Source organism: Pseudomonas sp. NFACC10-1, assembly GCF_900119195.1.
Classification (GTDB): domain Bacteria; phylum Pseudomonadota; class Gammaproteobacteria; order Pseudomonadales; family Pseudomonadaceae; genus Aquipseudomonas; species Aquipseudomonas cerasi.
The window spans coordinates 1-115,343 of record NZ_FPJB01000003.1 but is presented as its reverse complement, the minus strand read 5'-3'; the positions used below and the strand labels follow the sequence as shown (position 1 = coordinate 115,343).

Annotated in this window: 91 protein-coding genes, 1 tRNA gene, 1 rRNA gene and 5 pseudogenes (1 of these 98 running past the window's edge); 48 read left to right on the top strand and 50 right to left on the bottom strand. The window is 58.0% G+C overall.

Features of this window, described 5'->3' with window-relative positions:
- Window positions 1–516, bottom strand: the 5' end (the start) of a protein-coding gene (locus BT119_RS09130) for an HlyD family type I secretion periplasmic adaptor subunit (RefSeq protein ID WP_072365480.1). It extends 807 nt beyond the left edge of the window; only the first 516 of its 1,323 coding nucleotides appear in the window; the start codon lies at window positions 514–516; the stop codon falls past the left edge of the window.
- 13 nt (window positions 517–529) lie between these two features.
- Window positions 530–2,284: a type I secretion system permease/ATPase gene (locus BT119_RS09125; RefSeq protein WP_072365477.1), complete on the bottom strand. Its 1,755-nt coding sequence runs from the start codon at window positions 2,282–2,284 to the stop codon at window positions 530–532.
- Window positions 2,285–3,101: 817 nt separating this feature from the next.
- On the opposite strand from BT119_RS09125, the gene BT119_RS09120 reads away from it, so the two are divergent.
- From BT119_RS09120 to rfbA, 7 genes and pseudogenes are all read left to right on the top strand, one after another.
- On the top strand, window positions 3,102–3,920 hold the full coding sequence (locus BT119_RS09120; RefSeq protein ID WP_175550570.1) for a hypothetical protein: 819 nt from the start codon (window positions 3,102–3,104) through the stop codon (window positions 3,918–3,920).
- A gap of 17 nt (window positions 3,921–3,937) precedes the next feature.
- Entirely contained in the window at window positions 3,938–5,398 is a 1,461-nt protein-coding gene (locus BT119_RS09115) for a DUF4214 domain-containing protein (protein ID WP_072365472.1), read from the top strand.
- 146 nt (window positions 5,399–5,544) lie between these two features.
- The gene (locus BT119_RS09110) at window positions 5,545–7,989 is read left to right on the top strand and encodes a glycosyltransferase family 2 protein (protein WP_175550564.1); all 2,445 of its coding nucleotides are present in this window, start codon (window positions 5,545–5,547) and stop codon (window positions 7,987–7,989) included.
- Entirely contained in the window at window positions 7,986–10,376 is a 2,391-nt protein-coding gene (locus BT119_RS09105) for a glycosyltransferase family 2 protein (RefSeq protein WP_072365467.1), read from the top strand. The genes BT119_RS09110 and BT119_RS09105 overlap by 4 nt, the downstream gene beginning before the upstream one ends.
- Window positions 10,377–10,441: 65 nt before the next feature.
- Window positions 10,442–10,895: pseudogene (locus BT119_RS26735) on the top strand (GDP-mannose 4,6-dehydratase); the annotation flags it as partial.
- Complete coding sequence (rfbD, locus tag BT119_RS09095) at window positions 10,892–11,797, top strand: dTDP-4-dehydrorhamnose reductase (RefSeq protein ID WP_072365464.1); 906 nt, start codon at window positions 10,892–10,894, stop codon at window positions 11,795–11,797. The pseudogene BT119_RS26735 and the gene rfbD, both read left to right, overlap by 4 nt.
- A gap of 8 nt (window positions 11,798–11,805) precedes the next feature.
- Window positions 11,806–12,687 carry a glucose-1-phosphate thymidylyltransferase RfbA gene (gene rfbA, locus BT119_RS09090; RefSeq protein WP_072365461.1) on the top strand — a complete coding sequence of 294 codons (882 nt, stop codon included), beginning with the start codon at window positions 11,806–11,808 and terminating at the stop codon, window positions 12,685–12,687.
- Window positions 12,688–12,796: 109 nt separating this feature from the next.
- Here the strand turns inward: rfbA and BT119_RS09085 are convergent, their stop codons facing one another.
- The 7 genes from BT119_RS09085 to BT119_RS09055 form a co-directional block, all read right to left on the bottom strand.
- A complete protein-coding gene (locus BT119_RS09085; RefSeq protein ID WP_072365459.1) occupies window positions 12,797–14,257 on the bottom strand; it encodes a hypothetical protein in 1,461 nt (486 codons plus the stop codon).
- The gene (locus BT119_RS09080; RefSeq protein WP_072365457.1) at window positions 14,254–15,108 is read right to left on the bottom strand and encodes a polyprenol monophosphomannose synthase; all 855 of its coding nucleotides are present in this window, start codon (window positions 15,106–15,108) and stop codon (window positions 14,254–14,256) included. Before BT119_RS09080 ends, BT119_RS09085 begins: the two co-directional genes overlap by 4 nt.
- Window positions 15,109–15,117: 9 nt before the next feature.
- On the bottom strand, window positions 15,118–15,591 hold the full coding sequence (locus tag BT119_RS09075) for a GtrA family protein (RefSeq protein ID WP_226439268.1): 474 nt from the start codon (window positions 15,589–15,591) through the stop codon (window positions 15,118–15,120).
- A 272-nt stretch (window positions 15,592–15,863) separates the two neighbouring features.
- Window positions 15,864–18,389, bottom strand: coding sequence for a glycosyltransferase family 4 protein (locus tag BT119_RS09070; RefSeq protein WP_072365452.1), 2,526 nt, complete (start codon window positions 18,387–18,389; stop codon window positions 15,864–15,866).
- Window positions 18,389–20,053, bottom strand: a complete 1,665-nt coding sequence (locus BT119_RS09065) for a class I SAM-dependent methyltransferase (RefSeq protein WP_072365450.1) — start codon at window positions 20,051–20,053, stop codon at window positions 18,389–18,391. Before BT119_RS09065 ends, BT119_RS09070 begins: the two co-directional genes overlap by 1 nt.
- Window positions 20,050–21,267: an ABC transporter ATP-binding protein gene (locus BT119_RS09060; RefSeq protein ID WP_058445634.1), complete on the bottom strand. Its 1,218-nt coding sequence runs from the start codon at window positions 21,265–21,267 to the stop codon at window positions 20,050–20,052. The genes BT119_RS09065 and BT119_RS09060 overlap by 4 nt, the downstream gene beginning before the upstream one ends.
- Complete coding sequence (locus BT119_RS09055; RefSeq protein WP_046236391.1) at window positions 21,264–22,058, bottom strand: ABC transporter permease; 795 nt, start codon at window positions 22,056–22,058, stop codon at window positions 21,264–21,266. Before BT119_RS09055 ends, BT119_RS09060 begins: the two co-directional genes overlap by 4 nt.
- A 510-nt stretch (window positions 22,059–22,568) precedes the next feature.
- Here BT119_RS09055 and gmd point away from each other — a divergent pair.
- From gmd to BT119_RS09040, 3 genes are all read left to right on the top strand, one after another.
- Complete coding sequence (gmd, locus tag BT119_RS09050; protein ID WP_003414986.1) at window positions 22,569–23,600, top strand: GDP-mannose 4,6-dehydratase; 1,032 nt, start codon at window positions 22,569–22,571, stop codon at window positions 23,598–23,600.
- Complete coding sequence (locus BT119_RS09045; protein WP_072365449.1) at window positions 23,600–24,496, top strand: GDP-mannose 4,6-dehydratase; 897 nt, start codon at window positions 23,600–23,602, stop codon at window positions 24,494–24,496. The genes gmd and BT119_RS09045 overlap by 1 nt, the downstream gene beginning before the upstream one ends.
- A 115-nt stretch (window positions 24,497–24,611) precedes the next feature.
- On the top strand, window positions 24,612–25,724 hold the full coding sequence (locus BT119_RS09040) for a glycosyltransferase family 4 protein (RefSeq protein WP_072365447.1): 1,113 nt from the start codon (window positions 24,612–24,614) through the stop codon (window positions 25,722–25,724).
- A 63-nt stretch (window positions 25,725–25,787) separates the two neighbouring features.
- On the opposite strand, the gene BT119_RS27805 is transcribed toward BT119_RS09040, so the two are convergent.
- On the bottom strand, window positions 25,788–26,813 hold the full coding sequence (locus BT119_RS27805; RefSeq protein ID WP_371124107.1) for a methyl-accepting chemotaxis protein: 1,026 nt from the start codon (window positions 26,811–26,813) through the stop codon (window positions 25,788–25,790).
- Between the two features lie 1,701 nt (window positions 26,814–28,514).
- Between BT119_RS27805 and BT119_RS09030 the strand changes: the two genes are divergently transcribed.
- Window positions 28,515–28,591, top strand: a tRNA-Met gene (locus BT119_RS09030).
- 149 nt (window positions 28,592–28,740) lie between these two features.
- On the opposite strand, the gene BT119_RS09025 is transcribed toward BT119_RS09030, so the two are convergent.
- Window positions 28,741–29,637, bottom strand: coding sequence for a LysR family transcriptional regulator (locus tag BT119_RS09025; protein ID WP_072365445.1), 897 nt, complete (start codon window positions 29,635–29,637; stop codon window positions 28,741–28,743).
- A gap of 130 nt (window positions 29,638–29,767) precedes the next feature.
- Between BT119_RS09025 and lldD the strand changes: the two genes are divergently transcribed.
- On the top strand, window positions 29,768–30,910 hold the full coding sequence (gene lldD, locus BT119_RS09020; RefSeq protein WP_072365443.1) for an FMN-dependent L-lactate dehydrogenase LldD: 1,143 nt from the start codon (window positions 29,768–29,770) through the stop codon (window positions 30,908–30,910).
- A 126-nt stretch (window positions 30,911–31,036) separates the two neighbouring features.
- Window positions 31,037–31,300, top strand: a complete 264-nt coding sequence (locus tag BT119_RS09015) for a hypothetical protein (protein ID WP_003365686.1) — start codon at window positions 31,037–31,039, stop codon at window positions 31,298–31,300.
- Between the two features lie 163 nt (window positions 31,301–31,463).
- On the opposite strand, the gene BT119_RS27800 is transcribed toward BT119_RS09015, so the two are convergent.
- Together BT119_RS27800 and BT119_RS27795 are read right to left on the bottom strand one after the other, a co-directional pair.
- A complete protein-coding gene (locus BT119_RS27800) occupies window positions 31,464–32,252 on the bottom strand; it encodes a methyl-accepting chemotaxis protein (RefSeq protein ID WP_371124105.1) in 789 nt (262 codons plus the stop codon).
- Window positions 32,253–32,369: 117 nt separating this feature from the next.
- Window positions 32,370–33,344: pseudogene (locus BT119_RS27795) on the bottom strand (cache domain-containing protein); the annotation flags it as partial.
- A gap of 214 nt (window positions 33,345–33,558) precedes the next feature.
- Between BT119_RS27795 and BT119_RS27790 the strand changes: the two are divergent.
- The 3 genes and pseudogenes from BT119_RS27790 to cysQ form a co-directional block, all read left to right on the top strand.
- Window positions 33,559–34,740: pseudogene (locus BT119_RS27790) on the top strand (methyl-accepting chemotaxis protein); the annotation flags it as partial.
- Window positions 34,741–34,779: 39 nt separating this feature from the next.
- Window positions 34,780–35,643 carry a methyl-accepting chemotaxis protein gene (locus tag BT119_RS27785; protein WP_371124103.1) on the top strand — a complete coding sequence of 288 codons (864 nt, stop codon included), beginning with the start codon at window positions 34,780–34,782 and terminating at the stop codon, window positions 35,641–35,643.
- A 545-nt stretch (window positions 35,644–36,188) separates the two neighbouring features.
- On the top strand, window positions 36,189–37,622 hold the full coding sequence (gene cysQ / locus BT119_RS27780; RefSeq protein ID WP_072365440.1) for a 3'(2'),5'-bisphosphate nucleotidase CysQ: 1,434 nt from the start codon (window positions 36,189–36,191) through the stop codon (window positions 37,620–37,622).
- A gap of 237 nt (window positions 37,623–37,859) precedes the next feature.
- On the opposite strand, the gene BT119_RS08995 is transcribed toward cysQ, so the two are convergent.
- The 3 genes from BT119_RS08995 to BT119_RS08985 all read right to left on the bottom strand — a co-directional run bounded on the left by BT119_RS08995 (window position 37,860) and on the right by BT119_RS08985 (window position 43,032).
- Window positions 37,860–38,639, bottom strand: a complete 780-nt coding sequence (locus BT119_RS08995; protein ID WP_072365438.1) for a hypothetical protein — start codon at window positions 38,637–38,639, stop codon at window positions 37,860–37,862.
- 189 nt (window positions 38,640–38,828) lie between these two features.
- Window positions 38,829–40,865 carry a glycosyltransferase family 4 protein gene (locus tag BT119_RS08990; protein ID WP_072365436.1) on the bottom strand — a complete coding sequence of 679 codons (2,037 nt, stop codon included), beginning with the start codon at window positions 40,863–40,865 and terminating at the stop codon, window positions 38,829–38,831.
- A gap of 310 nt (window positions 40,866–41,175) precedes the next feature.
- The gene (locus tag BT119_RS08985; RefSeq protein WP_226439266.1) at window positions 41,176–43,032 is read right to left on the bottom strand and encodes a glycosyltransferase; all 1,857 of its coding nucleotides are present in this window, start codon (window positions 43,030–43,032) and stop codon (window positions 41,176–41,178) included.
- 381 nt (window positions 43,033–43,413) lie between these two features.
- On the opposite strand from BT119_RS08985, the pseudogene BT119_RS27775 reads away from it, so the two are divergent.
- Window positions 43,414–43,572: pseudogene (locus tag BT119_RS27775) on the top strand (hypothetical protein); the annotation flags it as partial.
- A gap of 63 nt (window positions 43,573–43,635) precedes the next feature.
- Here BT119_RS27775 and BT119_RS08970 read toward each other — a convergent pair.
- Entirely contained in the window at window positions 43,636–44,400 is a 765-nt protein-coding gene (locus BT119_RS08970) for a meso-2,3-butanediol dehydrogenase (protein WP_003433744.1), read from the bottom strand.
- Window positions 44,401–44,627: 227 nt separating this feature from the next.
- Between BT119_RS08970 and BT119_RS27465 the strand changes: the two genes are divergently transcribed.
- The 9 genes from BT119_RS27465 to BT119_RS08925 all read left to right on the top strand — a co-directional run bounded on the left by BT119_RS27465 (window position 44,628) and on the right by BT119_RS08925 (window position 52,954).
- Complete coding sequence (locus BT119_RS27465) at window positions 44,628–44,756, top strand: hypothetical protein (protein ID WP_003365695.1); 129 nt, start codon at window positions 44,628–44,630, stop codon at window positions 44,754–44,756.
- Window positions 44,757–44,898: 142 nt separating this feature from the next.
- Window positions 44,899–46,167, top strand: coding sequence for an OprD family porin (locus tag BT119_RS08960; protein WP_003433746.1), 1,269 nt, complete (start codon window positions 44,899–44,901; stop codon window positions 46,165–46,167).
- A gap of 178 nt (window positions 46,168–46,345) precedes the next feature.
- A complete protein-coding gene (locus tag BT119_RS08955; protein ID WP_054080629.1) occupies window positions 46,346–47,173 on the top strand; it encodes an NAD-dependent epimerase/dehydratase family protein in 828 nt (275 codons plus the stop codon).
- A gap of 42 nt (window positions 47,174–47,215) precedes the next feature.
- A complete protein-coding gene (locus BT119_RS08950) occupies window positions 47,216–48,100 on the top strand; it encodes a glucurono-1,5-lactonase (protein WP_024663310.1) in 885 nt (294 codons plus the stop codon).
- Window positions 48,101–48,157: 57 nt separating this feature from the next.
- Window positions 48,158–49,183: a TRAP transporter substrate-binding protein gene (locus BT119_RS08945; protein WP_003433751.1), complete on the top strand. Its 1,026-nt coding sequence runs from the start codon at window positions 48,158–48,160 to the stop codon at window positions 49,181–49,183.
- A gap of 62 nt (window positions 49,184–49,245) precedes the next feature.
- Window positions 49,246–49,773 (top strand): TRAP transporter small permease, encoded by a 528-nt coding sequence (locus BT119_RS08940; protein ID WP_003365702.1) that lies wholly within the window; start codon window positions 49,246–49,248, stop codon window positions 49,771–49,773.
- Entirely contained in the window at window positions 49,774–51,054 is a 1,281-nt protein-coding gene (locus BT119_RS08935; protein WP_003433753.1) for a TRAP transporter large permease, read from the top strand. It abuts the gene before it with no gap.
- Window positions 51,055–51,138: 84 nt separating this feature from the next.
- Entirely contained in the window at window positions 51,139–52,110 is a 972-nt protein-coding gene (locus tag BT119_RS08930; RefSeq protein WP_072365434.1) for an EamA family transporter, read from the top strand.
- On the top strand, window positions 52,085–52,954 hold the full coding sequence (locus tag BT119_RS08925) for an aldose 1-epimerase (RefSeq protein ID WP_054080627.1): 870 nt from the start codon (window positions 52,085–52,087) through the stop codon (window positions 52,952–52,954). The genes BT119_RS08930 and BT119_RS08925 overlap by 26 nt, the downstream gene beginning before the upstream one ends.
- A 31-nt stretch (window positions 52,955–52,985) precedes the next feature.
- On the opposite strand, the gene BT119_RS26280 is transcribed toward BT119_RS08925, so the two are convergent.
- Window positions 52,986–53,549: a hypothetical protein gene (locus BT119_RS26280; RefSeq protein ID WP_054080626.1), complete on the bottom strand. Its 564-nt coding sequence runs from the start codon at window positions 53,547–53,549 to the stop codon at window positions 52,986–52,988.
- 334 nt (window positions 53,550–53,883) lie between these two features.
- On the opposite strand from BT119_RS26280, the gene BT119_RS08910 reads away from it, so the two are divergent.
- Together BT119_RS08910 and BT119_RS08905 are read left to right on the top strand one after the other, a co-directional pair.
- Window positions 53,884–54,396, top strand: a complete 513-nt coding sequence (locus BT119_RS08910; RefSeq protein ID WP_003345995.1) for a sigma-70 family RNA polymerase sigma factor — start codon at window positions 53,884–53,886, stop codon at window positions 54,394–54,396.
- Window positions 54,396–55,058 (top strand): ChrR family anti-sigma-E factor, encoded by a 663-nt coding sequence (locus BT119_RS08905; RefSeq protein WP_058396851.1) that lies wholly within the window; start codon window positions 54,396–54,398, stop codon window positions 55,056–55,058. The genes BT119_RS08910 and BT119_RS08905 overlap by 1 nt, the downstream gene beginning before the upstream one ends.
- A 22-nt stretch (window positions 55,059–55,080) precedes the next feature.
- Here the strand turns inward: BT119_RS08905 and BT119_RS08900 are convergent, their stop codons facing one another.
- The 3 genes from BT119_RS08900 to BT119_RS08890 all read right to left on the bottom strand — a co-directional run bounded on the left by BT119_RS08900 (window position 55,081) and on the right by BT119_RS08890 (window position 57,924).
- A complete protein-coding gene (locus BT119_RS08900; protein WP_072365432.1) occupies window positions 55,081–56,337 on the bottom strand; it encodes a 3-phosphoshikimate 1-carboxyvinyltransferase in 1,257 nt (418 codons plus the stop codon).
- A gap of 96 nt (window positions 56,338–56,433) precedes the next feature.
- Window positions 56,434–56,916 (bottom strand): PAS domain-containing protein, encoded by a 483-nt coding sequence (locus tag BT119_RS08895; protein WP_003365711.1) that lies wholly within the window; start codon window positions 56,914–56,916, stop codon window positions 56,434–56,436.
- A gap of 3 nt (window positions 56,917–56,919) precedes the next feature.
- Entirely contained in the window at window positions 56,920–57,924 is a 1,005-nt protein-coding gene (locus BT119_RS08890; RefSeq protein ID WP_003433765.1) for a response regulator, read from the bottom strand.
- 265 nt (window positions 57,925–58,189) lie between these two features.
- Between BT119_RS08890 and BT119_RS08885 the strand changes: the two genes are divergently transcribed.
- The 4 genes from BT119_RS08885 to BT119_RS08870 all read left to right on the top strand — a co-directional run bounded on the left by BT119_RS08885 (window position 58,190) and on the right by BT119_RS08870 (window position 61,702).
- Window positions 58,190–58,639 (top strand): DUF2384 domain-containing protein, encoded by a 450-nt coding sequence (locus BT119_RS08885; protein ID WP_003408523.1) that lies wholly within the window; start codon window positions 58,190–58,192, stop codon window positions 58,637–58,639.
- Entirely contained in the window at window positions 58,636–59,097 is a 462-nt protein-coding gene (locus tag BT119_RS08880) for an RES family NAD+ phosphorylase (protein WP_003345984.1), read from the top strand. Before BT119_RS08885 ends, BT119_RS08880 begins: the two co-directional genes overlap by 4 nt.
- 303 nt (window positions 59,098–59,400) lie before the next feature.
- A complete protein-coding gene (locus BT119_RS08875; RefSeq protein WP_072365430.1) occupies window positions 59,401–61,437 on the top strand; it encodes an S-type pyocin domain-containing protein in 2,037 nt (678 codons plus the stop codon).
- A gap of 1 nt (window position 61,438) precedes the next feature.
- Complete coding sequence (locus tag BT119_RS08870; RefSeq protein ID WP_072365428.1) at window positions 61,439–61,702, top strand: immunity protein; 264 nt, start codon at window positions 61,439–61,441, stop codon at window positions 61,700–61,702.
- Window positions 61,703–61,800: 98 nt separating this feature from the next.
- On the opposite strand, the gene BT119_RS08865 is transcribed toward BT119_RS08870, so the two are convergent.
- From BT119_RS08865 to BT119_RS08795, 15 genes are all read right to left on the bottom strand, one after another.
- A complete protein-coding gene (locus tag BT119_RS08865; RefSeq protein ID WP_072365427.1) occupies window positions 61,801–62,952 on the bottom strand; it encodes an alginate O-acetyltransferase AlgX-related protein in 1,152 nt (383 codons plus the stop codon).
- Window positions 62,953–62,963: 11 nt separating this feature from the next.
- Window positions 62,964–64,379, bottom strand: coding sequence for an MBOAT family O-acyltransferase (locus BT119_RS08860; protein WP_072365425.1), 1,416 nt, complete (start codon window positions 64,377–64,379; stop codon window positions 62,964–62,966).
- Between the two features lie 18 nt (window positions 64,380–64,397).
- Window positions 64,398–65,072 carry an alginate O-acetyltransferase AlgF gene (locus tag BT119_RS08855; RefSeq protein WP_072365423.1) on the bottom strand — a complete coding sequence of 225 codons (675 nt, stop codon included), beginning with the start codon at window positions 65,070–65,072 and terminating at the stop codon, window positions 64,398–64,400.
- Window positions 65,069–65,734, bottom strand: coding sequence for an SGNH/GDSL hydrolase family protein (locus tag BT119_RS08850; RefSeq protein ID WP_003433776.1), 666 nt, complete (start codon window positions 65,732–65,734; stop codon window positions 65,069–65,071). The genes BT119_RS08855 and BT119_RS08850 overlap by 4 nt, the downstream gene beginning before the upstream one ends.
- A 16-nt stretch (window positions 65,735–65,750) precedes the next feature.
- Window positions 65,751–69,626, bottom strand: coding sequence for a cellulose biosynthesis protein BcsC (locus tag BT119_RS08845; protein ID WP_175550563.1), 3,876 nt, complete (start codon window positions 69,624–69,626; stop codon window positions 65,751–65,753).
- Window positions 69,602–70,813, bottom strand: a complete 1,212-nt coding sequence (gene bcsZ / locus BT119_RS08840; protein WP_072365421.1) for a cellulose synthase complex periplasmic endoglucanase BcsZ — start codon at window positions 70,811–70,813, stop codon at window positions 69,602–69,604. The genes BT119_RS08845 and bcsZ overlap by 25 nt, the downstream gene beginning before the upstream one ends.
- Before the next feature lie 3 nt (window positions 70,814–70,816).
- A complete protein-coding gene (gene bcsB, locus BT119_RS08835; RefSeq protein ID WP_072365419.1) occupies window positions 70,817–73,072 on the bottom strand; it encodes a cellulose biosynthesis cyclic di-GMP-binding regulatory protein BcsB in 2,256 nt (751 codons plus the stop codon).
- A gap of 14 nt (window positions 73,073–73,086) precedes the next feature.
- Entirely contained in the window at window positions 73,087–75,306 is a 2,220-nt protein-coding gene (gene bcsA / locus BT119_RS08830; RefSeq protein ID WP_003365732.1) for a UDP-forming cellulose synthase catalytic subunit, read from the bottom strand.
- Window positions 75,303–76,442, bottom strand: coding sequence for a cellulose biosynthesis protein BcsQ (gene bcsQ / locus BT119_RS08825; protein ID WP_072365417.1), 1,140 nt, complete (start codon window positions 76,440–76,442; stop codon window positions 75,303–75,305). The genes bcsA and bcsQ overlap by 4 nt, the downstream gene beginning before the upstream one ends.
- A gap of 269 nt (window positions 76,443–76,711) precedes the next feature.
- Window positions 76,712–77,914, bottom strand: a complete 1,203-nt coding sequence (locus BT119_RS08820; RefSeq protein ID WP_058396860.1) for a murein transglycosylase A — start codon at window positions 77,912–77,914, stop codon at window positions 76,712–76,714.
- Window positions 77,915–77,993: 79 nt separating this feature from the next.
- A complete protein-coding gene (locus BT119_RS08815; RefSeq protein WP_072365415.1) occupies window positions 77,994–79,250 on the bottom strand; it encodes a phospholipase D-like domain-containing protein in 1,257 nt (418 codons plus the stop codon).
- 64 nt (window positions 79,251–79,314) lie between these two features.
- Window positions 79,315–79,965 (bottom strand): MotA/TolQ/ExbB proton channel family protein, encoded by a 651-nt coding sequence (locus BT119_RS08810; RefSeq protein WP_058396862.1) that lies wholly within the window; start codon window positions 79,963–79,965, stop codon window positions 79,315–79,317.
- Window positions 79,966–79,990: 25 nt separating this feature from the next.
- Complete coding sequence (locus tag BT119_RS08805; RefSeq protein ID WP_072365413.1) at window positions 79,991–82,273, bottom strand: TonB-dependent receptor; 2,283 nt, start codon at window positions 82,271–82,273, stop codon at window positions 79,991–79,993.
- 20 nt (window positions 82,274–82,293) lie between these two features.
- A complete protein-coding gene (locus tag BT119_RS08800; RefSeq protein ID WP_072365411.1) occupies window positions 82,294–83,064 on the bottom strand; it encodes an energy transducer TonB family protein in 771 nt (256 codons plus the stop codon).
- 2 nt (window positions 83,065–83,066) lie between these two features.
- Complete coding sequence (locus tag BT119_RS08795; protein WP_003380333.1) at window positions 83,067–83,474, bottom strand: ExbD/TolR family protein; 408 nt, start codon at window positions 83,472–83,474, stop codon at window positions 83,067–83,069.
- A 201-nt stretch (window positions 83,475–83,675) separates the two neighbouring features.
- Between BT119_RS08795 and BT119_RS08790 the strand changes: the two genes are divergently transcribed.
- The 3 genes from BT119_RS08790 (at window position 83,676) to ycaC (ending at window position 86,588) form a co-directional block, all read left to right on the top strand.
- Window positions 83,676–84,239, top strand: coding sequence for a GNAT family N-acetyltransferase (locus BT119_RS08790; RefSeq protein WP_072365409.1), 564 nt, complete (start codon window positions 83,676–83,678; stop codon window positions 84,237–84,239).
- Complete coding sequence (locus BT119_RS08785; protein WP_072365407.1) at window positions 84,236–85,807, top strand: alkaline phosphatase D family protein; 1,572 nt, start codon at window positions 84,236–84,238, stop codon at window positions 85,805–85,807. The genes BT119_RS08790 and BT119_RS08785 overlap by 4 nt, the downstream gene beginning before the upstream one ends.
- 154 nt (window positions 85,808–85,961) lie before the next feature.
- Window positions 85,962–86,588: an isochorismate family cysteine hydrolase YcaC gene (ycaC, locus tag BT119_RS08780; protein WP_003365747.1), complete on the top strand. Its 627-nt coding sequence runs from the start codon at window positions 85,962–85,964 to the stop codon at window positions 86,586–86,588.
- 222 nt (window positions 86,589–86,810) lie between these two features.
- Here the strand turns inward: ycaC and BT119_RS08770 are convergent, their stop codons facing one another.
- From BT119_RS08770 to BT119_RS08745, 6 genes are all read right to left on the bottom strand, one after another.
- Complete coding sequence (locus tag BT119_RS08770; RefSeq protein ID WP_072365405.1) at window positions 86,811–87,875, bottom strand: type VI immunity family protein; 1,065 nt, start codon at window positions 87,873–87,875, stop codon at window positions 86,811–86,813.
- 46 nt (window positions 87,876–87,921) lie between these two features.
- The gene (locus tag BT119_RS08765) at window positions 87,922–89,001 is read right to left on the bottom strand and encodes a type VI immunity family protein (protein ID WP_072365403.1); all 1,080 of its coding nucleotides are present in this window, start codon (window positions 88,999–89,001) and stop codon (window positions 87,922–87,924) included.
- 9 nt (window positions 89,002–89,010) lie between these two features.
- Complete coding sequence (locus BT119_RS08760) at window positions 89,011–89,736, bottom strand: VRR-NUC domain-containing protein (RefSeq protein WP_072365401.1); 726 nt, start codon at window positions 89,734–89,736, stop codon at window positions 89,011–89,013.
- Window positions 89,733–90,299, bottom strand: coding sequence for a PAAR domain-containing protein (locus tag BT119_RS08755; protein WP_072365399.1), 567 nt, complete (start codon window positions 90,297–90,299; stop codon window positions 89,733–89,735). The genes BT119_RS08760 and BT119_RS08755 overlap by 4 nt, the downstream gene beginning before the upstream one ends.
- Window positions 90,299–90,691: a PAAR domain-containing protein gene (locus BT119_RS08750; protein WP_371857169.1), complete on the bottom strand. Its 393-nt coding sequence runs from the start codon at window positions 90,689–90,691 to the stop codon at window positions 90,299–90,301. Before BT119_RS08750 ends, BT119_RS08755 begins: the two co-directional genes overlap by 1 nt.
- A 227-nt stretch (window positions 90,692–90,918) precedes the next feature.
- Window positions 90,919–92,232 (bottom strand): methyl-accepting chemotaxis protein, encoded by a 1,314-nt coding sequence (locus tag BT119_RS08745; protein ID WP_072365771.1) that lies wholly within the window; start codon window positions 92,230–92,232, stop codon window positions 90,919–90,921.
- 303 nt (window positions 92,233–92,535) lie between these two features.
- Between BT119_RS08745 and BT119_RS08740 the strand changes: the two genes are divergently transcribed.
- Both BT119_RS08740 and BT119_RS08735 read left to right on the top strand, forming a co-directional pair.
- Complete coding sequence (locus BT119_RS08740) at window positions 92,536–93,729, top strand: GGDEF domain-containing protein (RefSeq protein WP_072365395.1); 1,194 nt, start codon at window positions 92,536–92,538, stop codon at window positions 93,727–93,729.
- Between the two features lie 81 nt (window positions 93,730–93,810).
- Window positions 93,811–94,248: a GNAT family N-acetyltransferase gene (locus BT119_RS08735; protein WP_072365393.1), complete on the top strand. Its 438-nt coding sequence runs from the start codon at window positions 93,811–93,813 to the stop codon at window positions 94,246–94,248.
- An 8-nt stretch (window positions 94,249–94,256) separates the two neighbouring features.
- Here BT119_RS08735 and BT119_RS08730 read toward each other — a convergent pair whose 3' ends face one another.
- A complete protein-coding gene (locus BT119_RS08730; protein WP_058396863.1) occupies window positions 94,257–95,897 on the bottom strand; it encodes a methyl-accepting chemotaxis protein in 1,641 nt (546 codons plus the stop codon).
- Between the two features lie 258 nt (window positions 95,898–96,155).
- Between BT119_RS08730 and BT119_RS08725 the strand changes: the two genes are divergently transcribed.
- Together BT119_RS08725 and pcsA are read left to right on the top strand one after the other, a co-directional pair.
- A complete protein-coding gene (locus tag BT119_RS08725) occupies window positions 96,156–98,168 on the top strand; it encodes an alkaline phosphatase D family protein (protein WP_072365391.1) in 2,013 nt (670 codons plus the stop codon).
- An 86-nt stretch (window positions 98,169–98,254) separates the two neighbouring features.
- Window positions 98,255–98,974: a phosphatidylcholine synthase gene (gene pcsA / locus BT119_RS08720; RefSeq protein ID WP_003433808.1), complete on the top strand. Its 720-nt coding sequence runs from the start codon at window positions 98,255–98,257 to the stop codon at window positions 98,972–98,974.
- A 66-nt stretch (window positions 98,975–99,040) separates the two neighbouring features.
- On the opposite strand, the gene BT119_RS08715 is transcribed toward pcsA, so the two are convergent.
- The 3 genes from BT119_RS08715 to BT119_RS08705 form a co-directional block, all read right to left on the bottom strand.
- On the bottom strand, window positions 99,041–100,249 hold the full coding sequence (locus BT119_RS08715; protein ID WP_072365389.1) for a sugar transporter: 1,209 nt from the start codon (window positions 100,247–100,249) through the stop codon (window positions 99,041–99,043).
- Between the two features lie 268 nt (window positions 100,250–100,517).
- Window positions 100,518–100,949: a thiol-disulfide oxidoreductase DCC family protein gene (locus tag BT119_RS08710; protein ID WP_032609522.1), complete on the bottom strand. Its 432-nt coding sequence runs from the start codon at window positions 100,947–100,949 to the stop codon at window positions 100,518–100,520.
- 108 nt (window positions 100,950–101,057) lie between these two features.
- On the bottom strand, window positions 101,058–101,402 hold the full coding sequence (locus BT119_RS08705; protein ID WP_032609549.1) for a zinc ribbon domain-containing protein YjdM: 345 nt from the start codon (window positions 101,400–101,402) through the stop codon (window positions 101,058–101,060).
- Between the two features lie 257 nt (window positions 101,403–101,659).
- Here BT119_RS08705 and BT119_RS08700 point away from each other — a divergent pair, with 257 nt between their 5' ends.
- The 4 genes and pseudogenes from BT119_RS08700 (at window position 101,660) to BT119_RS27765 (ending at window position 106,190) form a co-directional block, all read left to right on the top strand.
- Entirely contained in the window at window positions 101,660–103,681 is a 2,022-nt protein-coding gene (locus BT119_RS08700; RefSeq protein WP_072365385.1) for an acyltransferase family protein, read from the top strand.
- A gap of 65 nt (window positions 103,682–103,746) precedes the next feature.
- Window positions 103,747–104,406: an HD domain-containing protein gene (locus BT119_RS08695; protein WP_072365769.1), complete on the top strand. Its 660-nt coding sequence runs from the start codon at window positions 103,747–103,749 to the stop codon at window positions 104,404–104,406.
- Window positions 104,407–104,525: 119 nt separating this feature from the next.
- Window positions 104,526–105,332: pseudogene (locus BT119_RS27770) on the top strand (MCP four helix bundle domain-containing protein); the annotation flags it as partial.
- Complete coding sequence (locus BT119_RS27765; RefSeq protein WP_371857168.1) at window positions 105,327–106,190, top strand: methyl-accepting chemotaxis protein; 864 nt, start codon at window positions 105,327–105,329, stop codon at window positions 106,188–106,190. The pseudogene BT119_RS27770 and the gene BT119_RS27765, both read left to right, overlap by 6 nt.
- Window positions 106,191–106,247: 57 nt before the next feature.
- Here BT119_RS27765 and can read toward each other — a convergent pair whose 3' ends face one another.
- The gene (gene can / locus BT119_RS08685) at window positions 106,248–106,886 is read right to left on the bottom strand and encodes a carbonate dehydratase (RefSeq protein WP_003345939.1); all 639 of its coding nucleotides are present in this window, start codon (window positions 106,884–106,886) and stop codon (window positions 106,248–106,250) included.
- 170 nt (window positions 106,887–107,056) lie between these two features.
- Between can and BT119_RS08680 the strand changes: the two genes are divergently transcribed.
- The gene (locus BT119_RS08680) at window positions 107,057–107,464 is read left to right on the top strand and encodes a hypothetical protein (protein ID WP_003365778.1); all 408 of its coding nucleotides are present in this window, start codon (window positions 107,057–107,059) and stop codon (window positions 107,462–107,464) included.
- Between the two features lie 9 nt (window positions 107,465–107,473).
- On the opposite strand, the gene rimI is transcribed toward BT119_RS08680, so the two are convergent.
- Together rimI and BT119_RS08670 are read right to left on the bottom strand one after the other, a co-directional pair.
- The gene (rimI, locus tag BT119_RS08675) at window positions 107,474–107,926 is read right to left on the bottom strand and encodes a ribosomal protein S18-alanine N-acetyltransferase (protein ID WP_003365779.1); all 453 of its coding nucleotides are present in this window, start codon (window positions 107,924–107,926) and stop codon (window positions 107,474–107,476) included.
- Window positions 107,919–108,725, bottom strand: a complete 807-nt coding sequence (locus BT119_RS08670) for a hypothetical protein (RefSeq protein ID WP_058416321.1) — start codon at window positions 108,723–108,725, stop codon at window positions 107,919–107,921. Before BT119_RS08670 ends, rimI begins: the two co-directional genes overlap by 8 nt.
- Window positions 108,726–108,869: 144 nt before the next feature.
- On the opposite strand from BT119_RS08670, the gene mksB reads away from it, so the two are divergent.
- The 4 genes from mksB to BT119_RS08650 all read left to right on the top strand — a co-directional run bounded on the left by mksB (window position 108,870) and on the right by BT119_RS08650 (window position 115,081).
- A complete protein-coding gene (mksB, locus tag BT119_RS08665; RefSeq protein ID WP_003404706.1) occupies window positions 108,870–110,147 on the top strand; it encodes an Mks condensin complex protein MksB in 1,278 nt (425 codons plus the stop codon).
- Window positions 110,137–110,844 carry an Mks condensin complex protein MksE gene (gene mksE / locus BT119_RS08660; RefSeq protein ID WP_003365786.1) on the top strand — a complete coding sequence of 236 codons (708 nt, stop codon included), beginning with the start codon at window positions 110,137–110,139 and terminating at the stop codon, window positions 110,842–110,844. The genes mksB and mksE overlap by 11 nt, the downstream gene beginning before the upstream one ends.
- A complete protein-coding gene (mksF, locus tag BT119_RS08655; RefSeq protein ID WP_003391215.1) occupies window positions 110,841–113,660 on the top strand; it encodes an Mks condensin complex protein MksF in 2,820 nt (939 codons plus the stop codon). Before mksE ends, mksF begins: the two co-directional genes overlap by 4 nt.
- A gap of 173 nt (window positions 113,661–113,833) precedes the next feature.
- A complete protein-coding gene (locus BT119_RS08650; protein ID WP_072365382.1) occupies window positions 113,834–115,081 on the top strand; it encodes a right-handed parallel beta-helix repeat-containing protein in 1,248 nt (415 codons plus the stop codon).
- A 121-nt stretch (window positions 115,082–115,202) separates the two neighbouring features.
- On the opposite strand, the gene rrf is transcribed toward BT119_RS08650, so the two are convergent.
- Window positions 115,203–115,318, bottom strand: a 5S ribosomal RNA gene (gene rrf / locus BT119_RS08645).
- Window positions 115,319–115,343: the final 25 nt, after the last annotated feature.

The following is a 115,343-nucleotide window of genomic DNA, read 5'->3' as shown; positions in this document are numbered from 1 at the left end:
GATGCGCTCGCGTTGTACCGATATCTCGGTCAGGCGGGAGTTTTTCCGGGTGCTGAATACCTGTTGCTCGCCTGCTATGGCCTCTTTGGCCCGCACACTGTCCGTACCACTGATGGTCAGTGGCGGAATCGAGGGCAGTTCGTCGCGCTCGGCGCGCAGTCGCGCCTCCCTGGCCTGGGTAGAAATCAACTGATTGCGGGTCGACTCGTATTGAGAGCGCAATTGCGAGTCGTCCAGCACGATCAGAGGATCACCCTTGTGAACGGTGTCCCCATCACGGACAAGCAGTTCCTTGACGATACCGCCTTCAAGATGCTGAACCGTCTTGCGATAACTCTGCACCATCACCACACCTGAGCCATACACCGCATTATCCAATGGAGCCAGCGCTGCCCAGGTACCGAACAGGCCGAAGGTGACCAGTACGATCGCCACACCGATCCGGCGAATCCCGCGATCGGAGGTGGGCATGTCATCCGCGTGAGTGTCGAGCGTGGATATTGTCTTAATGCTCATTCATGAATTCCTTTCACGCGCCAGGTTGCGCCGGTGCAACACCGGTGGCTGCAGGAGCCACTCGTTGCTGAGCCTGCTGCGCCTTGGCCTGTTGCTGTGCCAACTCGGCAATGACCTGATCACGCGCGCCGTACAAGGTGATGGTGCCGGCGTTCATGACCATTACCCGGTCAAGCCGCGACAGAATATTGGGGCGGTGAGAGACGATGAATACCGTGGCACCTGACTCCTTGATCAGTTGCAGCGCCACGCTCAGGGCACGCTCGCCGACTTCATCGAGATTGGAGTTGGGCTCATCCAGCACAATCAACCGCGGGCTGCCGTAGATAGCCCTGGCCAGACCGATGCGCTGACGCTGTCCACCGGACAGGTTGACGCCATCACTGCCGATCACGGTGTCGTAGCCGTCAGGCAACTGCAGGATCATTTCATGCACACCCGCGGTGCGCGCCGCCAGAACCACTTTCTCGGGGTCGACCTTGGTAAACCGGGCGATGTTATCGCTGATGCTGCCCTCGAACAGTTCGATATCCTGTGGCAGATAGCCAAGGTGCGGGCCAAGCTTCTGTTTGTCCCAGGCACTGATGTCGGCACCGTCCAGACGCACCGTGCCGTGCTGCGCAGGCCAGATGCCCAACAGAGCTCTTACCAACGTCGATTTGCCTGCCGCGCTCGGCCCGACAATACCCACAATGGTGCCAGCCGGCGTTACGAAACTGATGTTGCGAATGACCGGGTTCTTGCCACCCGGCGGTGTGACTACCAGGTTTTCGACCTGAATATGCCCTTCGGGATCAGGCAAAGCCATGCGATCCGGTTCGTTATGCAGCTTTTCAAGCGTTTCACTCAGGCGAGTGTACTGAATGCGCGCAGCCACAAAACCTTTCCAAGTGCCGATAATCTGATCGACCGGAGAAAGCGCGCGCCCCAACAGCAGTGAGCCAGCCATCATCAAGCCAGGATTCATTTGGTGAGTTATGACCAGGTACGCACCCAGAGCCAACATGATCGACTGCGCCCAGTTCCTGAAGGTTTTTGAGATTGAGGTAACAATACCGCCCTTGTCGCTGGCATCAGACTGCAGCACCAGGACTCTGCGCTGACGAACACCCCAACGAGCCATCAGAGTATCGAGCATCCCCATGGACTCGATGACTTCAGCGTTACGCAGGTTTTTGGTAGTCACCAGATTCGCAACCATGCTCTGCTGATTGGCTTCGGTCAGTGCCTTACCGGTGAACCGGTGGTTCAGATAGGCAAGTATTATCAGCACGATTGCAGAACCGACGGTCATCCATCCAAACCATGGGTGAAACAGGAACATCACGGCGGTATAAATGGGCAGCCAGGGAGCATCAAAAAATGCGAAAAGGCCATTACCGGTAAGAAACTGGCGCAACGATGTAAGGTCGTTTAGAGATTGTGCCGACGCATCCATACCGCCACTTCTCAACGCTTTCCTGAAACTGGCTCGATAGACGTCACGGCTTAGAAGGACATCCAGCCTGTTGCTGATACGAACCATGATTCTGGAGCGAACCCACTCCAGCGCTCCCATAGTGATCATCAGTACGGTCAGGATCAAGGTCAGCATGATCAAGGTCGGGACGCTGCTGCTGGGCACCACTCGTCCGGATATCTGAATCATGTAAAGGGTGGGGGCCAGCATCAAGGCGTTTACAAACAGACTGAAGAAACCGACTGAGATAAAGCTGCCTTTGCAAGCCTTGAGGGCTACCTGCAAATTATTTTCGTGTGAACGACTCATAGAATCCGTACTGATGAGAGAGCGATGAACGCGCGGCAGTGTAGCACCTGCTTTTGAAGCAAAGCAGCATTGAGGCGCCATCAAAATACGCAAAATTCAGCCAGATACAAGTGAAGGTTTCCGGGCGTCAAGGTTCGACACCGCCACACATACCGCCGGAAACCTGAACAAACTTCGAAAGTTAAATCTTTCAATCTGACAGTGCAAAAAAGCGCGCAATGCAAAAACTGTCATATAGGCAAAGGCGCAGTAAGCAGTGAAAGGATACGGATCCGACTTCAACAAGCCTTTATACGGCATAGACCGTCAGCACACGAGGCGCCCTGCCTGCAACTTAAACGATTCACCTATCGTGAATTGTAGAACAATATCGAGAGCTGGACCCGCTTGATATGAAATTCGACAGATTTGCCAAATCTGGTCTTTAGAGAAAAACGTAAATCTCTACGCCAGCGCGGAAACATCTCGAATCAATCGGACCGAGCACAAGAAAGGACTCGAAAACCTGCGGCATTCCGCCGCTTTGCGACAATAAAACGGTACTTTTGGCCAGAGTTTGTACACGAGAAATCTCCTACACAAAGCCACGAAAATTCATCTGATTCAAATTGACTTTTCCTACCAAAGGACTACTCTCGCAATCTGGCTAGCACAGAGCCACCAACCATGTGTAGCAGTACCCGAGCAGTGTGTTATCAGCCCTGTAGAAGGACTGACGGCGTAGCCGGCTTAGGATAAGAAGGAAGCTTGTTGGGTGCAGTCTCCAGAACTTGATGGACTAAAGATCAGCTCTCGCGTGACGCTGCTCGAGCCAGGAATGTACATATTCCGTTATGCCTCGCAGCCACCCGCGGACAAGCCTGTGTGCATCGCACTGCAGCAAGCCCCCCTTGGTAAGGGATCTATTGATTTCTTTCCGGCCGAAGGTGTCAGCAAGAACATGCTGACCCGGCTTGGCGATACCATCGTTGCTCGCGTCAAGGGTGGCATTACCACGGTTCTGATCACCGAATACCATATGTTCGATGCAGTCATCGACCCTATCGACTTGCGCATCGACCGAATCGACACCTCCACCGCCATCATGCGCAATTTCACTATTGCTGCGACCGCCGAACCGAGCGCGGCGATCTCGTCAACTCCCATGCCCGTGGCGCTCAAGCTGGTTGCGCATCTGCAGGGAGAAGGTGATGTGGTCTCTACGGAAGGCTGGGCAGGCGAACCTCACGGCACCCGGCGCCTTGAAGGGTTTTCCATCCTGTGGGGCGACAAGCCGGCAGGCGTGGACCTGGTTTACACCTCTACCGTTGCAGGCTCCGGCCCTAGCCCTAATGTCGCTTCGGGAGCCTTCACAGGTACCCGCGGCAAGTCTTTGCCTCTGGTCTGCGCAGGTTTCAGCCTGGTAGGACCCAATCAGCATTTTTACGAATTGTCTGGCCACCTTGTCTTCCGCGGCGCTGCGCCGCAGGTCATTGTCGCCAACCAGATGATGTACGGCCCCACTGGCACAGAGCCCCTGGTGGCGTTACACATTTGCATCGCACCCGCTACGAAGATGAACGCTGCCCGCTATAAGTCTCCGTGGGAAAACTCTGCATTGACGCAGAAAATTAGCAGCACAGGCCAGATGGCTTGAAGTAACAGGAATTTCCCATGCAATACGATGCCCCGGTAACTACAACTCAGTTCAACACTTTTCTGACGGCTACCAATCTGACTGACAGCACCACGGCTGCAATCAGTACTCTTCTGGCTCTCGACACTGCGACCACCGTAGACCTCGCTAGCTGGGATGGCGTAAACGCTCTCCAGATTCCTACCGGCCAAACCGGTACTACTGACGTCATCACCGGCACTATCGCTGGTGCACGTGGCGATCTGGTCACCCTGAATGTTACTGCTGAAGTGGCTGCTGCCAAGGCAATCATTCTGGACAGCCAGGCTAACCTGAACGTCAACATCACTCCGACCATCGCTACTGATGCTGCTGCCGACGTTTCGTCGCTGGCTCGCGTTGCTGTGTCGGCTGATGCTTCCGCTACCACTCAGTTCCTGCTGACCACTGGTACGGGCGATGACGTAATCATCGTCAATGGCAATCAGAACAACTTCATCGATGCAGGTGCAGGCAACGACACCATCATCACTGGCAACGGTAACAACACTGTTATCGCTGGTGCTGGCAACAACAACGTGATCACCGGTAGCGGCAACGACACCATCGTTCTGAGTGGCACCAACCACGCAGACGTCGTCAATGCAGGCGCAGGCTACGACGTTGTTCAGTTGGACGGTTCGGTTGCTGACTACACCTTCACTGCTGGCAACAACTTCAACGTCAACCTGACCGGCGCGCAAACTGCCTCGATCACTGGCGCTGAGTTCCTGACCTTCGTCAACACTACTACCAGCGCTGTTGAAACTGTTGTTCTGGCACAGAACGATACAGAAGCTACAGCTCTGCGCATGTTCGAAGGCATTCTGGGTCGTGACGCAGATCTGGGTGGCGCTCAGGCGTTCGCTGGCCTGGCGAATTCCGGTGCATCGTTGACCGACATCGCCAATAGCTTCCTGAACTCCTCCGAGTTTGCCGATACTTCCTCTGCGGCTCCTATCAGTAGCTTGTACACTGAACTGTTGGGCCGTGCGGCAGACGCTGGTGGCCTTGCCAACTGGCAAGCAGTGATAGCTAACGGCGGCACTCTGGCTGACGTTGCAGCAGGCCTCGCCGTTTCCACCGAGGCGCAAGCTCTCGACCAGTCGAACGGCGACTTCGTCCGTGACCTGTACACCTCAGTACTGGGTCGCGATGCCAATCAGGATCAAGGTGGCCTGAGCAATTGGGTATCCCAACTGTTCAACGGCACCAGCCGTGCTGAAGTGGCTCAGGGCATCGCTGGTTCGCAGGAAGCTGCAACCAAGGCAGATAGCGATTTCATCAACAATCTGTACCTGACCGCTACCGGTCGCGCCGCTGATGCAGGCGGCAAGGCTGCATGGAGCGACTTACTGGCCAACGGCGGCACCCACGCTGATGTTGCTATCGGCATCGTAGGTTCTCCAGAGGCAGTAGCACATAACGACAACGTTATCGTGCTGCACGGCGCGGTGTAACTAGCCCCGTCGTTGTAACAAATACGCCCGGCCGCAAGGCCGGGTCGTATGCAAAAAGGGGCGACTTTCGGGTCGCCCCTCTTTTATTTTTAAAGTGAACACGCCAGCTTATGTCCAGACACCTCGACCGTGGGCGAGAAACGCTCATGGATATGTTTCATCGCCACCGCCAGGCCGATGAGCACGACCTTGCCACCGTGGCACTCGAGTGTGCGCTGCAGACCCCTGAATACCGTCCGGAAGCACTGGTCTGGAAAGGTATCGAGGCCCTGCCGCAAAACCCAAAGCTTGCTTTTATTTATTTGCTCAACGCCGCGCATGCTTTTCCTCTGCGTGCGGACATTCACGCCCTGCTCGGGCGCAGCATCATTGCCCAGGGTCAGCCGTTACTGGCCAACCGTTACATGAGTAATGCCTGGCAAAAACTGCCTGCCGACGCTTCGCTACGCATGATGCTCTGGCAGGCACGCAGCCTGTCGGAAACACCTGAAGACTTGCGCCGCATCATTCTCGCGCACCTTCCTGATATTACCGCTGCCAACGAACTCGCTCTGGTACTCAAACTGCTGGCTGCGCAGACCGGATTGCCAGGCGCGCTCGGCGTGGTCCGTTACCTGCCTGATGTGCAGGAGATCCACGGCTGGGCCATCGACGTGCACAACGTGCAGACGCCTGTGTCGTTGCAACTGGAAGCCAACGGTCACTTGATCAGCATGGTTGCCAGCGCCCCGCACCCGTTACTGACAGCGGCAGGATTGCCTGCGGCTCACGGCGGTATTCGCATCAAGGTGCCCAATGCCACCCCTGCCGTGCATGTGCGCTTCGATAACGGCACCGCGCTGCTGGGCAGCCCACTGTCAGCGATGCCGGTTTTCGTTGCTCCACCTGCGGCGTTGAAGGTTGGTGACAAGCAGCCGGTGGATGTACTCATCCCTGTTTACGACGGCCTGGAAGAAACCCTTGAGTGCATCAACAGTGCACTGGAGGCGCGCAAACGTAATCGCACACCTCACCGCCTGGTGGTGATAGAAGACGCAACGCCGGTCCCCGCTCTGCGCAAAGCCCTCAAGGTTCTCGCGGGCAAGGGCAAAATTACTCTGGTGCAGAACCCCATCAACCTGGGCTTCATCCGCAGCATGAACCGCGCGATGGCGTTAAGCCCCAAGCAGGATGTGGTCTGGTTGAATGCCGACACCCGTGTGCAGGGTGACTGGCTGGACCGGCTGCGCACAACTGCCTATGCCGACGAGACCATTGCCTCGGTCACCCCGTTCACCAATAACGGCGAGTTGATGAGCTTTCCTGAAAGCCGATTCAGCCATCCGATGCCCAGCGCAGCAGAACAGGCCCGCCTGGACGATCTGGCGCGAATGACTGGCAGTCCGGCCATGGAGCTCGAAACCGGCTGCGGCTTTTGCCTGTACATCAAACGCAGCGCTCTGGACAGTGTGGGTTATCTGGATGAAGTCGAACTGCTGCGCGGTTATGGTGAGGAAACTGACTGGTGCCTGAGAGCGCGCGGCCTGGGTTGGCGTCATGTCGGAGCGCCGAATGTGTTCGTTGCGCACCAGGGTGGCATTTCATTCGGCGCCGAAAAGGCGCTGCGGGTTGCGCACAATAACGCCATCCTCAAGCGTCGATACCCGGACGCGTCATCGCGCTATGAAAACTTCTGCCTGCGCGATCCCATCAGGCCCGCGCGTCAGGCTCTGCAACGCGCGCGCCTTGTGCAACTGCCCGAGCAGTTGTCGACACCCGCATTACGGCAGTTGCATATCGCCAACAGCACATCGCAAGCGCCTTTAAGCCTCACCTGGCGCAACAAGGGCCAGCATGCGCAGGCAACGCTGCAGGCCAACGTGCTGCCGCTGGCATTCAGCCTTGATTACGAACTGCCTGCCCACACCGAGCAACTGCTGCAAGACCTGCGCAGCCTGCCACTGGACGAACTGATCTATCAGAACCTCGCCAATTGCCCTGAAGCGCTTTGCGCACTGGCCGAACAACTGGATAAACCTTACCGAATCGTTTGCCGCGATGACGTGTTGCTCACGCCAGACAGCCGCTTCGACTGGCCGCATTTCGCACGCAAGGCGCAGAGCATCGAGTTGCCGTGGCAGGCCCTGCGCGAGCGTTACGCTGCCGCTCTGCCCCAGGCCAATATTTTGATCCGGTCAGCCCCTCAAACGCTGCCGAACAACGATCTTGTACCAACCACCCTGCTGATTGCCGACCGCCTTTCAGACCCTGACATCGCCAAACAGTGGCTGGAACTGGGCAGGCGCATCACATACGAAAACCAATCTCTGGTATTGCTCGTTGCAGAGGACGGCCCGTGGGTCAAACCCTTGCTCGCCACTGGCGCAATTCATGCGTTACCCATCGCGCAAGGCCTGAGCCAGGCCGACTCCGTCTTGCTTGCCGGATGCACCGCTGCATTGAGCCTGGAGCGCAGCCCAGGCGCATCCTGGCGCGCTGCGGACCTGGCTGTCGAACTGGATCTGCCGCTGTACGCCATGCCAGGGCCGCTCGCCCAGGAAGCCGGAGCATTACCGATCAACACACTGCCTATTTCATTGAGTCGGACATGATCTCAGAACACACACCGGTCAACTCCGACCCGCCCCCCCAGCCCTCCGGTAATACACGATTCAATGGTGCCATCACCGGCCTGTATGGCGATGTACTGCAAGGCTGGGCGCTCGATACCCTGCATGCGGATGAACATCTGGTTGTCGAGGTCTACATCGACGGCGCCTGCGTTTCACTGGTCCGGGCCGACCAGTTTCATCCCCGCGCCGGTGCGGATGATCCATTCCATGGCTTTGGTGTACAGCTGCGCCAAGGCTGGCTGGATAATGCAAAGCACATCAGCGCCCGGGTGGCCAACAGTGACTACTGGCTTGCTGGCGACCTGCAATTACCGACCACGCCCAGCGCAGAGCCGGCGCCCATCGCGTCTCAGGTCTGGCACAGCGGTGGCCTGAGGCTCGGCGGCTGGTCTTGGGACCCGGATGCACCGCAGCGGCATGTGCAAATCACCGTGCGAGAGGGCAGTCGGGTACTTGGTCAAGCTACGTGCAATGTTCATCACCAGGCGCTGGTCTATCGAGCAACGAGCGATCACGGTTTCAGTTTTGATCTGCCTTGGGAACTGGCTGATGGTAAGCCACATACACTGGACATCGAAAATGACCTCGGCCATACGCTATCCGGCAGCCCAATAACCCTGTGCTGCTGGCACGACGGGCTGGAAGGTCTGCTCAAGCAGCATGAGCACGCACCCACCGAGCAAAATCTGGCATTGCTGACCCGGATTGCAGCGGACCAGGCAATGCGCCTGCCGAAAAGTGCAGGCTTTCATCATTACCCCGAGTGGTTTGAACGCTTCCGTCCTGCTGCGCCAAAAGACGATCAACCGCAGCAATGCAGGATCGGTTTGCTGTTAATAAGTGATGGCAACAGCACGCTTGAAGCCATCAGCCTCGCGAGCCTGAACGCCCAGCCCACAGCGCCTCATCAGTTGGTCAAAGCAGACGCCGCAGACCTGCTGCCCGCACTCAAGCAGTTACTTGAAGCCGGCTGCGATGCAGTGGTCCCGCTGATGGCCGGCGATCATCTGGGAATGCACGCACTGGAACACCTGAGTGCTCTGCTCGACGATGGCTGTGCGTGGGGTTATGCAGATTGTGATCGCGATGGTCCGCAAGGCGAGCGTAGCCTGCCGTGGTTGAAACCGGTATGGGACATCGACCTGTTTATGGGGGCCGATATCTTCACCCCCGGTGCGATCTTCGGCGCTGCGATCATCGATAAGGCACTGGCGCTGATAGCCGCCACTGATGGCCAGCGAACTCTTGATTGGCATCAGTTGAGCGCGGCCATCGCTCTGGCCAGCGAAACCGGTCAGGCTATGGTGGCGCATCTGCCGCAGGTGCTCTACCACCGCAGCCAATTCGCCCCGGCCAGCCCCGAGCAGGTCGAGCCATCAGCCCAGCGTCTGAACGCCATCGCCTGGTTGAGCGAAAGCCTCGCATCAGGTGCCAGCGTCACACAACTGCCGAACTTCCCGGCGCTGTTGCGTACGCAGTGGCCCTTGCCGGCCACCCTGCCCCGCGTCAGCCTGATCGTTCCAACCCGCGACCAACTCGGGTTGCTGCGCACCTGTATCGAAGGCCTGCTGACCGCGACTGATTATCCTGACCTGGAAATCATCGTTGTCGATAACCAGTCCAGCGACCCGCAAACCCTGATTTATCTGCAAGAGTTGTCTGGGCGCGGAGTGAAGGTTCTGCCCTACCCTCACCCTTTCAATTATTCGGCCATCAACAATTACGCCGCCACCCACGCCTCCGGTGAACTGATCGGGCTGGTCAACAACGACATCGAAATCATAGCAGCCGACTGGTTAACGGAAATGGTCAGCCAACTGCTGCGTCCGAACGTCGGCGCAGTAGGAGCCAAACTGCTGTGGCCCAACCGCATGGTGCAACACGGCGGCGTGGTGGTCGGAGTCAATGGACTGGCCGCGCACACTGGCAACCATCTGGAACAACGCGATGCCGGCTACCTGGGGATGAATCAGATCACCAGACGCCAAAGCGCAGTTACGGCGGCATGCCTGCTGTTGCGCAAATCGGTCTTCGATACGCTGCAAGGCCTGGATGAACAGGCTTTCCCGGTGGCTTTCAATGACGTGGATCTGTGCCTGCGTATTCGACAACAAGGCTTAAACATCATATGGACGCCATTTGCCGAACTCATCCACGCCGAATCGGCCAGCCGCGGCAAAGACCAGACTCCGGAAAAGCGAGCCCGCGGCCAGCGCGAACAGCAAGGCTTTATCGAACGCTGGTCCCAATCTGGCCAAAGCGATCCGTACTATCACCCGGCGCTAAGCCTGGATTATTTGAGCGGGCCTTACGGGGGCTTGGCGATTCCGCCAAGACATAGGCAGTTACGACGCGTAGGCACTTAACTCAAGAGATCTTATGAGTATTTGCAAGCCTAGCCTTCAGGTTGTGCAAGGCGCTACTGGTCTAAGGTGATGGCCAACAGTTCCGAGACTGGTTGTACGTAGAAGATCACTACTGCGGTATTCGCCGTGCTCTGGAAGTCGATGCGCTAGGCTAGACTTACAATATGGCGGCTGGAACAAGAAGGCCAATATCGATATTGTCCAGACCCTGTGTGCCTTGCTCGATGAACTGGCTCCAGCCGCCGGGCTTGAGGTCATCAATCGGAAGACCGGCCAGCCGGTCAGAGCTTACGCAGAGCTGATCACATATGTGACCCATCGCCATGGCCATGACCGTCGCTATGCGATCATGCGCGCAAGATTGAACGCGAGCTGGGCTGGAAGCCTGTGGAAACCTTTGACACCAGAATTCGCAAGACCGTGGAATGGTATCTGGCCAATCAGAAATGGGTAGGTGGCGTCATGGATGCAAGTTACCGTGACTGGATCGTGCAACAGTATGAGGTCAGCGACGCATGAAGATTTTGCTGCTGGGCAAGAATGGTCAGGTTGGCTGGGAGCTGCAGCGCGCTCTGGCACCGCTGGGCGAGGTGATTGCGCTGGATCGTCAGGGTGCCGATGGCCTGTGCGGTGATCTGGCCGATCTGGAACGCCTGGCCGCCACGGTTCGTGCGCTGGCGCCTGATGTGATCGTCAACGCAGCGGCCTATACAGCTGTGGACAAGGCAGAGAGCGAGCCGGACCTGGCGATGTTGATCAATGGCGAAGCTCCAGACGTTTTGGCTAGAGAGGCTGCGGCACTGGGCGCATGGCTGATTCACTACTCCACTGATTATGTGTTTGATGGCAGTGGTGAAGAACAATGGCAGGAAAGCGCGCCAACCGGTCCGTTGTCGGTCTATGGCCGTAGCAAGCTGATGGGCGAGCAGGCGATTCAGGCCAGTGGTGCCAAGGCATTGATACTGCGCACCAGTTGGGTGTATGCGGCGCGCGGCCACAACTTTGCCAAGACCATGCTGCGCCTGGCCGCCGAACGCGACTCGCTGAACGTGGTAGCGGACCAATACGGCGCCCCCACAGGTGCCGAACTGATCGCCGACGTCACTGCGCAGATTCTGCATCGAGTGCGCGCTGATCAGAACCCGGCAGCATTGGCAGGCATCTATCACCTGGCTGCTGCCGGTGAGACGTCATGGCACGGCTTTGCACAGTTCGTTCTGGAACACGCCGCACGTAATGGCGTGGCATTGAAGGTAGCGCCCGACCAGATCGGCGCCATCCCCACAGAAGCGTATCCAGTGCCGGCACCGCGCCCGCGCAATTCGCGGCTGGCTTTGAGTAAACTAGAAACTGCTTTTCAATTGAAGATGCCGTCTTGGCAACAAGGCGCACAACGCATGCTGGACGAAATCCAGCGCTAAGGACTCTCATGGCTCGTAAAGGAATCATTCTGGCTGGTGGATCGGGTACCCGTTTGCACCCGGCCACGCTATCTGTCTCCAAACAGCTGTTGCCGGTGTACGACAAGCCGATGATCTACTACCCACTGTGCACGCTGTTGCTGGCCGGGATCCGCGACATTCTGATCATCTCCACACCGCAGGACACGCCACGCTTCTCGCAGCTGCTGGGCGACGGCAGCCAATGGGGTCTGAACCTGACCTACGCCGTGCAGCCAAGCCCGGATGGCCTGGCTCAGGCGTTCACCATAGGCGCAGACTTCATCGGCAACGATGCATCGGCGCTGGTACTGGGCGACAACATTTTCTACGGCCATGACTTCCAGTCGCTGCTGCTCAATGCCAGCAACCGTGAGTCGGGTGCCTCGGTCTTCGCATATCACGTGCAGGACCCCGAGCGTTATGGCGTAGCCGAATTCGATGACAGCGGCCGAGTGCTGTCGCTGGAGGAGAAGCCGCAGGTTGCCAAGTCGAACTACGCCGTCACCGGCTTGTACTTCTACGACAATCAGGTGGTCGATCTGGCACGTCAGTTGAAGCCCTCCCCACGCGGCGAGCTGGAGATCACCGATCTCAACACGCTGTATCTGGAGCAGAAGCAACTTCACGTCGAGATCATGGGGCGTGGCTATGCCTGGCTGGACACCGGCACGCATGACAGCCTGCTAGAGGCCGGCCAGTACATCGCCACGCTGGAAAGGCGCCAGGGCTTGAAGGTCGCCTGCCCGGAAGAGATCTGCTACCGCGCGGGCTGGATTGATGGTGCGCAGCTTGAAAAGCTTGCACAGCCGTTGATCAAGAATGGCTACGGCCAGTATTTGAAGAATGTGCTGAAGGAAAAGGTCTTCTGATCTGAATCTGGCGGTTCGAGATGCCAGATCGATAAAGGGCGCGATACCGTTTTTAACGGCATCGCGCCCTTTCGCTGTTTAGCGCTGCTGACAGGAGTTACATCTGGAGTCAGTTGACTTCAAGCACCATTTTGAGCAGTTTTTTCTCACCTACAACGATAGGCTCGGCCTTCTTGACAACCAGTTGGTTATCACCTGTGACACCGAAGTTACCAACGATTTCGTTTACGCAAAGCTCAGTGGTGTCGAAGAAGCAAAGCGCCGTAAATTCGCCCTTGCCCTTTGTCGTTGCCAGGAAGTCATCTCTGAGGACTCCGCCACGAAACGCAGCGCCATAGACCGGCAAATCAGGCTGCAGATGCTTGGTTTCGAATACAGCGGGCCAGACGTCCCAGAAAGCACCAGCAATGACCTCGGCTTTTTCTTCCACAGCCACATTGGCCACGGCACTGGAATTGGAGCGCCATGGTGCACCAACCAGCTCTTTATAAGTCGCTGTGAAACCACCCAGAGGAAAAAATACACAGTACACCAGTGCAAGCCCCGGGATGAGCAGTGCGTACTTGTACCGACCCAGCATGAGTGTACGGGTGATGACAAAACCGAACACACTGGCGATGATGAGTTCGCTGGTCAGGAAATAACGTATGTTATGTAGGTTCATTTGAACCCATAGTGTGTTGGCCAACAGTACAACGATGGCCAACGCTACGCACAACACGCCGCTTAATTCAAGAAATTTTTTCTCTGCCGATATCTGATAACAAACGAATGTGATAGCGAGGAACAGCAGAAATGCGCCAAGTTTAAGATTCTGATAAATGACATGCAGGGCATCAATGACGGCCTGAAGCGATATCAAAAGACCTAGCTCAGTAGGTGCCACGCCATAGGTCTGGCTATGATAGCGCGCGATCAGAACCGCCAGGCAATTGATGACAAAAAAGGAAAGGTATCGTTTCCAGGAAGGCCACCTCAAGACGCCAAGCAGAAAGATCGCGGGGATCGCGTAGGTCAGTAACGCATAGTTAGTGGCGTAAGCGACACTGCACACAAACAATGCAATGGCAGCAATAACAGGCTTTGGTAGTTTTGAGTAGGTCAGTGCGTAAGCGAAGGCCAGCATGACCAGCGATGTACCGAACGTATTGTGCTGAACATAGAAATTGAAATGAGCGTATTGGCTCAGGCAAGCCAGCAATATGACGTTGGTAATTGCAATTGCGACCAGCAGAAACTTCGGGCTCCTGTTGAAGAAGATCAATATGCCCAACGGGGACAGATACGCGAACAGGCTGCGAAAGAAAACCTGCACCCTCAAATTGGTCTCCACATCTGTAAATGGCGAGGCCAGTGCGGGTATGAAATTCAGCAGGCGGTCCTGGCCCCAGAAATACCAGGTCAACTTCTGGGTCGACATCAGCGAGGTCAGGATCCCATCGCCATCCTGAAAGCCGGCTAACGCCTGGGTAAGCGGGAATACCGCACCCGCTATGACTCCAGACATTACTATAAGCAGGACACCCAGAAGCAGCTTGCGACGATCATCACTGGTAGAGGTACCTGTCATGCGCTTTTCGCACCATGCTGACGGTTACCGCAGCTCAGACAAACGTCGTCCTTGATATCTTTTGAGTTCGGCTGATCTACTTTGATCAGCGAGAATTCACATTGGCACTTCTCGCATTTCATTATCACGTTGTTCACAGCAGGAGAAATCTTGGTGAAATGACTGATTGCCGTCAGCCTGAGCAAATTAGCGATGCCGCGGAAGATTTCCAGTGGAGGAATCTTCGACACACCAGCATTGCGCTCATGGAAGTGGATCGGACGTTCAGATAGTTTCAGACCATGTCGATAAGCCTGAACAATCACCGCGAGGAAGAATGAGTAGCCACCCACGACCAGCGTGTCGAAGTCGATTGCATTCAACCGGCTGACGCGAAACGCGCGAAAAGAGGTAGTGAACTCGGTCAACTTGATGCCCAGCAATAGCCTGGCGGCTTTGTTTGCTGCCTGACTGACGCGCAGACGATAGCCTGTGTAATCACACTTTCCGCCTTCAGCGTAACGAGAGCCGATGACCAGATCAGTGGTCGCATCAAGAGCGCCAATCAGCTTCGGGATGTCAGCGGGGTCGTGGGAGTGGTCGCCATCCATGGTGACAAGAATGTCGTATGAATGAAAAATCGCATACTTCCACGCCAAAAGATGCGCAGTACCCAAACCAAGTTTTCCGGGACGTACGATCACTTTCAGGCTTGGCCTGGCCAAGGTGGCCAGAATATCAAGGGTGCCGTCCTTGCTGCTGTCATCGACCACAAGGATATCCGCATCGGGTGCGGCAGCGGTGATCCGCTCGATCATGGACGTTACGTTGCCTGCCTCATTGTAGGTGGCAAAAAAAATCAATTTTTTCATTATTTTTGCTTAATTCTGTTCAATTGGTTTGGGTTTTGGAGACAGCATTTTCCAAACGAAGTTATAGGACATGAAATAATTCCAGAGCGAACCCACCACGATGCCACACAGCGCGGAAATCATAGGCATCTGTATCCGGTCGTAAACCTCTCCAGAAATCAGCAAGCTCAAACCCAGCCCAAGAGAAGTGATCGTCAGATAGATCAAATACCCGGCAATGATTCGCTTGCCGGCCAGGCTTGTCTCACGGTAGGTCGACTTGTTGTTCATCAGATAGTTGAAGCTGGCAGCAACGATCATCGCTCCAGCGTTGGCGTACCGGAAGCTGTCCGTCGAGGTCAGCATGAGTGTTTTGAGAACACTCATGTGTACCAGAACACCAAGTGATCCAACGATCAGGAATGAGATGAGTGATAAGGGAAATATCCCTCGGGTAATTCTGTAAGCGAGGTTGGCGATTCTTCGTATTAAATTAGGTATCACGCTGTTCACTACCGTATGGAGGGTTTTGACGCTGACAAACGCTGATTAACGCGCAGAAATCGCCCAAAAAATAGGCCGGAATGATAGGGTTTTTAGGCCTATCTAGCAAGCAACACGACGTTACAACCAGACCAAACGACAACACACGCCACGTCGTACAAGGTCCAGATGAACGCCTACGAGCAAGCAAAACAACCTAAATCTCACACCATTTTCAGGCCACAGGACTACTCCTGCAGCACATGATCAGAACTTGAGCCAAGAATAGCGTTTCAAAAAGCGTACTTTTCTATCTCGCCAATGAGCTGCTGCGCGCTACCTTTCCAGGTAAGCCAAGGCATCTCGCCGGACTGTGGATGTTGCTTCTGCTCGAAAAGAATCAACCACTCAGTCAGGCTATCGGCGACGTCCTGTGCACTCGCGCCATTGAAATACCAAGCAAACTCACCCGCCACCTCGCGAAATACAGGCAAGTCTCTCGCGATGATCGGCAGCTTGTATTGCGCTGCTTCAATCAATGGCAGACCAAAGCCTTCACCATAGGAAGCTGCTATCAGGCAATCTGAATGGTTATAGAGATGCTCGAGGTACTCATCACTTACCCCGTCCAGCCACAGCAATTGCTTGCCCAGTTGCTCATGGCTCATCAGCCGCGCCGCCAGATCATCCACCAGCCAGCCATGCTTGCCAACGATGATCAGATTAGCCTTGACACCTGCCGCCCATAGCAGCTCAAACGCGTCCAGCGTCTGTGCGTGTCCCTTACGGGGCTCAAGTGTACCCACCATGAGAAAGTGCGGGAACGGCTCAAGCGACTCTATGCGAAGTGCGGGATTTTCCGGAAAGCCGGTCGACGGCATTGATTGGTCAATATCGGCGCCTAGATGGAAAGCGCCTATGCGGAAAGGGCGAGTACGCGCGGGAGCATTGTGCTCCAGCCACTCGCGCATTTCGTCTGCAACCGCATGAGATATACACATCGCGCCATCATACTGGGCAACTGCGTGAATCCACTTCACGTAATGCGCCTGCAGACTGTCAACAAAACAGTGCGGCAGTTGAAGAATCAGAAGATCGTAGACAACAAAGAAGATGTTGACCCCATGGGCCTGCATCGTATCCAGATAAGTCTGCTTATGTGGCAGAACATCCATCAACAGATCGAGGCAAAGGTAGGTATCACCCGCACGGTAGCTGATGACTTCGTCCTCTTCTGCTTCACTGGCCTCCTTACCCAGAAACAATGTCGTAAACTGCGCTGCATACCGGTAAAAAGGCTCACCTGCCTTCGTATAAACCGGCTTGATAACATAGCCCTCAGGAGCGTGGTTCAGCCATTCGGCCAGGATGCTGCGTACAACTCGCTGTATTCCGCTCTTGCCGTCATGTTTGCACAATTCCGAGATATCAACGAACAGCGTTGGTTTATCTGCGGGGCCCTGCAAAGAAAAATCAATGGCTTTGGCAAGGCGCGAGATATCCAGATCTCCAGAGCCCAAGTGCCCTGTCGCGGCCAAGGCGTCAACCAGAGCCAATGCACTATCTTTTTCCGGCGAAATTCTGTCCGCCGAACATCTGAAATTGGCCAGAGCCTGTTCGAATGCCTGGACCGAGGCAATGCCAGTACGGTCCCATGAGAACTTCTCGGCACGCTGCAGACCATGGCTGACAAGGGTATTTCGGAACGAGTCATCGGTGAGTACGGTACGGATTTTCTCGGCAATCGCCTTGACGTCGAACGGATCAAACGTCGCGTCATGCCAACCGATGACTTCTGGCACGCTAGAGGTATTGGCACCTATTACCGGCGCACCACACTTCATCGCCTCGAGCGGTGGCAAACCAAAACCTTCATGCCAAGACGGAAATACGTACACCTGACATGAGCTATATAACGCCACCAGCTCAGCGTCAGTGACATAGCCCGTTAGCACCACATCATTTGGGCTCAGGCCAAGTTCTTCGGCGAGTGCCAGATAAGTGTTTACATGGAAATCTGGCATTTTTCCTGCAAAGACTAACTGAATGTCGCTCTGCTCCGCCTTGATCATTGAAAACGCTCTGATCAGTTGTGGCAGGTTCTTGCGCTCGTCAGCTCCGCCGGAATAAAGCACGAACCTCTCTCGCAGGCCGAACTTTTTTTCAAGATCGGCGCGTTCATCAATACTCAAAGCAACCGGCTGAAAAACATCGTCTGCGGCTGTCGACACATTGACGACCCTGGAGTCATCAAGCGGTAGCAGAGACAGCGCCTCTTCCTTCGCAAACTCCGAAATAGAAAGCAGAAGACCGTAGTGTTTGAAGTCCTCAACCTTGTTCAGATAATGCTTTTTGTAGACGGGATTGTTGTCTAAGTACTTCTCCGGACTCACGAAGGGGATCAGATCATACAGTGTCGAGCTGACCAACGATGTCGTGTCCAGGAGAGGGCTGCCAATGACCGCATCGTCGCCATACCCTTCGACTGCGCTAGTGACATGCACTACATCCGGCTTCAAGTCGCTGATGCAGGCTTGCCGAATCCGCTGCGCCACATCCCTCCTGACACCATTGGCCGGATCTATGTCAGATACCGGCCCTTGGGCATACCATACACGTATATGACTCTGCGGCAGAAAGCCGACAAACGCTGCGCGGATGCTTTCAATACTTTCGCTAAGCATACCGTTGAGGACCAGGTAAACCTCGTGGTCACCACGATTGCGCACAATACCCATCGCCAGAGAAAGACTATAACGACCAATACCGCGGAACCGGCTTTCTGTTTGTGCGCCCTGCATGTCAATTACGATGCGCATTATTCTTGCCCTCTAATCATAGCTTCCCTGAGGGCATTCTCGATGGTGCGGCCTCGCTGGGTCAGTGGTGCGTGATCAATCACGCCGTGCGGTGGATCGCTGATAATGGTTTCAGGTGCCGGGTTCACAGTCGCTTGATGCATTCCACTCAGCTTGGCGTGAAGCCAAGGACTGGATTTCAAGACAGCGAGGACTGGACGTTCGATTGCTGGTCTACGTGCCAGCCACAGCCGCGCATGTGGAACGGTGCGACGCAGTGCCTGGCCGAGCGTAGGACGACTGCGGCGGAACGGCCAGTAAATGCAGCGCGCGATGAACCGCAGCGGTGCAGTAAGGCGCCAAGACGTGCTCCGGTGTACCGCATTCAACTGCTGCTCATAGGCTGTAGCGCGCAACCACCAGTGATGTGCATTGCCCAGCGACGCATTCAAACGTGCATTCAAATCGTCAAGTTGCGCTTGCGCCTGAGCCTGCTCTGCCTGCCCATCAGTTAAAGAATCCCGAGTCAGGAGTTCAATCCTGGTCTGGAGCTGCCCTATGGTGGCCAAGGCTTCATCAATACGATCCTCTGCCTGCTTTAAATGATGGAACGTATCTTCCTGCAACAACTGCACAGTGTGGTAGCGCGACTCCGCAAGATCAGCGCGCAAGCCAATCTCTCGTAACTGCGCGTTCATGTACGTACGATGTTCTTGAAGTTGGGTATCCATACGTTCGTGAAGCGCTTGCAGTTGAGCCTCCATTCGTGCGTAATTTATATCAGTACGCCCTCCAAGCTCATGAACGACGACTTCCAATTGCTCGCTGTGCTGCACGGCATGTTCGATGTCGTGCTTGGCTTGCTCGCTCTGAATCGTTAGCTGTTTTAAAAGAGCTTCCAGGTTCTGATTGCGCTGTTCAATCTCCTGCAGTCGACTCAAGGTCTGCTCATCATATCGCTTGGCAAGCGTATTGAGCGGAAGGCCATAGTCCGTCGAAAACGCATTATCAAAACGTTCGAGCTGTTCATCTGATGCCGTTTTTTGAGCGACAATCGCATAATCAGGGCTAGCCCCCCCCAACACGTCCATCAGATCAACGGGACCACCCTCTGCCAATGCCGTAGGTTCGTGAAGGCGCATCAGCTTAGAACGACTGAACCCAGAGAACTCGATCAGAAAATCCAGTAACAAGTGCGGAATCGGGCGTTCATGGGTCGGATCAAGATAGAAATGTTGCGTGCCCACTACCAGATTTTCTGCGTTGGGCGTCTCCAGAATCAATAGTCCTGCCGGCTTCAAAACTCGCAGTGCTTCTGCAACCAGGACTTTCAGATCCTTGAAGGGTATGTGCTCTGCAATATGAAAACCTGAAACAAGTGCCTGACTTTCGTCAGGCATCTTTTTTAGCGCACTCAGTGCATCATCCAGTTCAACGGGCAAACCGCGTTCGATGCAGGCGTCGAGCATGCCATTATCCATATCGATACCGAGCGGAGCGAAGCCTGTCTGAATCAAGATTTCGAGCCATTCTCCGCGACCACAGCCAAGATCCAGAGCCTTGGACGCTGGATACAGTCTTTCGAGAGGCTGAATGAACGGAAAGAATGCCTGTTGCCGCTCGCGAATCAACTCACGGGAACCACGATGGCGGTCTTCAAAGGCGCGATAGAAAGGAAGGGTCATCGATTGCACTCCACAACAGGCGGCAGCCAAGCCAGTCCTACAAACTCGCTTTGCGAAATATTGACTACGTTAAACACAAGCGTCAGGTCCACCCACTCATAGTTGCGTGATAAATGACTGTCTGTTGTATGGAGCGCTACCGCAATCGAGTAAGAGCCCGGACCGAGGTTGGCCGCAAAGCTGAACACGTAGTCCAGCGACTCGCCCGCCTGTAGATCAACAACCTTGCACCCCATGTGGTGAGTGTTGGTGCCATACACCGGCTGTCCAAGTCGGTCCTTGACCAGGTAACCCACCACCAACTCGGGGATAGCGCTATTCACTTGAGCGTTAATACGCAATGAAACCGGCTCACCAACAGACACATATTCAATGCGTTCGCCCGCAGCGTTATGCAAAGTCACGGGGCCTATTGTGGCCTCGCCGCTACCTGACCGCGTCTGCACAACACCCTCCTCCAGCTCTCGAGTCTGCACGGTGGCGTTTTCTTTTTCAGCGATCAAAGCATTGTAAAAGTCCATGACCTCTTCGGGCTTGCCATCCTTGATGACGGTGCCTTTTTCAAGAAGGATCGCTCGATTACACAATGCCTGAATGGACCCACGGTCGTGCGACACGATCAACAGGGTTGTGCCTTGCTTTTGAAACTCGCGTATGCGGTCAAAGCTTTTGTGCTGAAAATAACTGTCACCTACCGACAAGGCCTCGTCGACAATAAGGATCTCAGGCCTGATGGCAGTAGCGACGGCAAATGCCACACGCATCTGCATACCACTCGAATAGGTGCGCACCGGCTCATCGAAATAGCTTCCGATCTCCGCAAAGGCTTCAATCTCGCTGATAACGGTATCTATCTGGTCGGCATTGAAGCCCATGAGGCCTGCCGCATGATACACATTCTGACGGCCAGTCAGATCAGGGGTAAAACCCATTCCCAGCTCAAGAATCGCAGCGATGCGTCCATTGACCTGCACATTGCCTTCAGTCGGCTGCAGGGTGCCAGTTATCATTTTCAACAGTGTCGACTTGCCCGCGCCGTTCTGTCCGACAATGCCTATAGCCTCACCCGGGTGAATCGAAAAGCTTATATGTTTGAGAACCCAATGTTCCTCTTTGGGCTTGGTACTTAGCCCAAACCAGCGAGCGATACGCTGAAACTCGGAGGCATAGACGCGATAGGCCTTACCCAGATTATTGACACTTAGCAGGCTCATAGTACATCCACCATTTCCGGCGCCGCCCGGCGAAACATGAAGAGGCCCAACAGCATCAACCCAACAGCAACAGAGGCAGTGACGGCCATACTTTGCAGATCAGGCGCTCGCGCATAAACCAGAACATCGTGATAGGCGCTGACGATCGGAAACATGGGATTGATGCCCATGACACTCTTGAATTGCTCAGGGATGATGTTGAGCGGGTAGACAATCGGGGTAAACCAGAACCATACCTGCAGCAGAATGGGAATGACCTGACCGACGTCGCGTATGAATACGTTCAACACGCCGAGAATCAGCCCCAGACCTACAGCAAGCGCAGTGATCACGATGGTCAGCGGAATCAGCCACAACATTTGCCAGTGCGGCCATTGTCCCAACGCTGCGAAGACCAGCAAGATGGCGGCAAACAGCAGTACGTAGTTGAGCAGGCATGAACCCGCGACAATCACCGGCAATGTAATACGCGGAAAGCGCATCTTTTTCATCAGGTTGCCCTGATCGATGAACAGCGTCAGGCAACGACCGATGATTTCAGAAAAATAGCTCCAGGCCAGCATACCGGCCATCAGGTAGACCGCGTAGGCATACTTGTTGTCGATGCCAGGTAGTTTGGCAGCCAGAACGTTGGAGAGAACCAGCGCGTAGATCGCAACCTGTGCCAGCGGGTTGATAATCATCCACAGGCCACCCAGGCGGCTGCGGGAGAATCGTGCGGAAAACTCATTGCGTATAGATGAAAAGACGAATCCCCGGTAACCCCAAAGGCTTCTGAACAGCTCCAACATTGATGACTCCTGAAAAGGGTGAAGTCGTGCTTACCCTGAGTGTTTCCGTTTCGCGCAACGTTACTCAAGGCCTCAATCGAGGCTCGCCCTGTGAGAGGCTTAAGAAGCCGCGATACGTAAAAAGCAGAAAAGGTTTCTGGGGGCGCACTATATCGCCTTCGCTGGAATAGTCACCGTCTAGTCTACAAATCCCCGCTTTATAGTTGAATTGTTCATGAAGTCCAGCCGGGTCTGACGGTGGAAAGCATCGAAAAATCAGCTATTTTCGGGCAAGCCTGCGCCAGCTTGAAAATCACGGAGATTGAAGACTCCCAATGATGCCTCATGGCCATAGCGATTGCACCGCCAGACACTCGGGATCGCGGATCACTCACTCTTGAAAGCTAAGGATCTATGGGTGAAACAGTCGTATATAGGCTTTCTAACCTGTATCATTGCACACCAGACATACAGTACAAGCCTCGAGAATAACCCGGGGCCCCGTTCCTCGATGGAGTTAAAAGACATAGCATGAAAGCAATCATTACCGGCATTACTGGTCAAGACGGCGCTTACCTGGCTGAGCTGCTGCTCGAAAAAGGCTATACCGTTTACGGCACCTATCGCCGTACCAGCTCCGTCAATTTCTGGCGCATAGAAGAGCTCGGGATCCAGAACAACCCTAATCTGCATCTCGTCGAGTATGACCTGACTGACCTGTCTGCCAGCATTCGCTTGCTGCAAACCACGGGCGCCACCGAGGTCTACAACCTCGCGGCACAAAGCTTCGTGGGCGTGTCGTTCGAACAGCCGTTGACCACTGCCGAAATCACCGGCATCGGCGCAGTCAACCTGCTGGAAGCCATTCGCATCGTCAACACCAAGATCCGTTTCTACCAGGCATCGACTTCCGAGATGTTCGGCAAGGTCCAGGCCATCCCGCAAGTAGAAAGCACTCCGTTCTACCCGCGCAGCCCGTATGGCGTCGCCAAGCTCTACGCTCACTGGATGACCATCAACTACCGTGAGTCGTACGACATCTTCGCCACCAGCGGCATCCTGTTCAACCACGAGTCGCCGCTGCGTGGCCGTGAGTTCGTAACCCGCAAAATCACCGATTCGGTTGCCAAGATCAAACTGGGCCTGATCGAGTCGTTCGAACTGGGCAACATGGACGCCAAGCGCGACTGGGGTTTTGCCAAGGAATACGTCGAAGGCATGTGGCGCATGCTGCAGGCTGATGAGCCGGACACCTTTGTCCTGGCCACAAACCGCACTGAAACCGTACGCGACTTCGTGAGCATGGCATTCAAGGCCACTGGCGTGACCATCAAGTGGGAAGGCGAAGCCGAGTCGGAAAAAGGCATTTGCGCAGACACTGGCAAGGTACTGGTTTCGGTCAATCCGAAGTTCTATCGTCCGACCGAAGTCGAGCTGCTGATCGGTAACCCTGCAAAAGCCAAGGAAGTCCTGGGCTGGGAACCGAAGACCAATCTGGAAGAGCTGTGCCGCATGATGGTCGAAGCGGATCTGCGTCGTAATGAAAAAGGCTTTTCGTTCTGATGAGTATTGCCGGCAAGCGCGCACTGATCACCGGAATCAACGGCTTTACAGGCCGTTTCATGGCGAACGAGCTTGCCGCCCAGGGCTGTGAAGTCCTTGGCGTCGGCAGTCAGCCTTCGGACAGTCCAGGCTACTACCAGGTGGATCTGGCAGACGTGGCAGGTCTTCGCAAGCTGCTGGCAGACACTCAGCCGGATATCGTCGTGCACCTCGCAGCATTGGCGTTCGTCGGGCATGGGGCAGCGGATGCTTTCTATCAGGTCAACCTGATCGGCACCCGCAACCTGCTCGAAGCGATCGATGCCTGCGGCAAGGTGCCTGACTGTGTGTTGCTGGCGAGCAGCGCCAATGTCTACGGCAATGCTTCATCCGGCATGCTGGATGAAACGACTCCGCCCGCACCGGCCAATGACTATGCCGTGAGCAAACTGGCGATGGAATACATGGCGAGCCTCTGGCACGCCAGGTTGCCCATTGTCATCGCCAGGCCGTTCAACTACACCGGCGTCGGGCAGGCAGAGAACTTTCTGCTGCCCAAGATCGTTTCGCACTTCGCACGCAAGGCCAGCACCATCGAACTGGGCAACCTTGATGTGTGGCGTGATTTCAGTGATGTGCGCGCTGTTGTCAGCGCCTACCGTGGTCTGCTGGAAGCCTGCCCGGTCGGACAGACGATCAACGTCAGCTCCGGCGTGACGCACTCGCTGCGCGAAGTGATCGACATGTGCCGGGAAATCACTGGCCAGGATATCGACGTTCAGGTCAACCCTGCGTTTGTCCGGGCCAATGAGGTCAAGACCTTGTGCGGCAACAACGCTCGCCTGCGTGCGTTGGTCCACGACTGGGAGACCCCGCCGCTTCGGGAAACCCTGAGCTGGATGTTGCCCTCCGCTTGATTGGTGGGCAGTTACAAAATAAGGCCTGTCTACCTGGTAGACAGGCCTTTCCTTTTTAAACACCCTTAAAGCCCGTGGTGAACGACTCAGCACGCATGGCTGAATCAGGCAGACGATGATCAAGGTTCTTCACTTCTTCAAAACCTACTACCCGGACACCACCGGCGGGATAGAGCAGGTCATTTTCCAGCTCGCTCAGGGCTGCCGTGCGTTGGATGTAGAAAGCCAGGTGCTGACGCTGAGCCCCTCCCCCTCCCCCGCTCGCCTGCAGGTCGCAGACCACCAGGTCACGCGCGTGAAGGAAAACTTCAATCTGGCGTCCACGGGCTTTTCTGCAAGCGTCTTCAGTCAGTTCAGGGAAATGGCCGCGGAAGCCGATCTGGTCCATTTTCATTTCCCCTGGCCGCTGATGGATCTGGTGCATTTCGCCACCCGCCATGGCCGGCCAACGGTGCTCAGTTATCACTCGGACATCATCAAGCAGCGCACACTGCTGAAGCTGTACAGCCCGTTGATGAACCAGTTTCTCAAACGCATGGACCGCATTCTGGTGGCCTCGCCCAATTACCTGCAGACCAGCGAGACCCTGAAACCCTTCGCCGACAAGACCGTGGTCGTGCCGTACGGGCTGGATCAGTCGGCCTATCCGGTGGTCCCGGCGCAGAAACGTTCAGAATGGCAACAGCGCGTGCCGGGCAAGTTCTTTCTGTTCGTCGGCGTGCTGCGCTATTACAAGGGCCTACATACACTGCTCAGTGCCTTGGAGGGCGTTGATTACCCGGTGGTGATCCTCGGTGGCGGACCTCAGGAGGCCGAGCTCAAGGAACAGGCCGAGAAACTGCAACTGCGCAACGTGCTGTTTCTCGGTCGACTGGACGATGAAGACAAGGCGTGTCTGCTGCAGATGTGTTACGCCCTGGTCTTCCCTTCCCACCTACGCTCGGAAGCATTCGGCATCTCGCTGCTTGAAGCCTCGATGTACGGCAAGCCGATGATCTCCTGCGAGATCGGCACCGGCACGACCTACGTGAATATCGACGAAGAAACCGGCCTGGCAGTACCACCGGAAAATCCGCTGGCGTTGCGCGAAGCGATGCGCCGCTTGTGGGAAGACCCGCAGAAAGCGGCCCGCTTTGGCGAGAACGCGCTGGCACGCTTCCATGAGGTGTTCACCGCCGAAAGGATGTGCGCGTCGACTGTGCAGGTCTATCAAAGCCTGCTGAAATGAATGTCATCTCTCGATGAATAAAAAAGCCCCATCACTGGGGCTTTTTACTGACTATTTGGCGTATCACCCCAACCGAAACCGCGCCGTATTGTCATTCAGCGCCCGACTGCCCTGACTCAAGGTATCCGCCGCCTGATTGACTGCGCGGGCACCTTGCAGCAAACGCCCTGCGGCCTGATCGACCTGCTGGATGTTGCTGCTCACTTCATCAGCGGTCGACGCCTGTTCTTCCACGGCGGTCGATATCTGCGCCAGCGTATCGGTCACACCCTGCACTGCCGTGGCGATTTCGCCCAGGCGGACGCCCAGCCCGGTCACCGACTGCGCATCGTTGACGGCTTGCCCGCAGGCCGCTTCCATCAGGTTGACCGCCTGCGTCACGGTGGAGCGCAAGCTGTCGACCGTGCCGGCGATCTGGGCGGTCGAGGCCTGGGTACGCTGGGACAGGCTGCGCACTTCATCGGCAACCACCGCGAACCCGCGTCCTTGTTCACCGGCGCGTGCCGCCTCGATGGCTGCGTTGAGGGCCAGCAGGTTGGTTTGTTCGGCGATGCCGCGAATGGCATCCACCACCGATTGAATCTGCTGGCCCTGCTCGCTGACCCGACCCAGCGCGGCGGCAGTCTCGGTCAGACGCTGATTGAGCTGCTGGATACTGTCAGTGGTGCGCTGGCTGTCCTGACTGCTTTGCTGAGCAATCTGACGCGTCTGCCGAGCGCTTTCCGATGCCTGCTCACAGCTTCTGGCCACGCCCTGGGAGGTGGCGGCCAGCTCGGTGGCTGCTGCGGCGATCTGACTGATCTGTTGTTGCTGGTCTTCGACCTCGCTCAGCGTTCCGCTGGACTGGGCATTCAGCGTCAGCACCGCATCGCCGACGCGAACCGTTTCCTGATTGACGCCCAGCAGGCTGGTACGCAGTTGCACCACCGCGACGTTCAGCGCGCGACTGATGGCAGCAAGCTCGTCACGGCCCTGCACAGCCACTTCCACACACAGATTGCCGTCACGCAGGGACTCAGCCAGCGTGGTGATGCCTTTGGCGCTATTACGGATCGAGGATTGCAGACAGGCGAACAGATAGATTGCCATGATCACCAGGACACAGAAGATCACTGCCATCGGGATGAACTCGGTGTTGGAGCTCTCGTGGTAGTAATCGAGACGTCCATTGAGCGCGTCAAGCGATTGCCTGCGCAAATCTGCCGTGCTGCCGGTCAGGGTGTCGATGCTCTTTTCGAACTCTTCAGGCTTGAGCTTGATGCTGCCGCCGAAAACACCGTCATCAATGACCTTAAGCTGCGTCTCCAGCACTTGTATTACTGCAGCGTACTTGTCCGCCCAAGGCTGCAACTGCTCGGGAAGCTTGGACAGCAGCAGGCCGGCAGCCTTTTGCATCTGATCCTTGGAGTCATCGATGCGACCGCGCAGATCACGCATTTGCAGACGGCTTTGCAGACTGAACTGACCCGATGCCACCGACGTCTGCCCGACACTCGACAGACGGCCGATACGCTCGATCAGGTCCGGCACTTGCTGGGTGGAGAGCTGCATGAGCATGTAGGTTTCAAGCCAGGGGTCGAGAATCAAACCGCTGTCCATCGCGATCTGCTCGCGCAGCGCCTGGACCAGATTCAGCACCGTAGTGAATCGGTCATAGCCATCAGGCCACCAGCCCACTGTGCGCAATGATGCCGTGTCCAGACCGGTGACAGCGGCTTGAAGCGTCTTGAACCGGTTCATGGTATCGACAGGCGCCTTTTCCTCGACCAATGCGGCCTGAACGCCTTCCAGCGCCTTGGCAATGCGAGGGATCCCCGCATCGACGTTGGCCATCGCCGCCTTCGCTGCCGGGGTCGGCTCGCGCAGGATATCGGCGGCTTTCCAGCGTGCGGCATGATCGCGCTGAGCGGACAGCTCGATGTTCAGATCGTCGAGCGCCAGCAACTGACGCACGCCGGATTGCTCCCCGGAAATGACATCGAGCTTGTTGCTGTACTCCTTGGTGATGACCCACGCGCTGCCCGCCAGCGGCAACATGAACAGCAGGAACAAGACCTGAAACTTGCGAGCAAAACCAAAATGTCCCATCAGGCGCATGCCTGGTGACAAAAGACTGTTCATGTCCTGCGACTCCCCGTGAACACCTGCCAGATCTGCACAAACAGAGGCGATGCCTTTTGTTGGAAAAACACTAGCAGCAAAATGCCATGTTATTGTTTCAATGACGATACGCGTCGCCTCAGATTGATACGCAAAGTGTCGCCATTCGTTGTTTTTGGCGTCAAAAAGCTTCTCAAACGAGCTATCAGGCACAACCAAGCAAGAACCGGACCGCCCAGCCGACGGGAAAAGCGCTTTACGGCAGCCATTTTCTTATCCCGTAAAAGCTCGAAACCAGGTGCAAGCTTTTGCAGCAGTGGCTCGCGATTTCAGCAAGCCGCGAAAAGATGTGGATCGAAGAGTTGATTCCGATGCTCGGTAAGCAGGCCTAGCAGGCGCAAGGCTCACAGAAGCCAAAAAAAGCCGCAAGCTGGCCAGCGCGCTGCACCCGGACCGTGAACAGGATGCCGATGAGCGCGAACGGACAACGGCGCCAAGGCCTGGCTCAGGGAGCGAAGGGAGATGGCCGAGTGCTATTCGATGACCTGAAGATACTCGACACCCTGTTCCGGTAAGCGCCCGGAAAGACGTTCCGACAAGCGCTGCCACCTAACCGGTTGATCGCACGCAATTATTTTTCACAACAACGCTTGACACATATGCGTTCTCCGAGAATAATGCGCGCCACTTGGCTACATAGCTCAGTTGGTTAGAGCATAGCATTCATAATGCTGGGGTCCGGGGTTCAAGTCCCTGTGTAGCCACCAAGTACCGATTCACAGTTTTCTTCTGATCACTGTGAATCAACAAGAAGCCCGCCTCGTGCGGGCTTTCTTGTTTCTGGACTTCCCGTTTTGTCACACCTCTTATGCCTCCCAGCCCCCCCTGCGTGTGCTTAAAGCACGCCTCCGGGATTTCAGGACGTCGTCGGGAGACGGGTTTCCCTAGCGAGCGCCAACCAGGCCTCGGCCGCAGGTGACAAGTGCGCGTTCTTGCGCCATGCCAACACCATATGCCAATCCGTATCCGGCTCGTCCAGCGCAACCAATCGAATCCCGTCGTGATAGTGCTTTTGCGCCAGCATCCTCGGCAAAAATGCGACACCCAGTCCTGCCGAGACCAGATCCACAATAAAGTCGACCTGACCACTGCGTGCAGTCACTTTGGGCGTAACGCCCTTGCGGTCGCAGGTCAGTTTGATCATGGTGTTCAGTGCAAACCCCACCTCGAAGAGGATAAATGGCGTTTCGGCCAGGTCTTCAATGACGACTCGTTTGCGCTTGGCCAATGGATGGTTCTCTGCCATGACCACCACCACCGGCTCGATACGCACATCCTGGTAATCGAACTCTTCACTGAACGAGTTCATCTTCAGCAGTGCTGCCAGCTCGACTTCTCCCGACGCCAGGCACTCATGCAGTTTGCTCGCGCCGTGTTCGGTGAGCTGAATATCGATATCCGGATAGCGGGCGCGGTATTGAGTGAACATGGCGGCGAAAAGCGCACCACTGCCCACGGGTGGCAGACCGATGCGCAACACGCCGCCCTTCAAACCACGCAGGTCGTTGAGCTCGGTCAGCAGATCGTTGCGCTCGGCCAACAGGGTCAAGGCGCGGCGGTAGACGATTTCACCGGCGGCGGTCAGTTCGCTGCGGTGGCCAATGCGGCTCAACAGCGGCGTGCCCAATTCGTCTTCAAGGGTCTTGACGGCTTTGCTGACGGTGGACTGGGTAAGCGATACCACGTCAGCGGCCTGGGAGAAGCTACCCTGACGTACCACTTCGACAAAAGTGCGTAATGTTCGAAGGTTCACAAGTATTCGATTTCCGACTGAATTTAAGTTGTATTAGTTGTTTTGATCATAGTCGGTTTTTCCGTAATCTGAATCTGCCGCTCACCCCTGGCGGCCTTGGTTCGTAGATTTATTCGCTCAGGAAAACGTCATGATTATTTCTTCGGCATCCGATTACCGTGCAGCGGCCAAACGCAAACTCCCGCGTTTTCTGTTTGATTACATTGACGGCGGTGCGTATGCAGAGCACACGCTGCGTGCCAATGGTTCGGACCTGGCCGATATCAGCCTGCGCCAGCGGGTCCTGAAAAATGTCGATAACGTGAGTCTTGAAACCAGGCTGTTTGGCGAATCCCTGGCCATGCCGATTGTCCTCAGCCCCGTGGGTTTGAGCGGAATGTATGCGCGCCGCGGTGAAGTTCAGGCAGCCAAGGCCGCGGCGAACAAGCGGATTCCATTCTGCCTGTCGACGGTGTCGGTGTGTTCGATTGAAGAGGTAGCGTCGCAGAGCAAGCAGGCGATCTGGTTTCAGCTATACGTGCTCAAAGACCGTGGCTTCATGAAAAACGCTCTGGAGCGTGCCAGGGCAGCCGGCGTCACGACGCTGGTCTTTACCGTCGACATGCCAACGCCCGGCGCGCGTTATCGCGATGCGCACTCGGGCATGTCCGGGCCTTATGCCGCGCCTCGACGCATTCTGCAAGCCATGACCAAGCCGGACTGGGCGCTGAATGTCGGCCTGCTCGGTCGCCCTCATGATCTGGGCAATATCTCCAGATACCTGGGCAAGGCCACCACGCTGGAAGATTATGTGGGCTGGCTGGCGAACAACTTCGACCCGTCCATCAGCTGGAAGGATCTGGAGTGGATTCGTGAGTTCTGGGAAGGCCCGATGATCATCAAGGGTATTCTCGATCCGCAGGATGCCAGGGATGCGCTGAGTTTTGGCGCGGACGGCATTGTGGTATCCAACCACGGCGGACGTCAGCTGGATGGCGTGCTGTCCACCGCCAAGGCCTTGCCGCCTATTGTTCAGGCGGTCGGCAGTGACCTGACGGTGCTGGCCGACTCCGGCATTCGCTCGGGTCTTGATGTGGTGCGCATGCTCGCTCTTGGCGCCAAAGGCATGTTGCTCGGACGCTCGATGGCCTATGCGCTGGGCGCCGATGGGCAGCGTGGCGTCGAGAATATGCTGGATATTTTTGCCAGGGAAATGCATGTGGCGATGACGTTGACCGGGGTGACATCGATTGAGCAGATCGACGAAAGCATCCTTGTTAAAACAGTTGCTTGAAGGCCGGGACTGGATCGTTACTCGAGTCGGCCTTTCGACGAACTGCATTTTTCACTCTGAATGCCTGGTCTATGCTCGAAAATGATGGCTCAAGACGAGCCAGCATTTCTCATGAAGGAGCGAAGCATGCGTAAACTCGTACTCTCAATGACCGCCGCCCTCTTCCTGGCGGGTGCTGTAGCGCCCGTGGCCTTAGCAGAGAGTGAGCTCGAAAAGGGTGTCCGACACGATAACCGTGAGCTGGATAAAGGTGTCGATCATGACGCCAAGGAAGTGGACAAAGGTGTGAAGCACGACGCCGACGAGGTCGACAAAGGTGCAAGGCATGACGACAAAGAGCGTCACAAGGCTGACAAGCATATCGATAAAGAAGTTAAAAAAGATCTCTGACCAAAAAGCCTGCCATTGAGCAGGCTTTTTTATGGGCGGATGACGCTGTAACGTCCGGCGGGTTTGATAAAACACCTACGCACAGGTGCTTCTAGCCCTCACCCTTACAGACCGGGCCATCTACTCAGGGCAAGTGGCCCGGCCTCTGTCACTGGATATACGGTCAAATCTTGAAACTGTCGACCAGTTGTTTCAAACGTCCGGCCTGTTGCGAAAGCGCAGCACAATCCTTGAGCGTTTCATTAAGGTTGGCCACGCCTTGTTGATTGAGCGTGTTGATCTGATTGATATCGATATTGAGTGTTTCGACAACAGCGGTCTGCTCTTCTGTCGCCGCAGCGACGGATTGATTCATGCCGTCGATATCGCCAATGCGCCGCGTTACATCGCGTAGACGACTACCGGCCTGATTGGCAACTTCGACACTTTCCTGACTCGACGTCTGACTTTCATTCATGTTGAGTACGGCGTGCTGAGAGCCGGTCTGCAGGCCGCCAATCATCTTGTGGATCTCGTCGGCAGATGTCTGGGTGCGATGCGCAAGGTTGCGCACCTCGTCGGCCACTACCGCAAAACCGCGTCCGGCTTCACCCGCGCGGGCAGCTTCGATAGCGGCGTTGAGCGCCAGCAGGTTGGTCTGCTGCGAGATGCCTTTGATGACATCAAGAATGTGGCCGATGTTTTCGGTGCTGGCGTTGAGTTGCTCGATCTGCGTGCAGGAATCACTGATCTTGGCCGACAACGCGCTCATGGCGTGGATGGTCTTCTCGACCACTACCTGACCGTCTTCTGCCTGATTGCGGGCCTCACTGGCCTGGATCGAGGCGTCCGATGCGTTGCGGGCAATCTCCTGGGTTGCAGCCCCCAGCTCGTTGATCGCTGCAGCGACGCTGTTGGTCCGGGCGCTCTGCTCATCGAAACCGACGATGGACGAGTTGGAGGAGTTGACCACCCGCTGCGACAGGTCATGCACCTGAAGCGTTGCGGAGGAGACCTCAGCGATGGACGCATGCACGCGCTCCACGAACTGATTGAACGAACCACCCAGTGCGGCGAACTCGTCCTTGCCCTGAATACTCAGACGCCGGGTCAGGTCACCCTCGCCCTGGGCGATGTCCTGCATCGCACGGCCCATGTCGGTCAGCGGGCGCATCAGCGCGCGAATGAGCAGGCTCAACAGCAACGCAATCACGGCAACGGCAATCAGCACGGCAACCATCGCCGAGCTGCGAAACTGGCTCAAGGGCGCATAGGCCTTGTCCTTGTCGATCGACAGACCGATGTACCAGTCAGCCGAGGGCAGCCCGTTAATCGGGGTGAATGACAGCAGCCGTTGCTGACCATTGAGGGTCACCTCACGCAGGCGCGCGTCCAGGCTGATGGTCTGTCCGGGGTAGATGTCCTTGAGATTTTTCATCACCTGTTCCTTGTCCGGACTGACGATGATCTGCCCGTCGCCACTGACCAGAAAGGCGTAACCCAGCCCACCGAATTCGACCGAGTTGATGATCTTGACCAGCGTGTCGAGGCTCAGATCGCCACCGACGACACCGGTGATCTGACCTGCCGCCTTGACCGGGCTGGCGATCGTTACCACCAGGCCACCCACGGAAGCCTGATAAGGCGCACTGAGAATGGTTTTGCCCGCGTCGACAGTGGACTTGTACCAGGGCCGCTGACGAGGGTCGTAGCCCACAGGCATGTCCACGTTGGGCCGCTGAGTGAACGTGCCTTTGCTGTCACCGACATAGGTGAACTGGAAGGTCGATACCAGCGCAGACTGCGATACCAGCCCGCTGAGATCGGAATTGACCCCCTGAAAGGCTACGTTCTGGGTGAGATTTTCCAACACCAGAATGCGTCCGCTCAGCCAGTTCTGGACGCTGCTGGCAGTCAGCTGACCCGCTTGGCCCACGGAGGACTCAAGGTTCTGGTTGATCGTCTTACGTTGCAGGTAATCGTTGTAAAAGGTGAACAAGGCGAACGCCAGCACCACTACACCGGCCGCGGCCAACAGGATCTTATGACGAAACTTCAAATTCATGACAAGGCATCTCAAAAGGACTGCTAGAAGAAGGCTCAGATGCCAGAGCAACTTGCGACACAAAAAATGTCATGCCCTGCACACACAATGAACCTACAACGAATAGGGTTTTAATCGCGTAAACACAGCCAATAGCGTGCCTTTCCCGTGAAATGCTGCGCTGTACTCCAATGACGTTGGCAGTGCTTTATAACGGTGTGCCGACGCAATTGATATGCCTGAAAAAAATACTCGGCGCGTTTTGGAACTTTCTTTATTTTTTATTTCAGCTTGGCCGGTCCCTGCCGATAGCGTCTGTATACCTCACCCTGCCCTGACCTGTATGCCATACCTTTCAGGGATAACACCGTTTCAATGGCAGTTGTTGGAGAATTCAATGAGTAGCTGGTTTGCAAACATCAGCGTGAATATGAAACTGGCCCTTGGGTTCGGTCTAGTACTTGTTTTTACAGCCATTCTTGCATTGACTGGCTGGACCAGCATGAGCGGGCTGATCAATCGCAGCAACTGGATGAGTGACATTACTTCACTCAATGCCCAGTTGACCAAACTGCGCGTGACACGCCTCCAGTACATGGTGGCCGACGGCGACGAGAAGGTTGCCGAAACCGTGCAGACTTCGCTGGACAGCTTCAAGGCGTATCAGGAAAAACTTCGGGCCTCGTTCAAAAGTCCCGAAAACGTGAAAATGCTCGATCAGTTGGGCATCGTGATCGCTGACTACCAGAAGTCCCTCAACAACATGCGCAGTGGCTACAAGGCCAGCACTGCGGCTCGTGATGAGCTGACGACCCATGCTGTCAAAAGCCTCGCGGTGTTCGAGCAGCTTGTGACTGAAGTCAAAAATATGGACCCGGCTGACGCCAACCGCTTCGAGCAGTACCGACTTGTCACCGACGCAAAAGATGACTTGAGACTCGCACGCTATGAAGTGCGCGGTTACACCACCAATGCCACACCTGAGACCGAGCAGGCAGCCGTCTCGAAACTGGATGCGGCCATCAAGGATCTGGATGCGCTCAAGGCAACCTTCAGCGGCACTCAGGCCGATCAGCTCAGGCAGCTGGAAGCCTCGTTGATGGCATACCGGGCGACCTTGCAGAACTTCAAGGCCGCCACGGGCACGATTGTCCAGGCGCGCAAGGAAATGACCACGCAAGGCCAGGATATCGTCAAGATCAGCGAGGACATGTACAAGCTGCAACTGGATCGCCGCGATCAGGAAAGCGCACAGGCACGTACCACTCAGATCGTCTGCACACTGCTGGCGATCATTCTGGGCATCATCGCCGCAGTCATCATTACCCGGCAGATTACCCGTCCTCTGCAGGAAACCCTGGCGGTGGTCGATCGTATCGCATCCGGTGACCTGACCCAGACCCTGGCCGTGACACGCCGAGATGAGCTCGGCGTTCTGCAGCAAGGCATCCAGCGCATGGGCACCACACTGCGCGAGCTGATTGGCGGTATTCGCGACAGCGTCGTACAGATCGCCAGTGCCGCCGAAGAACTGTCGGCGGTTACTGAACAGACCAGCGCTGGCGTCAACAGCCAGAAAGTCGAAACCGACCAGGTCGCCACCGCCATGCACGAGATGTCGGCGACGGTTGCAGAAGTGGCGCGTAACGCCGAACAGGCCTCGCAAGCCGCTTCCAACGCCGACCGCGAAGCGCGTGACGGTGACAAGGTGGTGGGTGAAGCGATCGCCCAGATCGAGCGACTGGCCAACGAAGTGGGTCGCTCGGCCGACGCCATGACTCAGTTGGAGCAGGAAAGCGACAAGATCGGCAAGGTGATGGACGTCATCAAGGCGGTGGCCGAACAGACCAACCTGCTGGCGCTCAACGCTGCTATCGAAGCAGCGCGTGCGGGTGAAGCCGGACGTGGTTTTGCCGTGGTTGCCGACGAAGTCCGCGGCCTGGCACAACGTACGCAGCAATCCACCGTGGAGATCGAAACACTGGTCGCTGCGTTGCAGAGCGGTACGCGCCAGGTGTCCAGCATCATGCTCAACAGCCGTGAACTGACCGTCAGCAGCGTGACCCTCAGCCGTAAGGCTGGCACGTCGCTGGGCAGCATCACGCAGACGGTGTCGAGCATTCAGGCGATGAACCAGCAGATTGCCGCCGCCGCTGAAGAGCAAAGCGCGGTTGCCGAGGAAATCAGCCGCAGCATCGTCAACGTGCGCGATGTCTCCGAGCAGACCGCTTCGGCCAGCGAAGAAACCGCTGCGTCCAGCGTCGAACTGGCGCGCCTGGGCGGGCAGTTGCAAACGATGGTCAGCCACTTCCGGATCTGATCACCCGGCGTTGACATCAAGCCCGGTCTTTACCGGGCTTGATTGTTTCTGCACTCCTGACAGTCACGCACATCTGCTTCTAAAACGAGTCCACTGCGACGTTTTGACATATTTCGTGAATGTTTAACGCCCAGTATTGAAGAGCTGCAGGCAAGCATTTTGCTGACGGACCCGACTTCGATGTCGCTTCAGCCGCCCTCCTTGAAGAGGTGTGCCCAGCATTGATTAGCCGCGAAGAGGTTTTGAGCGGTGGGGGTTTGTAGGCTTGAGGATGATCGTTAACGGGCGTCATGACAATGCTCAAATCAATCTGCCTGATGCTAAGCGACCGTTAGAACGGGCGATTTATGTATAGGCATTTCAAAACTGCTATACAGTGCAGTCCATTGAATCCTCTGACCGAAATCAAGTGCAAGTGGCTACGTTTCCGCAAACACAGCCGTCTGGGACTGTTGGATACGCTTGATGGCATTCAGGGCGGATGTGGAAAGGAGTGCAACCTGACTTCTTGTTAACCGCTTCTTAAGGGAATTACAGCGAGTACGATGATCGACATCCAACTTATCCGCCGAATTGCCGAGGGCGCCGGCCAAATCATAATGTGCGTCCATCCGCATGGATGCGTCGTCCAAAGCGAACAGAACGATAGTTCGCTGACTGAGGGCGATCAGCTTGCTCACAGGCATATCCTCACGGAGCTGAAGACGCTGACCCCGGAAATCCCTGTGCTCTCAGAGCCGTCGGCCCGGATGGACAGTGAACTTCGACGCCGGTGGTCGCGCTACTGGCTGATCACACCGCTAGATGGTACGAAAGAACTCAGCACGAAAAACGACGCCTTCACCGTCAACATTGCTCTGATTGAGCATGGCGAGCCCGTACTAGGCGTGGTACACGCGCCAGCGCTGTGCGTTAGTTATTGGGGATTACGTGGTCTCGGTGCCTTCAAGGCCTCAGCCGATGGCGACGTGCGACCCATTCGTGTAGCGGTACCGCCTGCGGACGAGCCTGTCTATCGGGTCATCGACGGTCGTTCATACGTCTCGGTGGAGTTCGATGCGTTCATGGCTGGCATGCGTCATTCTGAATTAAGCAGCATAAGCACCTCGCTAAAACTATGCCTGGTTGCAGAGGGGGCTCCCGACGTATATCCACGTATCGGACCGACCAGCGAGTGGGATACGGCGGCGGCACATGCGGTGGTCAGTGCAGCAGGCGGTCAGGTACTGGCTTGGCCCACACTGGAGCCTCTAAGTTACAGTCAGCGCACCGACACTCTTGTAAATCCGTTCTTTATTTTATGTGCTGCGCCGAGTTCGGTCTCGCTTCCGGAAGTTGGGCCCTGGAGGGACGGCATCGTCTACGAACGCCGCGAGCACAATAGTAAAGCGGAGGTGATCTGGCACCGTACCCAGGTTGACCAAACCATGCGCGCAGCCAGCCTCAACCAGCGCCCGCGGTGTATCTGGCTGACCGGGCTGTCCGGCTCGGGCAAGTCGACAATCGCCAATTCGCTGGAACTGTCTCTGCACAAAGCTGGACGGCATACTTATCTGCTTGACGGCGACAATGTGCGCCAAGGGCTAAACAAGGATCTAGGCATGACTGCCGAAGGTCGTGCGGAGAATATCCGTCGCGTAGGTGAAGTGGCCAAATTGATGGTGGACGCTGGAATGATTGTAGTGACCGCCTTCATTTCACCGTTCCGCGCTGATAGAGATAGAGTGCGTGCACTATTCTCGGAGGACAGTTTCATCGAGGTCTTCGTCGATACTCCGCTGCAAGAATGCGAACGGCGCGACGTCAAAGGGCTGTACGCCAAGGCGCGCCGAGGCGAACTAAAAGACTTTACCGGCATTGACAGCAGCTACGAGGAACCTATCAGTCCAGACGTGCATCTGTTTCCGGGCGAGAACAGCCTGCAAGCCTGTGTAGAAACCTTGCTGCGCGCGTTGGGTGAGCCACCCACCCGCAGTTGATCATGACCCGGTGCGCTTTACCGCACTGTTAGTCGCCCTCTGCGGCGAGGGCGGGCCCTGATCAAGCCGCTTTTCGATGGTACTCGGCGTCGCCACGCGGGTGGCTCAGTGGCGCGCCGTTACGGAGCTGAAAACCCTAGGGGTAGTCGACGAAGCGTTTGGCGCAAAATACGATGATATCTTCAACCTACCGCGCGTTAGCGGTAAGTGGATAGAACATGCTCACGTGGAGGTATTTCAGAAAAAAATACTATTAGCGGCGTTCTTGTAGGATATATTTAATGTCTCATACAGAATAATATCAGCCCAACACAGCTCTTTAATAGTATCTATGGTTGCCTCATTGAATTTGCATGTTCTGGCTCCTGATACATTCTCTCTCGGGGCGAGAATGACCTGCTGACTGTTAGAATCATTTTTAAGCAGAAGCTCGGCCATCCTGGAAATAAGCAAGTCGGATTCTGACACGTCAGCTATATAAAAATCCCCCTGAGAAATCAGGCTTAGCGATAAACTTTCGATGTCGTGACTATGACGTGCACCGCAGTCCACACCCAGCAGGTATTTTGACTGTATGTTGCTAACCTCAGCGAGGGTTTTTTCATCGCAGAAGAACGCCTCTGGCGTCATCGCTTTGCAGTGTTCATAGAGCGGATGTTCGACTCCCTTTATAGCAGACTCTGAAGTAATCCAGTGAAAATATGATTCAACCTGCTCAAGAGGATCTCGTATGACCGAACATATTGTTGGATTAGGCACCTGAGCATCTGAGATTATTTTATTGACTGCACCCACTGTGAAGTGCCCGCCGATAAATTTGATCGCCTCATTACTGTCGCTGGAGAAAAATGCGTCTTCGTCAGCCAGATTATTTATATCACCGTCGTGACCGTGCCAGAAAAAATGGCCGCCAGGCCTTAGCATTTTATTAAAAAAAGATCCTAGCGAAGTACCCGCACACTTCGGTATGTGTATAAAAAAAACCACATCATCAGAAATTGCTATTGATTTCTTCATTTAATTCGCGTACCCGTTATAGTTTGCCTGATTTCAACGATAGGGAGGCGGAGCTTACACCCCCTATCTTCGACAGCATCCTTAACACCGCAGCTCCCCTTAAGGCTCGGGGAGCGAAAGCTAAATATCTGCCGCATACTGCGCCTAGGCTATTTTGACGTCACGGTGCCCAGACTCTGCGTTTAGACCTCATAGAAGCAGGCCTTCAAGGATGTCAATCCGTTCCCCAAGATCATGTGCTATGGCCACAGAGATCAGGCTCAGAAAAAGATCTCGTGGCTCTGGGTGCTGATTTTTCTTGTGGCTTCTTCTGATGAACTCTATTTGCAGACACCCGGTCTGGTCGGAAACCGCATTTATCTTAATAAGTTTATGGCCTGCTATCTCGCTGTCCTTAAGCACCATGAGGTCGTTATATTCTTTATTTTGAGCTATCTCAAAACTAATCGAATCCAGGTTTGGGGGCAGCCAGTACTTTATGTAAACCGCTACTTTTTGTTGTGGCTGGGAAGTTTGTATCCTTATTGCTCCGTAATTCCCCTGCAACCAGCGACCGCAGCTTTCTGGAACAAACCAGTCTCCCTGACTCAGGATGGAGTAAGCTGTTGAACGATGAATAATGTAGTCAAAAAAGCTTTCCTTCGAACTGACCACGTTGGAAAAACGGTAAATCATCCCACCTTTCAAGGAGGTATCCACCGCTTTTATGTCATCGCTCTGGTGGGTAGCGTCCAGCAAATTATCCAGGTCCAATGCGTAGTCTTGCCAGGTTCTAGGCCTGTAGGAGCTCTTTATAAGGGCTTCTCTTGCTTTTATTTCCGACCTGTTTTCAATATAGTAAAGTACCTTGCTCGCTATATCATTAACGTCTCTGGGGTCAAAGTAATCAGCGTAGATACCGCCTGCCTCAGGCAACGAGGTAGTATTTGAGCAAATACAGAATTTTCCTCTTGTGAGGCTTTCCGTTACCGGCAGCCCCCACCCTTCATACAGGCTGGGATACACGGTAAACAAGCAATTTGAATACAGCCACTCCAAGTCACTGTCAGAAGCATCATGAATAAATGTTACTTTCCTGAAAAGCTCTTTATTATCTTGAACCAGAGCCTGTACTTCATGGAAGCCCCAGCCGCTTTTCCCAACAATAATCAATTGTGGTGGTTTTTTGTCAAGCAGCTTTTCCCAAGCCTTTATAAGTGCGGCGTGATTTTTTCTCGTTTCGATGGTGGACACAAATATGCAGAACTCGTCCTCGATAAAATACCTGCTCTGTATTTTGCTGTTTGAGGACTTTATTGACGGGTGCGAGCCTAAGGGTATGAAGGTGCTCTGTGATTCGTTAGGAACGATATTTTTATCGAGTATGAAACGATCGAGTTCTTTTTTAGTGTATTCAGATATCGAGACTAGTATGTCCGAGAGTGAAACTATCTCTGACAGCCAAAGTGAAAAACGTACAGAGAGTTCGGGTGGCAGCGTGCTTCTGCTGTGGTACGGTATAAGATCATAAACAATGGTGCCATACTTTATTTGCTTTTCAAACTTTAACTTTTTTATGGCCAATGTGTAGTTCTGAAAGCTGAACGACGCCCCGGTACCGAACAACATATCCCCATCGGCTATATTGACCGGAACGGTATTGCTTGTGGCCAGATTTATCAACGGCGTTAACCCATCGCCTTTGATGTCACCTAACACCGCGCCAATGAGCCCCTTGAACGCATCTCGCTCTATTTCGTAGAGGTTGTTATCTGCCTCTGACAGGAGCGTGCAGAACTTGTAGTTATTTTTGCGATCTTCTTCAATTATCGACTGGCACAACTGTGACACCAGGCGCTGTATCCCGGTCACTCTTTTTTCGTGCCGCAGAAAGTTAATCAGATCTGAAACTTCTAAGTAGATTGTTTTTTTTGTGGCCAATCTCTGTGCTGAAATCTGATCAGCACTTTGGAGACTGGTTCCTGTGCTGATTTCCATAATCTCTGCAGACAGGTATTCATCCTCCGAAAGCTCAGGGTGAAAAACGATGTTAAACGAGTGATCGCCACTTCCTATTTTTGACTGTTCCAGATCGGCCCGATATTTGTTCGCCGTCACTTTCATCTTTCTGTTACTGGTTGTTATGCCTATCTCTTTATGTTTCCCTGGAGTGTCAGGCGAAAATATCCAGCCATCTAGAGTTCTTTTTGTAAATTTATCTATCGAGTACTTAATACTTTCCGTCATCTTCTTCTTCCGTAAGAGTCACAAACTCTAGCGCTTTCGTCTTCATCCAGGTAGGTTCCGGACTGGACCTCAATTTATATGCAGCCTGATTGTTTAGGGTTTCTCATCTCTGGATATCTCCCAGAGACCTATGGATTTTTTAAGTAAGCCGCGTTGCTTTTCGCCCTCTGTTACATTCGCAGCACCGAGCATCGCTACGTCTTGTAGCTTGCCCCCTCGCACGGCCCGTGCAGCCTCTGCTGGCTCGGCAGAAGGATGCCATCGCCGACGGATAGCATACCCGGATGAAACGCATCATGATGTTGATTCACTATGGTTGCCGCTTGAGTTCGATCAAGTCGGCTATTCGGCGGCGGTAAACCGCCCCAATGGCAGCAGTAGAGAAAATTTCGTTAAAACGCTGACCATGTGCCAAAGGTGAACATCCATTTTCATCGGATAGCCGATTGGCGACGTCAATCATGGCCTGCGCTGCTGCGCCGATATCCGGCTCTGCCCAGAATTGACCCTCTGCCTCGATATATTCATCCGGTTCTAGAACTTGCAAGCGGAAAGGAACAAGCCGTGCGCCCGCCGCACGGCAGAAATCAGTATTTCCGCCGTAATCCGTGGCGATGACCTCTAAGCCGAGTAACAAGGCTTCGGCAATGCCCCGCCCAAACCCCTCGGCACGGTGCAAGGATACAAAGCAATCACAGGCACGGTACAGCTCCAAGACATCGGTTTTTTCAAGCATCGCATCGATGATGAAGATACGCGAGTCATTCTGGGCGGTAGATTGGATTTGCCTCCAGATCGAGTTTTTCGGGTCAGGGCGCATGCACTTGATGACCAGACCGACGTGTTGATCTGCGCTGGTGAAAGCTCGCAGAAAAGCTTCGACAACGCCGAGCGGATTCTTGCGAGAGATAAAGGAGTTTCCGTCGAAGGAAAACACGAACAGTGTTTTATCCTGCGGCAGGCCAAAACGTGCTCGCTGGCGCAGTGCGTTGGTGGTATCGACTTCGTCGGGCAGGCGAACGGCCATCGGCATCCAACGCACCGGAACCGGGCTGGCACGTTGCATGGCCTGTTCGATATGTCGGCTCGATGCCCAGGCCTCGTCGATAAGGTTGAAGCAGTGCTCCCAATTGGCTGGCCAGTTGTGCAGTTCCCATGGCCAGTAGCCGATGGTGTAGCGACCGCGAAATAGTTCGGCACCGCATGTAAGAAAGAGCCTTAGATGCTCCATAGCGGTAAGACAAACGATATTGATGCCATAGCGAGGGGTGTCTGTTATCCACTGCGCGATGCTGCGATCCTGCTGGCGTACGTTACTGCCTGGGGCGAAATCGATGACGCAGAAGGGTATGCCTGCAGCCTGGCAAGCATGCGCGGCCATGCGGACGTCCTCGCCGATACCCAGCTCGCCGAAGGCATAGCCGATCAGGTTTACGCCGAAGCTCTCATTGCTGTGTTGGAATGACTGGGCGGTGTGTTCAGGCCATGCCTGGAGCGGGATTTTCTGGAGCAATGGCAGTCCCGTTTCATGCGGGGCATTTTGGTCAAGCCAGCCCTTGAATCCCGCGAGGCCTGCCGCAGTATCCTGCCGGAATATAGCCTGCAGGTCTGGCCGTTTCTCTGACAATAGGCGTGCGAAACGGCTTTTGAGCAGATCAGGTTGATCCAGCAGAAAGCGTCGTTGCCAACCGGGTATATCCTGCCCGCTCACCGCCAGATCCTGCCAGCCACCAGACCCGAAAAACCAATAAAGTGCATCACGCTGTGCATCAGAGGTCTTCAGTTCAGAATCGATGCCAAGATCGCTGCGCCCATGAATTACCAGTTGCAGGAAGCGCGAAATACCACCGGACCATTCGCTGTAAGGCACGCTGGCAGGTTGGGAGAGTGTTTTCCAGAACGGTGTCAACTGACGAAGAGCTGCATATTCACGGCGGCCATGTAACACACACCAAGCTAGGAAGCGGCACCTTCCATCAAGCGTGTCGAGCGGGAAATCGTTTTGCAGATCCTGATCGCGCAATTGCCAGATGGCGAGATGGAGACCGTAAATAGCACTGATGCCCGGTACGTCAAGCCCCATAATTGGCTGGCTGTAAGCATACTCAGCACCGACCTGAAAGGGCAGGCTTGCAAAAAGCTCGGCGATTTTTATTGGTTGCGACATGGCTCGCTTCTGGCTATTGGGCTTGCGTCTGGTGCGCCTGCAACTCACCGCCACGACCTAAAAATGAACGAAATGCCCTCGAGCACTCTGACTCCTGGAAGCCGGCTTCGCTGAGCTTTTGCCTGACCGCTTAGCAATGAAGCCGTTGCGGTGGCCCATCATGTAGTCGTTACCGTGCGCTAGCGAAACCTAGTGGCCAAGAAGCATATCCAAAATGAACCCGAATTACCAAGCAAGGTAGGCTTTTGGCCGTTGACTTACCGGTGCGTGTCAACTTACCTGTCGATTTCGTCTACTTTACCCGCCCGTTGCAGCCTTGATTTCAAGGCGCTCAAGGTTTGGATAAACCGCGCCCTGCGCTTAGAGCCTCCAAGTAGTTAGCAGATCGCCGCCGCTGAAGAAATCAGCCGCAGCATCGTCAACGTGCGCGATGTCTCCGAGCAGACCGCTTCGGCCAGCGAAGAAACCGCTGCGTCCAGCGTCGAACTGGCGCGCCTGGGCGGGCAGTTGCAAACGATGGTCAGCCATTTCCGGATCTGATCACCCTGCGTTGACATCAAGCCCGGTCTTTACCGGGCTTGATTGTTTCTACACTCCTGACAGTCACGCCTGTGGCGGCTGCCCGTTGGACGCCGACAGGCCGCCATCGACCGGCAGGTTGACGCCGGTCACGAAGCGCGCGTCGTCACTGGCCAGGAAAGCGATCACATCGCCGACGTCTTCGGCTTCACCCGGGCGACCCAGTGGGATGCGCTCCATGAACTTGGCCATCAACGCTTTGTCACCGAGCATATCTTCGGTCAGCTCGCTGCGGGTCAGTGAGGGGCAGACGGCATTCACGCGCACGCCGTCAGCACCATGGTCCATGGCCAGCGAACGAGTGAAGTTGGTGATCGCGCCCTTGGCCGCGTTATAGAAACTCATGCCCCAGTCGCCGCCCAGACCGGACACCGACGAGACGTTGATGATGTTGCCTTTGCTGGCGATCAGTGCAGGCATGGCGGTACGGGTGCAATAGAACACGCCGTCCAGGTCCACGGACATCAACTCTTTCCAGTCCTCTATGCCCAGCTCGGTCACTTTGCCGGACTTGACGATACCAGCATTGTTGACCAGCACATCCAGGCGCCCGAAGCGCGTCGCCACTTCCTTGAACAGCGCTTCCACGTCGCTCGGGTCGGCCACGTCCGCGGCTCTGACCAGGTGCCCTTCGCCCTTCAGTTGGGCGGCTACTTTGGCCAGCTTGTCGTGATTGCGGCCGACCAGCACGACGCTTGCGCCTTCCTCGGCAAAACGTTTGGCGGTCGCTGCGCCGATTCCGGAACCGGCACCTGTGACGACGACGACTTTCTGGGTGAAACGATTCATTCGGCAGTCTCCAAAAAAATGAATGGGATTATCGGGTGGACTGCACACCCGGCCGCAGCGTTCACTCGCATTTGATTTTGGTGTCAATGGCTCTGTAAATGACCGGTGAATCGTTAAACCTCGACCATGGGTGCGTTGACAACGCCGCAGCGGTCTGCAAATAATCCCCACGGTTGTACGACAACCTATAACGCCAAAAATAAAAACAACACCGAGGCCAGTCCATCATGAACACTCTCGCCGCGCCTGCTCGCTCGATCAGCAAGGGCTCAATCATTGAAGCCCTGATCAGTGACGCCTTGTTTACTGAAAACTCGCACTACCAGACACCCTTCTCGATTCACAACATTCGCTGAAACACAGCGAACGGTACTCGGCCGCCTGCAGGTCGAGGCCATGCCTGGCGACAGGCATCACGTAATCCTCGAAGGTGTCGGCCGCCGCTTGCGCGCGGCCAGGAAAGGGGACGGTTTCACTAAACAAGGGAGCACAACAATAATGACATCTCACACTACCCGCTCACGCATCCTGCTGGGCTTCGGCGGTATGACGCTGATTTTCCCGATGCTCGGCATGGCCGAAGGTTTCGTCGACGACACCAAGGCCACACTTACCCTGCGTAACGCCTACTTCAACCGTAATTTCACCAATCCTGCATACCCGAGCAGTGCCGCGCCACAGAGCAAGGCCGAGGAATGGACACAAAGCTTCATTCTCGACGCCAAGTCGGGCTTTACTCAGGGTGTGGTGGGTTTCGGGGTTGATGTGCTGGGCCTGTATTCGCTCAAGCTCGATGGCGGCAAGGGTACGGGCGGCACTCAGCTGCTACCGATCCACAGCGACGGGCGTCCGGCCGATGATTTCGGGCGCCTGGGCGTGGCGGGCAAGGCGCGGGTTTCCAAGACCGAACTGAAGGTCGGCGAGTGGATGCCGGTGCTGCCGATCCTGCGCTCCGATGACGGTCGTTCGTTGCCGCAGACGTTTCGCGGTGGTCAGGTCACGTCCAAGGAGATCGACGGCCTGACGCTGTATGGCGGCCAGTTCCGCGGCAACAGCCCACGCAACGATGCGAGCATGGAAGACATGTCGCTGAACGGGCGAGGCGCATTCACCTCGGACCGCTTCAACTTCGGCGGCGGCGAGTATGTCTTCAACGACAAGCGCACCCAGGTAGGCGTCTGGTACTCGGAACTGCAGGACATCTATCAGCAGCAATTCTTCAACCTGCTGCACAGTCAGCCGCTCGGCGACTGGACCCTGGGCGCGAACCTGGGTTACTTCATCGGCAAGGAAGACGGCAACAAACTGGCCGGCGACCTGGATAACAAGACGGCCTACGCGCTGCTCTCGGCCCGCTATGGCGGCAGCACCTTCTATGTCGGTCTGCAGAAGCTGACGGGCGATACCGCGTGGATGCGCGTCAACGGCACCAGCGGCGGCACCCTGGCCAACGACAGTTACAACTCCAGCTACGACAACGCCAAAGAGAAATCCTGGCAGCTGCGCCATGACTACAACTTCGCGACGCTGGGCGTACCCGGCCTGACCCTGATGAACCGCTATATCAGCGGCGACAATGTGCACACCGGCAACATCACTGACGGCAAGGAATGGGGCCGGGAGTCTGAACTGGCCTACACCGTCCAAAGCGGTGCGCTGAAGAATCTGAACGTCAAATGGCGCAACTCCAGCCTGCGTCGTGATTTCAGCACCAACGAATTCGACGAAAATCGCGTGTTCGTCAGCTACCCTATTTCGTTGCTCTGAAAGCGTGGCAGAGCCTGTTGGCCACGGCAGGTTTTGCCTTGTTACAAATGTATCCGGCCAAGTGCGTGCACAGCCCGTTTTTAGACCTTGGCCGCGTTGACAATCAGCGTATGCGGTGCCGATAATCCGGCAAGTCATACGACAACAGATGACAAAAATAACAATCGGGACTTCTCTCATGGCATCGGCTCATACCACTCAAACTCCCTTCAATCGCCTCCTGCTGACCGGCGCGGCAGGTGGCCTGGGCAAGGTATTGCGCGAAACTCTGCGCCCTTACACAAAAGTGCTGCGGCTTTCCGACATTGCCGAGATGGCGCCCGCTGTCGACGGCAGTGAGGAAGTTCAGGTCTGCGATCTGGCCGACAAGAACGCCGTGCACCAACTGGTCGAAGGCGTCGACGCGATCGTGCATTTCGGCGGTGTGTCGGTCGAACGCCCGTTCGAGGAAATCCTCGGCGCCAATATCTGCGGCGTGTTCCACATCTACGAAGCCGCCCGCCGGCACGGCGTGAAACGCGTGATCTTTGCCAGCTCCAACCACGTGATCGGTTTCTACAAGCAGACCGAGACCATCGACGCGCACTCCCCTCGCCGCCCGGACAGTTACTACGGTCTATCCAAGTCCTACGGCGAGGACATGGCCAGCTTTTACTTCGATCGCTACGGCATCGAAACCGTCAGCATCCGTATCGGCTCATCGTTTTCCGAACCGCAAAACCGCCGAATGATGAGTACCTGGCTGAGCTTTGCTGACCTGACTCAGTTGATCGAACGCTCGCTGTACACGCCAGACGTGGGCCACACCGTGGTCTACGGCGTCTCGGACAACAAGACCGTCTGGTGGGACAACCGCCTGGCCAGCAAACTGGATTACAAACCGAAGGACAGCTCGGAAGTGTTCCGCGAGAAGGTCGACGCCCAGCCGCTGCCGGCAGCCGATGACCCGGCAATGCTTTACCAGGGCGGTGCCTTTGTGGCTTCAGGACCGTTCGGCGACCAATAAGCAGCGCTTTCCCCTCGCAGCACTCTGGAGACACGAACCGTCATGGATGCCGAACTGATTGTCGATGCACAGAACGCCACCGGCGAAAGCCCGGTCTGGAGCGTGCGTGATCAAGCGTTGTACTGGGTGGATATTCCCAAGGGCGAGTTGCATCGCTGGGATTTCAATCAGGACAGCACGCGCAGCTGGAAAGCGCCGCAGATGCTGGCCTGTATCGCCGCCGACAATCGGGGTGGCTGGGTGGCGGGGATGGAGAACGGAATCTTTCATTTGCAGCCCTGCGAAGACGGCAGCCTGATCAGCACGCTTCTGGCCAGCGTCGAACACGCGCAGGCAGGCATGCGCTTCAATGACGGCCGCTGCGACCGACAGGGTCGTTTCTGGGCGGGCACCATGTTTATGGACATGGCCGCAGGGGCGACGGTGGGGGCGTTGTATCGCTACAGCGCCGGCCAGACCACGCTGAACGCACAACTCAAGGACTTCATCGTCCCCAACGGCCTGGCGTTCAGCCCCGACGGCAAGGTCATGTACCTGTCCGACTCGCACCCCGGCGTGCAGCAGATCTGGGCCTTCGATTACGACACCGACAGCGGCACGCCGCGCAATCGCCGCCTGTTCGTCGACATGAACCATCACCTGGGTCGCCCCGACGGCGCGGCGATCGACACCGACGGCTGCTACTGGATCTGTGGCAACGACGCAGGCCTGGTTCACCGCTTCACCCCCACCGGCAAACTCGACCGTTCACTGGTCGTGCCGGTGAAAAAGCCAGCCATGTGTGCCTTTGGCGGCCCCAATCTGGACACGCTGTTCGTAACGTCCATTCGCCCGGGTGGCGATATTAGCGATCAGCCACTGGCTGGCGGCCTGTTCGCCCTGCGACCTGGGGTTCAGGGCCTGGAGGAACCCACGTTTCAGGGCTGACAGCGCCCTGCCGAAAATCCCGTAGCTCTACCAAAAATAACAAAATCGGAGATATCCATGGACTTCAAACGCAAGCTTCTCATCGCAGCACTTCCGCTGGCCTTCTGTGTGTCAGGCATGGCCCACGCTGATGTCAAAATCAAGTTCGCCGAGGTTCACCCTGCTGGCTATGCGCCGGTCGTGGCAGAACAGAACATGGGCAAGAAACTCGAAGAACAGTCCAAGGGCGAGATCAGTTTCAAGATGTACGCGGGTGGCGTACTCGGCTCCGAGAAGGAGGTCGTTGAGCAGGTGCAGAGCGGCGCCGTGCAGATGACCCGCGTCAGCCTCGGCATCGTCGGCCCGGTAGTGCCGGACGTCAACGTCTTCAACCTGCCGTTCGTATTCCGTGACCAGGCGCATATGCGCACCATCATCGATGGCGAGATCGGTCAGGAAATCCTCGACAAGATCACCAATTCGCAATTCAACATGGTCGCTCTGGCCTGGATGGATGGCGGCACCCGCAACCTATACACCAAGAAGCCGGTACGGCAGATTTCCGACCTCAAAGGCATGAAAATCCGCGTTCAGGGCAACCCGGTGTTCATCGAAACCATCAACGACATGGGCGGCAACGGCATCGCCATGGCCACCGGCGAGATCTTCAGTGCCCTGCAGACCGGCGTCATTGACGGTGCGGAAAACAACCCGCCGACGTATTTCCAGCACAACCACTACCAGAACGCCAAGTTCTTCACCATCACCGAACACCTGATCCTGCCCGAGCCCATCGTGATGGCGAAAACCACATGGAACAAGCTCAACCCCGAGCAGCAAGCACTGGTGAAAAAGCTGGCGCGTGAAGCGCAGATGGAGGAGCGAGCGCTGTGGGACAAGTCGTCAGCCGATGCCGAGACCAAGCTCAAGGCCGCTGGCGTGGAATTCATCACGCTGACGCCTGAGCAGAAGAAAGCCTTCTACGACGCGACTCAACCGGTCCGCGACAAATTCGGCGCGCCTTACAAGGATCTGATCAGCCGCATCGAAGCGGTCCAGACCAATCCGGCACTGGCTGCACCCAGTACCCCAGCGGCCCAATAAGCCTGTCCGATTACGCAGCGGGGACGAGCATCAGCTCGTTCGCCGCCGCAGTGGTGAGCCTTATGAAAAATACGCTTTTGCGCATCAACGACACGCTTTATCGGGTCTGCATCGGCATTGCCGGTCTCTCGGTGTTGATCATGACCCTGATCATCCCCTGGGGCATCTTTGCCCGCTACATCCTCGGCAGCGGTTCCAGTTGGCCTGAACCCACCGCCATCCTGCTGATGGTGGTGTTTACCTTCTTCGGCGCCGCCGCCAGTTACCGGGCCGGTGCGCACATGGCCGTGTCAATGGCTGTGGAGCGCATGCCGCAGCAGGTGCGCAGAGCCGCCAGCGTGGTGGTGCAGATTCTGATGGGGATCGTGGCCCTGTTCATGATTTTCAAAGGCTTCAAGCTGTGCGCCACCACCTGGAATCAATTCGTCGGCGAACTGCCGTTTCTGCGCGTCGGTATCTCTTATCTGCCGATTCCTCTCGGCGGCCTCGTGACGCTGGTCTTCGTTCTGGAAAGGCTGTTGCTGGGTGACCAGAGTCATCGCGCGGTCATGCATTTCGACGTCGTTGAAGAAAGCGAAGGTGCCGCATAAATGGACGCTTTTATACTGTTGGGCAGCTTTATTGCGCTGATCCTGATTGGCATGCCGGTGGCCTACGCGCTGGGCCTTTCAGCCCTGATCGGCGCCTGGTGGATCGACATCCCGGCCGATGCACTGATGATCCAGATTGCGGGTGGCGTGAACAAATTCTCGCTGTTGGCGATTCCGTTCTTCGTGCTGGCCGGAGCAATCATGGCCGAAGGCGGCATGTCGCGACGTCTGGTCGCGTTTGCCGCAGTGCTGGTGGGCTTCGTGCGCGGGGGCCTGTCGCTGGTCAATATCGTGGCTTCGACCTTCTTCGGCGCGATCTCGGGTTCCTCGGTGGCCGACACGGCCTCGGTGGGTTCGGTGCTGATCCCGGAAATGGAACGCAACGGCTACCCGCGAGACTTCTCGACGGCAGTGACCGTCAGCGGCTCGGTGCAGGCGCTGCTGACACCCCCCAGCCACAACTCGGTGCTCTATTCGCTGGCGGCAGGCGGTACAGTGTCGATTGCATCGCTGTTCATGGCCGGGATCCTCCCGGGTCTGCTGCTCAGCGCAGTGATGATGGGCCTGTGCATGATCTTCGCGCGCAAGCGCAACTACCCCAAGGGTGAAGTGATCCCGCTGCGCCAGGCACTGAAAATTGCCGGTGAAGCGCTTTGGGGCATGATGGCCATGGTCATTATTCTCGGCGGCATTCTGTCGGGGATTTTCACGGCCACCGAGTCGGCGGCTATTGCCGTGCTCTGGTCGTTCTTCGTTACCATGTTCATCTACCGCGACTACAAATGGCGCGACCTGCCCAAACTGATGCATCGGGCGGCACGCACCATTTCCATCGTGATGATCCTGATCGGTTTTGCCGCCAGCTTCGGTTACATCCTGACGCTGATGGAAATCCCGATGAAGATCACCACCGCATTCCTGACCCTGTCGGACAACCGCTACGTGATCCTGATGTGCATCAACGTGATGTTGCTGCTGCTCGGTACGGTCATGGACATGGCGCCGCTGATTCTGATCCTGACCCCCATTCTGTTGCCGGTCATCGTCGGCGTCGGCATCGATCCGGTTCACTTCGGCATGATCATGCTGGTCAATCTGGGGATCGGGCTGATTACCCCGCCGGTGGGCGCGGTGCTGTTTGTCGGTGCCGCTGTGGGTAAAGTCACCATCGAAGCGACGGTGAAAGCACTGGTGCCGTTCTATGTTGCGCTGTTCCTGGTGCTGATGCTGGTGACCTATGTTCCTGCCATCTCGTTGTGGCTGCCGAGCGTCGTGCTCTGACGTCTCCAGTTGCAAGGCTGCCGGAGCGCTTGAAAGGGCTCCGGCATGCACCTCTGTTGTCCAGCCAAGGAGGCTGGTTTGCGTATGTCTGCCCCTGCCCTGTTTCCGCGCCACATTGCCGTGCTGATCCTGGCGCTGCTGGCCTGCTCGTTTGCCGGCAACCACATCGCGGCACGCATTGCCTTCGATCATGACACCGGCCTACTGCTGGCCATTCTCTGTCGCTCCGGCGTGACCTTGCTGGTATTGACCAGTCTGGTGTTATGGCAGCGTGAAAGGCTCAGCCTGCCTGCCAGTACCTGGCGCTGGCAGCTGCTTCTGGGGTTGCTGATCGCCACGCAGAGCTTTTGCATCTACTCGGCGGTAGCGCGTATTCCGATGGCCCTGGCCTTACTGGTGGTCAATGTCTCGCCGATCCTGCTGGCGTTGCTGACCTGGGCATTGGGCGGTGCCCGGCCAACGCGGCGCGCAGCCGGCCTGATGGGCCTGATTCTGTTTGGCCTGACGCTGGCGCTGGATGTGCCACAGCGCCTGTCGAACCCCGGCAGCAGCGAGCCGCGATGGCTGGAGGGTGTCGCCTACGCGTCGACCGCGGCGGTGGTGTTCGCCTTTGCGCTGTGGATTACCGATAACAAACTGGCGGGCATGCGCGGCAGCGTACGCAGCATGCTGACCATGGCCGTGGTGTTTGTCGTCGCAGCCATCGCCGGCAGCAGCGGCGTGCTGCCCGGCGGCGTGGGTCTGCCAAAGAGTTCTGTCGGCTGGACCGCACTGGCCAGTCTGGTGGTTTTGTACGGGCTGGGTTTCTCGCTGCTGTTCATCTGCATGGCACGGCTGGACATCGCCCGCAACGCGCCAGTGATGAACATCGAACCGGTGGCCAGCCTGCTGTTTGGCTGGCTGATTCTCGATCAATTGCTCAGCAGCGGTCAGGTGGTCGGCGGGCTGATCGTCGTCAGCGGCATCGTGCTGCTGACCTGGCGTCGCGCCCAATCGCCTGACTCTCAATCATCAAGAAAGGCTTTGAAGCATGTCCACGAACGTACTGACCCTTGAAGATGGCCTGACCCGCCTGACACTGGCCCCCGACATCGGCGCCAGTATCGTCAACTGGATCGTCCTGGCCAGTGGGCAACCCCTGCTGCGCCCCAGCGACGAACAGGCTCTGGCGGCCGGGACGCCTCGTCGGCTGGCCTGCTACCCGCTGGCACCGTGGTCGAACCGGATCGGCAACGGCGGTTTCGAGACACCAGACGGCTGGCTGGCCCTGGAGCCCAACAGCGCCAACGACCCGCTGCCGATTCATGGCAGCGCCTGGCAGCAGTCATGGACGGTCATTGAGCACACTTTAGATCGGGTCTTTCTGCAACTCGACAGCCAGACGCCATTCGCCTACCGCGCGCACCTGCGCTACACCCTGCACGACGGCAAACTGAGTATCGAACTGACCACCACTCATCTGGACAGCCGCGCCATGTGGCACGGCCTGGGCTTGCACCCTTACCTGCCACGCACGCCTCACACACGCTTGCAGGCCAAAGCTGCGCAGGTCTGGCTGTGCGACGAGGCAGGTTTGCCGAATGAGTTGCAGGATCTGCCCGCCGAATGGGACTTCCAGCACAGCAACAGGCTGCCCGAAGCACGGCTGGACAACGGCTTCACCGGCTGGGACGGCCACAGCGTCATCAGCCAGCCGGACCTGGGCTATGAACTGCACTGCCACGCCACCGGCAGCGAGTACTTTCTGGTGTTCTGCCCTCCGGGACTGAATTTCTTCTGTTTCGAGCCCGTCAGCCACCCGGTGAATGCCCATCATTTGCCTGGGCATCCGGGGTTGAAGCTGTTACGGCAGGGGGAGTCGATGGGGCTAGGGGTCAGTCTGCATCACAAGCCCTTGTAGCAGGCTGTTTCATGCCTTCCCTGGCCATCTGTTACTGGGCAATCACCAGTGTTGAAAGACCCCTAACGCTGGTTACGCCGGTCGTCTTGGCGCAATCGTTGCTCAATGTGGACTCGATATCGCCAAGTACAAATGTACTCATCGCCTTGGCATTCTTGTACCGGCCATCGACGATTTTTCCGACACCCACAATGGTCGTATTCAGATTACCGATATTATTGAGCGTCGCACTGAACTCGTAAGTACTGGTGGCGCCATCGCTCCAGTTGATGACCCATGTAATAGTCGGCGTTTGCAGCAGCAACGACTGACAGGAAAAATTCGCCTGAAAGTTTTGACTGGACGAAGCGCTGACTGCCAGAGGAAATGAAGGAGAAACACAGGCCCCCCAGTTGCTTGTCGTCGATACATTGACCAACTGATCGGTGTTGGTCAGTCCCGGCGACCAGTCGGCAGTGTGAGTCCCTGTCAGACAGGTCGCCAGGTTCGCAACCTGAGCCTGTGATCGCTCAGGCGCAAAAATAAGCCCCATGCAAACGATGATCAACAACAGGGTGGCCAGCGAAGATGAAACGCGTGCAACCTGAGTATCCATGTTTGTCTCCATGACATTGATGACATCCAGAACACAAAGTAATCATTTAACGTTAATGACTCTACTGTCAGAAATGACAGTGACCAAAGACGGCAAGATCTGGCCCGCGGCCACTGCCATGGCCGGATCTGCAAGTCAAACCGCCACTCATCACATCCTGTGATCCACTCCCCACCCCGTTACGTAACACCTCTGCATAGCGAACCAAACCCACACAATGGTGATCAGAAGGTGGATCATGCGCATAACTGCCAGTCTCAGGACCTTCTGTCACTTGTCCCCCTCTCACAGCGAATCGACAATCACCCGACTTTGGATCGATGAAGTCACCGCCGTGGCCCGCCAGAGGGACCGCGACAGCTTCATGCGCATTTACGATCACTTCGCTCCGCGCCTGTTGCGCTACCTCACCGGGCTGAATGTGCCGGAAGGTCAGGCCGAAGAGTTGGTGCAGGAAGTGCTGCTCAAACTGTGGCACAAGGCCGACTCGTTCGACCCGGCCAAGGCCAGCCTGGGGACATGGTTGTTTCGCATCGCACGCAATCTTTACATCGACAGTGTGCGCAAGGACCGTGGCTGGGTGCAGGTGCAGAACTCGCTGGAACAACTCGAGCGTCTGGAAGCTCCGGTAGATCGAACACTCGATTACAGCCAGCGCCAGGAACAACAACTCAACATCGCCATCCAGAACCTGCCTGCCGATCAGGCCCGAGTGTTGCGAATGTCGTATTTCGAAGCGCTCAGCCACCGGGAGATTTCCGAACGCCTGGGTATGCCGCTCGGCACAGTAAAGTCCTGCCTGCGCCTGGCGTTTCAAAAATTGCGCTCGCGGATAGAGGAATCATGATGGGTCCACAACATCATCCGGACGACGCCACGCTGGTCAGTTATGCCGCAGGGGCGCTGTCGCAGGTCATCTCGTTAGTCACTGCAGCGCATCTGGAGCGCTGTGCCGAGTGCCGGGCGCGGCTCAGGCAGGCCGAGGCGATTGGCGGTGTGTTGATGCAGCAGCACACCAGCAGTGTGGTGCCGCTCAAGGGCAGATCGGCCATGCTGGCGCGGCTTGACGAGCAGCAAGCGGGGCTTTTACCCGCCCTGCACTCGATGCCGGCGGCCAATCAGGACCCGGACCTGATGCCGGTCTGCATGCAGGCGCATTTTGGTCGACACCTGAGCACATTGAAGTGGAAGACCCTGATCCCCGGCGTACAACGAGTACGCGCCGAAGGCATCGAACAGGGCAACCTGATGCTGCTGAAAATCGCCCCCGGCGTGAGCATGCCGGTCCACAGCCACGAAAGCGGCGAGATGACCATGGTCCTCAAGGGCGCGTATTACGACGTGCAGGGAGAGTTCGGACTCAACGATGTGGCCGACCTGGACAGCCATATCCATCACCAGCCCATCGCCTACCCCGACCGGGAATGCATTTGCGTACTGGCTACTGAATCGAAGCTGCGTTTTCACGGGTTGCTGGCGCGGATGATGCAGCCGTTTTTCGGGATTTGAAAAACGGCCGCTGCGCCCGCGGTCAGCGCTGGACGGTGACGCCCAATGAGGCCAGCGCATCCCAGTAGCCCGGGTAGGTCTTGCCGACGCAATCAGGGTCGAGAATGCGGATGCCGGCGATCTTCAGGCCCGCCAGCGCAAAGCACATGGCGATACGATGGTCGGAGTGGGTGTCGATCAAGGCATCGACCGTAGTGCCTGCCAGCGCCGGGTTGGCGTTGACGATCAGATCGTCACCCTCCTCGACCGCCAGGCCGGGTGCGATGGCGCACAGTCCGTGGGACAGTGCCGAGATGCGGTCGCACTCCTTGACCCGCAGGTTGGCGATACCGACAAAGCGCACCGGCTGACGATTGAAGGCGGCCAATACGGCTAGCGTCGGAATCGCGTCCTGCATCTGCGAGCCGTCGATCACGGCCGGCATGTTCGGGAAACTGGCGATGATCTGGCTGGCCAGCGCATCGGGTTGCGTGAACGCGTCGCTGGCCACGCCCAGGTCGATAGCGCCCTCGGTCAGGGCCTGCGCAGCCCACAGGTAAGTGGCCGCCGAGGCATCTGGCTCGATGTGGAAATCCGTAGCGCGATAACCGGTAGCCGAGACTTTCCAGGCGGCGTCGCCGATGGCCTGAACCTCGGCACCGAACGCCTGCATGGCCGCCAGCGTGAGGTCAAGGTAACCACGCGCGCCGATCTCGCTGCCTGTCAGTGCAACTTCCACAGGCCCCTTGCCACAGGCACCGGCCATCAGCAGTGCCGACACGTACTGGCTGGACAGGTTGCCGTCGATTTCGATACGACCGGCCTCAAGACCGCCCTTGCCCTTGATGGCCACCGGCGGGCAACCGCTGGGTGCGCTGACTTCCACGCCCATGCGCTGCAAGGCATCGACCAGCGGTCCGATCGGACGCTTGCGCATGTATTCGTCGCCATCCACCACGAAGTCGCCTTCGAAGTTGGCCAGTGCCGCGGTCAGAAAGCGTGTCGCAGTCCCGGCGTTGCCGAGGAACAGCGCCTGCTGCGGCGCCTGCCAATGCCCGCTGCTGGTGACCACGAAGGTGCTGTCATCCGGCTCGTCGACCTGCACGCCCATCAGACGCAGGGCTTCGGACATCACGCGCGTGTCGTCACTCTTCAGCGCGCCGGTCAGGCGGCTGGTGCCTTTGGCCAGCCCGGCCAGCAACAATGCGCGGTTGGTGATCGACTTGGAGCCCGGCGGGCTGACACGCCCGACCAGCGGGCGCTCGACAGGCAAAACAGTGAGGGTGGCTTGAGGTCGCATGATGTCCCTGAGCGTCAGCGGAAAAATCGCGATCCTAGCACGAGCGGGATCAAGCCCGCAGTGCCGGTTTCATTCATCGCCAAGCCCGGGCGCGGCTCAGCTTTTCGCTGAGCCCGACAGTTGCTGCAGCTTGTTGTTGGCCGCCAGCAACTGATTGCGGTTGGCCGCGACGTCGGTAACGTCATAGATCACCAGACACACATGGCTGATCGCCCCGGTGGTCGACCGCAGCGGGAACAGTGTGGTGTTCTGATACATGAACTCCTCCTGCCCGGTGATCGGCTGATAATTCTTGAAACGCACCAGATACGGCCGCTGCTCCCAGATGGTGAACGCCGGCGTGCCGAGGGTCACGACGTTATCGATTTTCTTGCTGAACCACTTCGCGTTGACCTCCGGAAAAATCTCGAAAAAGGTCTTGTCGACTGCCACGTAGGGCACCACACCCGAGCGGTTTTCCATGAAGGTATTCCAGACCGTCACGCGGTAGTTCAGGTCCAGCACCACGATGCCTACGTCAATGTTCTGCGTGACGGCCAGCAACCAATGAAGCTCGTTGATTTCAATAGCGTTGCTCATGGGTCAGCTCATCATGTAGGCAAGTTTTTTGGTAAGCAGCTCGACCGAATCTTCGGTGAACAGCATCAGCAGATCGAAATGCAGATTGTGGCCTTCCACGCTGTAACTGATTTCGACCGCCAGGGTCTTTTTCCAGCGCTGTTGATTGATGCGGATAAGCTCGTCGATGCCGCCCTGTGCACCCAGCAACTGGGGATGGCCCTGCGAAAAGGCAATGTCGATCTGTTCGGCAATGCCGCTCAGGCAGGCGCCGATCAGGATCGTGGACAGATCGAGCAGCATCTCCATGTCGGAACTGTCGGAGTGATCGCCGCCCATCAGTTGCGAGATTCCGGAGATTTCCGAATCATGAAAAATCAGCAGCGCTTCACCAGAGATACCGCCACCGATGTAGCCCTGACACACCGCGGTCAGACGCTGGTCGCTGTGAGCGTCGGCCAGCGCCATGTGCAACTCGCCAACTTCAAGCATGTTGACGTTGGGCACCGGCAGTTGCACGAACACGCCCAGCACCTTGGCCAACAACGCCGCTGCACGGCCCATGGCGACGTTGATGGTTTCGCGGAAGGCATCCTGAAAGCTGATCACCCCGCCCTTGTTGTTGAGGGCCGGCAGTGCAACCGGTGACGCGGCAGGCTTGCCCAGCAGGCCAAGGCGCTCCAGTGTGCTTTTGAGTTCGTCCGGGTCGGCGGGTTTTTTCAAAAACGCCAGCGCGCCCAGCTCCATGACCCGACGAACGGCCTCATCCTGCACGTCGCCCGACACCACAATCACCTTGGCGTCGAGGTTTTCGGCACGAATCGCCGTCAGCGTCTGGTAACCGTCCATCACCGGCATGGTCAGGTCGAGCAGGACCACCTGGCCCTGACCTTTACGAATCGCTTCCAGGCCTTCCTGCCCCTGGGTGGCGAGCGTGACCGACACATCCCAGTCTTCAGGTAGCGCGCGCAACAGCTGCTTTCGCGCCATGTTCGAGTCATCGCATATCAATAGCGCAAGCGTGGACATCGTGTGGTTCTCACTGCAGGAAAATCAGGCTGACCACGGCGGACAGCACATATTCGTTAGACGGCACCATCGGAAGCGACTGACATCGAGCCTATAACGCGAGATCAGCAACATTCAAACTAAACCTATAGCCTAAGTCGGTGATTTTTGAAGTTTCTGTAGTTTTATTCGCAATTAGTTGCTGCGAATCACTATCACGACGTCTGAAACGTGCCTATTATCAATTGATAGATTCAATTGCAATCACTCGATAGACAGGTGTGCCATGTCTTTGCCCATAAGCGACTACCATCCGGCCCTGCCCCGGCAGGACGATTTCTGGCAACACCTGGGTATCCCCGCACGAGGCGCGCGGCTGTACTCGGCGCTGCATGACGGCTTGCCGTATGAAGTCTTCGAACGTCTGGCGCATTACACCGACCTGAACCGCTCGACCCTGGCCGAGCATCTGGGCATCGCGCCGGCAACCTTGCAGCGACGCCTGAAGGTGCGCCGCTTCAACGCCGAAGAAAGCGATCGGCTGTTCCGCCTGGCAGCGGTGTACAAGGCGGCACTGGACCTGTTCGAAAACGACGCCGAAGCGACTCGCCTGTGGCTGGCCAACCCGGTCTACGGGCTGGGCAATCGCAGGCCACTGGAAATGCTCGCGACCTCGGCAGAGGCTCAGGCAGTGCTCGACCTGATCGGCCGCCTGGAACACGGGGTCGTGGCGTGATAGCGGTCTATCGACTGGTCAAGCGCAAATGGCTGGCACAGGCCTTCGATGGCGAGGGCGCCAAGCTCTACGGCGGACGCTGGAACAGCAAGGGCAACGCCTGCGTGTACTGCGCGGGCAGCGAGTCACTGGCGCTGCTGGAAGTGCTGGTGCACCTGAACAACGCCACTGTGGCTCAGCACTACACGATGCTTGAGCTGCAGATTGCCGAGGAGCACGTCCTCAATGCGCGCCCGGACACCCTGCCCCGCGACTGGCGTGAAGAACCCGCGCCACCGGCAACCGCCTCGTTCGGCGACGACTGGCTGGCCTCCGCTCAGAGCCTGGCACTGGCAGTGCCCAGCGTGATCATCCCGCGCGAGTCCAACTACCTGCTCAACGTCCAGCACCCGGAGTTCAGGGCGGTAGTGGCAACGGCCAAAGAACTGGAGTTTGTGGTCGATCCGCGTTTGGGGTGAACTGGCCGAACGGTTAGCTCGGTTATGGGGGGCTCTTGCTGTCCCATGGGTTCAAAGCAACGTACGCCGCGACCAATGCATTCAGCACCAGAAGTAACGCCTTAACACTGCGATGGATTACAAAACCGGCAACACTACGTGCGGCCGCTGACCAGTCCTACACCAGCATGCGTTTCAATTGCGTGCCTGAAAGCCTGAACAAAAAAACAACTACCTATACCTATGTACCGCACTTCGTGACTATTAATACTAGCTAATATCAAGGAGATATTATTCGGCGATTTAAACCTTAAGGATAAGCACATGCCGCAAAACGTCATTACTCTTCCACCCACAATCGTAACACCTGGCCAGCCGTTGCCCAGGCCATTAGGCCCGCTATCGGGAGCCGGAGTAATCGCCAGACCGCTGCGATGGGACGGCAGTATTCCTGCAAACCATGAGATGGATGCATTCTTCAGTAAAAGGGGTATAAGAAACGAACAGTACACGATATCCATTATCGTGACGGCCTCTTCAACACAGCAAAATATCCATCAGTCTTACATAGACTTTTTGCCCCTCCTTCCGGCTGACGTTGACGCGGAAATTTCTGCCGGTGTAGGAGATTACCCCTTCTCTGAGTTAGAAAAGTCTACGATTGAAAAAAACGTGGTGGACAGCCTGATTTCACAGCGCGCTGCTGAGTTAGCCAAAAGCAAAGAAGGCGCTCATGCTTTCTTTGGCAGGCATGCATTGGCGGTAGATATTAAAAAAAACGCTGTGGATTTTTTAAATATCTTTCAAACAAGAAGAGACCTGGGCTCTCCCCTTGACGTTTATAAAAGCTGGGAAGCCTCAGTTACAGCAGCCTACAGAGCAAAAATTCTTGAAGAGAAAATCAGGATTCTCACAGAGAGGTCTGTATCACTGAGCCATACTATTGCTGCAGCGCAGGCCAGGGAGGACGCACGTATCGCGGCAGAAACCGAGTCGACGAGGCTTGCCGTTGAAGCTGCAGAGCACGCTCGACTTGCTGCCGAAACCGCTGAACAAGCCCGAGTTGCAGCGGAGGCTGAAGCCAAGCGAGTAGCGGATGAGCAGGCTCTTCTTGCTGCCGAAGCAGAAGCTCGCCGAGTAGCTGCCGAAGCGGCTGAACAAGCTCGTATGGAGGCAGAGACGCAGGCCCAGCGTGACGCTGACGAGCACGCGCGCGTGACGGCAGAAGCTCAAGCGCTAGAAGCGGGCAAGACGCTCAGGCTCCCGGAAGCTGGTACACCGCAGTTGGGTGCAGTTGCAGGAGTCATTTCCGTTACGGCAGGATCCGGTCTCTTTCTGGACGCTACCATTCAAGCCGCTATCGAAATATTAACGGCTCTCGCAGGCACGGCTGTCAGCTCTACCACAGCCGTAGGCATCGGCACGTTGCTGTACTCCCCTTCGCTTGGCAATGGAGAGTTACCGGAAAGAATGCTGGACCTTCCGGCCAGAGTTCTGATGCCTGATCTGTCCGACGCCTTGAATGACGTGGCGGCAACGGGTGGAACGGTCGATATGCCCTATAGAATTTACGGCGATCAGTCGAAGTATTCAGTCGTGGCAACACAAGCCGAAGGCGGATTTTCTCCCAAGGTGCCTGTGAGGGCTCTGATACTGGACCCAGTGGCCAACGCCTACACCTTTACCACTTCGGACACCCCGCCCATCACCTTGACGTTTCCAATCGCAGCATATGGAAACAGCTCAACGACGACGGTGGCGCAACCAGTCGAAACTCCGGCGTACGCTGGAATTACACTAGAGCCTATCGAGGTGAAGGCCGAACCTTTACCCGGCACCAGTCAGATGGACATTCGGGATGCCATTTATGTTTACCCGCTAAATTCGGGTCTGCCTCCGGTCTATGTGGTGTTCAACAGCCCCTATGAAGGGGCAACAACCAAAGGAGAGCATAGCGGTCGAATGTACGATCCTGAAAAAGCGGGCGGCCCCACCCAGAACCTCGACTGGACAACCGCCTCAGTCACTCAGGACGGCATTGATCTCGTTAAGCTGCACATAAGCCGATTCGGCTCATCAGATGCAAATACTATAATGATCAATCGTCTGGAAAAAATTTTGCGCGGCGAGTTAGCCGTGACGGATACTGATAAAAGATTTTACACCCACGAGCTTAGGGAATTAGAACGTTACAGGGCACTGGGGGTGGCTGATGGCGTGCAAGGTAACGTATGGAATAACGCTCATACGGCAGCCCTTGAGGATTATAGAATTAACGAAAATCGTGATTTTCTTTACACCGAAGCGGCTCTATCGGCTGGAGACAAACAAGATCATGCAGACGCATTGAGAGGCCAATAAAATGACCAAAATCAAAGACATTATCATTAATGAAACCGTGGCAGATGTATTGGCAGTCTTTGCTCTAAATTTGTCCCAACCACGAATAGACAGACTCTACACCGCTTATAAATTTGAGGCTCTCCAGTCCGGTGAGCTCTGGGGCACTTATACCAGACTTTTTCGTGAAGGCATTCTGGCTTTAGATGAAAAAGGTCGCACGGCTAAAGGCCCCCACTGGAAGGAACCCGCTTTCATCGCTGAGAAAAAATATACTGTTGAATAAACACCATCCTGCCTAAAGAGCGCCCGGCTTCGGCCGGGTGTTCTTCCATCTAAAGTTCGATATTCGTAACAGCAGCTCTAACAGGGTATGCCCGACGTTTATTTTACAGGTATATCTAACTTTTCGATCGCCACATAAGGCGTCTGCAGATCCCGCTCGGGGATTTCCCATATGAGCAGTTTGGGCGGCGTCTGGCGGAAGGCCGGGTTGTCGAAGTAGACGTTGGCAGCGCCCGAGAACTCGCCGCCGTCCCTGGCGAAGTTGCCAATCGGGGCGCCGAGTTCGCGCTGTAGAAACCCGACAAAACCCGAATTGCGCGAGAACGATGTGCCGATCAGCGCGACGTTGGGCAGGTTACTGTCGCCGAACAGGTCGTCAAGGTTGTCGCTGCCCGCCGCCGATTCACTGGCAAGCTCGGTGATCTGCGTGGCGGCTACGCTTTGCGGCGCAGGTTGTAATGACGACGGCAACCAGTCGAGTCCGGCGAGGCGCACCAGATCGCCGGGGCGTTCGGCAATGGGTAACGTCTGAATCTGGAATTGACGCTGCGGAGTGGCCTGAATGCCGGCTTTTTGCACTTGCAAGCCGATGGCTCTGGCGGCGCTGTTGGCGCCACTCTCGCTCCAGTGCGTATCAGTACGCAGGTAAGCTGTTTCGCCCAGCGGTTGAAGGGTTGCGGTCAGGTCCAGAGCATCGACGCCAGCCGCTTGCAAGTCATGCGTCCATTGCTCGACACGCGCCTGCAATACGTCAGGCCGGTAGAGACCGCACAGTCGGGTAGCGGCAATGCGACTTTTGTCCGGGACCACGGCGACCAACAATTCGATACCGCGTTTTTTGAGGCTGCGCTGCACAGCGATCACCGCCTGGGCTTTGCGCTGCGCATTGGCCTGTGCGTCGCGGTTGAGCCTGAACTCATCGGTCAGGAACAACCAGCCCGGACACCCCTGGCGCACACGCGGGCCGGTGTCGTGGAACAGCAGCCAGCTTGCACCGCGCTCGATATTGGCGGCACGCTGGGCCAGAAAGCTCCCGGACAGTTGTTTCGCCAGTTGGTGAGTCACTTCGCCGTGCAGCGCTGCGTCGAGGGTCAGCGGCCTGGGTAGCAGCTCGACCTTGCCGCTGACCAGCAACATGCCCGAGGCCAGCAAGCCAACGCCGAGGAACAGCGCCAGGGTAATGCCCGCCACACCACAGGTGCGCACGGCCAGTTCACTGGGTGGAGGCGGTACAGCAGACGGAGTAGTCATGGGCACCGGCCTCAGAACTGGAAGTACAGAAACGGAACCGTTTCGCGGCTGGCAATCAGCGCGAACGACAGCAGAAATCCGGCCACCGGCCACAGCGCGGCGCCATAGACGAATAGCGTCCGGTTGCCAAAACGCTGCTCACAGCGAGCCTGCAGCAACGGCGCGAGCACGCAGGCCACGCCCAACAAGGCGGCCATGCCGTGTGCCGGGCGCAGGGTCACGGCCAGCGCATCGCCCAGGCCCAGGCCGTGCAGGCCGAACTGCCCGGCATACATGTTCATCGCGGTGGCAAAGTCCGGGGCGCGAAACAGCGTCCACGCCAGGCACACAAACAGCAACGTCAGCAGGTGCGCCAGCGGCCTTGGAACAGCAGGCAGACTCGAGCGCGACCAAGCGCGATCGACGCACAACGCCACGCCATGCGCCGCGCCCCAGAGCAGGTAATTCCAGCTGTCACCGCCGTGCCACAGACCGGCGATAGCCATGGTCAGGAACAGGTTGCGGTAGGTGTTCCAGACGCCGTGCCGATTACCGCCCAGCGCGATGTACAGGTAGTCGCGCAGCCAACTGGACAGCGACAGGTGCCAGCGTCGCCAGAAGTCCTGAATACTGCGGGCCAGATAAGGCCGGTTGAAGTTTTCCGGAAAGTGAAAGCCGAGCATCAGTCCCAGGCCGATGGCCATGGCGCTGTAACCGGCGAAATCGAAGAACAGTTGCAGCGAATACGCCAGGCAGCCAAGCCACGCATCGATCAGCGACGGGGCCGGCAGGTGAAAGGCCACATCGACCAGCGGCGACAGGGTATCGGCCACCAGCACCTTCATGCTCATGCCGATCATGAAGCGCCGCGCGCCCAGGGCGAAGTTCTGCCGGGTGAAGTAACGCTGCACCAGTTCACGGCGCACCCAGTCGTAGCGAATGATCGGCCCCGCAATGGAATGGCCGAACATCGAAATGTAGGTCGCGTAATTGATGAAGCTGCGCTCGACCGGCACGGTCTGCCGGTGTACGTCCACCAGATAGGAAATCGCCTGCAGGACGATGAACGACAGCCCGGCCGGCAGCGCCACCCGCTGCCAATCGAGCGGCATCGCGCCATACCAGGTGATCAGCGCATTCCAGGTGCCGACGACGATGTTGGCGTACTTGTACCAACACAACACGGCGGTGTTGAACACGATCAATGCCACCAACAGCCGCACTCGCCCTTTCGAGCCTTGCCGCGCCCGGTCGATCAGCAGACCGCCGATCCAGGCCACCACGGTCAGCAGCATGTGCAGCGCCAGAAACAACGGGCTCAGCCAGCCGTAGAACAACCAGCTGCCGATCAACAGCACGACATTGCGCCACGCCGCAGGGCTCGCCGTGTAGGCCAGCAGAAAAGCGGGCAGGAACACCATCAGAAACTCGAGCGAGGCAAATACCATGACGACGAAAGAGCCTGATCAGTTGGACAATGTGTCCGTGGCCGACAACAGACGCGGGCCTGTGGCGGACGGCACCAGCAGCACGCTGTAGCGCTCGCCGGCCCTGAGCTCGCCCAGGTCCAGCGGCGCGCCGACAGTGGCGTTGGCGCAGACCAGTTGCACGGAAAGGCTGACCGGGTTGATCGAACGGCGTTGCAGGGTGCCCGTGGCAACCGACTTGAACAGGTCGGCGCTGCGACCGGCAGGACGCAGGCTCGCCTCACTGCACCCGGCATCCAGGCTGAAGAACGCCAGCGAGGCTTTCAAACCGTTGAAGTCATCGGGCTGTTCACGGACAGTCACCGGCTGGAGGCTACCGTCGGACTGTGCGGTGAGTACGACGGTGGCGAACTCGCCGGGCTCGACGCTGACGTCCATCGGCAGTTTTTTATCGCCGCTGACCAGTGTGCCCTTTATCGAACTGCTGGCCTGCACCGGGAAAAACAGTGAAACCGGTTTTGCGCTGTCCAGTTGCAACGGCGCCTGGCCTTCACGAGCGATCACTTGCAGCGGCGCGGTGGCCGCATTGACGAAGCGAATGAACGCCGAATCCTGCGCAGGGCCGGTGGGATACAGGGCGATGTCGGCCGCCTGCGCTTGCACGCCCAGCAATACGGCAACCGCACTGGCGGCGATCAGGCGCAAGGCGATCATTGTCTGGCTCCTGCTGCGCTGACACTGCTGACCGGTAGTTTGCCCAGTGCATCACCGATCGCAGTGCCCCAGGATTTGTAACCGGCCACGGTAAAGTGCTGGCCGTCGGTGGTGATCCACTGGCCTGGCTTGGAAAAACTCAGCGAGTCGATATAGGTGCAGGGTGCCACGTTGCTGGCCAGGAACTGCGACATCAACTGGGTCCGTGCGTCGTTCTTCTGGTACATGCCGCCCGCCTTGCCCCACGCCGGGCCGACCCATGCGCATTTGGTGCCGGTGGCGGCAATGGCCTTGGTCAGGCCGGTTACGCTCTGCCACGCCCAGGCTTTGGGAAACGAAGGCTTGTCATACGAAGCCATGGTGTCACCGATCACGATGACCACCAGGTCGGGCTTGTCGGCAGCGATCAGTTCGCCAATCGGCGTAGTAGTCGCGTCACGACCCTTGATGACGATCTTGCCGTTGCCTTTCTGTTCGGCACCGCAATCGACCTTCTTGCTGATCAGCCAGTCACCGGCACTGGCCCCGCAGGCGCCAATCGAATGCACGATCGCACCCTGACGGGTCAGGTTGTCATGCAGCGGCTCCATCAGGTGGTCGGCCAGACTCATGTGGCTTTCTCCCAGGACCAGAAGGGTCATACCGGCAAGAACGGAAGGCATCGAATTTCTCCAGAAATCAGTTGGAATAAGGTGAACGGTAAGGGCTGACCGGCAGCTCCATGGGGCCAGTCATGTCCTCGAACATGTAGCGCAGGTAAAGCGCTCCGCTGAACTGGCGATAGTCGCGGGCGTTGTCCAGGCCCAGGTTGGCGCCCAGGAACAGGCTGGAATCGAGCTTGTATTCCCCCGCCGCGCTCAGGTTGTAGCCCACACCGGTCTTGCTCTGCCCTGAGTAACGCTGGCCGGAAGCGGCTTGCAGAGTGCTGTCGTCGGGGAAGAATGCGGCGCCATCCTGCTTGAAGTGCTGCACGCCGACCGAACTCTTGACCTGATAGCTGAAGCGCTCGGTGCGCTGCGCCCACATCACCGGCACGCCGATGGCGTAGAAGTTCTGCGGACTGAAATAGCCACCATGACCGTAAGTGAAGTAACTCTGGTCGTTGGCGTAACTCATGCCCATCAGACTCAGGCCCGCGGTCAGCTTGCTGTCCTCGGCATTGCGCAAGTACCAGTAGACGCCACCACCGACTTCGCCACGGGTGTTGGATTTGACGTTGGTGCCGACCAGCTTGTGCCAGGAACCGTAGCCATAGCCGCCAATGGTCTGATCGTCATAGCTGATCTGCCCGCGGCCGCCGTTGGCGGTCACCCCGCCCCAGGACAGACCGCTGCGCTCGTCGGTGGAACCGGCAAACGAAGTCACGCTGTCTGTCACCGGACGCCGTGACACGTTGAGGCCATAACGCAGATCAGGGTTATTGCCCAACGGCCGGTCGACGCTCACGCCGCCTGCGACCGTGCTGTATTTGAAACCCACGGGGGTGGTGCCGATATCAGCCTTGAGGCCCTCTTCGGGGCGTTCGAAGGCGACCGCCAGACCGACGCCCTTGTCGCTCTGCGAACCTGCTGCGCCGGCCGTTCCACCGCCAAAACGAGCGCCCGCATCGGATTTCACACTGCCGGCATTCAGCGACACTGGCGTGACGCGCACGGCCACGCGGTTATCGCCGGCCGGCACGTTGATCTCCAGCGGCGTCTCGACCACAGTGAGCTTGCTCAGGCCGGACTCGCTGTTATTGCTGCGCACGGCGAGGCCCTGACTGACGAAGCCGCTGCGCTGTTCAAGAATACGATTGAGCGCCTGCTGTGCGCTGCTGGCCTGATCGCGGTCGCCAGCAGCCAGAAACGGATTGCCACGCACGCTTTGCGCACGTCCGGCTGACAACGGTTGCTGCGCAGCGCTCTGGCCCGGGTAGGCCGTTTCACGCGAGGCCGGCAAGCTCGTCGCCGCACCGCCGCTGAGCGACACCTGTGCCGGTGCCGGGATGGCAGACGCTGCGGCCAGGCTGCGTGAACCGCCCGCCGCGAACGGATTGGACGACGTCAAACCCGACCCGCCCTGCGTAGCCATCAGACGCTGTTTTTCGCTTTGTTCGATGGCCACAGCCTTGCGCAGCAACTCGGTGGCCGCGCCGGTCTGGCCCATGCTCTGGTAGATGCGCGCGGCCTCGGTGAGGGTCTGCGGGTCGTTGCGCTGCAACGCGCGGAACTGGCTCAAGGCCTTTTCGGCAAAGGCATAATCATGAGCCTTCACGGCCGCGTCAGCAGCCCCCAGGAGTACTTGCGGATCGTTGGGCTTACGCTGCAACAACGGCTTGTAGAGTTCGAAGGCCTTGGCGCTGTCACCGTTGGCGGTGTACATCCGGGCGAAGGCCGACACCGCCTGAATGTCGTCCGGACGCTGGGCCAGGGCCGGGGCCAACGTGTCATACGCGCCAGCCAGATCGCCGCCCTCACGCAGCAAATCGGCCTGACGAATGCGGTAGCGATACAGCAAGTCATCGAAGCGTTTACGGGTCTGCACACCCATGGGCTGGCCCTGCACTGTGCGCAGGATCGCATTGACCTGCACGTCATCCCCCGCCGCGAGCAACAGGCTGGCGTATTGCAGCAGCAGATCAGGTGACTGCGCAGGTGCCTGAGCGATGGCTGCGCGGGCCATTTCCCGGCCACGCTCCGGCTCGCCGGCGTCGATGTAGGCACTGGCCAGCGTGAGCTGACGCTCCGGGCTGCCGCTGGCGACCGGTTGCAGGCGATCGAGCAGCGCCAGCGCTTCCTGACGCTGACCGCGCCGGGCGATACCGATGGCCAGGTTGATCTGCACGGTCATGTTGACTTCGTCGGCAAGCGCCTTCATGTCCGGGGTGCGCTGGTCGACAGGAATGCGCGCAAAGGTAGCCTGCGCGTCCTGCCACTGGCCCATTTCCACCGACAGCAACGCACTGGTGTAAAGCGCGTCGATATCGTTGGGCCGAGACTTGAGCAACTCGTCGATCAGCACGCGGGCCTTGGGCGCCTCGTCAGTCTTGAGGTACAGACGCGCCAGGTCGAAACGCGTCCAGACACTGTCTCGATCATTTTTTACCGCATCCTTCAGGGCCGCCTGAGCGGCAGGCAGATCGCCACGTTGCTCGGCCAGCCGTGCCGTCTGCGTGGCACGCAAGGCCTTGAAGCGACCGCTTTCGCCCAGCGCTGCCTGTTCGGCAGGCGACAGGGTATCGAGCAGGCGCAGCGCTTCATCGGCCTGGCCGCTTTGCGCCAATACGTTGATCAGCCCGCGCACGGCTTGCGGATTGCCGCGCTGGGTCGCCAGCACTTGACGATAGCCCGCCTGGGCCGCGTCGAGTTGACCGGCCTGGGCCTGCAAATCGGCCTGAGTCAAACGTACATCGATACTGCTGGGGTTCTGCCGCTGCACCTGAGCCAGCAACTCTTGAGCCTTGCCGGTCTGCCCCTTGGCCTGCAGGTCGCGGGCCTGTTGCAAGGATGTCCAGAGCTGAACACTCTCGAGGGCGCTTTTCCAGCGTGTGCCACCAGGCTGGCGAGTCGCGCGGGTCAGCAACTGCTCCGCTTCGGCCAGTCGATTCTGTTGCTGGCGGACCACGCCCAGCCCACCCAGCGCATCGGCATCGTCGGCCTTGATTTTCAGGCGCGCGGCAAATGCTTGTTCAGCAGCGGCATGATCATTTTGCTCCAGCGCCTTCAGCCCACGCGCCACCAGCGGATCCTGCTGCCAGCCTGAGGCGCCGCCACCGGCGTGCTGCTGACGTCCCTTGTTGAGTTGATCACGAATGTCCTGATCATCGGGATGGACCTTGAGGAACGCCTCGAACAGCGGCACTTGCGCCGCCGTAGGCGGACCGATCCAGACCAGCGCCATGCGCCAGCTCTGATCGGCGTCCCCGGCGATGTCCGTGTGCGTACTCAGGCGCGCCAGCGCAGCGATCCCTTCGGCCCGGGTGTCTTCGCGGCGGGCCAGATGCTTGGCGAAAAACAACGCCAGAATCGAGTCGTCCGGATTCTGCCGGATCAGGCGTTCGAAGCCTTTGCGCGCTTCAGGCCAGTCCGCGCTGTTGAACCCCAGGTTGGTGTAGTACTCGCGCCCGATCGTGCCCTCGGGCAAACGGCCGTTGAACAGTTGGCGAAAGACCCCGGTCGCCTTGTCGCGCTCACCGGCATCGGCGAGGCGTCGGGCCTCATCCAGCAAGGCCTGATTCTGCGGCTGAGCGAGGGCGATGTCCTGCTCCAGTTGCACCGACTGCCACGGCACTGGCGACAGGGCCTGCAGACGAGCCAGGTAAGTCTGCGCCTGCTGCGGCTTGTTCTGTTTGACGCCGATCAGCCCCATGCCATACAACGCGTCGATCTGATTGGGGTCGATCTGCAGCACCTTCTGCCAGACCTCGGCAGCCCGCACCGGGTTCGAGCGAGCCTGCCAGTACTGGCCCTGCTCGATCAACTGCGCCTCGGCGGTGGCGGCCTGAGCCTGAGAAACGCTGGCTGCGATCGCGGCAACCAACCCGATGACTAACGTGTGGCGGCGCGCGGGCATGACGTCTCCCAGGATAATTTGAGGGTTCCGTCTTCACGGAACTGATAGCGTTTTTCGACCCAGCCCAAGGCAAACAGGCTGAGCATGAGGTTGTAATAGGCCGGTTCAGTGCGGTCTTTCGGGTCACGGGCCAGCGCCTGGCTGACCCCGGCTTCGACCCTGCGCTGTTGCTGCTCGGCCAGCCAGGTCTGACCCTTGGCGTGGAAGTACGGCAATAGCGCAGCCGAATAACCGAAAGGCCCCTGCCCCTCGCGTGTACCGCTGACCACCTGGACCTTTTCCGGCGGCGTACCGCTCGAGGCAGTGCTGCTCGACATCCCGTCGAGACGGGCCAGCAGGCGTGCTGCCAACGGATCGGACGCAGGCGTCATGCCCGCCCAGAGGTAAACGCGAATCGCGTCATAGCTGCCCAGTTCGCCTGTGCTCGGATCGACCACGAACAGACCGCTTTTCGGGGAGGTCCCGCGGTAGCCAACCCAATCGGCGATAAAGCCCTTGGGGCTCGATGCGTCGATCAGCTTCGCGGTGTTGTCGGCAATTTCCTTCCATGGCCCGCCGGGTGCTTCTTTCGCCAGGCGCCGTAGCAGCGGAATGGGCAGGTAGCTGGCGTTCAAGCGCCATAGATGGTCGGGCTGCGCGAAACCTTCGGGGCCGGGCAGGAGCATTTTGCCGAGCCCCGGCAGATTGACCACCAGCCGCGACTCCACGTTCTTGAGCAAGGCCAGCGCATCGTCTCGATAGGCCGGGTGCTGCCAGACGCGCGCCGCTTCGAGCAGCGCGTAGACGATCCACAGGTCGGCATCGGACGCGGAGTTGGCGTCCTGAAGCGTCCAGTTGCCATCCTCGCCCTGCCCCCACAACCAGCCCGGCAGACGCGTTTTGACATCAGCCCCCATCATGTTCGCGGCGGTCCACGTCCACAGCGCGTCGAAGCGCGCGCGGTCATTGGCCACCAGCGCAAAGAGCATGCCGTAGGACTGACCTTCGGAGGTGCTGTGGTTGACCTTCAGGCTCGACTCCAGCATTCGGCCGTCGGCCTGCACATAGCGCGTGGCATAGTCCTGCCAGAACGGCCAGGCCACAGCATCGCACGCGCTGTTCGCCAGCACCGGCGTCAGGGTCGCCGACGCCAGCAGGCCGACCAGCCAGCCCGAGGCGCGGCGCAGTTTCAGTGAACGGAGCGGCATGGCTTATTCCTGCTCCAGACGGCGTTTGGCGAGCGAGCGCAGGGTCAGGTAGGCAACTCCGGTCACCAGCACCACACCCACGGCAACCACCAGCAGCAGCCACAGCACGTTGCGCGACATCAGCCACTGCACGTATTTGATCGGCCCAAGGTCACCGACGTAGTACTTCTGCTCGGCAACCAGCGCCTCGACCGAATCGCCGCGTACCACTACCAGGCTGCCCTGTACCTTGTCGCTGCTGCTCAGCGCACGGGCAACGTCGCTCATGCCGCCGGGCTGACCGCTGGAGATCAACACGACACTGCGCCCCTTGTGCAGCGGCGATTCGAAACCGGTCAGGAAGGTGCTGCGCGCGTCACTGGAAAACGCCATGGCCACCCGCGCCCGACGCTGGTTTTCATCCGGGTCCGGGCTCATCCAGTCGCGCAGACGGAAGGCCAGATCGGATAGCTCGAAGCCCTGTTGCTGAGCATTGCCGGAAATCGGCAAACGGTCGGCCCACTGTTTGAGCAACGGCTGATCGCTGCCCGAGGACATGACCAGAATGTCCTTGTCGGCGGCACTGGCGATCTGTGCAGCGTGAATAACCGACACACCGGTCGCCGGGTAACCGGTCGATTCGCCGAAACGGCCCAATACGCTCAAGTAAGCGCTGACATCTTCAGTACTCGGCTGATCGGCCAACACCACAGCGGTCTGCGACAGGTCCGCCAGGCGTGTGAACGGAAACCCGGAATCCTTAAACACACCCAGGTTCGGCATGGCCATGAAGTGGTCGTAACCGCTGAAATCCAGCGTCGATTCCGGATCGATGCTGCCGCGCATGTTATCGATGATGATGTCGCCACATTCGCCCTGCTTGAGGTAATCGAACATGTAGCGCAGTTGCAGGCGCGATTGCAAAGCCACGGAGTTAAGCGGCAGGTACACATGCGCTTCACGGCTGATCGTGTCATCGCCGCCCGTCAGTCGCGAGACGATCGAGTTGTTCAGGTTCCCGATCGACGGCAGCGGCTCGGCCTTGATCAGCGTGTCGTTGAGGCTGACCATGATCGACGAATTGTTCGAGCGTTCCTGCGGTGTGTAGCGGTATTTGAGGTTCAACGGCACGCCGTCTTCACGCCAGCTGAACAGGTCTGGCGGCAGGTTCAACGGCACGGTGATGTCACCCGGGTCGTAACCGGAGACGTTGAGTTTGTTGGCAGGCATCAGCTCGCCCAGTTTGATCGGCCGATCACTGGGCAGCCAGTTCGGCGCGTCATACGGTTTGCGCGGCGCGAGCAGGTCGACACGCTCGATCAATGCGCTGCTGCCGACCAGACTCTGACCGCCGACCACCAGCGCATTGACCGCCCGCTTGAGTTCCGCCGAATCACGCCCGGTGATCACCAACAGCTTGCTGTTCGGGTCGTTGGGATGGGTCACCATCGTCAGGGTCGGGCCTTTCGGCGCAGGCATCGTCAGCGCGCCGAGCTGCAATGGACCATCGCCCTTGAGCAATACCAGCGCATTGCCCTTGGCCGGCAGCTCATTGAAGTGCGCCGGGAAGCTGGCCATGCGCGAGCGGGTCTTGGCCGCGCCAATCCATGAAGCCAGCGCGCCTGCCGCTTCGAGCGTCGCGTTATCGGGTGCCGCGCCCATCACCACGGGCAGATTCACGTCACGGTCATCGCGGCGGTCGAAGAACGGCAGCGGCAGAATCGCCAGGTCGTTGGGCAGCGCGAATGGCGTGACACGGATGTCCAGACGGGTGTCATTGTTGATCCGTGCCCAGAGGCTGGAATGCTTCGGGTCTTCGCAGCTCATCGTGTAATGGCCGATGAACTGCAGGCTCAGGCGGTTGAACTCGGTGATCATCTGCGGCGGAATCTCGATCACCTGCGTCTGCGGCTTGCCGGCACCTTCCTTGGGCAACGGAAGGGTCGCGGCCACTTCGTCGTTGATCATGACGTTGATCTGCGACAGGTCCGCCAGCAACGCCGGCGAATAGCTGTAGCTCAGCGACAGGCTTGCGCCGGTCACCACCTGATCGGCACGCACATTGAAGTTGACGCTGTCGGTGGCTTCCACACCGCGCAGGTTCATCGGGTAATTGCGCCCCAGTTGTTGCAGCGTCACGCTGTAACCCTCGTTGGCACCCGTCGTTTCAGCAGCGCTTGCCCACATCCCGGTGGAGAGCACGGACAACGCACAAGCCAACAGGGCCCATGAGCGGCGAACGGCGAAGCGTTCGGCACCGAGAAAATACCGTTTAGTCATGACTACTCAATCCATCAATTTGCGGGAGGTGGGGAGATTTTTTTACGGGTCGGCAGTAACCGGCTGAAATCCTTGCGAGTGGCCTTGAGCAACTCGACGACGCCACGAACACCGATGTGGCTGACTTCGCGCAGCGCAGACAGCGGTGTGTCCGGCTTGCCGCGGCCCCAGGTCGACGCCCAGGTGTCGGCACGGCCAAAGGTCAGGCGTACCAGCTCGCTCTGCTGACGCAGCGACAGATCATCGAAACGAGTGCCCAGATAACCGTCGCGGCAGAACATCACCGTGGCAGGGAAATGGCTGGTCTGCGTACCGCGATACAGCGACACCGTGATGCTGTCGCCACTGTCGATGCCCGAATCGGCGGGCATCACCAGTCCGAGGCCGGTCTGGGAAAAATCCTGAGTCACGGCATCGAATACCACGCCATCGGCGCGGGTAACGCGAATCGGCAGTCTGGCCTGGACCCGGGGCTCGGTACGCACCTGACGGATCTCGCTGGCCACCGCAATCGCAGCGCTGGTGATGATGATGTTGTAGATCGTCCAGGCCATGTTGATGACGATGGTCAGGGTGATCGCATCGTTATTCCAGCCCAGTTGGTAGAGGCTATAGATACCGAGTGCGAAGACCACTGCGTTCAGCGTCAGCAGCACGATGTAAGGCCGCGCCAGCGTCCAGTCGAAAAACTTCTCCTCGACCACTCCGCCCTTGTCGGTCACGTTGAAGCCACCGAATTTCGGATTGACCAGCGCCATCAGCACCGGGCCCATGATGTACCACGCCAGCACCGCCTCGTAGACCTCGTTCCAGAACGAATGGCGGAAGCGGCCCTGAATCCGCGAATTGGTCAGGCTGGCGTGGGCCAGGTGCGGCAACACATAGGCGGTGATCATCAACGCGGAGGCGTGCATGACCTCGGCGCCGAACAGCAGGTACGCCAGTGGCGCGGTGAGAAACACCAGACGCGGCAGGCCGTAAAAGAAGTGCAGCATCGAGTTGGCGTAGCACAGCCGCTGGCCCAGTGACAGACCTTTGCCCAGCAGCGGGTTGTCAGTGCGAAAGATCTGCGCCATGCCCCGCGCCCAGCGAATACGCTGGGCAACGTGACGTGACAGACTTTCCGTCGCCAGCCCCGCCGCCTGGGGAATCGCAAGGTACGCCGTGTTGTAGCCGGCCCGGTTCAGCTTCAGCGCTGTGTGCGCATCCTCGGTCACGGTTTCAGTGGCCACACCACCGATGTCCAGCAACGACGAGCGCCGCAGCACCGCACAGGAGCCGCAGAAGAAAGTCGCGTTCCACAGGTCGTTGCCGTCCTGCAGCAAGCCGTAAAACAGCTCGCCCTCGTTAGGCACGCTGCGGAATGTATCGAGGTTCTTTTCGAACGGGTCGGGCGAGAAGAAAAAGTGCGGCGTCTGCAGCATCGCCAGTTTCGGGTCCTTGAGAAACCAGCCCATGGCGACCTGCAGAAAGGAGCGGGTCGGCACATGGTCGGCGTCGAACATGGCGATGTACTCGCCATTCGTGGCCTTGAGCGCTTCGTTCAGATTGCCCGCCTTGGCATGTCGATTGTCGCCGCGGGTCAGGTAGCCGACACCGATCTGTTCGCAGAACTCGCGAAAATCCTCGCGACGACCATCATCGAGCACATAGACCCGCAGCTTGTCGCGCGGCCAGTCGATGGACTGGGCGGCAAAGATGGTCAGTTTGACGATGCTCAGCGCCTCGTTGTACGACGGAATAAACACATCGACGGTCGGCCACTGGCTGGAATCGCTCGGCATGATCACCGGCTTGCGCTGCAACGGCCAGGCTGTCTGCACGTAACCCAGCACGATGACGATCAGCGTGTAGAACTCGGCGATGATCAGCCCATAGCCCAACAGGCTGTCCAGCCAGTTGTCGAAATCCAGGGTCGAGGTCAGGCGCCAGTACATGTAACGAAACGAAGCCAGCAACGACAGGGTCACCAGCGCCAGTACCGAAATACGCCCCGGTATCCGGCGAATCACCAGCATCGCAGCGAAGCATGCCAGGGCAAAAAAGCACTGTGCATAGAGGTCCAGCGGCACGGTGACGACCAGCGCCATCAGCAGCAGGCCGACGACAATCGCCACGCTTTTCAAGGTGCGTCGCAGGGTCGTCGACAGACCGCCGAACCACGCCAGCAAAGCATGCAGCCACAATGATGAGCGCGTCCGGGGTACGGACGCGTCGAGCGACAGGTTGGTCATGACAATCGGTTCTCTTCTACGTCCTGAGTCAGCAGTCGGGCAATCAGCACATTACTCAGCACGCGAAGGTCTTGGGTGCCGGGAGAGGCACTCGGAACCTGGACCGCGTTGTGGCCGTAGGCCAGCGATTCTGCGAGCGCGTAATCATCGCGAACGACGCCCAGCAGGCGCTCGCCCAGACGTCGCGCCAGTACGTCGTACATGTCGCGACTGAAGGTGCGCGAAGCATCGAACCGGTTGATGACGTAATGACAGGCCGGCGGCTGCGACCCCGCCAGAACCGGCTCGAGCCAGCCCTGCATCTGATCCAGTGTCACGTAGCACGCCGCGTCGGCGGTCAGCACCACCAGGACCTGGCTGGCAGCAGTCAGCGCCTGTTGCAACATGCGCAGGTCACCGCACGGCACATCGAGAATCACCACGTCGCGGGCATCGAGCTGCATACGGGCGATCTGACGGACCAGCCAGTGTGGATCGTTTTCCTGAAAATGCTCAAGGGAACGACGCTCATCGAGCGGCAGCGCGCCATATGGCAAAACCTGCGTGTCGCAGGAGCCGGTCAGCAACAGCGTGCGCCAGTTTTCGCCGCTCAGGCTGGCACCGCCGAGGCCGGCCACATCCGGGCTGGCATTAAGGTGGTGCATCAAGGCGTTTTGGGGGTCGAGATCGATCGCCAGTGTCTGCGCGCCGGGCACTCTGACCAGGCTGGCCATTGCCGCGCTGAGCGTACTTTTACCCACACCGCCCTTGGCTGACACCACCGCAATCACGCGCGCCGATGTTCTCGGCGGCTGGCCCTTGAACAGCGATTGGACCAGTGCTTCGTTGTTGCGTGCCTGCGCTTCAGCCTGGCGTGCCTGTGCGGCCTCGGCAAGCAGATTTGCCAGGACGCCGGAGGCTGCACCTTTGGCTGTCGGGGTCATCTGAAGGTCAGGTGCCGTGTCAGGCGTCTCGGCCGGTTGCGCCGCACAGGTCTGCTCAGGCACCGATTGATCGGTTACGCGTGGCGGCGTAGCAGGAAAGACACTGTCTACGGGCGTTTCGTGGTAGTCCAGGCTGTCGTCGATCTCCAGATAACCCTCGGAGCTCGCGCCAAAACGCTGAAACAAATTGGCCACATCGTCAGCTCGATTCATCCGGAACGACCTCAAAAGGGGCCGCTACGCACGATCCCTGTGTGAATGCATTAATACCAATGTGTAATGTCATTATGACAGTGTCAAGAAACCGATATATGTCGTCCACAATTTACCGATGAACGGTAAATTGTTCTTTTCTTGACATATTTCTGGCGTTGAAAAACCGTGCATTTGGCTGTTTCAAATGCGTTTGGAAGGAAAACGGGGTGCGAAAAGATAGCTACCTGTCCATTGAGCAGGACGGTAGCTATCGAGGTGAGAGGATGTCAGTGGCTGGCAGGAGCCGGGGTTGTTGCAGGAGCTGTTTCTGCGGACTGAGGCAGTGGCATGCCCTTGGGCCACAGCAGCCAGATATTGCCTTTCTGCTTCATGTCGCCAGCCAGCTTGCCCGCCTCATCGCCGGTCCCCCAGAACAGGTCGGCGCGTACCTCACCGGCAATCGCACCGCCCGTGTCCTGCGCCGCGACCGGACGGACCACGCTGCTGCCATCCGGCCGCGTCGTGGAGAGCCAGAGCAGACTGCCCAGCGGAATCACCTTGCGATCGATGGCCACGCTGTAACCGGGGGTCAGCGGCACATTCAACGAGCCGCGCGGGCCTTCGTTGCTGTCGGGGTTACGGACGAAAAACACGTAGCTGGGATTGCTCGCCAGCAGCTCGCTGATACGCTCCGGATGAGCCTTGGCCCAGGCGGCGATACTGCCCATGGTCACGTCTTCCTTCTTCAACTGACCCTGCTCTACCAGCCAGCGACCAATCGCGCGATACGGGCGACCGTTCTGATCGGCGTAGCCCAGACGCAGCTGCGAGCCATCCTCCAGACTCACGCGCCCCGAGCCCTGAATTTGCAGGAACTGCAGATCCATCGGGTCGGTCAGCCAGGCAATCACCGGCGCGTTCAAGCCTTGCGCGCTGATCGTCGCAGCGTCGTCGTAAGGCTTGAGCACCCTCCCCTCAAGCCGACCGCGCAGCCGCTTGCCTTTGAGCTCGGGGTAAATGCTGTCCAGATTGACCACGATCAGATCGTCCGGGATGCCATAAACCGGCACATTGGCGGTGGTGGTCTGGGTCAGGCTGCCCGGATAAACAGGCTCGTAATAGCCGGTGATCAAACCATCGGCACTGCCTCCATCGGCGCGCAGGCTGTAGACCTGCAACTGCTCCTGCAAAAAGGTGCGGATCTGCGCCGCATCCGGTGCGGCCGCGAGACTCACCGCCGCCGCACACGTCGGCCCCCACACCGCATCGGCTTTCAAACGAACACAGGCGCTGCGCCAAGAGGCAAAACCGGCCTGCAAATCCGCGTCGGACACCGCTGGCAACGCGTCCCAGCCGGCCTGGCCATAAGTGGTGTGCGGCGCCGCAGGCGGCGTCACCGGCTTGTCGGACTTGTCACACGCGGTCAGCAACGCAGCCAGTGGCAAAACCAGCGCCAGGCTCCGCAACCATGGTTTGAAAGAGAGCATCATCAGTAGCACCAATCCTTTTACAGCCCGCAGCAGGCTGGTGGGTGAAAGGTGTCATTGTGGCTGAAGCGGGCGTTGAGACCTAGTGGGGAGCTGCATTCAACTGGCCCGGATGCGGCTCCGGATAGTCGCGATTGATGTCGATGGGCTTGGCGTATGGCCCGTCCCAAAGCTGCTCGTGCAGTTGGCCGATGCGTTTGGCCATCGAGCCGTCGTGCATCACCACTTCAAGATTGCGCGAGTTGTCGAGGTAGCCGCCCAGCCAGTTGCTGGTGCCTACCCAGGCCACCTGATCATCAATATCCATGGTCTTGCTGTGGATCACGCGTGCATAGGGGATAAAACCCTGAGCCGCCATCGGCAATGTGACGACGCGCACCTGCACGTTGGGCACCAGCGCCAGACTCTTGAGGTAGGCGACTTCGGGCATGCCGGTGTTCCAGTCGGACACCATGAGCTTAATCGACACGCCGCGGGCGGCCGCGCTGCGCAGGGCATTATCGATGACCGCATAGTAAGGCCGGGTTTTGTCGGGCCCGTAGGACAGAGGCGCGTAATCCAGCAACTGGACACGAACCTCGCTTTTGGCTTGCGCCAGCAAACGCGGCAGTTCGGCCTGGGAGTCGACGACCCCTGGCGGGTTATAGCGCTGCGGGCTGGCGGTCAGGTAGTTGCCGTTGGGCGATGGGCTATCGATCGGGTGCGGCACGGGAGCCGGTTTGCCCTCGGTAATGGCAGCCTGGGCAAGCCAGTCCTGATCGAATATGGCCTGCGTCTGGCCCACGATGGTCGGCTCGTCAATGCGCAGGCCGGTTTCGTGGATGTGCTCCAGTGAGCGCCAATCGAAGTTCTGACTGCCGATGAACGCCTGTCGGCCATCCACGACCAGAAACTTGGCGTGAATGATGCCGCTGCCCGTGAGCTTTGCGTAGGGCAGTACGCGCAGGGTGAGATTGGGAATGGCGCGCAGTCGTTCAAGGGTCTGCGGGTCGGAAAGTTTCAGGCCTTTTTCTTCCAGCAGAAAACGGATTTTCACTCCGCGCTGCCCGGCTGCCGTCAGGCTTTCAAGCACCTTGTCCATGACCGAGCCTGCGTGGTCTGCGACATAGAACTGTTCGATGTCGATACGCTCGCGAGCCCCGTCAAACAGCTCCCGCCAGACCTCGTCGGGTGCTCGCAGGTCAGGCGTCTGCAGGTCAGACCCGACCGGTACGGTGTGGACCAGCTCGAAACCCGGAATGGCGAAATCTGCCTGCGCGCACGAACTGCCCAGCAGTAACGCTGCGATCACGGCGCGGTAGCTCAGGGACAGTCGACGATACGAAGGGTAATAGGGCATTGCGAACCTCATCGCCAGACACAGACAAGATGGCGCATACCATAGGCACGCGCCGCCAGGTGGATCAGGCCGTCCGGTATTTCGGTTGAGCCGAAGCAGCCGGATGCTCGGCTTCGTCATGCACACGTGCTCCGCTGGAAGCGCGGATCAGCAGGATCTTGAGTTGGTCGTTGATGCGTTCCAGGCTGTCCTGAAAGTAGTTGTGAAAGACCACGCAGAACAAGGCAATGGCGATACCCAGCCCAGTCGCGAACAGCGCTGTACCGATACCGGCGGAAATCTGCCCGGGATCGGATACCCCGGCACTGGCCAGGGCCTTGAAGGTATCGATGATACCCAGAATCGTCCCCAACAAGCCCAACAGTGGCGCAGCGGTAGTAATGGTTTCGATCAGCCAGAGGCTGCGGGCCAGCGGTGCGCGAGTGCTCAGGTACTGGGTTTCGATGACATCATCCAGATCCCTGCGCGAGCCCTGCGCATTTTTTTGCGCCAGCACCGGCAGGACCATTTCCAGCGGCAGGCTGGTCCGGCGTGTCAGCGTCTCCGGCAGATCCTTTTCACTGTGCACCGAAGCACCGAGTGACGTTTGCAGCGCCCGCGACTGGCGACGCACGTAAGCAAAGTAGATGCCTCGTTCGATCGCGACAAAGATCGCTATCGCGATGGCGGCGTACATCACATAGAACGTGATGTCGTGAAGCTGATTCATGTCCATGGCACGGACCTCTGGTCAATGAAGATTAGAAATTGGCTTCAAGAGAAACGGTAACGGTACGCTCGACCCCGACGATGTAGGCCGGGTCGCCGTCGCGGAAACCGCTGTAAGTGCCCGCGTTGGTTTTGGTGGTGTACACGCCGTCCAGGTATTCCTTGTCGAACAGGTTGTCGACGTTCAGACGCAGAGTGGCGTCCTTGACGATTTTCTTGTCCACCGGAAGGTAGATCCCCGCGCCCAGATTGAAGATGGTGCGCCCCGGAATGCTTTCGTCGTTGGTCAGGTCGCCATACAGCTTGCTGGTGAGCTTGGCGCCAAAGGTCCCGTAATAACTGCCGTCGTCGTAGCCGATGTTGGCGGCCAGCATGTTCTTCGGCACGTTGGTAAATTGCTTGCCACTGGTGGGCAGCTCAATGGCGGTGCCGTTATTGAAGACGGTCAGGTCATCTTTCTGTTTGGCGCGGGTGTAGGTGTACGAGGTGTAGTAATTGAAATGGTGCGGCAGCAAGCCACTCCACTCCAGTTCCAGCCCGCTGTTGTCGACTGCACCGGCGTTGATGTCGGCAAAGTCGCCGTTGATATCTTTTGATGACACCTGCCGGTCCTTGAACTGCAGGTAGAACAGCGTGGCCGCCAGCGTCATGTCCTGTTCGGTGTAGCGCCAGCCCAGTTCGTGGTTCCAGCTGGTTTCTGGCTTGCTGTCGATGGAGCCGGTGCCCGGGTCATACAGAACGTAGTTCTGCGGCACGCGCATGTTGCGTGACAGGCTGTAGAACAACTGGTCGCGCTCATCCAGCTGGTATTTGAGGCCGACGTTCGGCAACAGCTTGTTGTAGGTCTGGTCCCGTTTTTCCGGCCGCTCGGTCAGGCTGCCGTGGTTGGTGCCTTCGCGCTCGACATTCATGTAGGCCAGGCCGCCGACCAGCGTCCAGTCCGGGGCGAAATACCAGGTGTCCTGAGCCCAGACTTTTTGGGCAGGCGTCACGGTATAACGGTCACGGCCCTGGATCTCGTTGCCGTTGGCATCGACCATGTAGTCCGAATCCGGCTGGATGCTTTCAGGCTTGCCATTGCTCTTCAGGCGGATGAAAGGCTGAGTCTGCGACTGTCGCGCGCGTTCATACCAGTAGCCGACCTGTACGCTGTGTTCGTCGTTGACGTCCCAGTTCAACTTGGTGGTGATCCCCGGACGCCACGTCTGGGTGCGCGACGGCCGGTAATAAACGCCAGTGGTCGATGATCCGTCTGCGTTATAAGCCGCCGCCGTCGGCAGGTTGCTCAGGTCGAACACACCGTTCTGGTTCGAACCTCGGTTGAGCGCATAGGAAGAACTGTTCACGCCGCTGCCATTACCCCAGAAATAATAGGGGATGACGGAAAGAGACAGGTTGTCGGCCAGTTTGAATTGGGTATTGAGCACGCCGGTGAACGTCTGGAAAGGGTTCTGCGCCAACTCGTAGTAGCTGGACAATTTACCGTTGCTGCCCAGCGCTGGCGTCGAAGGATAAGGGTCAAACTTGCGCCCGTTCTGCTGGAACTGACTCTTGGTGAGCTGGCTGTAGCTGTTGTTGTCCTGCTCGTGGTACTTGAGGATCAGGTTGGCGGTATTGCCCGAGCCCATGTCGAAGAAACTGTTCCACTCAACCTTGTCGGCACGCACCGCGCCATCGCCGCGCCATTTCTGACCTTCGGTGTGAGACATCGACAGCCAGTTGCTCAGCCCGTTGATCTCTCCGGTTTTGAGTCGCGCGAAGGTCTTGTAAGTGCCGTTGCTGCCCGCCACCTGCTTGACGAATGCGCCGGTTTCCTTGGTGGGCCGGATGGTGACGATACCGATGTTGCCGCCGCTGGAACCGATGTGCGGGCCATCACTTTCGGCAGAGCCTTGAGTCACGAAAATCTGATCGATGTTTTCCGGATCCCCCAGCAGATTGGAATACAGCGCGTAGTTACCGGAATCGTTGATCGGCATACCGTCCACCGACATGCCGACCTGATCGGAGTTGAGCCCGCGCATGGTGAATTTGAAACCAGAAAGACCTGTGGCGTCTTCGCTGGAGATATTCAGGCCCGGTGTGTACTTGAGCTTATCGATCGCATTCCCGGTCGCCGTCTGCTTGTCGAGCGCTTCCTTGGTGACAGTGGAACGCGCCTTGATGCTCTCCTCCTGCACCATGTAGCCACCCCCAACCGTCGCCTTGCCTTGCACACCAATGGTGCCGACATCACTGCCACTCGAGTCGGCCATAACCATGCCGTGACTCATGCCCGCGGCGACCAACGCAAGGTGAATTCTGGAAAACTTCATCACTCTGTTCCTTGTCAGTGCTATTGCACGCTGTAGTTGAAGGTGGCGGTGAAGCGCTGTTCGCTGCGTCCACCAAAGGCTTGCTCGGGAAACGGCTTGACCTGCTTGATGCGTCGCAGACTGTTGGCGGCTGCGCGGTTGAGCAGCATGCTGGAGGCCTGGGTCTGAATGCCGGAGTCCAGCACTCGCCCCTGGCGGTCGACCAATAACCACACCACAACCTCGCCACTCGGACGCTCCAGTGAGGCCTGACGGCCAGTCGGGTATTGTTTGTAACCGTCCAGCTCACTGCGTAGCCCTTTGAGGTAGCCACCTTCCATACCCTGGGTGTCGACCTTCGGCGGTGCGGGTGGCGCAGGCGGTGACGGCGGCGCAACCGGGGCGCTGGCGATCGGCTTGCTGGGTGCCTGAACCGGCTCGACGGGTTTTGCCACTGCCGGTTTGGGCAAGGGCTTAGGCCTTGGTTCTCGCTTGATCTCCGGCTTGGGTTTTGGCTTGGGAACGGGCTTGGGCGGCGGTGGAGGTGGCGCCGGTTCGGCCTCTTCGCTTTCGACTACAGGCGGCGGAGGTGGCGGCTCGTCAGGTTGTACCGGAGGCGGTTCGGGCTGCGTCAATGGCTCAGGGGCGGGCTGCTCGGGCTCGACCAGCGCCAGCTCGACGGCAGATTCGTCGTAGACCGGCTCCATTTTCAGAGGACGGGTCTGTACACCAATCACGATTGCGATGAGCGCCACCAGAGCAGGCAGGCCACCAAGCCACTGACGTACACGAAACAGGAAATAGAAATACATGGTCAGGATTTGCGCGTGGCGATGGAGACTGACGTGAAACCACCCAGACGCAGGGTGTCCATGATCTCGACCAGACGAGCGACTTCCACGCCCTTGTCACTGTTAACGATGATCGTGGTTTTAGTGTCGGGCTTTTCCAGCGCTTTCAAGGCAGGCACCAGGGCGTCGACCGTGGTCGCCTTGCCGTCGAGCTGTAATTCGCCGTTGAGCCCCAGAGTCAGGATCGATTTGTTCTGCGGTTTCAGTTGCTGCGAACTGCTGGCACTCGGCAGCTGGGTTTTCATCCCCAGCGCCGGAATCACGTTCAGGCTTACCAACACGAAAAAAACCAGCAGGAACATCATCACGTCGATCATGGGGATCAGTTCGATGTGCGCCTTGCGCTTTTTAGGTTCGTCCCACGTTCTCATGCCAGCCTCTCGCTTTCTTGTTAGAGGCCGAGAATCTAGCAACCGAACATGACCGATCGGTTGGTTTTACAAGACCGATACATGACTGTTACATGGCTGTTACCTGTACATCTCATGGCACTTAAATGATTCTTGAGGCCGTCACGGAAATGCCATAACAACGCGCCAGCGTTTGAGCATTCAACCCGACGGAAAATACGGATGAGTCACCCGCTGCCCACTATCAGAACCTCGCGTCTGCTGCTCGCCGCGTTGCAGCCTGAACAGGCACTCACCTTGTCACGCCTGGCCGACGAGCCGACGATTGCGGCCATGACTTCTGCACTGCCCAGCCCCTACACCCTTGAGCATGCGCGGGCATTCATTGCACAGACCCACGACCAATACACCGCCGGTCAGATGTTGAGCATCGGGGTTCACATTCAGGAAACCGGAGAGCTGACCGGGATCGTCTCGCTACGCCTTTCGATGCCGCATCGCAGCGGCCATCTGGGTTACTGGACAGGAACGCACTATCAAAATCAGGGTTACGCCTGCGAAGCGGCTCAAGGCTTGCTGAGGCATGGCTTCACGGACATGAACCTCAACCGCATCGCCGGCCAGTGCTTCAGCGACAACCCGGCCAGCGCCAGGGTCCTGGAGAAGTGCGGGTTATCGTATGAGGGCTGTACCAGAGAGGCATTTCTGAAAAACGGTGTGTTCAAGAACATGTTGCTGTTCGGACTGTTGCGCTCGGAATACCCATCGTCGGAGGCCACGTCATGACCGATTTCAATCCGGATCGTCGACGCATCATTACCGGAGTCGCCGGTGCAACATTGCTGTCGATCCTCAGCCCATTTGCGCGCAGCGCGGGGGTCGATTATCCATTCACGCTCGGCGTGGCATCTGGCGATCCGTTGCCGGATGGCTTCGTGGTATGGACACGTCTGGCGCCCAAGGTGATGACGCCCTCGGGTGATGGCGGACTGAACAAACCCGTTGAGGTGCGCTGGAAGATCGCCAGCGATGCGGCCATGCTTCACGTAGTCCGCACAGGACAGGCCACCGCCCATCCGCGCCTTGCCCATTCGGTGCATGTTGAAGTGAGCGGCTTGCAGCCTGGACGCCCGTATTGGTATCAGTTCGAGAGCCTGGGGGCGCAAAGCGCTGTCGGGCAGGCCTGTACTGCTCCGCTGGCAAGTGCCATGGTCTCGGCGCGGTTCGGCTTCGTGTCGTGTTCGCACTGGGAGGCCGGGTATTTCAGCGCCTATCGACACCTGGCGGCAGAGCGCCCGGATCTGGTGTTCTTTCTTGGCGACTACATTTATGAGATGAACATATCCCCGGAAAACCCTCGGTTCCCGCGTCACCACGCTACACCTGACCCCATGGACCTGGCGGGCTATCGTAATCGCTACGCTCAGTACAAGACCGACCCCGACCTGCAAGCGCTGCATGCCTGTGCGCCGAGCGTGGCCACCTGGGATGATCACGAAGTACAGAATGACTACGCCGCGCAGTGGTCCCAGGACCCGAACGTTCCGGTGGACAGTTTTCTACGTCGCAGAGCCGCCGCTTATCAAGCGTTTTACGAGCACATGCCCTTGCGCGCCAGCAGCCTGCCCAAAGGACCGGACATGCGTATTTACCGGAACCTGGACTATGGCCGCCTGGCACGCTTTCATGTGCTGGACGGTCGGCAGTATCGTTCCGAACAGGCGTGCATCCAGGCCAACGGCAGCCGTCGAGGCTACGTAGCGCCCAGCGACTGTCCGGATCTGAGTGACCCCAAACGCACCATGCTCGGCTGGGAACAGGAAGCCTGGCTGGACCGCAGCTTCGCTGAATCACCTGGACAATGGAATGTCATTGCCCAGGACTTGCTGGTCGCTCCACTGGAACAGCGCAATCTCAAGACCCAGGCGCTGGGCCACTGGACCGACGGCTGGGACGGCTACGCGGCGACCCGCGAGCGCGTGCTGGCATCCCTGCAACGCCACCAGACCCGCAACCCGGTGTTCTGGGGTGGCGATATCCATTCGTTCTGGACCACCGACCTGCACGCCGAGGCAGGCAATCCGGAATCAGCCATCGTCGCCACCGAATTCGTCGGCACCTCGGTAACCTCCAGCGGACCACCGTTCGACGCCTTCAACAGCATTCTCGGCCTCAACCCACACGTGAAGTTTTTCGACAGCCGTCAGCGCGGCTATGTGGCAGTGGACCTGAACGAACAGCATATGCAGACCCGCTTTCAAGTGGTGTCGGATGTGCTGGACCCTGCGGCGAGCGTGTCAACGCTGAAGCGTTTTGTGGTGGAGGCTGGCAAGGCGGGGGCTGTTGCCGGGTAGGCGACGTTTTGGATTGGCCATATTGTGGACAAAATTGTCCACTGTGAAGAGACAGTAAAACCCGCTTCAGGCGCTTTTTCCCTTTCCGGTGAGCTACTAACCTGAGCCCATGTTGCACGCCAGACCTCACCTACCCAAACGAAAGGACTTGACCATGACCCACACCACCTACAACCGCCTGAACAAAGATGACGCCATCGTTTTGCTGATCGATCATCAGACAGGCCTGATCTCGCTGGTGCAGGACTTCTCGCCGAACGAGTTCAAGAACAATATTCTGGCCCTGGCTGACCTGGCCCGCTTCTTCGAACTGCCGACCATTCTCACCACCAGTTTTGAACAAGGCCCCAACGGCCCGCTGGTTCCGGAACTCAAGGCAATGTTTCCCGATGCGCCGTACATTGCCCGGCCGGGTCAGATCAACGCGTGGGATAACGAAGACTTTGTAAAGGCCATCAAGGCGACCGGCCGAAAACAGTTGATCATTGCCGGGGTAGTGACCGATGTGTGCGTGACCTTTCCGACCCTGTCGGCATTGGCTGAAGGGTTTGAAGTATTCGTGGTCACCGATGCCTCCGGCACCTTCAACACCACGGTTCAACAAGCCGCGTGGTCGCGCATGACGCAGGCAGGTGCGCAACTGATGAACTGGTTCTCGGTGGCCTGTGAGCTGCAGGGCGACTGGCGTAACGATATCGAAGGACTGGGTAACCTGCTGTCCGAGCGCATCCCGAACTACCGCAACCTGATGAACAGCTATTCGGCGCTGACTGCTCGGTAGAGGCTGTCGCTAATGGGGTTCGACGCGGGTATGCCATGTCGAATCCACGGCACGATAGTTCGGATTATCGTTCCGCACGCTCCAGCGTGGGAATGTAGTTCTGGACGCTCTGCGTCCGATCTTGAACGCACGGCGCGTCATAAATGTGTGACGCGGAGCGTCACGAAAGGCATTCCTACGCAGAGCGTTGGAACGATAATTACCCTGCTTGGCCCGACGATGTCACAAGCGATCCGGCAACGTAGTGGCCTTGGTCAGCCTGGGCTCATCCAGCAGTCTGGCTTTGTAAGCCATCAGCTCATCCTCTTCGATATCGAAGCGTTTGAGCCATTGCTCGGCAGACCAGCCGGTGATGCGTGGCTCGCCGTTCTTGGAAGGGTTGTGCAGACTGACCTTGGGGGCACGAATTGCCTTGAGCAGCCTGTTGGGAAGCACCAATCGGGCGGGCTTTGGCTGATCGGTCGGCGCGGCTTCAGGTATCGGTCCGGACTGGATGACCAGCCCTGAACCGTAGTCATAGAGTGCAAACCAGTCCATCGGTAGTTCGGCCTGGATCTCACCTATCCCGCCTATCTTTTCTAACCATTCGTTGCTCAAGGCCGTCAGCCATGAGACGGTCTTGATACCCTTGTCGGCTGTCTCGGATGCACCAAGTGGTCGCCCTACATCCAAGCCATTTAACTTATCCGCAAGCATTGCTTCGAAAGGCTGGTTGTCGCTTACGCGTACTGCAGACAACACGAGCCCATGACCACCGTAGCCATGGATAGCCTTCAAGCGTCTGGCAAAACTTACGAAAGCGATTGGGTTCTCTTCGACGTACAGTAATGGAACACTGAAGCGCAAAACGGATGCGCCCCAACTACCCATCTTCGCTTCCCAGCCACGAAGCCCAGAAATATAAAACTCCCAGTCACCAGCGTCATGAGCTTGTTTTCCGCTGGTGTAACAGAACGCCGTCATATCGTTCTCTTTCATGCGCTTCACCATTGTGCGCATGGACGGAGCCTTGGCGTAAGCGAATTTGTCTGGCCCATCTGGCGGCTCCTCGCGCCACAGCCAGGTCATGTGCTCCTTGGCGAGGGCCTCATATTCGTCAAAACATGAACAGATGGCCTCGCGCACTTCAGGCAGGTGAGCATCATTGAAGAACAATGTACCGGTGATCGCAGGCACACTGCCGATGTAATCCTGCGGCCCTTGTTTGGTCAACAACCCTCCTGGGACACGCATCTTCTCGGGATGCTCGCGCATCAACTGAACCGGATCGGACAGAAGATCAATCATATCGAGTCCTTGCTGTCCTGCACCAAAGGATAATGAGCAAGTGACATCACAAGCGATCCGGCAACGTAGTGGCCTTGGTCAGCCTGGGCTCATCTAACAGTCTGGCTTTGTAAGCCATCAGCTCATCCTCTTCGATATCGAAGCGTTTGAGCCATTGCTCGGCAGACCAGCCGGTGATGCGCGGTTCGCCAACACTGGAGTTACGATGCAAACTACCTATCTGCGGCATCCTGACATTTTTAAACATCATGTTTGGGAGAACCAATCGAGCAGGCTTCGGCTGATCAATGGGCGCTGCTTCAGGTTTTGGCCCAGCCTGAATGACCAATCCCGAGCCATAGTCATAAAGCGCGAACCAGTCTATAGGTAGCTCGGCTTGTATTTCATCTACCCCGCCCACTTTTTCAATCATTTTGTAGTTGAGCGCAGTAAGCCAGGATACGGTCTTTATACCGCTTGCGGCCGCTCGGCAAATATCAATTGGCCCTCCAACATCGAGTCCATTTAATCGCTCCGAGAGATACGCCTCAAAGGGCTCGTTGTTGTCGCTACGCACTAGAGAGAGAACAAGCCCAAGTCCGCCGTAGCCGTGAACAGCTTTTAATCTTGCGGCGAAGCTCACAAACATAGCCTGAAAAGCAGTTGGGTTATTTTCGACGTGGAGCATCGGCATACTGAAACGTAGAGAGCATAGCCCCCAAGTTCCCATCCTAGCTTTCCAGCCACGCAGTCCATAGACTTGAAACTCCCAATCGCCAGCGTCGTGTGGTTGCTCGCCGCTGGTATAACCAAAACTGAAAAGATCGTTTTCAGTCATGCGCTTCACCATATCGCGCATAGGCTTGGCCTTGGCCTTGGCTATCTTATTCGGTCCCTCAGGTGGCTCTTCGCGCCACAGCCAACTTAGATGTTCCTTGGCGAGGGCCTCATATTCGTCGAAGCATGAACAGATGGCCTCGCGTACTTCAGGCAGGTGAGCATCATTGAAGAACAACGTACCGGTGATCGCAGGCACGCTGCCGATGTAATCTTGCGGCCCTTGTTTGGTCAACAACCCTCCAGGGACACGCATCTTCTCGGGATGCTCGCGCATCAACTGAATCGGGTCGAACGGTAAATCGGTCATATGGGATCCTTAGTACGCAGGGACTGGCCCGGGCATCGGACGTCTAACCAGCAGCATGTATAGAACGCCGGCAAGCATGGCAGCTGTACCGAGCTGTTCAACAGGTATCTTGGAATGGTTGGGCTCTGATTGATTGCAATCACAATCGCTCGGTTCTAACTTCTCCAGTTTTTCCGCCCCTCCAGCAATTCGTTCATAATCTGTTTGCTGCTCTTTACTCCAAGAATCCGGCGGAAACTTTATCTCCACAACCTGCTTGATATTGTCCTGCGTTGGAGGCTTGGTCGGATCGTTGACGATCACCACGTCAGGCCGCCGAACCATGCCTTCACCGGCGGTGAATGGCGGTCGCCGGGAGCCCTGATCATCCGGCGCATCCCACCATTTTTTTATCCAGCCGGGCAGCCAGTCGTGCCCCTTGGTTTCCACGCTCCGGTCCATAATCGGCGCCGGCGGTTGTCGGGTCATGTCGTAGTTGACCTCCGGTTTGTAAGGGCTGCGGTGCTTGAGGATACCGTCGAGCGCTTTGAGCTGGCCGGAGACGCAGGACTGTTTGAGCGAGCGTCCATCCTTGCCGATGCCTGGCGTGCTCTTGCATTTGCAGATTGCCGAACACAGTACTTTCTTGTCAGTGAAGTCCAGTTCGGGCTTGTTGATCTTCACCGGCGTGGTGGTGCCCTCTGTGGACATTCCACCGCTGGCCAATGGCGCACCGGGTTTTATAGGATCGCTCATGATTGGCCCGACTCATCAATAAGGTCAAACGCCAGCGCTTCGTCGGCGTCGCGTTCGACCCATTGGGTGAAACCTTCGTCATCGGTACTGCCGGTCAGGTGCTGGCCGCCGCTCGAGCGCACACGCACTGGCTGGCCGGCGATGGGCTTGCCAGTCGCTGCATCCAGCACTTGAAAGCGACCGCGAAAGATCTTCGCGGATGAATCCAGCGGCTCATCCTGATAACCCGCCATCAGGCCGGGACTGATGCGGCCAAATCCATCGATCAGGCCTCCCTGAACACCCGATGCCCCTCCGCTGGAAGGGTCGGTCATGGTGCTCACCTGGCTGGAATAAAGCATCGCGCCGCAGGCAACCCGGCAGCCGTGATAAGCAATGGCCTTACCGTCTTCGATGAGGCTGGGATCGCCCTCGGTGATCGGGAACACCCCTTTACAACGCGGGCACGTCACCATATCGCCCACACGCGCGCAATTCTTGCCATCGATCAACATAGTGGGGGCGCCCGATAAAACGACGCCACCGTGGGAAGTCATATCGCCAACCACGATAAGAGGCTGCATCAGCATGCTCCCGTTGGCGAAACAGGATCGTGAAGGCCTGGAGCCGCCGACTCGTCGGCATACTCCACGACGACCATACCGCTGTGATCGGGACCGGTGATGACGTCGCCATTTTCAAAAACGCTACCGACCAAAGCGACTTGATGACCTTCATGGTGCATTGCAGGGCCAACACCAGACACAATGCGTGACTGGCTGCCATCGGGGTAATGCGCAAGGTCTCCCACCAGCGCCACGCGCCCGCCCGTCGTTTGCATGTTGCTGGTGGCGACGATGCGGCCACCACGTTGCGTGGTAGAGCTTTCGCTTGCGACCGGAAAGCGCTTTTTAACGGGTTTGATCGCGACTTTCGCTATGTACTCGTCGGCCAGGCGTTTTCCATCGATTTCCATGCCGTTCATGGTTGCTCCCTGCAGTTATGGTCTATGCAAGGGATTTTGCCAAGCAAACAGGCATCACGCTAGCGGTTTGGCGTCAGATGAGAACGTGTCGTGCTGAGCGAAATAATTGTAGGAAAATCCCTACACAACAGAAAAGGCTTTTCCGCCGGGGTCGAGAAAAAGCCTTTTCGTCCATTAATACGCAACCATTGAAATGAAGTCTCGGTGCTCAGAGGGCGCTACTTCAACTGATTGGCAAACCGCCCCACGGCGCCCACGACCTGTTTGGCTCCTTCCTGAATCTCGACGATCACGGCACCGGCCTCGTTGGCCAGCACCAGGCCCTGCTCCGCCTGGGTGCGGCTGTTGGCCATGCCGCGTACTGCCTCATCGGCCAGCGACTGGTTTTGCTGCACGACGCTGACGATTTCTTCGGTCGCGGCGCTGGTGCGGCCTGCCAGTTGGCGGACTTCGTCAGCCACCACGGCAAAGCCCCGGCCCTGCTCACCGGCACGTGCGGCCTCGATGGCGGCGTTGAGCGCCAGCAGGTTGGTTTGCTGGGCAATCCCACCAATGGTCTGCACGATGGAATTGATCAGCAATGACTGTTTGCCCAGCGCTTCGATGCCCGAGGAGGCTGACTGCATCTCTTCGGAGATCTTGCGCATGGTCTTTACAGTGTTTTGCACCACGTCCGCGCCGCGCTGGGCGCTGACGTCGGTCTGCTGGGAGATTTCAAACGCCACGCTGGCGGCCTGACTGACTTCTTCTTCGCGGGCCACCTGGTCGGTCACCATCGTGGCGAACTTGACCACCTTGTAAAGTTTGCCCTGAGCATCGTGGACCGGGTTGTAGGTTGCTTCCAGCCAGACCTCACGCCCGTTGCTGTCGATACGCTTGAAGCGCCCGGCCACGAACTCGCCACGGTTGAGCATCGCCCAGAATTCCCGGTACGACGCCTGAGAGGTTTCCGCAGGATCACAGAAGATGCTGTGATGCTTGCCCTTGATCTGCGCCAGGTTATAACCCATTCCGCGCAGGAACTGATCGTTGGCGGTCAATACCTGGCCGCTGAGGTCGAACTCGATCACGGCGGTCGAGCGTAACAGCGCCTGGATGAACGCGGAGTTCTCGGCAGCCGTTTCGACGATCTGGGTGATGTCCGAACCGTAGCATTGCAACGTCATCAGCCTGCCTTGCTCATCCAGCACTGGCTGCCAGAGGGCGCGAATCCACACCAGCCGGCCATCGGCATGCAGAAAACGGTACCTGTCGATGACCGACTCGCCCTTCTGCACCGCCACTTTGAGACTGCGGTAGCAATCCAGCTGTTTGACGTAAGTAGGCACCAAGTGATCGAGATCCTTGCCCTGCAGTTGCTCCAGCGAATAGCCAAGCGCATTGAGAAAGTTTTCATTGGCGTGGACGATGTGGTGGCTGGCGTCCAGAGTCAGACAGACCATTTGCGCATCCATCCCTTTCTGCATCTGCCGGTACATGGATAACTCGGCCTTTTGTGCCTGTAATTCCTTTTTCAAGCGAGCGTTGAACATGACGGCACCCATAGTGAGGTTGTACGTATATATCGACACAAGCGTAGACGGGATTAAGGCATTTCGTCTGATGGTGGCAGGATGAATTACAGGGCGTTTGCGACAGAAGAAACGACCGTCTCAAGGCCATCTCGCGCATTGCTGCGAGATGTTCTCAGCGATGACAGCCCGCGGCCATTTGTCACCCAAGGCACGCCGTTAGCCACCATCGGTCGACTTTGGACTGGCGGCACGATACATTGATGGCACTAAGACATCACCTGTGATGTCCTATGTCTCTCGATGTTAATGTCCCGGTGTCACATGCTTGTTTCTGCCCTTGAACGTCCCAATCTTGACGATGCGCAACTCCTTGCCGAGGTCGAGCAGACGATCACTTCAGGTGTTGGCTCGTTACGCTTCAGCCGTGTTCTTGAGCAACGCTATCAGGAAGAAACCCGGCTACCGCGGCGCGAGTTCCTGACGGCGGTAGGGATTGGCGGCAGTCTGATCTACAACCTGTTCCTGATCAGTGACTGGTTGATACTGCGGGATGTGTTTTTCTATGTAGCCGTGGGCCGTCTGTGCCTGATGACGCCGATGTTTATCGCGCTATTGATACTGGCTCAACGCGTTACCACGCGCTGGGCGATGGAAACCATCGCTGCATTCGCCACGGTCGTGTGCTCGCTCATGCCATTGCTGGTCATGATTCACAGCGACAGCCCTTATCAGATCTTTTATCAACTCGGCATGCTGTTGATCATGGTCTACTGCACCATGATCCAGCAATTGCCGTTGCGTCATGCCGCTGTCGCCATGTCATGCATGCTGATCATCCAGTTGGTGACTACCTACATTGCCGACTTCGCCGACTTCGTGATCTGGCAGGCCAACGCCGTGTTGTTCGTCTCGACGGTAGCACTGCTGCTGATGGCCTCCTACTTTCTGGAGCGGGCAAGCCGCATGAGCTACCTGTTTGCGCTCCGCGGGCGCCTGCTTCAAGTGCAATTGATGGAGTTCGCGCGTACCGATGGGCTGACCCGGCTGTTCAATCGACACTACCAGGATGAAGTGATGACCTCCGTCTGGGAGCACGCTCGCAATACGCCGGCGAACGTGGCGATCATCCTGCTGGACATCGACCACTTCAAATCCTACAACGACAACTACGGGCACCCGCAAGGCGATACCTGCCTCAGATTGCTTTGTCAGAAAATCCAGCAAAGCGCGCATGAGCATGGCGCTGTGGCGTTCCGGTTCGGCGGCGAAGAGGTTCTGGTGCTGATGATCGGCGATGCCGTGCAGGCCAGAGAAGTGGCCGCGGCCCTGCAGAGCGCTGTTGCCGAGCTTAAATTGCCGCACCCGGTGCTGGGCGAAAACGCGCTGGTCACCATCAGCCTCGGCGTGGCGTGTGCGACAGCGCCCCTGACCAGCGCCGAGAACCTGATTGGTGCGGCTGACAATGCCCTCTACGCGGCCAAGCGCGCCGGACGTAATTGCGTGTGCTTTGCGTGAAATGAAACACCGCAGGATCCTGCTTTACGCCACGCCCCTGCCACTTTAATCTCGGCGCACACCAAGGCTGGGAGCCATCGCATGAGCATTCACATTGACGTCAACACCAACCCTACGGAAGAGGATCGTCTGGCGATTCTGGAACCACTGAAACGGTTCAACGCCGAGCAGGCGGGCGACGGCAAGTCCGGGAAAGTGGCGATGTTCATTCGCGATGATCAAACCCGGGAAGTCCTCGGCGGCCTGCACGCTCGTATTCTTTATGAGTGGCTGTTCATCGAGCTGCTGGTCGTGCCGGAACAAGCCCGTGGGCAAGGCATGGGCTCGCGTCTGATGCAGATGGCCGAGGATCTGGCGGTTGAAAAGGGCTGCACGGGAATCTGGCTGGACACCTTCGACTTCCAGGCCCCCGACTTCTATCGTCGCCACGGTTACACCGAGTTCGGCCAGATTGACGACTATCCGCCTGGCAACAAGCGCTTCTTTTTCCAGAAGCGCCTGCCGAACACAAAGGCCTGATGCTTGCGTCAGACCTTGAACTTGCCTACCAGATTGTTGAAGGAAATGGCCAGACGCGACAGCTCCTGGCTTGAAGCGCTGGTCTGGTGCGCACCTGCGGCGGTCTGGGTGGAAAGGTCCTGAATGTTGACCAGGTTGCGATCCACTTCGCGCGCAACGTGGGACTGCTCTTCGGAGGCCGTCGCAATCAACATGTTGCGGTCGTTGATCTCGGCGATGCTCTGCGCAATGCGCTCCAGCGACTGCCCCGTGGCCTGAGCCAGGGTTTGCGTGTTGCTGGCCAGCGTGCGGCTGTTGCCCATGGCCCGCACGGCCTGATCGGCACTGGCCTGGACACTGCCGATCATGGTTTCGATTTCGCCAGTGGATGCCTGGGTTCGAGCGGCCAGCGCCCGTACTTCGTCCGCTACCACAGCGAAGCCGCGCCCCTGCTCGCCTGCACGCGCAGCCTCGATGGCGGCGTTGAGGGCCAGCAGGTTGGTCTGCTCGGCGATCCCACGGATCACGTCCAGCACCTGCCCGATCTCACGAACGCGTCCGGCGAGTTCTTCGACCATCGTGGTCGAACTGCTGATCTCGGCACTGACGGTATTGATCGCATTCACGGCATCACGGGCCTGATCACGACCGGCAGCCGCGTCGGTGCTGGTCTGTCGGGACGCTTCCGACGTCGACATGGCGTTACGCGCGACCTCTTCGACCGCAGCGGTCATCTCGTTCACCGCCGTAGCGGCCTGCTGAATCTCATCGTTCTGACGGATCAGACCGCGACTGCTTTCTTCAGTCACCGCATTCAGCTCTTCAGCGGCCGAGGCCAACTGGTCGGCAGCGCTGGATATTTGCCCGATCGTGCTTTTCAGGTTGTCCTGCATATCGCTCAGGGCAACCAGCATCATGCCGGCTTCGTCGTGATATTGGCTGGTAATTGGCAGGGTCAGATCACCGCTGGCAATTCGCCGGGCATTGGTCACTGCCGTATTGATTGGCGTGCTGATGGCGCGACTTATGAACAGGCCCATCACAAACGCGGCCAAGAATGACAAACCAATGCCGATGTACAGGTTTCGTTGCGCAGCGTCCTGTGTCTGGTCGGAAGCGACAGCGGCCTCCCCCGCCTGACGATTATTGGAGTTGACGATGGTGTTCAGCTGATCCATGACCTTCAGGTAACCGCTGCGTACATCGCCGTCGATGATCGCTCTCGCACCCGCAATGTCACCGGACAGGGCAGTGCCTTTGGCCTGCTCGATGAGTGCCTGATAGCCAGGCCAGTCTCTGTCCATCTGATCACCGGCGGCGCGCTCGTCATCGTCAAGCGGCGTAGCCCGGTAGGTGGCGTAGCTTTTTTCAGCCTGAGTCCTGTTAACGGTCATGCTCGCGAGAATATCGTCCTTGACGCTTTGCGGGGCATTGCCTGCCATGGCGGCCAATAAACGATAAAGATCACGGTTCTGAGCAATGACCGAGGCCTTGACCTCGCCGGTTTTTGTAACCGACAGCAGGCTGTTGGTAAACACGTTATCCAGGCTGACGGACAAGGCACTGATGCCTCGACTGCCTATTACGCCTACCCCTAGGGTGAAAAGCGCACATAACGCAAAAGACATGAAAAGCTTGGCCGACAGCCTCGCGTTGTAGAACCATTTCATAGCTGAAACCCTCATGAGCAAATATGGCACAACGCCATAAAAACTTTATGGAATTCAGATGCCTGTTGCATAGTCATGTATCGGCATTTTCAGCGCACTCTGCAGGCGGTTAACAAAGTCTTCATACGGACATGGTCGAGCGGGCCGCCTCGCATGCCTGCAATGTCCGGAAACACGCGCTCGCGTGGTGTAACAAGAACTTTCCAGGCCCGTTGCGTTACCATTCCCGCCTGTGTCCCGCCAGAGTCATGAGTCAGGATGTCTGCTTCTTCCATCGAACAACTCACTTCGTTACCGTCCATCCTTGCCGGCCCGCTGTTGCGCCGTCAGGAAGCCGGCCGCCTGGTGTTGTGGCTGGCAGGGTCTCGTCCGTTGCGCCTGACCGTGCGCCTGCGCCATGCCGCTACCGATGACCCCACGGCGGGCTTCAACGATTACGTACTCGACGACCGGCAATGCCAGGTCATCGCAGTCGGGCGCCAGGCGTTCATTCACCTGGTCGATCTGCAACTGGAAGCCGAACTGCCCCGCGACACCTGGATCGAGTACGACCTGCTGGTGGAAGGCGAAGGCGGCATTGCCGAGTGGGCGCCGCACCTGCTGTACGAGGGCAACCGCTACCCGAACTTCGTGGTGCGCAGCAGCATTGATCACCTTTTGCATGGCTCGTGCCGCAAGCCGCACCACAGCGCGGCCGAAGGTCTGCTCTGCGTGGACCGTCTGCTGGCCGACGTCAAGGAGCCGCTGCAACGCCCTGCGCTGTTGATGATGAGCGGCGATCAGATCTACGCCGACGATGTCGCCGGGCCGATGCTGCGCGCCATCCATGTGCTGATTGAGCGGCTGGGGTTGTTCGACGAGCGACTCGACGGTGCCATCGTCGATGACAGCCCTCGTCTCTATGCGCATCCGGCCAGCTATTACCAGCGTGCCGACCTGCTGCCGGCCCTGAAAAGCAACGACACGCTGCGCGAGCGTTTTTTTGGCGGCACCAGCAAGCCGGTATTCACCAGCAGCACAGCGGATAACCATCTGGTTACCCTGGCGGAAGTCATGGCGATGTACCTGCTGGTCTGGTCACCCACGCCCTGGACCCTGATCGAACCCGGCAGGCCGCGGCTGGAAGACGGGGAAGTCGAGCGCTACGCCAGGGAGCAGCAAGTGGTCGAGGCGTTTGCCGAGGGCCTGGGCGGCGTAGCGCGGGCGATGGCGCATCTGCCGTGCATGATGATTTTCGACGACCACGACATCACCGATGACTGGAACCTGTCGGCGAACTGGGAGCAAACGGCTTACGGCCACCCATTCTCCAAACGCATCATCGGTAACGCCCTGCTCGCCTATCTGCTTTGCCAGGGCTGGGGGAATAACCCGGATGCGCTCAACGGGCTGGTCAGGCAGGCTCACGCACTGAGCACCGAGGCCGTGTCGAACGACAACTGGCTGGACAGCCAGGCCCAGGACCAGCTGATTGATCAGCTGTTGAAGTTTCAGCAATGGCATTACGTGTTACCCACCAGCCCGGCACTGGTGGTACTGGATACCCGCACCCGGCGCTGGCGCAGCGAGTCGAACTTCAACCACCCGTCCGGCCTGCTCGACTGGGAAGCACTCAGTGAACTGCAACAGGAGCTGATCGACCATAAATCAGCGATTATCGTCTCACCTGCCCCCGTGTTCGGCGTCAAGTTGATCGAGGCCATACAACGGATATTCAGTTGGTGCGGCTATCCGTTGCTGGTCGATGCGGAAAACTGGATGGCGCACCGTGGCGCCGCCAACGTCATTCTGAACATCTTTCGCCATTCCAGAACACCGGGCAATTACGTGATCCTGTCGGGCGATGTGCATTACTCGTTCGTCTACGAAATCCTGATTCGCCAGCGCAGTGGCGGGCCTCATATCTGGCAAATCACCAGCAGTGGTATCAAGAATGAATTCCCCCGTCGTCTGCTGGACACTTTTGATCGGCTGAATCGCTGGTTATACTCTCCCCGCTCACCTCTTAACTGGTTCACCAAGCGCCGCCTGATGAAGGTTGTTCCGCGCACGCCCGAGCACAGCAAGGCCGGTGAACGCTTATGGAACTCGGCAGGTGTCGGGCAGGTACTGTTCAACGAACAGGGCCAGCCGACCCTGATCAACCAACTCAATGCCAACGGTGACCCGCCTACCTGTTTCGTCGAACCGGAAGAATACAGAGACCAGCGATCTGACCCAGAGCGTGGCTTTATGGAAAACAACCGGAAAACAAGGGAGAGTCACCGCTAAACTTATCGGCAATTGCCGGGTCGATAGTTGCTACCGGTCAGGTTGCGGCACACCCTGGCAAGCATTATTTCCTGGAGAGCGCCCCCGTGATAACCAATCAACGCATAGCCAGACTCAACGCATGGGGGGCACATGGCTTCACCGCCACCGGCGTAGTCCTTGCGTTCCTGGCGACCATTGCCTTGTTCAACAATGAACCCAAAGCCTGCCTGTTGTGGCTGGGCGCGGCCCTGATCGTGGATGGAGTCGACGGCTCACTGGCTCGCAAGGTCAACACCACGTCGGTCCTGCCGCACTTCGATGGCTCGGTACTGGATCTGGTCATCGACTACCTGACCTACGTGTTCATCCCGGCACTGTTCATCTACCGCTATATACCGGTACCGGATTACACGCTGCTGCTGAGCGTCTCGGTCATTCTGGTTTCGTCGCTGTTCTGCTTCTGCAACGTCGACATGAAAAGCAAGGACAACTACTTTCAGGGCTTCCCCGCTGCCTGGAACGTCGTTGCACTGTGCCTCTACATTCTGTCACCTGCCCCCTGGCTGACGTTCATCACCATCATCGCTCTTGCGCTGCTGACCCTGACCCGCATGAAGTTCCTGCACCCGTTCCGCGTGCGCCGCTTCATGCCGATCAATATCGCTGTGACCACCGTATGGTTGCTGTCCAGCGCACTGCTGATCATCAACCACCCGCACAATGGCCCGGTGGTCATGGGGCTGTGGCTGGCGATGTCGGCGTATTTCCTGGGGATTTGTATCTGGAGAACGTCGCTGGAGTGGCTGGGTCGGCTTAAAGCCTGACACTCAAGTCAGACCAAAAAGCTCGCTGAACGCATTGCGCGGTCAGCGAGCTTTTTTATGCGCGTCCTATTTGCTCTCGGTCTGCATCTCGGCAGCTGGCCGGACCTTGCCGAAGTGATGCGTTGTATAGCAGCAGAACCCCAGCCCGCCGAGAGCCAGCAGGCCGCCGACGATACCGACATTGGCAACCCCGAGATGGCTGCTGACCACACTGCCGAGCAGCGCGCCGCCGCCAATACCGATATTGAAGATGCCCGAGAACAGCGCCATCGCCACATCGGTTGCATCGGGTGCCAGCGACAGCACGCGCGCTTGCAGGGTCAGGCCGAAGCACATGATCGCCATGCCCCAGATAATGGTCAGCGTGCCGAGCGTCACGGCGTCACCGGAGAGGGGCAACAGCATCAGCAGGCAAACGGTCAGCGTACCAATGGCGGTGATCAACAGTCCGTTCGGGAAGCGGTCGCTGAACAGGCTGAAGATGATCGAGCCCATGATCCCGGCACCGCCAAAGACCAGCAGCAGGATCGTGGTCATTTCGCCGCTGAGTCGAGACACAGTCTGGGTGAACGGCTCGATATAGCTGTAGGCGGTGAAATGAGCGGTCACCACAATCGCCGTCAGCAGGTAGATAGCCATCAACCGTGGGCGCTTGAACAGGATCGGCAGGCTGCGCAACGAGCCGGAGTTCTGGCTGGGCAGCAAAGGCAGCGCGCGAGCCAACAGGAAGACTACCAGCGCAGCGATGCCGGCGATGCCCAGAAAGGTAGTCCGCCAGCCCAGTGCTTCACCCAGCACGCGGCCCAGCGGAATACCCAGCACCATCGCCAGCGACGTACCGGTCGCCAGCAGGCCCAGCGCCTGGACCTGCTTGCCAGGCGGCGCGATGCGCACGGCCAGCGACGCCGTGACCGACCAGAACACCGCATGTGCAAAGGCGATACCGACCCGACTCACCAGCAGGATCGCGAAGCTGGGGGAGATTGCCGAGAGCACGTGGCTGACCACAAACAGGCCGAACACGAACATCAGCAACTTGCGGCGCTCGATGTTGCGCGTCGCCAGCATCATCGGCAACGACATCAGCGACACGACCCAGGCATAGATCGTGAGCATCAACCCGACCTGGGCCGGGGTCATTTCGAAGCTCTGGCCGATGTTACTCAGCAGACCGATCGGCACGAACTCGGTGGTATTGAAAATGAAGGCCGCCAAGGCCAGCGCGAATACGCCAAGCCAGCTACCTGCCTGCTCGTTTGGAGGTGAAGTTATCAAGAATCACAACGCCCTGAAAATGTTCCGACCCGAAGGCCGATCGTCACGCGTGAACACGCACGCCTGACACCTGTATGGAAAACGGCGGCTCGCCCCACTGAAAAACCAACGCAAAAACGCTCCGCTCGACCTTCTGAATCGGGCGCAGTGTGCAAAGTGGATTATTGTGGATATGGGGAGTGGAGCCAGATGACACGAATTCTACGGACCGCCAGAGTGGATCACAACCCGTGCACTCATAACAGACTTTACAAATGACCGCCGGTCGTCAGCCGTCGAGGAAGCGCTGCCGGTCCTCAGGCAACGGCAACAGGCAGTGATCATAGCGCCCGAACAGTCGATATCGGTTGAGCGCGATACGGTTGTACGCCCAGTCCCTTAGAAAGCGTGGAAAAATCCCCAGCACTTTGAGCAGCGGCCACGGCGCAGGCAACAGCCCCATGATGTGCAGAAAGGCATCCGAGCGTACGAACACCCGATTGTTGACGATGACCGCGATGGTATGAAAATCGTCGAGCGGCAGCCCGGCCCACTTCAGCAATGCCTGCCCTTGCTCCGACTGCACGGCGGCCAAGCGCAGACGCTGATGCGGATCATGGCGAATCAGAAACTTAACCACGCCATTGCACAGTTTGCAGACGCCATCAAACAGCACGACACATTCATCGGGTTTCAGATACGGGGCGGGGGTACTCGGCACAGTATTCACCTGTTCAGGAAAAACAGCCCTGGCGCGCCCGGAAACATGAACGCCCCGCCAGTCGAAGGACCAGCGAGGCGTTCAGGCTAAAGCCATTGCCCGACAGAATCAAACCTTGCGGACGAACTCCGACTTCAGCTTCATCGCGCCGATGCCGTCGATCTTGCAATCGATGTCATGGTCGCCATCGACCAGGCGGATGTTCTTGACCTTGGTGCCGACCTTGACCACCAGCGAGGAGCCTTTGACTTTCAAGTCCTTGATCACCGTGACGGTGTCGCCGTCCTGCAGCACGTTGCCCGTTGAATCCTTGATGACTTTCACGTCGTCGGATGCATCGGCGCCAGCGGCGTCGGCAGACCATTCATGGGCGCATTCCGGGCAGATCAGCAGGCTGCCGTCTTCGTAGGTGTATTCGGAATTGCATTTCGGGCAGGACGGTAAGCTCACAATGGTTCTCGCATCGAGGAGGGTAAAACCATGCATTATAAAGGGCTTTTCCTGTTTCAGGTGGGAAGAGACTGATCTGTCGTCATAAACCTGCTTCAGTCATTGGACAGAAGCGAAGACCTGAACTAAAAAATACAGCACGCTCTGTCTTGCAACTCCTCTTCGACCTCTCCCTACACGACCCCTGCGCCTCGCGTTGGCGGTAGCTATTGCAGCGTGCACTTACCGTCTCTTGCCACTTACTGCACTGAGCACATCACATGGGCATGCCTCACAACCCGGCACTCGGCTACCGGCCCGAGATCGATGGTCTGCGCGCGCTCGCGGTCGTCCCGGTCATTCTGTTCCACGCGGGCTTGCCGCTGTTCAACGGCGGATTCGTGGGCGTCGATATCTTTTTCGTGATTTCCGGCTATCTGATCACGTCGATCATCATCGCGGAGAAGATCAAAGGGCGTTTCTCGCTGATCGACTTCTACGAACGACGCGCGCGGCGCATCCTGCCTGCGCTGTTCGTGATGATGCTGATCTGCCTGCCTGTCGCGTGGTTGACGCTCGATCCGTCTGACCTGAAATACTTCGCCAAGAGTCTGGTGGCGGTGCCGACCTTCTCATCCAACGTGCTGTTCTGGCTGGAAAGCGGCTATTTCGACGCCACGGCAGAACTCAAACCGTTGTTGCACACCTGGACGCTCGCGGTGGAGGAACAGTATTACCTGTTCTTCCCGCTGCTCTTGATGCTGACCTGGGGCCTGGGCCGCAGCAGGCTGATTGGGCTGCTGATGGTCGTCGCCCTGGCCAGCCTGACGCTGGCGCAACAGGGCGCCCATCAAGACACCAGCAACGCGTTTTATCTGCTGCCGGCACGCGCCTGGGAATTGCTGGCGGGCTCACTCATAGCCTTCTACTTTGCCTGGCGACCGCGCAACACCGGGGGTGCTAGCGTTATCGATCAGACGGCAGCGGCATTGGGGATTTTGCTGATCGGTTATGCCGTGGTCGGTTTCGACAGCAGCACGCCCTTCCCCGGCCTTAATGCACTGGTACCCGTGCTGGGTGCGGTGTTAGTCATCGTCTTCGCGCATGGCAAAACCTGGGTTGGAAGCGCGCTGAGTACACGTGTGCCGGTCGCGATCGGCATGCTCAGCTACAGCGCCTACCTGTGGCATCAGCCCGTTTTTGCCTTCGCCCGCCAGTACAAGCTGAATGAACCGGGCCTGCTGCTCATGCTGGCGCTTGCCCTTGTGTCTCTGATGCTGGCCTGGTTGAGCTGGCGTTTCGTTGAGCAGCCGTTTCGCAAGGCGGGCACCTTCAATCGCCGTCAGATTTTCACCACGGCAGGCGCTGCCTCAACGCTGTTTATCGCGCTGGGGCTGGTCGGCTATGTGAATAACGGCTTTCCCCAGCGCTTCGCTGTCGACCCGGAGCTGCATCAGGCATTCGCCGACCCGTTGATACGCGACAAATGCGACCCGCCCTTGGCCGGCAAAGGCGGTAACGTCGATTTTTGCCTGTTCGGGCTCGCTGACAGTCAGACAGTGCCGGATATGGCGCTGTTCGGCGACAGCCACTCCGAGGCGCTGTTATCCACGTTCGACGCCGCCGCTCGGGATCAGGGCAGAACCCTCGCGCATATCGGCCTGGGCGGCTGCCTGCCCTTGCTCGGCGTGGACGTGGCCAACGGCAACTATGCTGCGGGGGTCTGCGAAGCGCTGGCCGATCGGGAGTTCGAATACGTGAAACAGCAGCGGATCAAGAAGGTCGTGCTGGTGGCGCGCTGGACGCTGTATACCGGCGACGATTACAGCGAGAGGACGATGAGCAAATATTTCCTGACCTCACGCGCCGATCCGCAGAAAAGCCGGGAAACCTCGCGCAGGGTATTCAGCCAGGCGCTTGAACACACGATCGAGGCCTACCGCAGTATCGGCGCCGAGCTGTTCATCGTTGCGCAGGTACCACAGCAAATGATCAACCCTGAAAGTCTTTATTACCGCTTGGCGCGGGATGCTTCGGAAAGCGATGCGCAGGCATTACAGCGGGTCAGCGAACTGTCGGTGCCGGTCGAAAAACACGACCTGTTGCAGCGTTTCACCCGCCAGCTGTTCCTGCGCGCCAGCCAATCGCAACACATCAGCCTGATCACGCTGGATGACGCCTTCTGCAAGGACAGGCAATGCCTGATCGGCGACCTGCATTCGTACTACAAGGATTTCAACCACCTCAACGCCCGGGGTGCGGGGCTGCTTGCCGGTCAGATCAGCCATATTCTTGAGCAGTGACAGGGTTTTATCAGGCGGCATTGTCTGTAATGCTGATGCCTGACCAGACGCCCGAGGACCACCGCATGACCGCCGCCAGCTTTACCCCCTTCGAGGATCTGGCCAACCTGCTGATACCCCACACTCACGCAGAGAAAATCGACGGCTCGCACGATGTCTCGCACTTGCTGCGTGTGTGGAAAAACGTCTGCGCCATTCGTGACCGTGAAGGCGGCGATGCCCGCGTCCTGATTGCGGCGACACTGCTGCATGACTGCGTTTCAGTCGAGAAAGACTCGCCGTTTCGCGCCAGCGCATCACGACTGGCGGCAGCGCGGGCCAGCGAATTGTTGACCGAGATGGGTTGGGATGAACAGAGCATCGCCTCCGTCGCCCACGCCATCGAAGCGCACAGTTTCTCGGCGGCGATCACGCCCTTGACCCTCGAGGCGAGAATACTGCAGGACGCCGACCGTCTGGACTCGCTGGGCATGATTGGTGTGGCACGCACCTTCTACGTATCAGGGCGGCTCGGCAAAGGGCTCTACGACCCGAATGACCCGCATGCCAGCCGGCGTCCCTATGACGACCTGAATTTCGCCGTCGACCACTTCCACACCAAGCTGCTGCACCTGGCTGACGGTTTTCAGACCGATACCGGCGCACAGATGGCGAAAGTCCGGCACCACCGGGTCAAACGCTTTCTGGACGAACTGATGGAGGAAGTTGCGTTTCCCCAGCCATGATTCGTCAACTGCACGGCAACCCTTCAAGAGATGTCATAAAGACATCACACAATTGCCCTATAAACGGCTCTCCGAGAAGGTCCGTGTGTTTATAGGGGTTGTGTGCCGTGAAAAGATTTATGCCTCGTTTCCTACGTCGGCAAGCCACAACGACAACACTCTTGCGCCGCTTCAAAATCACGCTGCGCCTGGTGATCTGCTTCGCTGTCACCTCCCTCTTGATGGTCGCGCTTGGCGCGTTCTGCCTGTTGCAGATGCAAGCTATCCGCACCCAGGGCGAGGCGGTCGAGAGCGGCGCCCTGCCCAGTATCGCCACTGCAGATGCCATCGCCATCGGCCTGGTCAAACTGCGCAGCGAAACCACCCGTCTGATCGCCAACGCCGACGATCCGGGTGCCGTCATCAACAGCAAGATCAATGTCGAACAACTCAGGAATGAGGTAGAGAAAGGCTTCTCTGAATACCTCGCACGCGTTCAGTCGGGCACAGAGCATGACTCGATTGTCGCGTTGCAGGATGCCTACAAGGCCTTCATGCCCGGCTTGCAGGATCAGATCGCGCTGATCGAGCAGAACAAGCTGGACGAGGCCAGGATGCTGGCCAACACCATGCTCTCGCTGCAAGGCGACCTGATGGACATGCAAGTGCAGCTGTTGCGCGAACTGAACAAGCAGAGTGCGGCCACCGCTGTAGAGGCCGCAAGCGCCAGCTACGAGCAAACGCGGATCATCGCGCTGAGCACCATCGGCCTGGTTCTGGCACTGACCCTGTTGCTGGCCTGGCGCCTGAGCGTCAGTATCATCCACCCGGTGCGGCAGGCTTTACACATCGCCAGCACCATTGCCGATGGTGACCTGAGCGAACACCCGATACCGGACGGCAAGGACGAGACCGCGCAATTGCTGATCACCCTGGGGCGCATGCGCACCAACCTGCACAGCACGATCGACCAGATCTACGCGGCGGCGGCACAGTTGTCGCAATCGGTTCAGGAAATGGGCAGCATCGCCGAAGCCAGTGCGCTCAATCTGCAGCTGCAGAACACTGAAATCGAGCAGGCTGCTGTCGCAGTCAATCAGATGAGTCAGGCGGCCATCGAAGTGGCAGGCAACGCCAGCAATACCGTGACCGAATCAGAGGCGTCGACCCAGGCGGCAGCACAAGGGCAGGAAAAGCTGTCGGCAACCATTCTTTCGATCAAGGAACTGACCAAGAATGTGCTGGATTCGTCGCATCAGGCTGAAGGGCTGGCCGAACGCACCCAGAGCATCAGCAGCATCCTCGATGTGATTCGTGCAATTGCCAATCAGACCAATTTACTGGCGCTGAACGCAGCTATCGAAGCTGCACGGGCAGGCGAAGCCGGACGCGGCTTTGCCGTGGTGGCCGATGAGGTCCGCTCACTGGCGCAGCGCACCAGTGCCTCCACCGCGGAAATCGAGGGGCTGATCAGCGGCGTGCAGCAAAGCACCCAGCAAACCGCCAGCTCGCTGCGCCACACGGCGACGCAGGCCAACCTGACGATGGAACAGGCCGCCTCGACCGGCGAAGCCTTGCAAGTGATCATCCAGTCAACCGCCACCATCAACGACCGCAACCTGCTGATTGCCAGTGCCGCAGAGCAGCAGGCCCAGGTGGCGACTGAAGTGGACCGCAACCTGAGCAGTATTCGCGACCTGTCCAGCCAGACCGCATCAGGCGCGCAGCAGACCACCGTCGCGAGTAACGCACTGTCGATGCTGGCCAATGACCTGAACCTGATGGTGCAGCGTTTCGTGCTGTGATGGGTTGAACGTCGCCAGCCAGCCTGCAACAACAGGCTGGCTGGCGACGATCGGCTGTCAGTCCTGCGGACGCAGACGGTACTGCGGCGGCAGTTGCTCGAAACCGCTGATGGTCACGTCGAGGCTTTTCCAGCGGCCATCCTTGATGCCGTAGATGCAGCCATGCACAGACAGGCTCTGCCCACGGTGCCAGGCGTTCTGCACAATGCTGGTGTGACCGACGTTGGCCACTTGCTGGATCACGTTCAATTCACACAGGCGGTCGACGCGCTCTTCCTCGGTCGGCAGCTTGGCCAGCAACTCGCGGTTTTCGTAATACAGATCACGAATCGTGCGCAGCCAGCCGTCGATCAGGCCGAACTGGCGGTCCTGCATGGACGCCCGCACGCCGCCGCAACCGTAGTGGCCTGTGACCAGAATGTGTTTGACCTTCAACACGTCCACTGCGTATTGAATCACTGACAGACAGTTCAGGTCGGTGTGCAGCACGACGTTGGCCACGTTGCGGTGAACGAACAGATCACCCGGCAGCATGCCGACGATTTCGTTGGCCGGCACGCGTGCATCGGAGCAACCGATCCACAGGAACTCAGGGGTTTGCTGGCGGGCCAGTTTGGCGAAAAACTCAGGGTCTTCCTGCTTTATCGCATCGGCCCAGCGTGCATTGTTATCAATCAGGTCTTGTAGCTCGTTCATGCTTTGACGCCTCGATAATGATGCCCAGCCTTGGACTGGAGTCGAATCCTTCAAGTCACGCCTGTTTGCCACTACTGGCAAAATTCACCAACGCTCGTCGGTCAACAAAAAGGAATCTTCAAAGTCATGGCCGGTCCACTTTTTACGACCACCTGACATGAGGATTTCCCATGAACGATTCACGCCGTCCGTTCGGTGCTACCGAACCGGAACCCATCGACGATAACGAAGACCGTATGGGCTCCATGGAAACACTCGATTTCGACGAGGAAGAACCGGGCCGTATTGGCGATCTTATCCCTGAAGGCGAGCTACAACATGAAATTCCGGATCAGCGCGTGCGTGAGGCAGGTCTCACGGGTGCTTCCACGGATGATCATCACTCGACTGACGATGATCTGTCTCCGGAAACCCTGATTCGTGAAGACGGTGCTCGTTCACCGTCCGAGCAGGGCGATGGCGACCCGGCTGATCTGGACCTGACCGTAGTCGACGAAGACGACATCGGCGGTGGCAACGGCCTGGACGAAGAAGAACTGGCAATCATCGACCCGCTGGACGGCAACACCCAGCGCTGACAGCCAGTATTACTCGAAAAGCGTGCAGGCCATGACCACTGCGTCTTCACGGCCGCCCACTGCCGGGTAGTAATCGCGACGCCGGCCTATCTCGTTGAAACCGTAGTTTTCATACAGACGATAGGCTGGACGGTTGCTGTCACGCAGCTCCAGAAAGCATTCCCGTGCATTGAGCTGATAAGCGCGTTTCATCAGATGGTCGAGCAGTAACAAGCCAAGACCCCGCCCCTGGTTTTCAGGTTTGACCGTGATGTTAAGCAGGTGCGCTTCGTCGATGATGACCTGAATGACGCCGTGCCCGACCTGCTGCGCGCCCTCGAACATCAGCCAGATCTCGTAGGACTTGAGCCCGTCGAGAAAGATGCCGCGTGTCCAGGGATGACTGAACGCCGCGTATTCGATTTTCAGCACCGCGTCCATGTCGGCTTCGGTCATGCGGCGGAAGGTTACGGCATCACTCATCGATCGATTTCCAGCGCGTCATCAGCCGACGCATGGCTTTCCAGACATCCGCCTTGCGCTCAGGCTCGTCCATCAGTAATTCAAGACCTGGCAGCGCCCAGGCCGTGCCCAGGCCTTCAATCTGCAGCTCACGGTGGTAAGACTCGGCATCGGCTTCACCGGCGTACTTCATCGACGGCAGCCCGATCAGCCACAGGCAGGCGCAAGGCTCGTCCTCGAGCCGCGCGCCGACGAAGCCCTGCACGAAATCACGCGCGGCCTCCGGGCCCTGGTCCATCTGGCCGCGGACCAGCAATGGCCAGCGCACGGGCTCGCCGATGATCTGTGGGCTGTCGGGCAGACCGGCGGCGCGCAGCATGTCCTTGAGCAGCAGGTAGGAAGGATCACGGCTCTGAAACGGCTGACCGGTGGTGAGTTCGACCAGTAACAGGCAGCGTCCGGCGCGCAACAATTGCAGGGCAAAGCGCGGTGGCGGTACCACCGGCGCCTTGGGCGGCGCCGGCTCGGCCTCTTCGGCGGCCGGGGTGGCTGCGCGCGTGCTGGCCAGTGAAGGGCGCGGCACCTCGACCCTCGGGCGTTCGGGCTGCCGTGCCATCGGCTCGACGTTCGACGTTTCGGCAGGTGCAGCGTGCTCCGCTGGCGAAGCAGCAGGCGCGACACGTTGCACCTCGACCGGCAGCGGCAACGGCACAAGCAGCAGCGGGCGCGACGGCGCGGCGAATGGCAGTTCTGTGCGCGGCAGCCAGTTGACCACCTGCATGGCAGTCAAATAAGCGCGGCGACGGGACTCGTTGAGCAAGGGTCAGCCACCTGTGGATAAGTTAAGCGCGCAATTCTAGCGTTGTTCGCCTTTTTGCGCTGCAGCATATCGCCCGCAGGTGAAATATCAGTCGGCTGATGCAGTACAATTGCCGCTTTTCACTTGCCAACAGTCGGCCTAACGATGATCGAACCCAAGCGCGTTCTGCGCGCCCTTGCCGAGCACTGGGCGCTCCTTGAGCCCTTATGCGAACATTTCGACCAGGGTACGTTGAGCCTGAGCGAGCTGCGCCTGCAACTGGGCGCTCAGCAGCAGGACAGCACTCCGCAAGACATCACCAACCTGCTGGACGTGTGGATCCGTCTGGACATTCTGGTGCCCGTCGCGAAAAGCCCGAACCGTTTCGAGCTCAACGCACAGATCCATGACTTCCTGTCGTACCTGCGCCGCGAGCACCGTCTGGGCCTGTGCCTGGAAATCGAGGCCTACCTGCGCCATCTGGAGCGACTGGCCGGTTACATTCAGGATGCATTCGAGGTTCGCGACGCCAACGATCTGGCCAGACAACTGCGGCTGCTGGACATGCGCGTGCGCGACGTACTCAAGAAGCTCGCCAACGACGAACAGGCGCTGGTCGCCGTGGCCGACCGGGCCAAGACCAGTGACCGGCAGATCCCGTTGCGTCAGCGCTATGCCGAAGTCTTGGCGACGTGGGACGAATACGTCGAGCCGATGATTCAACTGGTCAACGCAGACGGTGCGTTCGAACAGGGCGTGCGCAAGGTCGAGAACGTCCTGCTGCGCCTGCTGACCGAGCAACAACGTCTCGGTCACCTGGTCGACGACGACATGCTGCTGCGCACCCACGCGCGCATTCTGGAAATGCAGACCAGCGCCCAGTTGACCTTGCGCCATGCGCGCGAACTGCTGCTGCCGTTGCGCGAAGAAGCGCGTCGCCATAATGCGGTGACCCGTGGCGCAGCGCTGGCCTTGTCCGCCATTCGCCGCAAGGGGCTGGATGCGGTGCCGCAGGCTGCCATGCCGATGTTCACCCGTCCGCAAAGCACGTTCCTGGGCAGTGCCAGTCAGGTCGAGGCCTACGTGTATGCCCTGGCGCGTTTTGAGCCGAAACCCGCGAGATTCCCCAAGGCCAGCGGTACCCGCAAGGGCCAGGCGCCACGCGCACCGCGTACGGTCAAGGAGATGCTCGAACGCTGCGAAGACGCCTTGCCGATGCCTGACCTGATGGTCTGGTTGCTGGAGCAGGAGCCGACCGGGGAGACCGACGAGCTGCTCTACTGGTTCTCGCGCCTGTCGCGCGACAAGCGCTTCGCCCGTGAACGCCTCGAGCGTCGCGAATATTTCACCCGGGAGCACCGCGTCAGCCTTCGCTCCTTTGCCCTGCTCGCTGCAAAAGACGAGCAGGCCGAGCATTCCGAGAGCACCGTTCATGCATCTTGATCTATCCGAAATGTCCCAGCTCGCGCCGATCTTTCGCGAGCTGTTCAAGGGCTATCACATCAGCCGCCGCGACCCGGAGCTGTACACCCAGCTCTCCAATTGCCAGGACCAGTACCGCACGCTGTTCAAGGCACTGGGCTTCGAACTGGTCTGCGACACGCGTGGCTTTTATTACTTCGTGCCTGAACTGGCTGCCGCGCAGGTCAACAAGACCGCCCAGCGCCTGGCACTGTTCACCTTCATCCTCGTTGAACATCTGGCAGATCAGGGCCGTGACCCCATGTCGGTGCTCGACGGTGGCAGCCTGGGCCGCGACGAGTTGCCTTCGATGCTGGAAAAGTACCGCGATCTGTTTCTCCAGGCTGAAGTGCAGACCCCGGAAGAGCTCGAAGAAAAGATCATGCGCCGCATGACGCAGTTGGGCTTTGCCAGTGAGGAAGTGGGTATCTACCGCTTCCTGCCGCCGATGCACCGTTTTCTCGATGTGTGCCTGTCGGTGCAACAGGATCGCGATCTGGCCGCCAGCCTGCATAGCGCCCTGCCCCTGCCGACGCCCGTGCTCATCGATGACGACAGCGACGAGAAACTGCTGGAAACCGATGACCCGCTGGACCTGGCTGAATTCGGTGAAGAGACCGAGGAAGAGGCACTGGCCCGGGCAATCGCCGATGAGCAACGACAGGAGATGGACACATGAGCCAGGAACGTTATGGCATCCGCCGCTTTGCCCTGTTGAACACTGCCGGTTACAGCCTCGGCCTGTTCCCGCTGGAAAATCCGCTGTCGGTATATGGTGCGAACAACCTCGGCAAAAGCGCCTCGATCAACGCCCTGCAATTCCCGATTCTGGCGCGCATGTCGGACATGAGCTTCGGCAAGTACAGCCTGGAACAATCGCGGCGCTTCTACTTCGCCTCCGACACCAGCTATATTCTGGTGGAAGTTTCCCTGCCTCATGGCCCGCATGTCATCGGCGTCGTGGGTCGCGGTCCGGGTGGCGGCTTCGGCCATCAGTTCTTCGCCTATGCCGGCGAGCTGGATCTGGGTCATTACCAGAAGAACGACACCTGCCTGCGTCAGAAAGAGCTGTTCAGCAACCTGGAAAGCCAGGGCCTGAAAGCCTACGAGCTGAAGCCTGACGAACTGCGCCGTCTGCTGGTCGGCGGCCACACGTCGATTCCGCTGGACCTGACCTTGATCCCGCTGCGCTCCACCAGCGAGCAGAGCCTCAAGACCTTCCGCGCACTGTTCATCAACCTGCTGCACATGCGCGAAATCACGGCTGCCAAACTCAAGCAGCTGTTTCTGGATGCCTTCGAGCACAGCCTGCGTTCGGGCAGCGTCGACTACATTGCCGCCTGTGAAGAAGCCTTCCGCGATGTGCGGCGTATGGAACAGGACTACAACTCGCTGGTGCTGGCCGGCCCTCTGGTCGAGGCGCTGGCCGCTGGCGTCAAACAGCGCGATGTGTTGCGCGGCAAACTGCATCGTCTGTCACCGATCCTCGATTCACTGCTCGGCACCTGGTCGGATTACTCCGGTGCGCGCAAAGAAGAGCTGGTGATCCAGGCTGAGCATTACCGTGCTCAGCAGGATGAGATGCAAAACGATCAGCGCAGCAGCACCCAGGAACTGATGCGCCTGGAGCGCGAGATCAGCAGCATCCAGCGCTGGGTCGGCGAGCTGTCGGTGCTGAAGAATCGTTTTGCGCTGGTCGATGACGTCAAGGTGCTGGAGCAACAGCTGCTCGCCGCCAAGGACGCTCATGATGAGCTGGCCGGTGCGCTGGCCCAGTCCCGGCAGTTCAGCGCCGAAGACCTGGACGAGCGCCTGCGCGATCTGGAAAAACGCCTCAAGTCGGTCAAACAGCAGCTCGATCATGCGGACAACAACAGCTACGCCCGCCTGCGCGAAGAGTTTTCCCAGCCGGACGTCGAACGTCTGATGCGTCTGTTCAACAGCGCACTGTTCAGCTTGCCGTTGGGTGAGCAAGGTATTGCGCTGGATGATGGCGATGCGTGGGTCAAGTCGCTGGAGACCATTCTGGATGGCTTCAAGGGCGATCAGTTTGCAGTACCGGGGCTGACCATCAACCTGTCGAGCATCGAGCCGCCTGCCCTGCAGGCGCTGGCCGATCGTGCCGCGTTGCGCGATCAGAAAGAGCGACTGGAGAAAGAACTCAAACAACTGAAAACCCAGCAGGCTGTCGCTGCCGACCGTTCGGCGAGCAAGACCCAGACCGAAGCGCTTTATCAACAAGTGCTGGATGCGCAAAAAGCGCTTGAAGACTTCCGCCGCTGCCAGACCTTGAGCGCGGAGGAATCCACCAAGCTGGAAGAACTTGCGCAGATGGAAGCCGCTCAGGATGAACTGAAACGCTCCAGCGACGCGTTCACTGAGCGCGTGCAGCAACTGTCAGCCAAGCTGCAATTGATCGCACGTCAGATCGGCGATATGGAATCCAAGCAACGCACGCTGGACGACGCGCTACGTCGCCGTCAGTTACTGCCAGCAGACCTGCCTTTCGGCACACCGTTCATGGACCCGATCGACGACTCCATGGATAACCTGTTGCCGCTGCTCAACGACTATCAGGACAGCTGGCAGGGTCTGTTGCGCAGCGATGGGCAGATTGAGGCGCTGTACGCACAGGTTCGCCTCAAGGGTGTGGCCAAGTTCGACAGCGAGGACGACATGGAGCGTCGCCTGCAGTTATTGATCAATGCCTACGCGCACCGTACCGACGAAGCGCTTACGCTGGGCAAGGCGCGTCGCGCTGCGGTCACGGATATCGCACGTACCCTGCGCAACATCCGTAGCGACTACGACAGCCTTGAGCATCAACTGGCGCTGTTCAACCGCGAGATCAACAAGCGTCAGGTCTCGAACCTGGCAAGCTTCCGTATCGTGCTCGCCCCTAACAAGGAAGCGCTCAAGCACATCGATCAGATCATCCACAGCGCCGGGCAGTACGAGGAAGGCGAGACGCTGTCGGTCTTCGACCTGAGCCAGAGCGCAGAGCAGGACAACAAGAACGAAGAAGCCAAGGAATATCTGGCCCGGCTTGTGGCTGCCAACCACAACCAATTGGGCTTGAAAGACCTGTTCGAACTGGCATTCGAAATCACCAAGGTCAATGGTCAGCCGGTTATCCACACCGATATCGATGGGGCTGCCTCCAACGGCACCACGATGACCATCAAGGCATTGACCAACATGTACCTGCTGTTGCACTTGATGGATCGCGATCAGGCCGGGCGGGTGCGTTTGCCTTACTACCTCGACGAAGCCGCAGACATCGACGAGAAGAATCAGGCAGCCCTGCTGGAAACCAGCCTGCAACTAGGCTTCGTTCCAATTCTGGCCAGTGTCAAGCCACAGGTCTCGGCTCATGTTGCCATCGACCTGGAAGGCGGTAGCGGACCCAATGGCATCTACATTGATGAAGCGGACTGGAAATACATTCAGCGTCGTGACGATGTGAAACCAGAGGTTCCGGAACTGGCCTCTTAAAGGCTGATTGCTGTGAACAGAAGGCCGCATGAAAATGCGGCCTTTTTTATCGTCTTTGAATTGAGTGAGGCCGTGTTGCAGGCCTCAGGCGAGCAGACTCTTTACTCATCGAATTCATAATGAGGTGCAGCAAACACGCATACGATTACACCAGGCAGGCTTGGAGTGATCCCATGAGAACGATACTGCTGACGGTCTTGCTGGTCGTCGCTGCAACAGCGCATGCAACTGACTACTACGTGGCCCCCAATGGCGATGATCACGCTGCCGGTACCAAAGCCTCACCGTTGCGCACCATCATGCGTGCGCAGCAAGCCGCAAAGGCCGGCGACACGGTGTACTTTCGCGGCGGCACCTATGCCTACACAGCCGGCATCAACCGCTGCGCTACCCGCACAGACACCGTGAATGCCATCACCCTGAACAACAGCGGCAGCGAAAACAAACCCATACGCTACTGGGCCTATCCGGGCGAAACACCGGTTTTCGATTTCTCGGCCATGAAAGACGATTGTAGGGTGAAAGGCTTCAACGTTACCGGTAGCTGGCTACACCTGAAGGGGCTGGAGGTGACCGGCGTACCGCAGCAGCCGGAAAACCATCTCAACCACGAGTCATGGGGCATCTGGAACAGCGGCAGCCACAATACCTTCGAGCAACTCAATCTGCATCACAACATGGGACCCGGCCTGTTCATTCAGAACGGCGGCTATAACCTGGTACTGAATTCCGACTCTCACCACAACTACGATCCTTACACCTCAAACGGCGCAGGTCAGAGTGCAGACGGCTTCGGCGCACATATCAAGGCGGGCCATCCAGGTAATGTATTCCGCGGCTGCAGAGCGTGGGCCAATTCTGACGACGGCTTTGACCTGATCAATGCCTTTTCGCCAGTCACCATCGAAAGCTCATGGGCATGGCAGCAGGGTTACCTGCCTGGCACGCGAACAAAACTTGAAGCAGGCAATGGTAATGGCATCAAGGCCGGCGGATACGGTGGCAAGTATGTGCCTGACGGCGTGAAACACATCGTCCGTAATTCAGTTGCCTTCGACAACAAGTCCGCTGGTTTCTATGCCAATCACCATACCCTGGCACTGGACTTCATCAACAACACGGCTTTTGCAAATGGCGTGAACTACAACATGGCAGGTATCGCCCCGGATGGTTCACTGATCCCTCTCGGTAACCTGCTCAACAACATCGCCTACAAGGGACGGTTGACCGTTAACACCGAAGGACTGGATATGGCACACAACTCCTGGACATTGCCAACGCCGGTAACTGACGCAGACTTTGAGGATGTTTCGGAGACGGGGTGGGATGCGCCACGTCAGCCGGACGGAAGCCTGCCAGTGCTGCGCAGCTTCCACCTTCGACCTGGCAGCAGACTGGCAGGGATGGGGGCGTTTCACTAAGTCTTGGGGTCTCTGGCGCCTATGCGGCTGCATTGCAATAGACAGAGGATGCAGAGATTTCTGGAACCCCAGACAAACAAAAACCCTCAACGCGTAAGCGAAGAGGGTTTCTGGAATTCAATCTTGACGATGACCTACTCTCACATGGGGAAACCCCACACTACCATCGGCGATACATCGTTTCACTACTGAGTTCGGGATGGGATCAGGTGGTTCCAATGCTCTATGGTCGTCAAGAAATTCGGGTACCGAATCGTGCCGT

Bases quoted from the DNA above. Each gene is read 5' to 3' on its own strand.
- BT119_RS09125 (WP_072365477.1), bottom strand. From the start codon at position 2,284: ATGAGTCGTTCACACGAAAATAATTTGCAGGTAGCCCTCAAGGCTTGC.
- BT119_RS09120 (WP_175550570.1), top strand. From the start codon at position 3,102: ATGTACATATTCCGTTATGCCTCGCAGCCACCCGCGGACAAGCCTGTG.
- BT119_RS09115 (WP_072365472.1), top strand. From the start codon at position 3,938: ATGCAATACGATGCCCCGGTAACTACAACTCAGTTCAACACTTTTCTG.
- BT119_RS09110 (WP_175550564.1), top strand. From the start codon at position 5,545: ATGGATATGTTTCATCGCCACCGCCAGGCCGATGAGCACGACCTTGCC.
- BT119_RS09105 (WP_072365467.1), top strand. From the start codon at position 7,986: ATGATCTCAGAACACACACCGGTCAACTCCGACCCGCCCCCCCAGCCC.
- rfbD (WP_072365464.1), top strand. From the start codon at position 10,892: ATGAAGATTTTGCTGCTGGGCAAGAATGGTCAGGTTGGCTGGGAGCTG.
- rfbA (WP_072365461.1), top strand. From the start codon at position 11,806: ATGGCTCGTAAAGGAATCATTCTGGCTGGTGGATCGGGTACCCGTTTG.
- BT119_RS09085 (WP_072365459.1), bottom strand. From the start codon at position 14,257: ATGACAGGTACCTCTACCAGTGATGATCGTCGCAAGCTGCTTCTGGGT.
- BT119_RS09080 (WP_072365457.1), bottom strand. From the start codon at position 15,108: ATGAAAAAATTGATTTTTTTTGCCACCTACAATGAGGCAGGCAACGTA.
- BT119_RS09070 (WP_072365452.1), bottom strand. From the start codon at position 18,389: ATGCGCATCGTAATTGACATGCAGGGCGCACAAACAGAAAGCCGGTTC.
- BT119_RS09065 (WP_072365450.1), bottom strand. From the start codon at position 20,053: ATGACCCTTCCTTTCTATCGCGCCTTTGAAGACCGCCATCGTGGTTCC.
- BT119_RS09060 (WP_058445634.1), bottom strand. From the start codon at position 21,267: ATGAGCCTGCTAAGTGTCAATAATCTGGGTAAGGCCTATCGCGTCTAT.
- BT119_RS09055 (WP_046236391.1), bottom strand. From the start codon at position 22,058: ATGTTGGAGCTGTTCAGAAGCCTTTGGGGTTACCGGGGATTCGTCTTT.
- gmd (WP_003414986.1), top strand. From the start codon at position 22,569: ATGAAAGCAATCATTACCGGCATTACTGGTCAAGACGGCGCTTACCTG.
- BT119_RS09045 (WP_072365449.1), top strand. From the start codon at position 23,600: ATGAGTATTGCCGGCAAGCGCGCACTGATCACCGGAATCAACGGCTTT.
- BT119_RS09040 (WP_072365447.1), top strand. From the start codon at position 24,612: ATGATCAAGGTTCTTCACTTCTTCAAAACCTACTACCCGGACACCACC.
- BT119_RS27805 (WP_371124107.1), bottom strand. From the start codon at position 26,813: ATGGCAATCTATCTGTTCGCCTGTCTGCAATCCTCGATCCGTAATAGC.
- lldD (WP_072365443.1), top strand. From the start codon at position 29,768: ATGATTATTTCTTCGGCATCCGATTACCGTGCAGCGGCCAAACGCAAA.
- BT119_RS09015 (WP_003365686.1), top strand. From the start codon at position 31,037: ATGCGTAAACTCGTACTCTCAATGACCGCCGCCCTCTTCCTGGCGGGT.
- BT119_RS27785 (WP_371124103.1), top strand. From the start codon at position 34,780: ATGGGCACCACACTGCGCGAGCTGATTGGCGGTATTCGCGACAGCGTC.
- cysQ (WP_072365440.1), top strand. From the start codon at position 36,189: ATGATCGACATCCAACTTATCCGCCGAATTGCCGAGGGCGCCGGCCAA.
- BT119_RS08995 (WP_072365438.1), bottom strand. From the start codon at position 38,639: ATGAAGAAATCAATAGCAATTTCTGATGATGTGGTTTTTTTTATACAC.
- BT119_RS08990 (WP_072365436.1), bottom strand. From the start codon at position 40,865: ATGACGGAAAGTATTAAGTACTCGATAGATAAATTTACAAAAAGAACT.
- BT119_RS08985 (WP_226439266.1), bottom strand. From the start codon at position 43,032: ATGTCGCAACCAATAAAAATCGCCGAGCTTTTTGCAAGCCTGCCCTTT.
- BT119_RS08970 (WP_003433744.1), bottom strand. From the start codon at position 44,400: ATGAATCGTTTCACCCAGAAAGTCGTCGTCGTCACAGGTGCCGGTTCC.
- BT119_RS27465 (WP_003365695.1), top strand. From the start codon at position 44,628: ATGAACACTCTCGCCGCGCCTGCTCGCTCGATCAGCAAGGGCTCAATC.
- BT119_RS08960 (WP_003433746.1), top strand. From the start codon at position 44,899: ATGACATCTCACACTACCCGCTCACGCATCCTGCTGGGCTTCGGCGGT.
- BT119_RS08955 (WP_054080629.1), top strand. From the start codon at position 46,346: ATGGCATCGGCTCATACCACTCAAACTCCCTTCAATCGCCTCCTGCTG.
- BT119_RS08950 (WP_024663310.1), top strand. From the start codon at position 47,216: ATGGATGCCGAACTGATTGTCGATGCACAGAACGCCACCGGCGAAAGC.
- BT119_RS08945 (WP_003433751.1), top strand. From the start codon at position 48,158: ATGGACTTCAAACGCAAGCTTCTCATCGCAGCACTTCCGCTGGCCTTC.
- BT119_RS08940 (WP_003365702.1), top strand. From the start codon at position 49,246: ATGAAAAATACGCTTTTGCGCATCAACGACACGCTTTATCGGGTCTGC.
- BT119_RS08935 (WP_003433753.1), top strand. From the start codon at position 49,774: ATGGACGCTTTTATACTGTTGGGCAGCTTTATTGCGCTGATCCTGATT.
- BT119_RS08930 (WP_072365434.1), top strand. From the start codon at position 51,139: ATGTCTGCCCCTGCCCTGTTTCCGCGCCACATTGCCGTGCTGATCCTG.
- BT119_RS08925 (WP_054080627.1), top strand. From the start codon at position 52,085: ATGTCCACGAACGTACTGACCCTTGAAGATGGCCTGACCCGCCTGACA.
- BT119_RS26280 (WP_054080626.1), bottom strand. From the start codon at position 53,549: ATGGATACTCAGGTTGCACGCGTTTCATCTTCGCTGGCCACCCTGTTG.
- BT119_RS08905 (WP_058396851.1), top strand. From the start codon at position 54,396: ATGGGTCCACAACATCATCCGGACGACGCCACGCTGGTCAGTTATGCC.
- BT119_RS08900 (WP_072365432.1), bottom strand. From the start codon at position 56,337: ATGCGACCTCAAGCCACCCTCACTGTTTTGCCTGTCGAGCGCCCGCTG.
- BT119_RS08895 (WP_003365711.1), bottom strand. From the start codon at position 56,916: ATGAGCAACGCTATTGAAATCAACGAGCTTCATTGGTTGCTGGCCGTC.
- BT119_RS08890 (WP_003433765.1), bottom strand. From the start codon at position 57,924: ATGTCCACGCTTGCGCTATTGATATGCGATGACTCGAACATGGCGCGA.
- BT119_RS08885 (WP_003408523.1), top strand. From the start codon at position 58,190: ATGTCTTTGCCCATAAGCGACTACCATCCGGCCCTGCCCCGGCAGGAC.
- BT119_RS08875 (WP_072365430.1), top strand. From the start codon at position 59,401: ATGCCGCAAAACGTCATTACTCTTCCACCCACAATCGTAACACCTGGC.
- BT119_RS08870 (WP_072365428.1), top strand. From the start codon at position 61,439: ATGACCAAAATCAAAGACATTATCATTAATGAAACCGTGGCAGATGTA.
- BT119_RS08865 (WP_072365427.1), bottom strand. From the start codon at position 62,952: ATGACTACTCCGTCTGCTGTACCGCCTCCACCCAGTGAACTGGCCGTG.
- BT119_RS08860 (WP_072365425.1), bottom strand. From the start codon at position 64,379: ATGGTATTTGCCTCGCTCGAGTTTCTGATGGTGTTCCTGCCCGCTTTT.
- BT119_RS08855 (WP_072365423.1), bottom strand. From the start codon at position 65,072: ATGATCGCCTTGCGCCTGATCGCCGCCAGTGCGGTTGCCGTATTGCTG.
- BT119_RS08850 (WP_003433776.1), bottom strand. From the start codon at position 65,734: ATGCCTTCCGTTCTTGCCGGTATGACCCTTCTGGTCCTGGGAGAAAGC.
- BT119_RS08845 (WP_175550563.1), bottom strand. From the start codon at position 69,626: ATGCCCGCGCGCCGCCACACGTTAGTCATCGGGTTGGTTGCCGCGATC.
- bcsZ (WP_072365421.1), bottom strand. From the start codon at position 70,813: ATGCCGCTCCGTTCACTGAAACTGCGCCGCGCCTCGGGCTGGCTGGTC.
- bcsB (WP_072365419.1), bottom strand. From the start codon at position 73,072: ATGACTAAACGGTATTTTCTCGGTGCCGAACGCTTCGCCGTTCGCCGC.
- bcsA (WP_003365732.1), bottom strand. From the start codon at position 75,306: ATGACCAACCTGTCGCTCGACGCGTCCGTACCCCGGACGCGCTCATCA.
- bcsQ (WP_072365417.1), bottom strand. From the start codon at position 76,442: ATGAATCGAGCTGACGATGTGGCCAATTTGTTTCAGCGTTTTGGCGCG.
- BT119_RS08820 (WP_058396860.1), bottom strand. From the start codon at position 77,914: ATGATGCTCTCTTTCAAACCATGGTTGCGGAGCCTGGCGCTGGTTTTG.
- BT119_RS08815 (WP_072365415.1), bottom strand. From the start codon at position 79,250: ATGCCCTATTACCCTTCGTATCGTCGACTGTCCCTGAGCTACCGCGCC.
- BT119_RS08810 (WP_058396862.1), bottom strand. From the start codon at position 79,965: ATGGACATGAATCAGCTTCACGACATCACGTTCTATGTGATGTACGCC.
- BT119_RS08805 (WP_072365413.1), bottom strand. From the start codon at position 82,273: ATGAAGTTTTCCAGAATTCACCTTGCGTTGGTCGCCGCGGGCATGAGT.
- BT119_RS08800 (WP_072365411.1), bottom strand. From the start codon at position 83,064: ATGTATTTCTATTTCCTGTTTCGTGTACGTCAGTGGCTTGGTGGCCTG.
- BT119_RS08795 (WP_003380333.1), bottom strand. From the start codon at position 83,474: ATGAGAACGTGGGACGAACCTAAAAAGCGCAAGGCGCACATCGAACTG.
- BT119_RS08790 (WP_072365409.1), top strand. From the start codon at position 83,676: ATGAGTCACCCGCTGCCCACTATCAGAACCTCGCGTCTGCTGCTCGCC.
- BT119_RS08785 (WP_072365407.1), top strand. From the start codon at position 84,236: ATGACCGATTTCAATCCGGATCGTCGACGCATCATTACCGGAGTCGCC.
- ycaC (WP_003365747.1), top strand. From the start codon at position 85,962: ATGACCCACACCACCTACAACCGCCTGAACAAAGATGACGCCATCGTT.
- BT119_RS08770 (WP_072365405.1), bottom strand. From the start codon at position 87,875: ATGATTGATCTTCTGTCCGATCCGGTTCAGTTGATGCGCGAGCATCCC.
- BT119_RS08765 (WP_072365403.1), bottom strand. From the start codon at position 89,001: ATGACCGATTTACCGTTCGACCCGATTCAGTTGATGCGCGAGCATCCC.
- BT119_RS08760 (WP_072365401.1), bottom strand. From the start codon at position 89,736: ATGAGCGATCCTATAAAACCCGGTGCGCCATTGGCCAGCGGTGGAATG.
- BT119_RS08755 (WP_072365399.1), bottom strand. From the start codon at position 90,299: ATGCAGCCTCTTATCGTGGTTGGCGATATGACTTCCCACGGTGGCGTC.
- BT119_RS08750 (WP_371857169.1), bottom strand. From the start codon at position 90,691: ATGGAAATCGATGGAAAACGCCTGGCCGACGAGTACATAGCGAAAGTC.
- BT119_RS08745 (WP_072365771.1), bottom strand. From the start codon at position 92,232: ATGTTCAACGCTCGCTTGAAAAAGGAATTACAGGCACAAAAGGCCGAG.
- BT119_RS08740 (WP_072365395.1), top strand. From the start codon at position 92,536: ATGCTTGTTTCTGCCCTTGAACGTCCCAATCTTGACGATGCGCAACTC.
- BT119_RS08735 (WP_072365393.1), top strand. From the start codon at position 93,811: ATGAGCATTCACATTGACGTCAACACCAACCCTACGGAAGAGGATCGT.
- BT119_RS08730 (WP_058396863.1), bottom strand. From the start codon at position 95,897: ATGAAATGGTTCTACAACGCGAGGCTGTCGGCCAAGCTTTTCATGTCT.
- BT119_RS08725 (WP_072365391.1), top strand. From the start codon at position 96,156: ATGTCTGCTTCTTCCATCGAACAACTCACTTCGTTACCGTCCATCCTT.
- BT119_RS08700 (WP_072365385.1), top strand. From the start codon at position 101,660: ATGGGCATGCCTCACAACCCGGCACTCGGCTACCGGCCCGAGATCGAT.
- BT119_RS08695 (WP_072365769.1), top strand. From the start codon at position 103,747: ATGACCGCCGCCAGCTTTACCCCCTTCGAGGATCTGGCCAACCTGCTG.
- BT119_RS27765 (WP_371857168.1), top strand. From the start codon at position 105,327: ATGCGCACCAACCTGCACAGCACGATCGACCAGATCTACGCGGCGGCG.
- can (WP_003345939.1), bottom strand. From the start codon at position 106,886: ATGAACGAGCTACAAGACCTGATTGATAACAATGCACGCTGGGCCGAT.
- BT119_RS08680 (WP_003365778.1), top strand. From the start codon at position 107,057: ATGAACGATTCACGCCGTCCGTTCGGTGCTACCGAACCGGAACCCATC.
- rimI (WP_003365779.1), bottom strand. From the start codon at position 107,926: ATGAGTGATGCCGTAACCTTCCGCCGCATGACCGAAGCCGACATGGAC.
- mksB (WP_003404706.1), top strand. From the start codon at position 108,870: ATGATCGAACCCAAGCGCGTTCTGCGCGCCCTTGCCGAGCACTGGGCG.
- mksE (WP_003365786.1), top strand. From the start codon at position 110,137: ATGCATCTTGATCTATCCGAAATGTCCCAGCTCGCGCCGATCTTTCGC.
- mksF (WP_003391215.1), top strand. From the start codon at position 110,841: ATGAGCCAGGAACGTTATGGCATCCGCCGCTTTGCCCTGTTGAACACT.
- BT119_RS08650 (WP_072365382.1), top strand. From the start codon at position 113,834: ATGAGAACGATACTGCTGACGGTCTTGCTGGTCGTCGCTGCAACAGCG.